This window comes from Acidovorax sp. GW821-FHT09A11 (assembly GCF_059418365.1).
In genome coordinates this window covers 111,775-222,392 of sequence record NZ_JBWKPS010000002.1, presented here as the reverse complement: position 1 = coordinate 222,392, position 110,618 = coordinate 111,775, and the positions used below count along the sequence as shown (strand labels likewise).

Below are 110,618 nucleotides of genomic sequence, written 5' to 3'. Positions count from 1 at the left end.
TCAAGGCAACAATAGGAGCGAGCGTCAACTCGGCGACTGCCAGGACGACACGCAAGGTGTCTCTGTCCAGCAGGTCAAGATTCATGATGCCCTCTAGTGACTTACCGCTCGTTTGTAACTTTATGTTCGCTGTTATATCCCTTCCCATCCGTGGGCGCCCTAGGGATAGTGCTGGGTAGCGAAGAGGTGCTCGCTGCGTCTCATGCTGGGTGCATTGAGACAGGGCGAAGGGCCGTTGGCTTGCCGCGCCCTTGCCGCCGCGCTCCTGCCCCGTCCTGACGAAGTCAATGAGCTCTTGGATGCGAAAGAACGCGTCTTGCGGGAAGGCCTTCAGGCACGGGGTCCGTGGGGTTGAAATTCCACTGTGGCTCCCAGCGCCTGCAAGTGGTCTTGGGAGCGGCGCAGGTGCACAAGATAGCCCTCCGCAACGGCAATTTCGGGTTGCATCGCCAGGGCCAGCGCTTCTTGTGGCGACAAGCCAAACGTCTGCTTGAGGAATTGCACGACCTTCATTTTCTGCGGACCGATGCCGCAGATGACCAGGGTGCCGTGCTGCCAGGCCGTGGTATCGGGCGGGAACGCAGGTTCCTTTGCCGTGTCCGCGCGGTTCTGGCGGTTCTCGAGCACCTCCCGCCAGAGCCGGGTTCCCAGGCTGGCCTCGGCTTCGACCACGTGCTGTGCAGCCGTGGCGTCGTCTTCCAGCCCGCGCAGCACCGCCAGCATGTCACCCAATTGCTGCAGGCTGGGTGCGGCCTGCTCCGCCTCCCACCGCCCCGCTCCATGCGGCGCATAGTAGACGGGAAAGCCTTTCGCCTCCTGGTTGAGATCGATGAAGAACGGATCGCCGAACCCATTGAGAGCGACCACGTACCAGCCCGGCTGCCATTCGCCCGGTGCGGTGCCGACCAGGCTTTCACCGGTGATGCCGTGGTGGCGAAAGCCGCTTTGCCAACCCTCCCATTGCCCGGGCTGGGGGTAGTGGAAAGGCAAGGCCATGTCGCCCGCGACGATGGCGGCTTCGATGAACTGGCGTGCTGCGTCCGGCAAGATGGATGTCATGGCTGCCTCCTGGACGGCGTGCGGGGCCTTTGTGCTGCCGCCAGCGCGGCCTGTGTCTGTGACAGCGCGAGCAGACCGGAATGCTCATGCTGCCCCTGCACGGGTCCGGTGATTGCGGGTGCCGGACTCCTGGCGATGGACTTGAGGTGGTAGCAGGTCATGGTCAGCGTGCAGCCAGGCTGCATGTCGTCATGCAGAATAATGTACTGATCTACTTCTTGCGCTGTGCGAACGCCATGACGGTTGCCTTTGCATTGCATCACCCGGAGGGCCTGCACATCGTGTGCGGGCTGCAAGAGGCAGTCCTGGTGGACCGTCATGCGGCACTGATCGTGGTGCCGCGCGTACCCCGGGCGGTGCAGGGTTCGGACTGGACCTGGCATCGTCTCAAGGCCTGGAGTGACGGCGGTTTCATGGTGGGCATCGAGCTGGCGTTCTTCCAAGGTTCCTTGTCCGAATGCTGGCTCTTCCACGATGACGACAGCCGCTATGGCAGGGATTGGAGCGATTGGTCCGAACGCAAGGAGCGTCGGCGCGCCAAGGCTTTGCGCGACTGGCTGGGCGCGCGGGGCTGGGCTTCTGGGCACCATGCCTGGGGCGAGGTTTGGGTGGGGTACGACCCGCGCACCGGCTTTGGGTGTGGCGGGGTGCGCTACGGCAGCGCAGATTCGCCCGCGGCCATGCGGGTGTGAAACCCCGATGTCACCGCGCCCGGCCTCAACGGCGTTCTGGCGCCCCGTGAAGAGGGCCCGGCTGGGCTCTGAGTTGCTGCTTGTTGCGGGCACGCGGCCGGTTTTCGCCCATGTCCCATTCCTGTACGTGGCCGCTAGGGCGGTGCAGCCCGAAATACCCTATCAGGCTGCTGCCCGTCCAGGTGCCGGCGTACCCCTGCGGTGCGGGTGAGAGGCTGTGCACACCGACCACGGTGTAGTGCGCCGATCGCTCATGGAGCGTACAGCGCAGTTTGCCGGCCTGGCCAGGGTAGAGGGATGCCGCCACGGCGAGAATGCGGGCGCACTCGCGCTGGGGTACCTCCGGTACCTTGTCCGCCGCCCCAGCGAGAGCTGATGCAAGCGCGCAAGCCAGCGCCAGCAGGGCGTGAAGGCCCAAATCGATGGCCCGGTCTTGCGCGCCCAACTGGCTGGAATGTCCGAACATGGCGTTTTGCCCTCTCCCATGAGGAGGGGCCAGAGAAGGTTTTTGGAGGCCGGCGAAGGCCGGTGTCATGCACTCCACATGCCCGATGCGCGAGCCGGGACGGAACAATACGATGGGATTGTCGTTTGCCATGGTGCGTGGGGTGTCGCGGCAGGGCAGTGCGTCTGCATCCGAAGCGCTGGATGCTGGCGAGGTGGAGCAGAAAGAAGAGGCTACGGAAGGTCCTGTGCGCGGGTGCCCAACTTGAGGCTGGCGCAGAACACCGAGAACTCGCCTTTCTCATCAATGGGTGGGTTTTGCAATTGGACGAAGAGGTCGGGTGCGAACTGCACCAGCGTGACATCGGCGCCGCCCGAGCCCGCATAGATGCCCGTGTAATTTTTGATGCGCTGACGCGACCAGCCCATGCGCACGGTGGTTTCGCCCTTCCATGCGGGTTTGCCGCAGAAGGTGGTGGCTTCAGCAGGCTGTGCGCCGGCCTGGGCATTCGACACCATCCATCGGCCGTCTTCCTCGCGCATGAATGCATCCAGGAGCGGACTGCCACCAGGCCATATGCGCACCACCTGCACACTCGGTCCCGGGGTACCGATGTTGATCACCCAATCGCACACGTTGTAGGGCGGCTGGCCGCCGTCTTCCTTGTCCTTGCATTCGCCCTGCTGCACAGGATCGGGCCGGGCCTTGACGATATTGATTGCGCACAAGCGCCCGTGGGGAGCGAGTTCCATCCGCTTGGGGCGGGTAGTCTTGTAGCCCACGGGTAGATCAAACTCGAGACCACAGGCGGCGACGGGGATGGTGGTGGGGTGGCCGGCTTGAGCGCAAGGGAGCATGCCCAGGGTGGCAAGCAACGCAAAGGCAGGTACTGTTCGCAAGGAAGGCTTCATCGGGGACTCTCTTTTGCATCGGAGGGCGCTGGCGGCGGCTGCATGAGCGGCGACCCCTCATGCTGTGCGCGGATGCTTTCCACGTAGGCCGGGCCAAACGCCCGGGCGCAGTCTGCTATTGGGTCGCATGCGATGCCTTGCAGTCGAAAGCCGTCGGGATAGCGTCGTTCAATAGCACAGAGCAGTGCATTCGCGTTCCAGCGCGCGGGCTCACCGTCCAGGGTGGCGCGGGCCTGCGGGTCGCCCAGCAATTCATGGAACTGCCAGTAGATGAAGAGGGCCGTGCCTGCGCTGCATTCAGGATGACCCACCACGCAACACAGAGGCTCGAAACCGTCGTTCGCGTTGTAGCTGCGACTGAAGCGGTCGAGCTGGTCGCTGGTGGTGAAGTGGGTGACGAGGGTGCACATCTCGTCATACCCGCATTCCAGGGCTTGCGCCACGCGATCGACAGTGTGTGTAGGGGTCATGCTCCTCCCTCGTCCCCGTTGCGCAGGCTCTGCAGCACCCTGGCGCTGAAATCCGGGCTCAAACGCCATTGGTTGTCGGCTTGCAGCAGATCACCTGCCATGGCGCGCGCCTGGAACCAGTCTTCCACGAACCCGGGTGCCCAGGCGCCGGTGCCGAAGTGTGCGCTGCCCACCATCGCGATGACTCCTGGGTAGGACTGCATAAAGCCTTCCTTCGACCGCACCGGCCGGCTGTGGCTCAGCAGCAGGAACTGGGTGGCGTACATCAGGTGCGAATTCGTGTCCGCATGCAGCGTGAAATAGCCCCTGTCCTCCACGATGGTCTCGGCCAGGCGGCGAATATTTGCGGGCATCTCCGGATCGGGCCACTGATCGCAGAGTTTCTGCAGCCGCGTGTTGAAAGGCGCGCTGCGCACATGTGCAAGGGCATCGTGCTTCACGTCCTCAGGATCGTCTTCGTACTCGGATGCATGCACGAGACCCCGCACGAAGGTTTCGAAATCCGCCGCGAGCGGGGTGATGCGGTAGTCCGCCTCCTGGTTGACGTGCACCACGCAAGGTTCGCCAGAAGGGCCACAGGCGCGATAGTCCAGCGCGATCATGTCGTGGCCGGCCGAGGGGCAGTCGCCGAAGTACACGCCGATGTCCGGGTAGTCCCATTCCTCGATCTTGAAACGGCTGCCGAGGCTGCCGCACAGGCTCCACTGCTTGCCGAATCCGATGCCCTTGAAGGCGCTGATCGCCACATGGTCCTCGGCCCAGGAGGTGGGCTGGTCGGTGGGGAAACGGCCGTGAGCGGGAATGCCGCCGTTCTGCGTCTGCATCAGCGCGATGTAGCTGGCCGGGAGTTTGTAGCCCAGTTCAGCCTCGACCGCCACAGTGGTTTCCGGCGAGGGCGCGGGCTCGCCGTACTCCCTGCGCGCGTAGTCGCTGTCTTCCCAGAACCCGACAAGGTCGAAACCGGCAAAAGGCGGTTTACCTGCGTTCATGCGTTCGTTCTCCCCTCGCTGGCTCGTTCATGGATTTGCACGTGGAATTTCCTCGCTGGCAATCAGGATCCGCCAGACCCGGCCTTACTGCCACTCCACCACATAGTCGTCTTTTAGCCGCCGCCCGGTGTTCATTTCGGGTTCGGGCAGATAGCTGCCAGCATCTCGCTCCTGGCCCTGGAAGCGCACCTGGCGCTGCGCGCGCAGCACCTGCCGGCCGTTCGCGCCAGAGGCGGTCTGGCCCCACACCGCCGACTCGGTCGCGTTGTTGGCCGTCATGTTGGTGTGCAGCAGCACCCGGCCGTCGCGCTCCACCAGGATCAGCAGCCAGCCGCTGCCGTAGATGGCGGTAAGCGGTGCATCGGCATGCACCAGGCGCGCCACGCCGTTGCGGCCGGTGCCGGTGCGCGTCTTCATCAGGTTCAGGAATGCGCCGCTGGTGATCTGCGCGCGCTCGAAGTCGCGCCGCAAGGCGGCAGCATGGCGCTGGGCTAGGCAATCTGACAGGGACTCCACCTCCTGCTGCGTAAACGCCGAGGGCGGCAGGTACAAGGTGTCGCCGCGGTCGTGGCCGCTGCGCTTGCTGGCGCCGCTCGTATCCAGGTTCAGGCCCAGGTTGTAGATGTGCGGGCTTGCCTGGCGCAGCCAGGGATCGAGGTTCTTGTAGTAGGCCTCGTAGTGGATGGCGGCCAGCACGACACCCCGGTAGCGGTAGCGCAGCTCTGCGCGCGAGCCGCCGGCCTCGTTCTCGCCCCAGGGCCGGGCGTCGACGATGAAATCGCCGCCGGGACAAGCCAGGTGCGTGACGGGCTGGAAGGATTGAGCCATGGCATGCGTTCCCATGAGGACGAGGCCGGAAAAGACTGTCATGAGGCGTTTCAATGCCAACACCATAAACCCCTTGCGCTCTTCTCGCATCTGGCATGCAGGGCCTGCACAATGGCGCCTCCAACACTGGCGAGATCAGCGGGATCATCGTTGATGCAGGGCAACAGACAACCCCGTGGAGCCTGTTCGGCCTCGAGGAGCGAGGAGCACCATGCCTCAACGGGGTAGCGTTGAACCCGTCAGGTCAAAAAAAAGCCCCATCTGTGAAGAAGGGGCTTTGGATGTGCGGGACTTCGTGGGACGGATTGATCAATCTGTCCAGGTCCTTGATTTTTTAGCTAACTGGCGGAGAGGGCGGGATTCGAACCCGCGGTGGGGATTAGCCCACACACGCTTTCCAGGCGTGCGACTTAAACCGCTCATCCACCTCTCCGAAGCCTTCTATTGTAGCAGTGATTTTGGGTATTTTCTGTGGTCGACTTGATTTTACTGGTGGCTCTTAGTGGGCTGGCGACGCTGCGAGTGGTTCTGTTTTCATGGAGGGGCTTGCTTGTACGGCATCATCGTTCCTCTCGATGCGGTTGCGTCCAGCATTCTTGCCACGGTACAGCGCTGCATCGGCTTGCTGCATGGCGCGGTCAAGTTCCTGTGGGTCAGCGAAACCTGGCGAGATGCCGATGGTCACTGTGCAGCGGATGGGGCCGCCTGGTGCCGCGGCGGTCATTACTTCGGTGTTTTCGATGGCGGCGCGCGTGCGTTCCGCCAGGCGCATGGCGCCCTCTGCATCGGTGTTCAGGCAGATGACAACGAACTCTTCTCCACCCAGGCGGCAAGCGAGGTCTCCCTGGCGGGCAGTCTCTCTCAGCACATCGGCCACATGGCACAGAACGGTATCGCCGACCTGATGGCCGTAGCTGTCGTTGATGTGTTTGAAATGATCGATGTCCACGATCAGCAGGTGCGCAGGACCTGCAGTGCGTGAGCGGAAATGCGCCTGCAACCCTTCGAGCAGGCCGCGCCGGTTCAGCAGCCGTGTCAGTGGGTCGTGGGCCGCCATGGCGCGCAGTTCATCGGTGAGCCGGCGCAACACCAGCCAGACAATGGACGGTGCCAGCACGGTCGCCAGAAAGGACATGTACAGATAGAACACGGTCTGGAAACGGCTGTCCATGTCCAGTGCCTCCAGTCCGTTCTGGAGAACGGTCACGAACTTCACCGCATTCAGGGCGAATATGCCGCCGATCAGGGCGGCGAACAGCACCATCTCCACGCGCAGATCTCTGGCAAACGTGCGTGCGCCATGGATCACGGTGGCCATCATGGCCGCAAAGAGCAGGGCAGACGCGCCCGCCAGCATGGCATAACGGGCCGCTGTTCCCAGCGTCCACTGCGCCACCACCTGCGCTGCGGTGTAGGCCAGTGCCAGTGTGAGGAGAGGGCGCCAGAGCGGAGCCGGGCGGCCAAAGAACCGCATGGCACCGACTCCGTAGACGGCTGGTGCACACAGGGTGAGCGTATGGTTGACCACGCTCATCGCGTTCCATCCCGGAGGGCCGCCCGCCAGTTGCAGCACGTAGGCTGAACCCAGCAGGAAGTTTCCGATGGCGAACACTTCCATGCCCATCTTCTTGCCGTGCAGGCGCGTGCTGATCAGCAGGAACATGGCGCCAAAGCACAGCAGATGCACGCATAGCATGCCGACGATGAGGGTGGCGCCCATGGGTTCTTGTACGTGAAGGTGTCTCGGTGGGAAGGCGAAATGGCCGCTCATCCTAGCCGACGCCATGTTGGCTGCACCGTGATGCATTCACGACGCTTCCGGCTCGGTGCAGGGGTCAGGGCAACGGCTGGCGGTCTGGACGAACCTCCATGCACGGAATCGCAAGTAAAGACTGGCGCCGGACGCTGGTGGCCTGTGCCCTCCAGCGTGTGCCGTTCACCCATTGGATGCGGTCAAGGCCGACGGCATCGGCCTGTCGCGAGGTCTCAGTTGCGTGGCGTGCCCGTGGTTTGCACCATCTTCATTGCCGAGCCAATCAGTGCCGACACCTCGGTCATGTTGCTGGGCACGATGAGCGTGGTGTTCGAGTCCGCAGCCACCTGGCTGTATGCCTCCACCGCCTTTTCCGCCACCTTGAGCTGGACGGCCTGCTCGCCCCCGGGCTGGCGGATGGCCGATGCCACGCGTTCGATGGCCTGGGCATTGGCTTCGGCCACGGCCTTGATGGATTCGGCCTCGCCCTGGGCCTTGTTGATGACGGCCTGCTTTTCGCCCTCGGATCGCGCGATGAAGGCCTCGCGCTCGCCGGTGGCGATGTTGATCTGCTCCTGGCGGCGGCCTTCGGAGGCGGCGATGAGGGCGCGCTTTTCACGCTCGGCCGTGATCTGGGCCTGCATGGCGTGCAGGATTTCCTTCGGGGGGGTCAGGTCCTTGATTTCGTAGCGCAGCACCTTCACGCCCCAGTTCAACGCGGCTTCGTCGATGGCCTGCACGACCTGGGCGTTGATGATGTCGCGCTCTTCAAAGGTCTTGTCCAGTTCCAGCTTGCCGATGACCGATCGCAGCGAGGTCTGCGCCAGCTGCGTCACCGCCATGATGTAGTTGCTGGAGCCATAGCTTGCCCGCATGGGGTCGGTGACCTGGAAGTAGAGGATGCCGTCCACCTGCAGCTGGGTGTTGTCGCGCGTGATGCAGATCTGGCTGGGAACGTCGAGCGGGATTTCCTTCAGGCTGTGCTTGTAGGCGACCTTGTCGACAAAGGGCACCAGGAAGTTCAGTCCCGGTGTGAGGGTGCCGGCATATTTGCCCAGGCGTTCCTTGACCCAGGCGTTCTGCTGGGGGACGACCTTGACCGAGCGCGCGATGAAGATCACGGCAATGACGAGAATGACGATGGCAATTTCCATGAAGAACCTCTCTTTTCTTTTCTGGGAGTGAAGCGTTGGCGGCCGCTACCTACAGCGGATCGACCAGCAGGCGGTTGCCCACCAGTTCGGCCACGCGGTGCATGCCCGTGGAGGGCGTGACGCCCGGGCGGTGAATGGCTGTCCAGGTGGCGCCGCGGTATTTCACCGTGGTGGTTCCGTCCGGGTTCCAGCCTTCGATGAGGATGGTCTCGCCAACGTCCATGTTCACGCTGCGGTCGGCGCGGGCGGACGGGTCTCCGGGACGTTTTTTCTTGAGGTAGTACCAGCCCACCACCGCCCCCCCGCCCACGATGGCGGCGGCCACGATCTGCACCGTGACCGGCAGGCCCAGGTGCGCGGCCAGGGCGGCTGCCACCAGGCCCACCGCCACCATGAGCAGGTAGAAAGTGCCCGTGAGCAATTCCGCGACGACCACAGCGCCCGCGGCCAGCCACCAGATGGTGGATTCCTCCATAGCCGACTCCTCGTTGTTTGTGTTTAGTGCACCACATTCTGGGTCAAAAGCATGGCAGTTCAAAGGCGCGTCAACGTTATTCCTTACACTTCGCGCCTATTTCGTTTTTTGGCCGGGCAGGGCACGGTTGCACGGAGGCTGCGCATGAAGTTTCGCTTTCCCATCATCATCATCGATGAAGACTATCGTTCCGAGAACACTTCGGGCCTCGGTATCCGCGCGCTGGCGCAGGCCATCGAGTCCGAGGGTTTCGAGGTTGTGGGGGTCACCAGCTACGGCGATCTGTCGCAGTTCGCGCAGCAGCAAAGCCGTGCCAGCGCCTTCATCCTGTCCATCGACGATGAAGAATTCACCGTGGGCGAGGGGCTCGACCCCATCGTGCTGAGCCTGCGCAACTTCATCGGCGAGGTGCGGCGCAAGAACACCGAGGTGCCGATCTACGTGCACGGCGAGACCAAGACCAGCCGCCACCTGCCCAACGACATCCTGCGCGAGCTGCACGGCTTCATCCACATGTTCGAGGACACGCCCGAGTTCGTGGCGCGCCACATCATCCGCGAAGCCAAGAGCTACCTGGAGAGCGTGCAGCCGCCGTTCTTCAAGGCGCTGCTGGACTACGCCGAAGACGGCTCGTACAGCTGGCACTGCCCCGGCCATTCGGGCGGCGTGGCGTTCCTGAAAAGCCCCGTGGGCCAGATGTACCACCAGTTCTACGGCGAGAACATGCTGCGCGCCGATGTCTGCAACGCGGTGGAAGAGCTCGGCCAGCTGCTGGACCACAACGGCGCCATCGGCGAGAGCGAGCGCAATGCCGCGCGCATCTTCAATGCCGACCACTGCTTCTTCGTGACCAACGGCACCAGCACGTCCAACAAGATGGTGTGGCACCACACGGTGGCCCCGGGCGACGTGGTGGTGGTGGACCGCAATTGCCACAAGTCCATCCTGCACAGCATCATCATGACCGGGGCCATCCCCGTGTTCATGAAGCCCACGCGCAACCACTTCGGCATCATCGGGCCCATCCCGCAAAGCGAGTTCGAGCCCAAGGCCATCGAGGCCAAGATCAAGTCCAATCCGCTGCTCAAGGGCGTGGATGCCAAGAAGGTCAAGCCGCGCGTGCTCACGCTCACCCAGTCCACCTACGACGGCGTGCTGTACAACACCGAGACCATCAAGGGCATGCTCGACGGCTATGTGGACAACCTGCACTTCGACGAGGCCTGGCTGCCGCACGCGGCCTTCCACCCGTTCTATGGCAGCTACCATGCCATGGGCAAGAAGCGCACGCGCCCCAAGTATTCGGTGACCTACGCCACGCAGTCCATCCACAAGCTGCTGGCGGGCATCAGCCAGGCCAGCCATGTGCTGGTGCAGGATTCGCAGACCACGAAACTCGACAGGCACCTCTTCAATGAGGCCTACCTGATGCACACCAGCACCAGCCCGCAGTACAGCATCATCGCCAGCTGCGACGTGGCCGCCGCCATGATGGAGCCGCCCGGCGGCACGGCCCTGGTGGAAGAAAGCCTGCTCGAAGCGCTGGACTTCCGCCGCGCCATGCGCCAGGTGGAAGATGACTTCGGCAAGAACGACTGGTGGTTCAAGGTCTGGGGGCCGGACAAGCTCGTGGACGAAGGGCTGGGCCGGGCCGAGGACTGGATCATCCGTAGTGATGGCAAGGGCAAGAAGAACGGCAGCAAGTGGCACGGTTTCGGCCAGCTGGCCGACGGCTTCAACATGCTGGACCCGATCAAGTCCACCATCGTCACGCCGGGCCTGAACCTGGACGGCAAGTTCGACAAGACCGGGATTCCCGCGTCCATCGTGACCAAGTACCTTGCCGAGCACGGCGTGGTGGTGGAGAAGACCGGCCTGTACAGCTTCTTCATCATGTTCACCATCGGCATCACCAAGGGCCGCTGGAACACGCTGCTCACGGCGCTGCAGCAGTTCAAGGACGACTACGAGAAGAACCAGCCCATGTGGCGCATCCTTCCCGAGTTCTGCCAGCAGCACAAGCGCTACGAGCGCATGGGCCTCAAGGACCTGTGCCAGCACGTGCACGAGATGTATGCCAAGTACGACATCGCGCGCCTGACGACCGAGATGTACCTGTCGGACCTCACGCCCGCCATGAAGCCCTCGGACGCGTACGCGCATATCGCGCACCGCCAGACCGAGCGGGTGGAGATCGACCACCTGGAAGGCCGCATCACCGTGGGCCTGGTCACGCCGTACCCGCCGGGCATTCCGCTCTTGATCCCCGGCGAGGTGTTCAACAAGAAGATCGTGGACTACCTCAAGTTCGCCCGCGAATTCGCCAAGCTGTGCCCGGGCTTCGAGACCGACATCCACGGCCTGGTGGAGGTGGAGGACGAGAACGGCCAGGTGCGGTACTACGCCGATTGCGTGGCCGATGCGAACAAGGCCCCCGGCAAGAACCCCAAGCCGCTGGCCACCGCCAAGAACCTGGTGCAGGTGGGGGACGACGGCCCTTACGGGCGCATTGTCTGAAGGCCCGCGCGGACTCTTGGTTAGGGCATAAAGATGGCGGGAGCGCTTGAATGACAAGCGCTCATTGCTATATTTTTAATAGCAAATGCGCGCAAGACATGCCTGCTCAGCGCGCGGGCATGTCCTCGCGTACGCGCACGAAGCTGGCAAACCGGGGCAGCCCGCCCCCGTGCGTGCCGCGATAGCGGTAGGTCACCCAGCTGCCCACCGGCGGTGGATGGCTGCGGTCGGCTTCGGTGAATCCTGCGCCCAGCCGGAAGCGCTGGCCCGAAGGCATCTCCACCAGCAGCGCGCCCATGCGCCCGGCATGACGGCCCTTGCCGGGCAGGTGGGCGACCACGCGGGCCTCGGTGTCTTCGTGGGTCTTGACCTTGACCAGATCGTCGCTGCGTCCTGACCGGTACAGCGAGGCGCCCCGGTGCAGCATCAGGCCTTCGCCCCCCGCACGCACCGTGCGCTGCAGCAGCGACTGCAGGGCAGCGTCGCTCGCCACGCGCTGTTGCGGCACGGCCTGCACCCAGGGCTGGCCGATGCCCGCGACCAGGGCGTTGAGCGCGGCGAGCCGTTCATCGAATGTGCCGCCGTGCCGGGGCAGGTCGAACACCATGAACCGCATCTGGCGCCAGGCGGCGTCATCGGGCTGCTGCTGCCGCGCGGTGGACTGCGCCTGGCTGAATCGGCCACGCCCGGCCCACAGTTCGCCGTCCATGGGGGTATCGGGCCACCCGGCGGTGAACCAGGCCGGGGCGGCAATCGTCTCGCCGCTGCGTGTGCGCAAGACCTGGCCGTCCCAGTAGCCGCGCACACCGTCGTATTTTTCGCTGACCCAGTAGTCCGCCAACGGCATGCCAGGCCGGTACACATTGGCCAGCAGCAGCGCGGGCGCATCCGCCGCACGGGCGCAGGGCAGGGCCGTGGCCCACGCCAGCCATGCCAGGCAGCTTCTGCGGCGCATGTGCTATTGAATGTGTAGCGGCTTGCGCTTTGCCATCAAGCGCTGGCGCGAATTCTGGTTCGTATTTCGTGGCGGGTCAGACCTGGTCGGCGCTCAGCCCGGCCGTCTGGCTGAAGCCTCCGTCCACGTAGGTGATTTCGGCGGTCATGCCCGAAGCCAGGTCGGACAGCAGGAACGCCGCCACATTGCCCACGTCTTCGATCGTCACATTGCGGCGCAGCGGCGAGGCGTCGGCCACGCGGCTGAGCAGCTTGCCGAAGTCCTTGATGCCGCTGGCGGCCAGCGTCTTGATGGGGCCGGCGCTGATGCCGTTGGCGCGGATGGCGCGGCCGTCCTCGGTGCGGCCCACGGCTTCGGCCAGGTAGCGCACGGAGGCTTCCAGGCTGGCCTTGGCCAGGCCCATGGTGTTGTAGTTGGGAATGGTGCGCAGCGCGCCCAGGTAGCTCAACGTGAGCAGCGACGACTTGTCGTTCAGGTAGGGCAGGGCGGCCTTGGCCATGGCCGGGAAGCTGTAGGCGCTGATGTCGTGGGCGATGCGGAAGCCCTCGCGCGAGAGGCCCTCGAGGAAGTTGCCGGCGATCGCCTCGCGGGGGGCGAAACCGATGCTGTGCACGAAACCGTCGAACTTGGGCCACACCTGGGCCAGGTCCGCGAACATGCGCTCGATCTGCTCGTCGCTGCCCACGTCGCAGTCAAAGATCAGCTTGGAGTCGAACTCGGCGGCAAAGTCGGTGATGCGGTCCTTGAAGCGGTCGCCCACGTAGCTGAAGGCCAGCTCGGCGCCCTGCGCGTGGCAGGCCTTGGCGATGCCGTAGGCGATGGAACGGTTGGACAGCACACCCGTGATGAGCAGCTTCTTGCCGGTCAGAAAACCCATTGTTGTTCTCCTGTGGAATGCGGAAATTGGCGTGGGCCGTGGCGCCCTGGCGGCCTGCGGGGGAATCTCCACAGCCTGCGCGGCGGCACCTTCGGCGTAGTGCAGAATTGTCGCATGCGGTTCTGGCTGACTTTTCTGCTGATGGAGTGTGCCGTCCCGGCGTGGGCCGCGCATGGGTACGCGCTGTGGGGCGACCTCAAGTACCCGGCGGGTTTTGCGCATTTCGACTATGTGAACCCCGCGGCCCCCAAGGGCGGCGAGCTGCGCATGGTGAGCAACCTGCGCTATTCCACGTTCGACAAGTACAACCCGTTCACCATGAAGGGCTCGGTGCCCGCGTACCTGAGCGACCTGTTGTTCGAGACCTTGCTGACAGGCTCCATGGACGAGACGGCCTCCGCCTATGGCCTGCTGGCCGAGGATGTGCAGGTGGCCGACGACCGGTTGAGCGCCACGTTCCGCCTGCGCCCCGAGGCGCGTTTTCACAACGGCGATCCCGTCGAGGCCGCGGACGTCAAGTACAGCTACGACACGCTGATCGGCCCCTACGCGTCGCCCAGCTACGCCACGCTGCTGCAGGAGGTGGCGGGCGTCGACGTGCTGGACACGCGCACCGTGCGTTTTCGATTCAAGCAGCCCAACCGCGAACTGCCGTTGACCGCCGGGGGCATCCCGGTCTTCAGCCGCGCCTGGGGGCGCCAGCCCGATGGCAAGGCCAAGCGCTTTGACGAGATCGTGACCGACATTCCCATTGGCAGCGGCCCCTACCGCATCGGGCCGATGAAGTTCGGCCGCGACATCACCTACGAGCGCGATCCCCAGTACTGGGGCCGCAACCTCAACGTCAACCGCGGCGCCTTCAATTTCGACCGCATCACGGTCAAGATCTACAAGGACAACACCGCGCGGCTGGAGGCCATGAAGGCCGGCGAGTTCGATTTCATGACCATCTATTCGGCGGGCGACTGGGCCCGCCGCATCGATGGCAAGCTCTTCAAGCAGGGCGTGCTGGTCAAGAAGGACATGGCGCACAGGCTGCCCGCGGGGTTCCAGAGCTACGTGCTCAACACGCGCCGACCCATCCTCCAGGACGTCCGCGTGCGCGAGGCGCTGGGCCTGGCCATCGACTACGAGTGGATGAACCGCCAGATGTTCTATGGCGGCTACCCGCGCGTGAAGGACCTGTTCGGAAACACCAGCTGCGAAGCCACGGGTACGCCGGGGCCTGAGGAGCTGGCCCTGCTGGAGCCCTGGCGCGGCAAGGTGCCCGACGCCGTGTTCGGCCCCATGTACACGCCGCCCGTGACGGAGGGAGACGGCCATTCGCTGCGCGATAACCTGCGCCGCGCCCGCCAGCTGCTGGCCGATGCGGGGTGGACGTACCGCGACGGCGCCCTGCGCAACGCCAAGGGCGATCCCATGGAGATCGAATACCTGGACAGCAAGGAAGCGGGGGCCCGGACCGTCACCCCCTGGATGCGCAATCTGGAAAAGCTCGGCATCACGCTGCGGTTCTCGTCGGTGGACTTTGCGCTGTACCTGCAGCGCATGGACAGGTTCGACTACGACATGGTCAGCCTGAACTACCCCGGCACCTACAACCCGGGGCAGGCCATGAAGGAGCTGTTCGGCAGCAAGGGGGCCGATGTGGAAGGCTCCAGCAACCACGCGGGCGTGAAGAGCCCTGCGGTGGATGCCCTGGTGACGGCGCTGACCCGTGCGCGCAGCCAGTCGGAGATGCTTCCCGCCTGCCGCGCCCTGGACCGCGTGATCATGCACAGCCACTACCTCATACCGCAGTGGACGCTGGCCTCGCACCGCGTGGTGTACAACCAGCAGCGCCTGGCCTACAAGGAGCCGATGCCGCCCTATGCCAAGGCGGAGGAATGGCTCATGTACTCATGGTGGAGCCTCAAGCCATGACCCCGAAGCCGCCGCAGCCCTGAGAGTCACCCTTTCCATCCCATGCTCGCCTACATCGCCAAACGCCTGCTGCTGATGCTGCCCACCCTGCTGGGGGTGCTGCTCGTGACTTTCGCGGTGATCCAGTTCGTGCCGGGGGGGCCGGTGGAGCAGTACCTGGCCGAAGCGCGCACGGCCGCGGGCAAGAGCGGCGTGGAATCGGGCGGCATGGCCTACCGGGGCGACCAGGGCGTGGACCCCAAGCGGCTTGCGCAGATCAAGGCGCTGTACGGCTTCGACAAGCCCGCGCACGAGCGTTTCCTGCAGATGCTGGGGCAGTTTGCGCGCTTCGACCTGGGCCAGAGCTTTTTCCAGAACAAGGCCGTCTGGGATCTGGTGAAGGAAAAGCTCCCCGTCTCCATCAGTCTGGGCCTGTGGACCTTCTTCATCAGCTACCTGGTGGCCGTGCCGCTGGGTGTGGCCAAGGCGGTGCGGGCAGGCTCGCGGTTCGACCTCGTGACCACGCTGATCATCCTCGTGGGCTATGCCATTCCGGGCTTCGTGCTGGGCGTGGCGCTGCTGGTGATCTTTGGCGGGCAGCTGCAGTGGTTCCCGCTCAGGGGCCTGACCTCGGCCAACTGGGACGAGCTTTCCTGGGGCGCGCGCATCGTGGACTACCTGTGGCACATCACGCTGCCCGTCACGGCCATGGTGCTGGGCAGCTTCGCGGTGACGGCCATGCTCACCAAGAACGCGTTCCTGGAAGAGATTCGCAAGCAGTACGTGCTCACGGCCCGCGCCAAGGGCCTGTCGGAGCGGCAGGTGCTGTGGAAGCACGTGTTTCGCAACGCGCTCATCCCCATCATCACCGGGTTTCCGGCCGCGTTCGTCGGTGCGTTCTTCACGGGCTCGCTCCTGATCGAGACACTGTTCTCCCTCGACGGGCTGGGCCTGCTCAGCTACGACAGCGTCATCCGCCGCGACTACCCCGTGGTGCTGGGCACGCTGTACCTGTTCACGCTGATCGGCCTGGTGACCAAGCTGGTCAGCGACCTGTGCTACGTGTGGGTGGACCCCCGCGTGAAGTTTGACTAGCCCGCCAGCCCGCCCAGCCAGCTTGAACCAAACGAACAGCCAGCCCTGATGAGCCCTGCCTCTCCATCGCCTTCGCTCTCTCCCGCGCGCCGCGCGTGGCTGCGCTTTCGGCGCAACCGCCTGGGCTACTGGAGCCTGTTGATCTTCAGTGCCCTGGTGCTGCTGAGCCTGTGCGCCGAACTGGTCAGCAACGACAGGCCGCTCATCGTGCGCTACGAGGGGCACACCTACTTTCCGATGCTCAAGGACTACCCCGAGACCACGTTCGGCGGAGACTTCGAGACCCCCACCGACTACCTGGACCCCTTCATCAAGAACCGGCTGAGCCAGGGCAGCAACTGGGCGCTGTACACCCTCAATCCGTACGGGCCCAACACGCTCAACTACTTCGCCAAGTCGCCCAACCCGTCGGCGCCCACCGGCGACAACTGGCTGGGCACCGACGACCGGGGGCGTGACCTGCTGGCCCAGCTGCTCTACGGCTTTCGCGTGAGCGTGTTGTTCGGCCTGGCGCTCACGGTGACGGGCGTGCTGCTTGGGGTGGTCACGGGGGCGATCCAGGGGTTCTTTGGGGGCAAGACCGATCTGGCGTTCCAGCGCTTCATGGAAATCTGGGGCTCCATGCCCGAGCTGTACCTGCTCATCATCTTCAGCGCCGTGTTCGCCCCGAGCATCTCGCTGCTGCTCATCCTTCTCTCCCTGTTTGGCTGGATGGGCCTGTCGGACTACGTGCGCGCCGAGTTCCTGCGCAACCGCCAGCTCGACTACGTGAAGGCGGCGCGGGCCCTGGGCGTGGGCAATGCGCAGATCATCTGGCGCCACATCCTGCCCAACAGCCTCACCCCGGTGGTGACCTTCCTGCCGTTTCGCATGAGCGCGGCCATCCTCGCGCTCACTTCGCTCGACTTCCTGGGCCTGGGCGTGCCGCCCGGCACGCCGTCGCTGGGCGAGCTGCTGAGCCAGGGCAAGAACAGCATCGACGCGTGGTGGATTTCCTTGTCCACCTTCGCCGTGCTGGTCACCACCTTGCTGCTGCTGACCTTCATGGGCGATGCGCTGCGGGACGCCCTCGACCCCCGAAAGGCCGATCAATGATCGCCCCCACGCCTGGCACCGGCATGTCCTCGCTGCCCCCCGGGGGCGCTCCCGCTGCCCCGCTGCTCGACGTGCGGGATCTGCACGTGCGCTTCGGCGCCAAGGAGGTGGTGCGCGGGGCCAGCTTCACCATCGCAGCCGGCGAAAAACTCGCGCTGGTGGGCGAGTCCGGCTCCGGCAAGACCATCACCGCGCTCAGCCTGCTGCGGCTGGCGGGCAATGCCGCCATCACCGGCCAGGCCATGCTGCGGGGGCAGCGCGATCTGCTGGCGCTCACGGAGCGCGAGATGCGGGGCGTGCGCGGCGGCGAGATCGCCATGGTCTTCCAGGAGCCGATGACCGCGCTCAACCCGCTGATGACCATTGGCACGCAGATCGCCGAGATCCTGCAGCTCAAGAAAGGCCTGACGGGCGAGCAATGCGCGCAGGCCGCCGTTGCGCTGCTGGCCAAGACCGGCATTCCCGAGCCCGCGCGCCGCGCCAACAGCTTTCCCCACCAGCTCTCGGGCGGCCAGCGCCAGCGCGCCATGATCGCCATGGCCCTGGCCAGCGAGCCGCAGCTGCTGCTGGCCGACGAACCCACCACCGCGCTCGACGTCACGCTGCGCGGCCAGATCCTGGACCTGCTGTCCGATCTGCAGCGGCAGAACGGCATGGCGGTGCTGCTGATCACGCACGACCTCAACTTGGTGCGCCGCTTCGCGGACCGCGTGGCCGTGATGGAGCAGGGCGTGCTGGTGGAGCAGGGGCCCGTGGCCGAGGTGTTCGGCGCGCCGCAGCATGCCTACACCCGCCGCCTGATCGCCAGCCAGCCGCGCCGTGACGTGGCACCCGCCGATTCCCCCGCGGGCACGCCGCCGGTGGTCCAGACGCAGGACCTGCGCGTGGTGTACCCCACGCCGCTCCCCGGCGTGCGGGGATGGTTCCAGAAAGGCGAGTTCGTGGCCGTGCAGGCCGCCACGCTCGCGCTGCCGCCCGGAGAGACGCTGGGCGTGGTGGGCGAATCCGGGTCGGGCAAATCCACGCTGGCGCAGGCCATCCTGGGCCTGCTGCCCTGCACCGGCCAGCTGCAGGTCGGCGGGCAGGCGTGGCAGCAGCCCGCCATGCGCAACACGCCCGCCAACCAGCAGCTGCGCCGCCGCGTGCAGGTGGTGTTCCAGGACCCGTTCTCGTCGCTCTCTCCGCGCCTGACGGTCGAAGAGATCGTGGGCGAGGGCCTCAAGGTGCATGAGCCCGCGCTGGGCGTGGCCCAGCGGCGCGCCCGGGTCGAGGCCGCGCTGGCCGAGGTGGGCCTGGCCGAGGCCCAGTACCCGCGGCTGCTCGAGCGCTACCCGCATGAATTCTCCGGTGGGCAGCGCCAGCGCCTGGCCATCGCGCGCGCCCTCATCGTGCAACCGCAGGTGCTCGTGCTCGACGAGCCCACCAGCGCGCTCGACGTCACCATCCAGCAGCAGGTGCTGGGCCTGCTGCAGCGCCTGCAGAAAGAAAAGGGCCTGAGCTACCTGCTCATCACCCACGACGTGGACGTGATCCGGGCCATGGCGCACCAGGTGCTGGTGATGAAGGATGGCACCGTGCTGGAAAGCGGCAGCGTGGACGAGGTGCTGGACGCACCCCGGCACCCGTACACCCAGCGCCTGGTGGCCGCCGCCACCGTGCCCGGGGCGGAGTAGTTTTTGGCCGAAATGGCCGCTGGCGCTTGTGGTGAAATCGCGGGGCGCTATTTAATTGGTAGCAAAAAGAGGCTTCATGCCGGTTGGGTGCGGCGCACCACATCGCATCGCGGTGCTTCGCCGCGGCCAGGTGCTGGCATCCGGCGCACGGGCTCCACGCCTGCAGCGCCTGGCCTTGCCTCAGGTCATCACTGCGCGCCTGGCGTGCTGTTCACTGGCGGGCGGCGCCCACAGGATGCGGCCCACGTCGATGCCCATGGACTGCGCACGCTCGATCAGGTGTTCGCGCACATGCCAGGGCAGGGTGGGGGTGCGCGACAGGATCCACAGGTAGTCCTTGCTGGAGCCCACCACCATGGCCCACTGGTAGTTCTCATCCAGCGCCACCACGTTGTAGCCGCCGTAGAACGGCCCGAAGAACGACACCTTCAACGCCGCGCGCGTGGGCGCATCGACGAAGCTTGCCGTGCCCTCGGCCTCCTTCCACTCCTTGCGCACCGGGTCGTACCCCCGGTTCACCACCTTCACGGTGTCGTCGGGGTTGCGGCTGTAGGTGGCGCTGGTCTGGGTGAGCCCGCGCTCGAACGAGTGGTCGATGCGCGCCACCTCGTGCCAGTGGCCGGTGTAGCGGTCCACATCGAAGCCGGTCACGGCCTGGATGCCTTCGGGCGTGCGTGGCGTGGAGCAGGCCGTGAGCGCCAGCAGCGCCATCAGTGCGGTGGCTCCGATCACCAGGGACCAGGGGGAGTGGCGGCGAGGCATGGCGTGGATGCGCATGGGATTGCTCCTGCGGTGGCGGCTTTCGAGGGTGCGTTGCAGGGCTTTGTGGGCATGCGCTGCGCGGCGGTTGTCTGTGCGTTCGACTGTAGGCACGGTGGCTGCCCCGGCGTGTAGGCGCAGGCTGGCAGCGCCTGTCGGCGCGGCGTTGACGGACCGGCGGCAGTCGTCCAGGCGTAGAGTGGGGCCAGGCGCCTTCTGCCTGTTTGCTGCCTGTTGGCGAATGCGCCCCGATCGGAGAGGAACACCCATGACCGCCCACCCCCACCCTGCGCACAACGCCCCACCCCTGGAAGACGGCCCGCCCCGGGTGGACCCCTTGCGCTTTCACCGGCGCCATGAGCACCTGGCCCCTACCTTCGGCACGGACCGGTTTGCGTTGCAGGCCGAGGCCTTTGCGCGGTTCTTTGGCACGCCGCTGTTTCTCGGTGCGCAGACGCTGATCGTGGCGGCGTGGATCTTGATCAACGTGCTGGGTGCCGCCAGGTTCGATCCCTATCCGTTCATCCTGCTCAACCTTGCGTTCAGCCTGCAGGCGGCCTACGCCGCGCCACTCATCCTGCTCGCCCAGACGCGGCAGGCCGCGCGCGACAAGCACCACGCCGACGCGGATGCGCAGCACCGCGAGGCGCTGGCCATCGCCAGCGAACAACGTCAGGCCATTGCCGCGCAGAATGCCGCGCAGGTGCTGGAGCTGCTGCAGCAAAACACCTTGTTGACCGAACAGACGCGCCAGCTCACGCTGCGCGTCGAAGCACTGACTGTGGAGATCCACCAGCGATTTGTCACGCAGGCCGCGCGGCCGTGACGGGATGGATCCACGAACGACTTCCCGCCATCCACGCGGGCCCGGGCCATGCCCTCCCGCTCCTTGCCCACCACACCGCGGAATGTCCATGCCCCCACCATCCCCGCCATCTCCTTCGTCCCCTCCGTCCCCGCCGGTGGCTTCATCGCCGTCGCCCCAGGGGGGTGATGCGGACGTCGATATCGCGGCGCTGTACCGCCGGGTCCATGGCCTTGCCGTGCCAGGGCAGCTGGCCACCGCCCTGCACATGGGGGCGGAGCACACCATGGTGGCGACGGGGCTGGATCCTCAGCTGCCCTCCGTCGTGCTGACCCTGGCGCTGGGCAGCCAGAAGACGGCGCGCGATTTTTTCCGCGGGGCGCTTCCCACCCCCTTCGAGCTGGAGACCGCCATTGCGCGGGTGGAGGACGAGGTCTACGCCGCCCATGTCCGCCATCGCCCCTGGGTGCCGCAGGGTGCGGTGGTCGCGCCTTGTTCCGCAGACCCGGCGCTGCACGAGATCGCCACCCTGGCGGGCATTGCGCCAGGGCCGCGGCGCATGCTCACTCTCGATGCCCTGGAGCATGTGTTCAACCGGCTTGTCTCCGTATCCCAGGGGCGTCCGGCTTCGCAGGAGGGGTTGCCCGCCCGCGCTGCATTCGCGGCCACCCTGCTGGTGCTGCGCGAGCTGATGCACCACATGCCGTTCGGGCCGCTCACGCTGATGGACGGTGCCTGAGAGGCCGGGGGCCGATGGGTGGCCCAACGCTGGACGGTGCGGGCATGTGGTGGAAAGCGGCGCGGAGAGCGTGCGCCGCTCGTCGCCAAGTCTGGGTGTTGTCCTACAGACACGCGCCGGAATGCCTCTAAGGTTGTTTGTGTGAATTTTTCACATTCTTCGGGATGCTCCCCTGGTCCCGCAGCCGCCAACATCTCACCAAAGAGGCCACCCCATGAAAACACATCCTTGTCTGCGCACCGTCCTGTGTGCACTGTCCATCGCCAGCCTTGCCGCCTGCGGGGGCGGTGGTGGAGGTGGCGAAACCAGCGGAAATGGCACGTTGCGCCTGGCGATGACGGATGCCCCCAGCTGCGGCTATTCCGCCGTGAATGTCACGGTCGAGAAAGTGCGCGTCCACCAGAGCAGCAATGCCTCGGACAACGATGCGGGCTGGTCAGAGATCGTGCTGAACCCGGCACGCAGGGTGGACCTGCTGACGCTGACGAACGGTGTGCTCATGGAGCTGGGGCAGGTGCCGCTGCCCGCGGGAAAGTACACGCAGTTGCGGCTCGTGCTGGCCAGCAACACAGGGGCCCAGCCGCTGGCCAATTCGGTGCTCCCCACCGGCGCATCGGAAGTCGCGCTGAAAACGCCGAGCGGGCAGCAATCGGGCGTCAAGACGAATGTGAATATCGACGTGGGCGCCAATCAGATGGCCGACTTCGTTCTGGACTTCGATGCCTGCAAGTCGGTGGTGGCCGCTGGCGCGTCGGGCCAGTATCTTCTCAAACCCGTGGTGTCGGTGATCCCGCGCTTCGTTTCCGGTGTGCAGGGCTATGTGGAACCCGGCACGGGCACCAGCGTCTCCCTGCAGTTCAACGGTGAGCTGGTGCGCGCCACCACCCCCGACAGCGCGGGCAGGTTCCTGCTCCAGCCGGTGGCTCCGGGCAGCTACACGCTGGTCGTCGTGGGTGCGGGGCGCACCACCACGGTGGTCACGGGGGTTCCGGTGGCCGCCGAGACAGTGACTTCCGTGGGCGCGGGCGCCGCGCCTTTGAGCCTGCCGCCATCTCCGGTCGCGACGGTGAAGGGCACCGCCCCGGTGGACACCATGGTGCGGGTGCTCCAGCCCTTGTCGGTGGGGGGCACGATCGAAGTGGCCGGCCGGGGCGTTGACGGGGTGACAGGGGCCTACGGCTTCACGGTGCCTACCCTCGCGCCGCGGGTCGCCCCCTATGCCGCACCGGGCACCAGCCTGGTGTTTGCCGCGGACTCCGCGGCGGCGGGGCGCTACGCTGTTCAGGCCCGCCTGGGTGGTTTTGCCGACAAGACGCAGGCACTGCCTGTCCTGACGGAGGGTGCCGTGCAAACCACGGATTTCACCTTCCCCTGACACCGCGGGCGGAGGGCACCGCCCCGCCTGCGATGAATGGCAGCGGGGCGGCCTTTCAGGACGGGGGGCGCGTCTCTGCACCTGTCGGCCAGGGCGGTGATGTCAGGGCTCTCCGGCCGGCCGCGCCACGAGGTCCTTCCGGTCGCCGGAAAACCAGGCCGCCAGGAAATCCGCCAGCGCCCGCGTCTTGGCCGACAGGTCGCTGCGGGTGGGGTACACCAGCGTCACGTCCGCCGCGGGCAAGGCCCAGGCGGGCAGAACGCGCCGCAGGCGGCCAGCGGCCAGGTGGGCTGCCACGTCCCACTCGGAGCGCATCAGCACGCCGTGGCCTTCCAGGGCCCAGGTGGTGGCGGCCGCGCCATCGTTGGTGCTGAGCATGCCGCGCACCTTCACCGTTTCCTGCCGCCCGCCCTGGTGCAGGTGCCAGGTGCCATAGGTTTCATCGCTTTCGCGGATCACGATGCACAGGTGGGCCAGCAGGTCGGCGGGCTGGGCGGGCTCGCCCGCGTGGGCCAGGTAGGCCGGCGACGCGCACAGCACGCGCCGGTTGGCCATCAGCCTGCGGGCCGTGAGGCGCGAGTCGGGCAGGTCGCCAAAGCGCACGGCGGCATCCAGGCCCTGTTCCACCAGGTTCACGGGCCGGTCGGTCAGGTGCAGTTGCACCTCCACTTCGGGGTAGGCGCGCGAGAAGGCCGACAGGGCGGGCGCGATGTGAACGCGGCCAAAGCCCAGGGTGGCCGCCAGCTTGATGAGCCCGCGCGGCGAGCTGCGCGCGCCGGCCACCGTGCGCTCCAGCGCCTCCAGGTCGCCCAGGATGCGGGCACCATCCAGCAGGTAGGTCTCGCCCTCGGGTGTGAGGTGGATGCGCCGTGTGGTGCGGTGCAGAAGGCGCACGCCCAGCCGGTGCTCCAGCTGGGCCAGGCGCCGGCTGACCGCGGGCGGGGTGATGCCCATCTGCTGCGCGGCGGCGGCCAGGCTGCCTTCCTTCATGAGCAAGGCAAAGAAGCGCAGGTCCGAAAAGCCGTCCATGGGTACCTCATTCGTGTTTTGAATTTATGAATGAAATGATTTTGACGGTATTTATGGCGTTGAACATCACTCATAAGATCCAGCCACAACAAATACCCGCAGGAGACAACCCATGACCGATTCCACCCCCCCGACACCGTCCCTGTTTCCCCGCCGGCTGGCTGTGGCGGCAACGGCCGCCGCCACGCTGGCACTGCTGTCGCCCGCTGCGGCCCTGGCACAGCCAGCGGCTTTTCCCAACAAGGCCATCAAGCTCGTGGTCCCCTATGCGCCCGGCGGCAGCGCCGACATCGCCGCGCGGCTCATCACCGATGAATGGGGCAAGGCGCTGGGCGGCTCGCTGTTCATCGAGAACAAGGGCGGCGCGGGCGGCAATATCGGTGTGGACATGGTGGCCAAGGCCGCACCGGACGGCTACACCATCGGCCTGCAGACCGTCTCGCTGGCCATCAACCCCAGCCTCTCGGCCAAGATGCCCTACGACACCCTGAAGGATCTGGCGCCCATCGGCATGGTGGCCAGTTCGCAGCATGTGCTGGTGGTCAACAACGCCTTGCCCGCCAAGAACATCAAGGAACTGGTGGCGCTGCTCAAGGCGCAGCCGGGCAAGTACTCGTATGGCTCGGCCGGCGCGGGCAGCACCTTCCACATGTCGGCCGAGTTGTTCAAGGCCGTGGCGGGCACGCCCATCGTGCACATACCCTACCGCGGCGGCGGCCCGGCCATGATCGACACCATGTCGGGCCAGGTGGCGCTGAGCTTTCCGGTGCTGTCGGCCGCGCAGCCGCACGTGCAGGCGGGCAAGCTCAGGGCGCTGGGCGTCACCGGTACCAAGCGCTCGGCGCTCATGCCCGACGTGCCCACCATTGCCGAGGCGGGCCTGCCTGGCTACGCGTTTGAAACCTGGTTCATCGTGTTCGCGCCGGCCGGCACGCCCAAGCCGGTCGTCGACAAACTCAACACCACCCTGAACCAGGCGCTCAACACCCCGGCGCTCAAGGAGCGCATGGCCAAGGACGGTTTCGACCCCATTCCATCGACGCCCGAGCAGGCCCGCGCACGGATCGAAAAAGAGATGCCGCAGTGGGCCAAATTGATCAGGGAGCGGGGCATCACCGCCGAATAGGCACCGCCGCAATTTCAACGACACCATGACCACGACGACCCCGCTTTTCCCCGGCTTCACCCCCCACCGTGTGCCCACGCCCGACGGCCAGCACATCCACGCGCTGGTGGGCGGCACGGGCCCGGCCCTGCTGCTGCTGCACGGCCACCCGCAGACCTCGGCCATCTGGCACAAGGTGGCGCCGGTGCTGGCCCGGCACTTCACGCTGGTGCTGGCGGATTTGCGGGGCTATGGCGATTCCGCAAAACCTGCTGGGGATGCCGAGCATGCCCTCTACAGCAAGCGCACCATGGCCGCCGACATGCTGGCCGTGATGCAGCACCTGGGCCACCCACGCTTCACCGTGCTGGCCCACGACCGGGGCGCCCGCGTGGCGCACCGCCTGGCGGCCGACCACCCGGCCGCCGTGTTGCGCATGGTGCTGCTGGACATCGCCCCCACGCTGGCCATGTACGAACAGACCAGCAACGCCTTTGCGCGTGCCTACTGGCACTGGTTCTTTTTGATCCAGCCCGCGCCGCTGCCCGAGCGCCTGATCGAGGCCGACCCCGCCGCCTATGTGCGCGACGTGATGGGCCGGCGCAGCGCCGGCCTGGCCCCGTTCGACCCGCGGGCCCTGGCCGAGTACGTGCGCTGCCTGGGCCTGCCCGGTACGGCCCACGGCATCTGCGAGGACTACCGCGCCGCCGCCGGCATCGACCTGGTGCATGACCGCGCCGATCGCGACGCGGGCCGCCAGCTGGCCATGCCGCTCCTGGCCCTGTGGGGCGAGCAGGGCGTGGTGCACCAGTGCTTTGCGCCCCTGGCCGAGTGGCAGCGCGTGGCGGCCGACGTGCGCGGCCACGCACTGCCTTGCGGCCACTACATCGCCGAGGAGGCGCCGGATGCGCTGCTCGACGCGGCGCTGCCCTTCCTGCTGGCCGACCGGTAAGGCTGCACCCAACGACAACCCCCGACGCTGACCATGACCACTCCCTCAACGCTCTACCAAAAGCTGGTGGCATCGCACACCGTGGCCGTTCTGGACGAACAGAACGTTCTGCTGTTCTGCGACCTGCACCTGATGAACGAATACACCAGCCCCCAGGCCTTCGCCGGCCTGCACGAGGCCGGGCGCGGCGTGCCCGTGCCGGGGCAGAACGTGGCGGTGGTGAGCCACATCATCCCCACGCACCCGGTGCGCTGGCGCACCATCCAGGACCCGCCTTCGGCCCTGCAGGCCAGCAACCTCAAGGCCAACTGCGACCGCCACGGCATCCCGCTGTTCGACACCAACGACCCGCTGCAGGGCATCGAGCACGTGATCGCGCCCGAGCACGGCATGGTGCGCCCGGGCATGGTCATCATCTGCGGTGACAGCCACACCACCACGTACGGCGCGCTGGGCGCGCTGGGCTTCGGCATCGGCACGTCGGAGGTCGAGCACGTGCTGGCCACCCAGACCCTCGTCTACCGCCTCGCCAAGGACATGCGCATCCGCGTGGACGGTGTGCTGCCCATGGGCACCACGGCCAAGGACCTGATCCTCATGGTCATCAGCCGCATCGGCGCGCAAGGCGCACGCGGCTACGTGGTGGAGTTCTGCGGCAGCGCCATCAGCGCGCTGTCGGTGGAGGCGCGCTTCACGCTGTGCAACATGGCGGTGGAGGCGGGTGCGCGCGGCGCGCTGATCGCGCCCGACGCCACCGCCATCGACTATGTGCTGGCCAAGGCCCCCGACATCACCGGCGAGGTCCGCACGCAGGCCCTGGCCCACTGGGCCACGCTGGGCAGCGACGCGGGCGCCGTGTTCGACGTGGAGCATGTGTTCGACGCCAGCGCCGTGGCCCCCTTCGTCACCTGGGGCACCAGCCCCGACCAGGCCATGGCCATCCACGCCACCGTGCCCCGGCCCGAGGACATCACCGACGCCGTGCAGCGCAGCAGCGCCGAGCAGGCCCTGCGCTACACGGCCCTGGCGGCAGGGCAGCCGCTGGCGGGCGTGCCGGTGCAGCATGTGTTCATCGGCTCGTGCACCAATGCGCGCATCGAGGACCTGCGCGAGGTGGACCGCATCGTCGGCACCCGCCACGTGGCCAGTGGCGTGCGCGCCATGGTTGTGCCCGGCTCGGGCGCCGTGAAGGCCCAGGCCGAGGCCGAGGGCATCGCCGCGCGCCTGGTGGCCGCGGGCTTCGAGTGGCGCCAGCCCGGCTGCTCCATGTGCCTGGCCATGAACGACGACGTGCTGGCCCCCGGCCAGCGCTGCGCCTCCACCACCAACCGCAATTTCGAGGGCCGCCAGGGCCGTGGCGCCATCACCCACCTGATGAGCCCGGCCATGGCCGCCGCCGCTGCCGTCACGGGCTGCATCACCGACGTAAGAACCCTGGAGGTGACCGCATGAGCGCCGACCACAACCACACCACCGTGCGCGGCCAGGCGGCCCTGCTCGACATCGCCAACCTCGACACCGACCAGATCATGCCCAAGCAGTTCCTGCGCGGCATCGACAAGTCGGGCCTGGCGCCGGGCCTGCTGTACGACCTGCGCTTTGACGGCGCCGGGCAGCCGCGCGAAGACTTCGTGCTCAACCAGCCGGCGTTTGCCGGCACCGATGTGCTGCTGGCCGGCAGCAACTACGGCTGCGGCTCCAGCCGCGAGCATGCCGTGTGGGGCATGCAGCAGTACGGCTTCCAGGCCGTGGTGGCGTCGAGCTTTGGCGAGATTTTCTACTCCAACGCCATGAACAACCGCCTGCTGCTGGCCATGGTGACCGAGGCCGATGCCCAGGCCTTCATGCGCGAGGCCCGTGCCACTACCGGTCCCTTGGCCATGGAGATCGACGTGGAACAGCGCCAGGTGCGCACGGCAGGGCACAGCGCGCCGTTCACCATCTCCGAGCGGCACCGGCGCATGTTCCTCGACGGGCTGGATGTGATCGGCGCGTCGCTCACCTACGGGGATCAGATCGATGCGTTCGCCCAGCGCCACTGGGCCGCCCAACCCTGGGTGAAGGATGTCGCGCGGCGCACGCGCGAGCGGCTTGGCGCCGCCTCCGCGCAGGCCTGAACCGCCAGCGCCTTGGCGCCGCGGGGCACCTACTTGGCGGCGGGCTTGCCGGCCTGCGCCGCCTTCGCGGTCTTGTTGTAGACCTCCATCACCGTGGCGAAGTCGCGCTCGAAGTTGATGGGCAAGAAGGTGTCGTTGCCCGGCAGCAGCTGGCGCAGCTTGGGCGAGAAGCTGTAGCTGTACGAGCATTTCTTCACGCGCGCCTGCACCTCGGGCGACACGTCCTTGCCCAGGGTCCAGGTTTCGGTCATGAACGGCGGGCTTTCCCACAGCGTGCGGATGCTCGAACCCTTCACATCGCCCTTGACCGCCATGCGCTGGTACAGGTCGCTGGCCACGGCGGCGGCGGGGTAGAAGCCGTGCATCACACCCGTCACCGAGCGCTCGTGGCCGTTGGAGAACACCACCTCGTAGTTCTGGTCCGGCACCAGGCCAATGGCCGGGAACAGCGCGCGCGGCGCCAGGTTGCCGGAGTTGGACGTGGGCGTGGTGTGCGCGATCTTCTTGCCCACCAGGTCCTGCGGCTTGGTGAACGGGCTGTCCACGCGCGCAATCAGGATCAGCTTGTACGAGTTGCGCTGCCCGCTGGCCTTGTTGCCCGGCACGCCAAACGGCGCGGGCTGGCCGGCGGCCACCAGCTGCGGCACCAGGCCGGGGTTCACCTGGGCCAGCTGGGCCTTGCCGGCGACCAGGCTGTCGATGAGGTCCTTCTCCCCCAGCACGTCGATATTGGTGCTGCGTTCCAGCGACTCGCCCTGCAGGTTCTGCAGGTCGATGTTGCCGCAGCGCGCCAGATGATTGAAGTAGTCGCCCCACAGCAGCATGGTTTCGCTCTTGGCGTAGGTCTTGGGCATGGCCACCACCAGCTTCTCGCGCGTCCCGCTGAAGGCGGGGGATGGGGCCGTGGCTGCGGCGCGGACAGCGGCGGCGCGGGCCTGGGGTGTGGCGGCGGTGTCCGTCTGGGCGGCAACGGGGCCGAGCGTGAAGGTGGCGCAGAGCAAAAGCGCGCCAGAGCGTGCGTGAGAACGCATGGTGAATCTCCCTCGGGGTTTTGTGATGGTGGTGGCCCGCAGGCCAACCGGGCGGGGCCACGCACGGGTTGCGGGCCTGCCGGTGGCGTGCCGCGCGGCGCTGCCCGGCCGCGCGGCGGGCTGGCCGTCGAGTATGCATGAAGCACCCGCGCGCCAAGGCAAGCGGCGGGTGCTGGAACCGTGGAGGCGCGTGGCGCCCACCGCATCCGTCCAACGGCCGTGCCGCTGAAGGACGGTGGTTGACATGGCGTCAAGTGCCAGGGCCCGGGCGATGGACAACGCCGAGAGGGACGGTGCCCGCGAAGCCGGTAACAATTCGTGTACTTCCACCGCGAACCCACTCTCCCTACCGCCGCACCATGTCGCAAAACGCACACACCCTGCACCTGTTCTTCGAAGACGCGATCAAGCTCAAGACCGGCCAGCTGGTCTACCAGTACCTGGCCGCCGGCAATACCGAACAGGCGCAGCGCTGGGCCCAGAAACTGGGGGGCGCGGATCTGGCGGCGCTGTGGGACGAACAGTGGTTCAACCAGGAGGTCCTGGCCCAACGCACCCACCTGCTGCTGCGCTTTGACACCGGCACGCACGACGACCTTCCCTTGCGGGCGCTCGAAACACTGTTTGCCCACGGCCTGCAGTCGGCGGTGCTGGAGGTGTTCTACGACCAGGTGGGCGAAACCGAGCGCATGCACTTCGACAAGGGCCAGTGGGTCTCGCGCAGGGCGTTCTTCGAGGCCAACCCGCAGTGGCGCGCGGTGGTGGAGCCCGTGGACGAACCCGTGGCTGCCGGTGAGGCTGGCGAAGGGACCGAAGAGGAAGATGCCCACGCCCACTCCAAGGACCCGGGCAAGCCGGTCTCAGTGTCCAAGCTGCGCAAGCAGGAGGCCGAGCGCAGGAAGAAGGGCGAGGAAGCCGCGCAGGCCTTCATTGATATGGCCAAGGAGATGCACAAGACCGGCACCTCTCCCGTTCAGGGACTGATCGCGGTGCTGCTGCTGCGCGCCGGCTTCAAGGGGCTGCTGCAGGCCATCGCGTTCACGGTGGTCACCGTGCTGCTGTTCAAGGGCCTGTGGCTCTGGCTGGGGCTGGGCCTGGTGCTGGCCATCGTGCTGCCGCTGTACTACATGCTGAGCGAGTACAAGGACCTCCACGGGGATGGCGACGAGGACGGCGACCCGGACAAAGACGCCGACGACGACAGCGAAGATGGCGGCGAGAACGAGGGCCGTGGTGGCGAAGCGCCGCAGGGCGGCAACGCCGGCAAGTCCAGCCACTGAACCCGAGGGAGACACACAAAATGCTGACACAGATCGAATGGTGGGGCGGGCTGATCTTCGTGCTGGGCGCGATCACCTACAAGCTCGTGATGGGCGCGCTGGAAAAGAAGGACGATGGCATCCATTGGTACCGGCTTCAGATGCACGCCTTCTTCCTGCTGCCCGCCGTGGTGCTGGCCGCGTATTTCTATCCGCTGGACAGCCCGTGGCTGCGGTACGGCTACCTGGGCGTGCTGGGTGTCTCGCTGCTGGTGGTGGTGGTGATGCTGGTGCAGGAGATCACGGGCGACGCACCCGGGGACGATGCGGAGAAGGCCGCCACGCTCGATACAGTCAAGGGGGAGGGGGGAGAGGAAAAGAAAAAGCAGACCGAAGACGAGGAGGATGAAACCGGCTGGCTGACGGCGGTGCTGGGGGCCCTGGTGCTCTACAGCCCGGTGCTCGCGGCTTGTGGCCTGGGTTGCTACAAGGCCTGGCCCCTGGTGCAGGCGCTCTGGTAGCGCGGCATGCGCGGGCAATGCCGGAAGGTGCCGGGTGCTGGACGGCACCGGCACGCATCACAATCCGTGCCAGCCAGCCAGCCACCGACTTCTTTTCGTTTGTGTTCTTTCCAAAGCCCTCTCACCGCGCGGCGCGCAGAGTGCCCACCCCCACAGCCATGGCCCACGATTCCTTTCCGGAGCTTCTCTCGCTCTACATGCGGCGCATTCGCGCCAGCGCCTCCGGCGTGGCCACCGAGATCGGCCTGAGCCGCGAGGCCGTGAACAACTGGCGCAACGGCCTGTCGGCGCCCAACCCCCGCTCGCGAGAAAAACTGGTGGCCTGCACCCGCTACCTGCGCCTGACGGAAACCGAGGCCAACCGCCTGCTCAGCGCCGCCGGCTTCGAGCCCGAGTTTCCGCTGCAGGCCGAGTCGGCGGGCGCGGCGCAGCCCTTCGCTGCCTTCCAGGACCGGCTGTTTGCCCAGCTGGCGCAGGCCGTGCCGTATCCCATCTCGCTGCTGCTGTCGCCCGCCCACTGGGGCCAGCCGCCGTTCAGGCAAGAGCTGCTGCAGCGCGCCAAGGCGCAGTACGGCGAAGGCGCGGTGCTGCACATCCAGCCGCCCTACAGCGTGAGCACCGTGCCGGCCGAGTACTTCGCCGCCATTGGCCGCCAGTGCGGGCTCGGCGATGTGGCGTCCGACTACGAATTCGAATCCGCGCTGGAGCGCCGCCTGCTGGCGGGCGAGCGCCTGTTCTGCCTGGTCAGCCGTTTCGAGCAGGGCACCCCCGAACTGCGCGAAACCCTGGCGGGCATCCTGCGCAGCCTGAGCGAGATGCACAGCGGACGGCTGCACCTGCTGCTGTGCGGCGGCGAGGCGCTGGCCGACCTCAAATACCGCAGCGGCGACCTGTCGCTGCTCAACATCGCGCAGGTCAACCACTGGCCCGATCCGTCGCTGGAAGACCTCACCCAGCTGGCGCGCCACCGCTGGCCCGAGCAGGCCTGGCCCCAGCCGGTGCTGGCGGCCCTGCAGGAGATCAGCGGTGGACACCCCGCGCTGTTCGAGGAAGGCCTGCAGTGGCTGGTGGACCAGGGAGCGGGCGGCGGCCTGCAGGGCGCGCAGGCAGACCGCGCCGCGCTGCGCACCCACCTGGCCAGCAGCCCGCGCCTGTGGCAGACCCTGCTGCCCCTCGCGCAGGCACCGGCCACCCGGCAACGGCTGGCGCAGCTGCTGCAGGCCGATGAGCTGGGCCGCGCGCGCCCCTACCTGCAGGACGACGAGCTGCGCCGCCTGTTCTGGGGCAACCTCATCCATGTGCGCGGCACGGGCGAGGCCGCGCGGCTGCACTGGCGCAGCCCCACCATCCGCGACGCGGGCCTCATGGTGCTGGACTCGTGTTCGTCGGCCGCATGAGCCCGCTGCTGTCCAGGTCCGTGGTCCGCGCGGTGGTGATCGCGGCCATCACGCTGTTCGTGGGCAGCGCGCTGCTCACGCCCAAGCTCAACCCGGCCACGCGCGGCTCCGTGCTGGGGGCCGAGAACGCGGGGATCGTCTGGGGCGAGCTGGTGCAGTGGCGCGTAGCGATGATGCAGGCGCACAACGAGCTGGACGCCTGGCCCGAGGACATCCGCACACATGCGCCGCGCATCGGCAACCCGCAGCTGCGCGTCACGTCGCCCCGGCCCTACGTGCTGCAGGCCGACATCGCCCACAACCCCGAACTGGGCAAGCTCGCGGGCACCCAGGTGGTGGTGGAGCTCAAGCCCGGCACGACCACCTGGAGCTGCCGCCCCGGGCGTCCGCCGATTCCCCTGGGCTATCTGCCCATCAACTGCCTGGAGGGGCAGGCCGACGACTTCACGCCCGTGCCGCCGTCCGAGCGCGACCCGTTCGAAGGCCTGCGCAAGCTCATCTACTGGTGCGCCGCCATCTTCGCCGTGGGAGCGGTGGTCTGGGTCGCGCGCCACCCCCTGCTCGGGCCTTCGCAGCTGCAGCCTGCGCGCCTTCGCCGCACCCCGCTTGCGCGGCTGCCCCGTCTGGACCGGCTGCTGGGCTGGACCGGGCGGCGGGAGTCCACGCTGCTCGCGGCCGACATCCGCCCGGTGGACTGGCGCCGCGCGGTGCTGTGCGCGCAGCCCGGCGCGGCAGAGGGTGCGGGGGGCCTCGTGCGCGCGATGGCCGAGCGGGTTTCCGCCCGCAGCCAGCCCAGCACCGACTGGGCGCTGCCGGGGCTGGTGTTCGAGTGGCAGTTCCCGCCGGACCTGCCTGTGTCGCTGGACCGCTGCCTGGTCTTCGTGCCCACGCCCGGCGTGGACGAGGCCACCGTGCTGCGCCAGCTGCGCGCCGCGCAGACCGGCAGCGACGTGCTGCTGATCCTGAGCGGGCACAGCGTGGACGCGCCGATGCCCCTGCTGCAGGCCCATGCCGATGACCGCGCCAACCTGCACGTGATGGTGGACAGCGCCAGCCAGACCGAATGGCTGGTGGGCGGCGAGGCCCTGCAGGTGCTGCTGCGCCTGCTGGCCGCGCAGCTGCGCATCACCCGCATCTCGCCGTACCAGACGCGCGGTGGCGTGACGCGGGAGGGCTCCTTCTTCGGCCGCGCCCAGCTGCTGGCCCGCGTGGTCAACCGCGAACCCGCCAACTACCTGGTGGTGGGCGGGCGCCAGCTGGGCAAGAGCAGCCTGCTCAAGGCCGTGCAGCGCCGCCTGCAGGGCCACCCGCACACCGTGTGCCACTACGTCTCGCTGCGCGACCACCGCCTGGCGCCGCGCATGGCGCTGCAGTTCGGCCTGCCGGCGGACACGCCCCTCGAAGCCATCGTGGACCACCTGCAGGCGCAGTACGCGGGCAAGCGCCTGTATTTGCTGATCGACGAAGCCGACCTCTTTTTCCGCGACGAGTCGAACAGCGGCTACGCCCAGTTGTCCACGCTGCGCGCGCTCAGCGAGGAGGGGCGCTGCTGGTTCATGCTGGCGGGCTTCTGGGACCTGTACGCCACCGCCGTGCTCGACTACCAGAGCCCCCTGCGCAACTTTGGCGAGGTGCTGGCCATCGGCGGGCTGGAGCGCGCCGCCTGCCGCGAGCTGGCCACCGAGCCGCTGCGCCGCCTGCGCCTGGGTTTTGGCAGCGACACGCTGGTGGAAAAGCTCGTGGACGCCAGCGGCCAGCGCGCCAACCTCGTGGCCATCCTGTGCCAGGAATGCCTGGAGGCCCTGCAACCCGGCGAGCGCGCCATCGAGGCGCGCCACCTCGCGCAGGCCCTTGCCTCGCAGCCCGTGCAGGACGCGCTGGCCGGCTGGGGGCGCCTGAGCCAGGACGAGGCCGCCTGCCGCCTGGACCGCGTGGTGGTCTACCACACGGCCCAGGCCGGGCAGACCAGCCTGGTGGCCCTGGCCCAGCTGCTGCAAGGCCACGGCATCACGGCCGACGCGCAGGCGCTGCGCCAGTCGCTGGCACGCCTGCAGCTGGCCTATGTGCTGCGCAAGCAGGATGCCGCGTACCGCTTTGCCATCCCGCTGCTGAAAGACCAGTTCGAGCCCACGGAGGTGGAGCTGTTGCTGCGCCAGGAGCTGGCCGTGCTGGCGCGTGGCGAGGCGAACGCGGGGGGAACATAGGCCCATGCCCTGCCAGAAAGTCTCCATCAGGCAGAAAATGCGGATACAGCGGCCTGTGCGCCGCATTTCCGCGGAGGTATATCCCGTGCCCATCCACCTCGATCACCTGATGGTCCCCGCGCGCGACAGGATCGCGGCCGCCCGGCTGCTGGCCGACCTGCTGGGCGTGCCCTGGTCCGACACCGGCGTGGGGCCGTTTGCGCCCGTGTTCGTGAACGATGGCTTCACCATCGATTTCGACGAATGGCCCGAGCCCATACCGCCCATCCACTACTGCTTTCGCGTGGGTGATGCAGAGTTCGATGCCATCCTCGCACGCATTCAGGCTGGGGGCATTCCGTACCGCAGCGCCGTGCACGGCCCCGTGGACGGGCAGGTGGACACGGCCCACGGCGGCCGCATCGTCTACTGGAACGAGCCTGATGGGCACCAGTGGGAGATGCTGACCTTGAGCTATGCGCGTGCTGCGGCGGCTTGAGGCATCTATTTTCAAGGCAAATTGGCCACCAGCTATTAAGGGATAAGCGCTGATAGCTATCAAATTAATAGTAATTGCCGCCTCTGATTCAAGGCCGCTGCGCCATCACCAGCGCATACAGCGCCTGCGCCGCCACCGACAGGCTCTCGTCGCGCCGCCGCACCAGGTAGATCTGCCGTGTCAGCCCGGGCAGCGACAACGGCCGCGTGACCAGCCCCGGCTGCTCGAAGTGGAACAGCGTGAGCGCCGGCACCACGCTGATGCCCAGCCCCGCGCGCACCATGCCCATCACGGTGGCCAGTTGCTCCACCTCCATCAGCGTGTGCATGGCCTGCGGGTGCAGGGCCGCCTCCAGGTACTGGCGCACGCTGCTGGTGCGCGCCAGGTGGATGAAGGGCCAGGCGGCCAGGTCCTGCGCGGTGATGGCCTTGCGCCTGCGCGCCAGCGGGTGGTCGGCGGGGCACACCAGGTAGAAGTCATCGCTGCAAAACGGCTCGGCCTGCAGCGCGGGGGTGTCGGCGCGGATGGCGGCCAGTGCAAAGTCGGCATGGCCGCTGGCCACGCGCTCGATGCAGGGTTCGGACAGTACGTCGGCAATGTCGATCTCGATGCCCGGGTGCGCCGCGCGGTACTGCGCCAGCACGCCGGGCAGCCAACCCGCGGCCAGCGAGGGCAGCAGCGCCACGGCCACGCGCCCGCGCTGCAGCGTGGCCGTGTCGCGCACGGCGGCCAGGGCGCTGGTGATTTCGGCGCGGATGCGGCGGGCCGACTCCAGGAAGTTCTGCCCCTCGGGCGTGAGGTCCACATGCCGTGTGCTGCGGTCGAACAGGCGCAGGCCCAGGTCATCCTCCAGTGCGCGGATGAGGGCGCTGAACGCAGGCTGCGACAAGTGGCACAACGTGGCGGCGCGGGTGAAGCTGCGCTGCTCGGCCAGCGCAAGGAAGGCGTCTAGCTGGCGGCTGGAGAGGTGAGGGGCGCTCATGGTGGGGCTGAATGATTCATCTGCATATCAGATGGATTCATCAGAACAATCGATTTCACAGAATACAGCCATGTTCCTACATTCATGGTCAGGAGACAACGGATTCATGCCGAACGACCAAAAAACCAAACTGCTGGTGGGCTGCGCCGCCGGCTTCTCGGGTGACCGCACGGACGCGGCCTTGCCCGTGGTGCAGGCGCTCATCGCCAGCGGCCAGCCTGCGGTGCTCATCTTCGAGACCCTCGCCGAGCGCACACTGGCCCTGGCGCAACTGGCGCGCCGCACTGACCCGGATGCAGGTTATGAACCCCTGCTGGTGGACCTGCTGCGCCCCGTGCTGGCGCAGTGCCTGGCGCACGGCGTGCGCATCGTCAGCAACTTTGGCGCCGCCAACCCGCACGGCGCCGCGCGCCGCATCCACGCCCTGGCGGCCGAGCTGGGCCTGGCCTCCCCGCGCATTGCCGTACTGCAGGGCGACGACCTGAGCGGACCCGAGCACCGCGCGCTGCTGCAAGGCGCCTTGGGTGACGCCATGCCCACGGAGCCCATCGTCAGCGCCAACGCCTACATCGGCGCACAGGCCATTGCCGATGCCCTGCGCGCCGGGGCCGACATCGTGGTTTGCGGCCGCGTGGCCGACCCGTCGCTCGTGCTGGGCCCGGCGTTGGCGCACTACGGCTGGACCCCGGACGACTGGGACCGCCTGGCCCGCGCCACCATGGCCGGGCACCTGCTCGAATGCGGCGCGCAGGTCACGGGCGGCTACTTTGCCGACCCTGGCTACAAGGATGTACAAGGCTTGGCGCAACTGGGCTACCCCATCGCCGAGATCGACGCCGACGGCCACTGCACCATCACCAAGCCGTCCGGCACCGGCGGGCGCATCGACGAGCGCACCGTCAAGGAGCAACTGCTGTACGAGCTGCACGACCCTGCGGCGTATCTCACGCCCGACGTGGTGGCCGATATCACCCAGGCCCGCGTGCAGGCCGTGGGCACCGACGCCGTGCGGCTGGAAGGCGTGCAGGGCCATGCCCGGCCCGCCACGCTCAAGGTCAACGTGTGCTTTGAATCCGGCTGGTTTGCCGAGGGGGAAATCTCCTACGCCGGCCCGCGCGCCGAAGCCCGCGCGCGCCTGGCGGGCGAGGTGCTGCGCGAGCGATTGAGCGGCCTGGGCCCGCTGCGCATCGACCTGATCGGCGTGACCAGCATCTTCGGCGACGACACCAGCCGGTGGCTGGATGCGCCCGCCAGCGACAGCGGCGACGGCCGGGACGACGTGCTTGATGTGCGCCTGCGCGTGGCCCTGCAGCACCGCGACCACGCCAGCGCCCAGCGCCTGGTGCGCGAGGTGACCGCGCTTTACACCTGCGGGCCTGCGGGCGGTGGTGGCGTGCGCACTGCCATGCGCCCGCGCCTGGGCACCGTGTCGTGCCTGGTGCCGCGCGATGCGGTGGCCGTGCGTTTTGAGATGGTGGATTGAGGAGTACACACACCATGACAACCACCATCACCGTTCCGCTTTATCGAGTTGCTCATAGCCGCACCGGCGACAAAGGCAACCGCTCCAACATCAGCGTCATCGCCTGGCACCCCGCGCTGTGGGATGTGCTGGTCGAACAAGTCACCGAGGCCGCCGTGGCACAGCAGTTTGCGCAGCGCCGCCCGCGCCAGGTCACGCGCTACCTGCTGCCCCAGCTGCAGGCCATGAACCTTGTGCTGGACGACGTGCTCGACGGTGGCGTGAACGACGCGCTCAACCTCGACAGCCACGGCAAGGCACTGAGCTACCTGCTGCTCGATATGCCCGTCACCGTGCCCGCGCACCTGTCGCCGCACTTTGGCGGTCCCACGGCCTAGGGCCTGTTCACACTATTTTTGCCAGATGCGTTGCGAAGCAAACAGGCCAGGCGCTAGGCGCCAAACGAAGCTGGGGTGCGGCCCCAGCGAGGATTGGCAACACAGCGGATGGCCTGTTTGCTTCGCAACCCGAAGGGAAGGCAACCCCAGCCACGCCACTCGTCGTTGCGTTCCTAGCCAAGGCCCCGGCCTTGGCGTCGTCACGCGCCTAGATTGGCGTGGCTGGGGCTGCCTTCGCACTGGCAAAAATAGTGTGAAAAGGCCCTAGACCTCCCGTTTCGCTTTTTCATCCATACCAACACCAGGAGACAACATGACCCATTCATCCCCCCGCCGCGCTCTGCTCGCCACTGCTGCCGTGCTGGCGCTGGGTGCACTGCACACCCCTGCTGCGCTAGCCCAGGCGGCCGGTGCCTACCCCGCCAAGCCCATCACCTTCGTCGTGCCATTCGCGGCCGGCAGCGCCACCGACCAGCTGGCGCGTGCGCTGGGGCAGTCCATCACCACCGACACCAAGCAGCCGGTGGTCATCGACAACAAGGCGGGCGCCAGCGGCATGATCGCCGCGTCGGCCGTGGCCAAGGCCGCGGCCGACGGCTACAGCGTGCTCATCACCACCAACACCACGCATGCCGCCAACGAGCATCTGTACAAGAAGCTCTCGTACGACCCGGTGAAGGACTTCGCGCCCGTGACGGGCCTGGGCAAGGGCGGGCAGGTGCTGGTGGTCAACGCCAGCGCGCCGTACAAGAACGTGGGTGAGCTGCTGGCCTTTGCCAAGAAGAACCCTGGCAAGCTCAGCTTCGGCAGCGGCAGCTCATCGAGCCGCATGGCGGGCGAGATGCTCAAGCAACTGGCGGCGGTGGACATCCTGCACGTGCCCTACAAGAGCAATCCGCTGGCCATCACCGACCTGCTGGGCGGCCAGATTGATCTGATGATCACCGACACCTCCACCGGCGTGCCCCAGGTCAAGGCGGGCAAGCTGCGCGCGCTGGGCTATTCCACCCAAAAGCGCAGCGCGCAACTGCCCGATGTGCCCACGCTGGACGAAGCCGGTGTGAAGGGCTACGACATGGGCTACTGGTTTGCGGCCTACGTGCCGGCGGGCACGCCCGCGCCGGTGGTGGCGCGCCTCAACGAGCTGCTGACCGCCGCCACCAAGAGCGCAGCGGCCAAGAGCTTCTACGACAACGCAGGGTCTGAGGCGTGGACGACCACGCCCGATGAACTGGCCAAGTTCCAGGCCGCCGAAACCCAGAAGTGGGGCAAGGTGATCAAGGCCGCAGGCATCGAGGCCGAGTAAGCCGCAGCCCGGCGCACGCTGACCTGCGCTGGGTTCCATCTCTTCCTTTCGTATTGCTCACGCCGCCTGCCCTTCACTGGCAGGTGTGGGCGAAGCCTTGCCTGCGTGCGGCACACAAGACGCCGCCACTTTTCCTTAGAGCTGCACAAGCGGCCACTACCACCCATCCATCCAAGGAGACAACATGCAACCCCTTCATATATTCGGAAAACTCGCGCTGACCGCCGCCGCTGCTGCGGCCCTCGCTGCCTGCGGAGGCAGCAGCAACGACGCCGCCCAGGGCCCGGCCCTCAAGCTGGCGATCACTGCCACCGAGGCCTTCCCTGGCAGCTACGGCGACGTAGGCGAATACGAGCGCCTCACTGGCACCATCAGCGGCGAGGTAGACCCCAAGGACCCCAAGAACGCCACCATCCAGGACCTGGCGCTTGCGCCCACCAATGCCAACGGCATGGTCGAGTACAAGGCCGACTTCGTCATGCTCAAGCCCAAGAACATGGCCAAGGCCAGCGGCGTGCTGCGCTACGACGCACCCAACCGGGGCAACATCCTCACGATGCTCAACCCCACGGCCACGCCCAGCGACGCGGTGTACCTGGAGCGTGGCTACGTGATGCTGTATTCGGCCTGGCAGGGCGATGTGCCCAAAAGCACCGCCGCGCGCCTCACGGTGACGGTGCCCGTGGCCAAGAACAAGGACGGCAGCAGCATCACCGGCCCCTACCGTGCCGAGCTGGTGCCCACCGCTGCCAGCCCCGCGATGACGCTGCCCGGGGGCGTCTTCAACGGCACCATGATCCCGTACGAGCCCGCCAGCCTGGACAACACCCAGCCCGGCTACTCGCTCACCCGCCGCGCCAACGAGACCGATGCGCGCGTGTCCGTGCCCGCGAGCGACTGGAAGTTCGCCACCTGCGACACGGGCACCAACGCCTTCCCTGGCACGCCCAGCCCCACCAGCGTGTGCCTGAAGGGCGGGTTCGACCCAGCCTATCTGTACGAGCTGGTCTATGTCGCCAAAAACCCGAAGGTGATGGGTGTGGGCCTGGCTGCGCTGCGCGACACGGTGAGCTTCTTCCGCAGCAAGGCGGCCGACTCGTCGGGCACCCCCAACCCGCTGGGCGGCCGCATCACACACACGCTGGGGCAGGGCACCTCGCAGTCGGGCAACGCGATGAAGACGTTCTTGCACCTGGGCTTCAACCAGGCGCTCGATGGCGGCAAGGTGTTCGACGGCATGTTCGCCCACGTGGCTGCGCGCCAGACGCACATCAACACCCGCTTTGCCGTGCCCGGTGGCGGCGGGGGCCTGCGCACCGACCACACCGCCTTCGGCCAGACGGCACCGCGCGGGCTGGACAAGGACTACCAGGACGACATCAGCGGCCGCCAGGGCGGGGTGATGAAGCGCTGCGCGGCCACCAACACCTGTCCCAAGTTCTTCCTGGGCCTGTCGGGCACCGAGTTCTGGCAGCTGCAGGGCTCGCCCGTGCTGACCGACGCCAACGGCACCAAGGACCTGGCGCAGCCCGACAATGCCCGCATCTATTACTACTCCAGCACCCAGCATGGCGGGGCAGGGGGCACGGCCAGCATTGCCTATGCACCCACGCGCGCCACCTACCCCACGGGCACGGTGGTGCAGTTCAACGACACCTTCCGTGCGCTGTTCCTCAACCTGGAAGACTGGGTGGTGCGCGGCACGCAGCCGCCCGCCAGCCAGGTGCCCAAGCTGGCCGACGGCACGCTGGTGCGGCCCGAAGTGCTGGCCTTCCCGGCCATGAAGGGATTGACCTGGGCGGTGGGCGGCGTGCAGACCGCCATTCCTGACTTCAGCTACCGGGGCCTGTACAACAACTTCCCGCTGTTCGACTTCGGCCCGCAGTACATCCCGCAGGACGAATCGGGCATCGCCACCATCCTGCCCCCGCGCAACCTGGGCCGCGACTACGCCATCCTGGTGCCGCAGGTCGATGCGTCCACGGGCCTCACCCGCGCTGGTATCCGCAGCGTGGAAGCGCGTGCACCCTTGGGTACCAGCATCGAGTTCAACTACGTCGCCACGCCCGGCATCACCGACCTGGCCAACCTCACGGGCAGCTTCATTCCCTTTCACAAGACGCGGGCCGCGCGGCTGGGGGCGGGCGATGCGCGGCCGTCGCTGGAAGAGCTGTACGGCACACAAGACGGCTACGTGACGGCCGTGACCGAGGCCGCCAACACACTGGTCGCGCAGCGCCTGCTGCTGCAGCGCGATGCGGACCTGCAGATTGCGCGTGCGAAGGCGGCTGCAGTGCTGCCGTGAGGTGATGAGGCCGAGGGGGCAAGGGCGGTAGGCCTGGTGCTGCCATGGTGCTGGGCGATGGCCCCCTCTCCCGCAAGAGCGAGGGGCGAGGGGCGAGGGGCGAGGGACAAGAATGCGCCGTGCGTTCGAGCGTCACGCGAAAATCAAGCAAAAATCAGCCTGCAGCGCTTGATCCGCCAGCGTCAATAGCTATCAAAAAAGTAGCGTTTTATCTAGCCGGCGCACTGCTGCCACGGCACACCTTCAAACCGCAGCACCAAAAAATCCAGCAGCGCCCGCACCGCGGGCGACAGGTGCCTGCGCGACGGGTACAGCGCATGGATCGTCATCACCGGCAAGCTCCACGCAGGCAGCACCGCCTGCAGCTCGCCGCGGTGCAGGTAGGGGTTGACCAGGTAGGTGGGCTGCAGCGCGATGCCGCCGCCCGCCAGCGCGGCGCGCATGAGCGTGGTGGCCTCGTTGGCGCTGAAGTGGCCTGAGACGCCCACGCGCTCCGTCTCTCCATCGCGGGTCAGCGCCCATACGCTCTTGCCAAAGTTGGCATAGCTCAGGCAGCGGTGCTGCGCCAGGTCGGCGGGCACCTGCGGTGTGCCATGCGCGGCCAGGTACGTGGGCGATGCCACCAGCACCGAATCGCAGCGCGCCAGGGGGCGACCGATGAGCAGCGGGTCGGGCTCGGCGCTGATGCGGATGGCCAGGTCGATGCGTTTTTCCACCAGGTTCAACGAGCCCTCGCTCGCGTCCAGATCAATCTTGAGCAGCGGGTGCTGGGTCAGAAAATCCGCAATCGCCGCGCCCATCTGCGCGAACGCGAACGACACGCTGCAGGTGATGCGCAGCTGCCCGCGCAGCGCGCCCTCGGTGGTGGTGGCGGTTTCTTCTTCCAGGTCCTGCGACAGCGCCAGCATCTGCTGGCAACGGCGCAGGCAGTGCTCGCCGGCGTCGGTCAGCGTCACGCTGCGGGTGGTGCGCTGCAAGAGCCGCGCCTGCAGCCACTGCTCCATCTCGCCCACATAGCGCGTGACCATGGCGCGCGACATCTCCAGCCGGTCGGCCGTGGCGCTGAAGCTGCCGCTGGTGGCCACTTCCACAAACACCCGCATGGCGGTCAGGCGGTCCATATTTGATCTATTGGTGCAACAAATATGCGCATTTTATGGGGTTTATTGGATCGATTAGCGCAAATAAACTTCGCTTCGACATCAACGCCAACCCCTCACAACCCCTTCAACACACTGGAGAAACCGCCATGTTCCGCACCACCCTCATCGCCGCCACCCTCGCCGTCGCCTTCACTGGCGCCCAGGCTGCCCAGCCCCTGCAGGTCAAGGTCTACAACGCCGACGGCAACAGCTTCAACGTCAACTCCACCCTGGTCTACGGCGAGAAGGAAGCCATGGTCATCGACGCCGGCTTCACCCGCGCCGACGCGCTGCGCATTGCCGCCAACGTGCTCGACACCGGCAAGGAGCTGAAAACCATCTACGTGAGCCAGGCCGACCCCGACTACTACTTCGGCGTGGAAACGCTGAAGGAAATCTTCCCCAGGGCCGACGTGGTGACTACCCCCGCCGTGCTGGAGAAGATCAACGCCAAGCTGGCCACCAAGCTCTCGTTCTGGGGCCCCAAGATGGGCGCCAACGCACCGCGCACGCCTGTGCTGCCCAAGGCCCTTGCGGGCAACACGCTGAGCGTGGACGGCCAGGCGGTCGAGATCCGTGGCACCACGGGCCTGCTGGCGCACCGCCCGTATGCGTGGATCCCGTCCATCAAGGCCGTCGTGGGCAACATCGCGGTGTCGGGCTCCAACACCCATGTGTGGACGGCCGATACGCAAACCGTGGCCGAGCGCAGCGCCTGGGTGGCCCAGCTCGACGAAATGGCCGCCCTGCAGCCCACCGTGGTCGTGCCCGGCCACATGCCCGCCGGTGGCACGCTCGATGCTGCCAACATCACCTACACCAAGGGCTACCTGCAGGCCTTCGAGAAGCATGCCGCGGCCACCAAGACCAGCGCCGAACTCATCGACGCGATGAAGAAGGCCTACCCCGCCGCGCCCATGGGCCTGTCGCTGGACATTGGCGCCAAGGTCAACAAGGGCGAGATGAAGTGGTAAGCCACCCCACCGGCTGGCCTGCAACCCTCTGAGGGGGCATGCAGGCAGCCACTGTTTGTTTGAAAGGACCAGATCGTGACATCACACCCCCTCCAGCCCATCCTGCAGCACCTGCACGCCGGCCGCTGGAACGCGGCGCACGACCTGGTGCAGCACGACGGCTCGATGCTGGCGGCCTGGCTGCACGGCATCCTGCATCTGCAGGAAGGCGACCTGGAAGACGCCGAGAACTGGTACGACCGGGCTGGCCGCCATTTCCGCAGCCGGGGCACGCTGGCTGAAGAGCTGGCGCTTTTCGAGGCCGCGCTCGCCACCTCCGCACATCCCCCCACCCACCCTGAAAGCCCCTGATCCATGTCCGCCATCTCCGTGACCTATCTGTTCGATCCCCTGTGCGGCTGGTGCTACGCCGCCGCTCCCGCACTGAAACACCTGCAGGGCGTGGACGGCGTCCAGGTCTCGCTCGCGCCCACGGGCCTGTTTGCAGGCGCCGGCGCACGGCCCATGGACGCGGAATTTGCCGCCTACGCATGGAGTAACGACCAGCGCATCCAGCAGCTCACAGGGCAGCCTTTCATGCAGGCCTATCGCGACCACATTCTGGGCGCGGCGGATGGCCGCTTCGATTCGGGCCCCGCCACGCTGGCGCTGACCGCCGTGGCCCGGACCGCGCCCGGGCGCGAGCTGGAGGCACTGCACGCGCTGCAGCACGCCCGCTACGTGGACGGCCGCGATACCGCCGAACCCGGGGTGCTGGCCGATGTGCTCACCGCCCTGGGCCTGAGCGACGCCGCCGCGCTCACACGGGGGCCCGATGCGGCGGCACTGCGCAAGCCGCTGGCCGAGCGCGTGGCCCAGGCCCAGTCCATGCAGCGCGCCGTGGGCGCGCGGGGTGTGCCGCAACTGGTGGTCGCGGGGCAGGGCAGTGCGCTGCGCCTGCTGGGTGGCGATGCGCTGCTGGGGCCGCGTGAGCGGCTGGTTGATCTGGTGCGGGCGGCTGCCGCGGCCTGATGGCCGCCCCCCGCCTGATGCTGGCGGGCAGCCCCGTGCGCACGGCGCCCCGGTTTACTCCATCGACGGATCGATCAGCACCTTGGCGCCCGTGTTGCGCGCGCCGTAGAAGGCGATGGCATCGGCGCTGAGCGCCCCCGCCAGCGACACCGTGCGCGCGTAGTGGCTGGCGAACGTGGTTTTCAGCTCGGCCGCCACGCGCGCGCGCAGCGCCTGGGCCGCCGCGTCACCGATTTTCTGCAGGAAGGGAAACAGCAGCCAGCCGCCCACGCCCCAGGCCATGCCAAAGGTGCGCTGGATCTCGGTGGGGCGCGTGTCCAGGTGGCCGTACAGGTACACCTGCTTGTGCACTGCCGATCCATACCGGCTGTACTCCTGCGCCTTGCGGTTGATGGCCGCTTCCATGCACTGCAGGATCTGCCCGGCCAGCGTGCCGCCGCCCGTGGCGTCGAACGCGATGGTGGCGCCCGTGGCCGCGAGAGCGTCGGTCAGGTCGGCCATGAAAGTGGGCGCGCTGCTGTCGCACACATGTTGCGCGCCCATGCCGCGCAGCAGCGCCGCCTGATCGGGCTTGCGCACGATGTTGACCAGGCCGATGCCGTCCTTCTGGCAGATCCTGACCAGCATCTGCCCCAGGTTGCTGGCCGCGGCGGTGTGCACCAGCGCGGTATGGCCTTCGCGCTTCATGGCCTCGACCATGCTCAGCGCGGTCAGCGGGTTGACGAAGCACGATGCGCCTTCGGCCGCCGTGGTGCCTTCGGGCAACGGCAGGCATTGCGCCGCTGGCATGGCGCGGTACTGCGCGTACATGGCGCCGCCGATCACCGCCACCGTGCGGCCCAGCAGCGCCTGCGCGGCGGGTGACGCGCCGGCGGCCACCACCAGGCCCGCGCCCTCGTTGCCCACCGGCATGCTCTGGCCGATGCGAGCGGCCATGCCGGGCATGGCGCGTTCGGGGATGCGGGCGGTCGCCACCGGCCGGTCAGGGCTGCCGGATACCTGGACGGTGGCCGGGTCGGCGGGACCGAGCAGCAGGCCGATGTCCGACGGGTTGATGGGCGTGGCCTGCACCTGGATCAGCACCTCGTCGGGCCCCGGCGTGGGCACGGGCGTGGGCTCCAGGCTGATCTGCAAGGTGCCGTCGGGCTGGACGAGCGAGCGCAGTTGCAGCGCGGTCGCGGGGATGGTGGCGGTGGTGGTCATGGGTGGCTTTCGGTGGGAAGGAAGGAGGGCGCGCCCTTCGTCCAAAGGCGCGGCCCGGTGCCGAACATTAGAACTGGATTGCGCCGCAGCCACGGTCGCGCAAGTGCCTTGCGGCGGCAGGGTTGCTGCGGGTACCCGCGTGCAGGCCGCGTCCCTCCACGCGCCGTCAACCCCCCAGCGTGCGCACCATCTGCTCGTACATCGCATCCACCGCCGGCGAGCGCAGCGACACCTTGCTGCGCAGCACCGCCACGTCCATCGAATCGAGCGGCGGAAGGTCGAACTCCGCCGGCAGATCCTGCAGTATCTGCAGATGCGCGGGCACGCTGCAGCGCGTGAGCACCGCCACGGCCAGGCCGCTTTCCACGGCGGCCAGCTGCCCCGCCAGGCTGGAACTGTGGTACACGATGCGGTGCGCCCGCCGCCGCGCGGCCAGGGCCTTCATCGTCGCCATGCGGGCCAGGCTGGCCGATTCATACACCGCAATCGGCAAGGGGTCGCGCCGCCACACTTCCAGCTGCGGCGAGCCCACCCACACCAGCGGCTCGTGGAACAAGAAGCGCCCGCGCTGCGGCTTGTCGCGCGAGACCAGGGCCAGGTCCAGCTCGCCCCGCCCCACGCGCGGGATCAGCGAGGTGGACTGCTCGCACGTCAGCTCGATTTCCACCCCGTGGTAGCGGTGCGCAAAGCTGCGCAGCACCGGCGTGAGGTAGGTCGATGCATAGTCGTCGGGCACCCCCAGCCGCACCCGCCCGGCCAGCTGGGGGCCGAACAGCGCCGTGTGCGCCTCGGCCTGCAGGTCGAGCACGCGGCGCGCGTACGACAGCAGCTCGGCCCCGGCGGGGGTCACCTCCAGGTGGCGCGGCCCGCGCAGCAGCACCGGGCGGCCCAGCGCGGCCTCCAGCTTCTTGATCTGCATGCTGACCGCCGACTGCGACCGGTGCACCAGCGGCGCCGCGCCCGAGAGCGAGCCTGCATCGACCACCGCCACGAAGGCGCGCAGCCAGTCGATCTGGAAATCCGGGTGGTTCATGGGGCGTGTCCTTGTGGGTGGGGCATGCAGCCAAGCCAGACCATGGCTTTGCGGTGATTCGTTTATCGAATGGTATCTCTTCGAACTATGCGCTTTACACCAAAGCGGCAATCTTCGAGCATCGACCGCATGAACCACAAAGCCAGCATCGCCGCGCCGTCCACTGTTGCCAACGCCCCCACGCCCGGCAACGCGCGCGAGCGGGACGGCCAGTGGCTGCTCATCGCCGGTGGCGTGCTGCTGGGCACCATCGGCGTGTTCGTGGAAGAGGCGGGCCAGCACCCGCTGGTCACCGTGTGGTTTCGCTGCGCGTTCGGCGCGCTGGCGCTGCTGGCCTGGTGCCTGGCCACGGGCCGGGGGCGTGAATTGCTGCTGAACGGCCGCGCGCGCTGGGTGGCCTGCGCCACGGGCGTGCTCATGGTGCTGAACTGGGCGCTGTTCTTCGCGGCCATCCCGCGCACCTCCATCGCCGTGGCCACGGTGATCTTTCACATCCAGCCCATCTGGGTCATCGTGTTCGGCGCGCTGTTCCTGCGCGAAGCCGTCTCGCCCATGCAGTGGCTGGCCACCCTGGCCGCGCTGGGGGGCCTGGTGCTGACCACCGGCCTGCTGGACGGCACCACAGCGGCTGCTGCGGCCAGCAGCAGTGGCGGCTACATGGCCGGGGTACTGATGTGCCTGGGCGGCTCGCTGTGCTACGCCGGCGTCACGCTGCTTGCCAACACGCAAAAAACCATCAGCCCCTTTGCCATGGCGCTGTGGCAGTGCCTGGTGGGCGCGGTGGCGCTGGCCTGGGCCCCCTTCGTGCTGGGCTGGCCGCAGCAGGGTGCAGCCTGGGGCTGGCTGCTGGGCCTGGGGGTGCTGCACACCGGCCTGGCCTACGTGGTGCTGTTTGCCGGCATGGCGCGCCTGGGGCTGGGGCGCATCGCGGTGCTGCAGTTCGTGTACCCGCTCACGGCGGTGCTGGTGGACTGGGCGGTGTATGGGCGCACGCTCAGCCCCTTGCAACTGGCGGGCGTGGGGCTGATGGCCGCGGCGCTGTGGACGATTCGGCGGCCGGGCCGGGCTGCTGTTGCCCAATCGGGCTGATGGCCCGACAGCTCAGCGCAGCCGCTCAGTCATCGGCACAAAAACCACCGACCGCTCGGCGCACTCCGCATCACTGGGCGGCTGCCACAGGTCGCTGGCCAGCTCAAAGATGTGCGGGGGCACCACCATCGAGAACGTCTCTCCCTGCTCGGCATTGCGCCGCAACACGCGCTCGCGCCGCACCTCGCGCGGTGCGTCCAGCACGTACACCGTCATCGCGTCAGCCCACGGCCCCATGCGCGCATAAAAGGCGTCGCGCTGGTGCTGCTGGATCAGGCCCGCCTCCAGCACCATATCGCCGCCGGCGGCCAGCACGGCTTCTGCGGTTTTCCAGATCTGCTCCAGGCAGCGCAGGGTGCGGGGCACGTACCAGGCCATCACATCGGCGCTATCGGGCCGGTCCGGCGAAAACAGCGTGGCCATCCAGTCGTCCAGGTTCAGCGGCACGGCGCGGTGCTGCTGCACCAGTTGACGCACAAAAGTGGACTTGCCCGCGCCGACCGGCCCGATGACCAGATGAATGCGGGGGGCGGTGCCTGCAACGGCTGCGGGGGTGGTGTGTGTCGAAGCGGAGTGCATGATGAGAAAGGGCTCCAAAAATGCAAAAAGCCCTCTCTGCAAGCAGGGAGAGCTTTCCATCGGGCGGACGAAAAAAAGCCCTCGACGGTGGTGGAGGGCTTTGCGGTTCGCTCCGATTCCAAGGATCAGATGCGAGGTTGGCAGTGTAGGTGGCTGGCGCTCGCTGCGTCAACCCACGGGCCGTGTGGGTGCGACGAATTCCAGCCTGCCGTCAGGGCGCTTTGGCTGCCGCGATGTGCCGCCGAAAGAACGCCAGCACCTGCGCATTGAAAACCTGGTGAAAGGCCACGCGGTCAAACCCCGCGCCATCGCGGCAGATGCCCGGCACTGCCTCGGCCAGCGCTGGCGAGCAGGGCGCCAGAAAGGCGAAGTGCCCCGCGTTGGCGGCCAGATGCCACTCGGGCGCGCTGGGCAGGCCCTGGCGCACGGTCTCCACGCTTTGCAGCGTGACGCCATCGCCGCCCAGTGCCGAGGCCCACAGCTGGACGGGGGTTTTGACTTGCCCCAGGCCTTTGGCATCGAACACGCTCAAGGGGTCGACGATGACTGCCGCCCGAATGCGCGGGTCCGGCGCGGGCGTGGTGGGGATCTCTTTGCGCCGAATCTCGCCGCACAAGGGGCGGGTGGATAGCGGCGAGCACAGGTCCTGCCGTGACGTCCAGTCCGGCACGGCGCCGATGGCCACCAGGCCCGTGTAGCCGCCGCGTGAAAAGCCGAAGAAACCGACCTTGCCCGCGTCCAGCTGCGCGCGCTGGGGCCACGCGCCCAGCATGTAGTCCGTCAGCCGCTTCATGTCCACGGGCCGCGTGGCAAAGGCCGACAGGTGACCCTGGCGGCTCAGGTCCTGAAAATTGTCGCCCGGGTGATTGATAGCGGCCACCACATAGCCCGCCTCGGCCAGCGTGGCCGCCGTGTCGTGGTGCCCCAGGGCCGAACCGCCCGCGCCGTGCGACATGACGATCAACGGCAGGCCTTGGCCGGTGACGGGGCAGTCCCGCGTGCCTTGCAGCACCAGCGGCGACAGGTCGATGCGGCCCGGCGGCGCGCTGCAGGGCGACCACACGGCGCCGCGCAGCGCGGGCCCGTCCTTGTCTGCAGGCACCTCGACAAAGGCAAAGCCCGCAGCCTGGGCCAGGGTGGTGGCGCCGCAGAGCGCTGCGGGCAAAAGGGAACGAAAGAGCCAGCGAAAACGGGTCATACGGATGTGGTGGGGCGGATGGGAATCAGCAGGTCGGTGCGCAGGTCCGCCTGCGCGGCGTTGTGGGGGGAGTTGAGGTAGTGCTCCAGCGTGGGGCGGTCGTCCGGTTCGTAGCCGCTGGCCGGGAGCCAGCGTGTGTGGATGGCCGCCAGTGCCGCGTTGATGCGCGTGTAGGGGCCGGTGAGCGTGTGGCGTGCATACAGGCCTGCCGGGATGTCCAGCAGTTCCAGCCCGCCATCTGCCACCGAGGTCTGCTCTGGCAGCGCCACCGCCGCGTAGTAGCGAAAACCGCCGCCCTCCACGTCCTGCGGGTCACCGCAAGATGCGCCCAGCCGGTGGGCTGCGCGCTGGCCGCACTGCAGGTACAGCCGCCGCTGCGTGTGGGGTATGGTGGATGGCGGCCCCTGGTGGCGCAGTGCATGCAGGCGCTGCGCCGGGCGCTCGACGATCTGCACGGCCAGCGTTTGCTCGGCCTTTGCATGCGCGTTTGCGGCGCCGGGATCAAGGATGAGGCGGCGCATATCCCGCTGGAACGCCCGTGGCGATTGCCCGGTGAACTGGCTGAACGCACGGGTGAAGGCCTGCGGGCTGTCGTAGCCCACCTCCATCGCCACCTGGGTGATGCTCTGCCCGCCTTGCTCCAGCAGCTGCGTGGCCAACGCCAGGCGCACGCGGCGCACCGTGGCGGCCACGGTTTCGCCCGCAATGCTGCTGTAGACGCGGTGAAAGTGGAAAGGGGAAAAGTGGGCAATGGCGGCCAGGTCTTCCAGCCGATGCGCTGCCAGCGGGTGCGCCACGATGTGGGCGATCACGCGGGCCACGCGGTTGCGGTAGTGCTTATCGGCGCTCTGGTCCAGGCTCATGGCCGCAGAGTGTGCCGCAGCTTGCGCGCCGTACTTAGCCGATCTTGCTACTTTGTGGCCTGGTGCCGCGGCAGCGCTGCGCTACTTAGAGCGGCTAACAAAAATCAGCGAAGCGGTTCTGGCTAGGCGCTGCGTCGCAGGCAGTACGAGCAGTACGACAAGACGCGGCAACAACGCCAGAAGAGTTTTGTTAGCTGCTCTTATTGCCCAAACACCAGCGCCTGGTGCGCCCCCACGCCCGCCAGCACCCCTTCGGCCGACGCCAGCGTGGCGTTGTGCCGCATCAGCGTGGCGTCGCCCGCGGCGTACACGCCGGGCACCGTGGTCATCTTGTTGGCATCGGTGCGGATGCACGGGCCCATGGGGCCGTCGTCCATTGCGCAGCCCAGTTGCTCGGCCAGCGGGCTGGCGGGGCGGGTGGTAGCCGCTACATACAGGGCGTCCAGCGGCACCAGGCGCGCGTCGCTGCCGCCATGGGCCTGCAGGCGCACGCCGTGCAGCGCCTGCCCCGGCCCCTCCAACGCGGCAATGCGCGCAGGCTCCACCGCAATGCCCAGCGCCAACAGCCGCGTGTGTTCGCTGTCCTCCAGCGTGGTGTCGCCGTTCAGGAAGAGGGTGGTCGGGCCCCAGTCGGCGATCAGCTGCGCGTGCATGCCCGACTGCGGCGAGTGGTACAGCACGCCCAGCCGCTGGCCCGCAAACTCGTAGCCGTGGCAATACGGGCAGTGCAGCACGCTGGTGCCCCAGCGCTCGCGCAGGCCCACAATGTCGGGCAGGCCATCTTGAACGCCAAAGGCCAGCACCAGCTTGTGAGCCTCCATGTGCGTGCCATCGTCCAGCACCACGGCAAAGCCGCTCTCCGGCGACCCCGCGCTTTGCTGCGCCGTCGCAGACACGGCCGTGCCCTGGCGCAGCGCCACCGTGGGGTAGGCCAGCAGCTTACGCCGCGCCTGCTCGATCATCGCCAGCGGCGGCTCGCCATCCTGCCCGAAGAAGCCGTGCGACGCGGCGGCAAACCGGTTGCGCGGCTGGCCCGCATCCACCACACACACGCGCCGCCGGGCCCGCGCCAGCTGCATTGCGGCCGACAGGCCGGCAAAGCTGCCGCCTATCACGATCACCTCATACGCCTGGGTTGTTGTCATTGCTGCTGTCGCCATGAGAAATCTCCTTGTGACCGTGGCACCCTGCCACCATGCGTTGATGAAACTCGGCCGAGAGCTGCGCCAGCGTCACCTCGCCCAGGCGTGCCAGCAGCACCTCTTCGGCGGCCTGGTAAGCGTCGGTCAGCGCGCGGTTGACCGCCTGCTCGACGATGCAGCCCGGGCTCTCGACCCGGTTGCCCACCGCCAGCAGCGTGGGCGCGCCCAGCGCTTCGTGGATGTCGCGCAGGGTCACTTCAGACAGCGGGCACGACAGCACCCACCCCCCGCCATGCCCCTTGGCCGACGAGACAAAACCCGCATACCGCAGCCCCGCCATCAGGCGGCGGACCACGACCGGATTGGTCTGCATGGCCTGCGCCAGCGACTCGGACGTGGCGGGGCCATCCATCTCTGCCATGTGCAGCAGCGCGTGGAGGACGTTGGAAAGGCGGCTATCTCGTTTCATGCAACATTCAAAGTTGCGTGATGTTAGCATGGGCCCAGAAAGAGCGCTGGCGGGCTCACGGAAAACTACTGAATTGATAGCTGCTAGCGCTTGATGGATAAGCGTAATGTGCCAATTTGGCTTGATTCCTTCGCCCCTGTCGCACACCCCCACCCGTTCGGGTTGAGCCTGTCGAAACCCTGCGCTGACCTGGGAATCCCGTTGGACAAGCTCAACGCAAAAGCGCCGTATCCACCACACGCCACACACCATGACCCATCCCACCGCCTCCCCCTTCACCGACCCCGCCGCCGTCGCCCGCTACGCCGAAGGCCCCCGCCGCAACGTGCCCGGCTACGACAGCCTGCTGCCCATGGTCCGCATCCTGCTGGCCGAGCGCGTGCCCGCCGACGGCCGGGTGCTGGTGGTGGGCGCAGGCGGCGGGCTGGAGCTGGAGGACATGGCGCGGGCGCACCCCGGCTGGCGCTTCGACGGCGTGGACCCCAGCCAGCCCATGCTGGACCTGGCCGCGCAGCGGCTGCAGAGCGCGGGCGTGTCGGGCGACCGCGTGGCGCTGCACCACGGCTATGTGCAGAGCGCACCGGCCGGGCCGTTCGATGGCGCGACGTGTTTGCTGACTTTTCACTTTGTGCCGCGCGAGGAGCGTGCGGCCATGGTGGCCGAGATCCGGCGGCGGTTGAAGCCCGGGGCACCATTCGTCGCGGTGCATCTGAGCGTGGCCGATGGTGATGCTGTTGGTGACGGCGATGACGGGGCAGGGGAGCGCGACCTGTGGCTGTCGCGCTATGCCGCGTTTCAGGTGGCGTCCGGCGTGCCGCCGGAGCATGCGGCCAGGGCGCGAGACAAGATTGCTGCAGAGCTGGCGGTGCTGACGCCAGAGGAGGATGAGGCAATTCTGCGCGAGGCCGGGTTCAGCGATGTGCAGATGTTTTACATGGGGTTTGCGTTCAGGGGTTGGGTGGCGCGCGCGTGATCTGATCAAGTCGCCCCCTGGGGCATTCCGCAGCCCGGCCACGCGCTGCTAGGTAGCAAAAACAGGCTGCAGCGCTACCCCCGGGCTGCGGCCCCGGCAGGATGCAAAGCCTAGCCACGTGTGCGGGTTGCCTTCCCAACACCAGCCCAGCCGTGGGTGCTGGTTGCTCAACCACAGCGCGGGCACGCGCCGGTCCCCGCAGCGCGAGCCCAGCATCATGAAGCAGTGGTTGGGTTGCAGAAACTGTGGCCACTGCAGCAGCAGGCAAATGCCTTCCTCCACAGTGATCGGCGAGCGCTGCTGCGCCGCCAGACGCTTTTGCGCATCGCTGGGCACGGCATTCAAGGTGGCGTTGCCACGGTCCACGCCCAGCAACAGGTACGCCTCGCCCGCGGGCATCGCAATGTCGCGCGTGGGGCAAAAGTCCTCTGGCTGCCTGGGGTGCAGGCGCTCCATGGCCGCCTTGCCGTTGCGGCTGACCAGGGTTAGCAGTTGCCGGGCGGGCAGGGCGGGGGTGTTGATCACGATCACGGCGTCGGCCGTGCCGGCATCAATGTCTGCAGCGCCTGGCGTACCAACGCCCGCATCACCGGGGGCGTGCGGCAGGTGGTCAAGCAGCGGCGCCAGCGCTTGGCGAAAGTCCTCCGCAGGCAGCCCCAGCGTGTGGTGAATGCCCAGCGCCACCAGCCGGTCGATCTGTGCGGACAGCGCGGCGTTCATGGCTGCGCCTTTGCGCCGTACGCCGCGTACAACCGCAAGGGCGCTGCAGCGGCGAAGGCCCCGTTCATGCGCCCCAGCTCTTGCTCCACCACCGCCGCACGCGCGACGGGCAATGCAAACAGCTGCACCGGCTGCGGCAGCCGAAAGCGCGTGTGGTCGTGGTGCAGCACCGTCACCAGCGTGCCCAGCGGCGCCTCGTCGTCCTCTCGCACCACGCAGCTCCAAAACCAGCGCTGCCGCTCGCTGTCGTCCGCCAGGCCCCACTCGCGCGAATCGGCCAGGCCACCCGGCAGGGGCGGGTACACGGCCAGCCCGGCCGCGCGCATTGCCCGCGCCAGCGGGCTGAACAAAAGCCGCAGGTACAGGCCATACGCTCGCTCGCCAGCCCGCGCAAAGGCGTGCTGCAGCCGGGCTTCGTGGGCGTTTTGGGTGGGCTGCCAGGCACAAGCCAGCCACGCGGCCGAGGTTTCGCCCAGCCGCTCAATGGAGCTGGTGTCAATGGAAGGCATGGTCAAGGTCCGCAATCTGACTCCTTTGTGTGTACGATGTACGCATATCATTCACTGAACAGCGTACACTGTCAACAAATGAACAAGAAAACCGGCAGCCCATCCCCCGTATCGTTTCCCGGCCAGGCCGACCCGGAAACCACCCTCAATCTCTTGTGGGGCGCCACCCCCGTCCCCGAGAGCGCGCGGCGCGGCCCCAAACGCAGCCTGTCTGCCACGTTGATCGGAACTGCTGCGCTGGAACTGGCCGACGAAGGTGGCCTGGCCGCGCTCTCGATGCGGGCCCTGGGTGCCCGGTTGGACGTGGCGCCCATGGCGCTGTACCGCTACCTGCCTAACAAAGACGTCCTGCTGGAACTGGTCCTGGAGGCCGCCTACGCGCAACTGCCGGACGACCTGCCCAGCGGCGCAGATTGGCAGGCATGCCTGCGCTCGGTGGCGACCGATGCCTGGAACCTGTACCGCCGCCACCCCTGGATGCTGCAAGTGGCCTTGCAGCGACCGTCTCTGGGCCCCCACGCCATTCGCAAGTACGAGCGGGAACTGCGCGCCATTGAAAGCGCGGGCCTGTCAGACCTGGACATGGACCTCGTCATTGCCGTGGTGTCCGATTACGTGCGCGGCAGCGCCCGCAGCGCCACCGAAGCCACCACCGCCGCAGCGCAAACCGGCCAATCAGACGCCCAGTGGTGGGCCGCCCATGCGGCGCATCTGGAGCGCTTGCTCCAGCCCGAGCTGTTCCCGCTGGCCGTGCGGGTGGGCGCAGCGGCAGGCGCAGCGTACGGCGGCCCTACGGACCCCGCGCGCAGCTTTGGGTTTGGGCTGGATCGATTGATTGATGGGATTGCTCTGCAGGTGGCAAAAGAGCAGGGTGGGGGTGCGGGAAGGCACGGATCGCGTTAGCGCACCCACGCCCCGCCCAGCGGGCTGCGTAAATACACCTTCAACGCACAGGCGCCAGCGCCCACCGGTCCTTCGACGCCTTCACCAGAAAATCAATCACCGCCTTCACCCTGGCCGCATTGCGCCGGCCCGGTGACGACACCGCGTACAGCGTGTGCACGGTGCGTGAGGCAAAAGGTGCCAGCACCTCCACCAACCGGCCTTGCGCCGCATCGGCCGCCGCAAGCGGGCAGGACAGCATGCCGATCCCCGCACCGCCCACCAGCGCGTGGTGCACCAGGGCCGAACTGCTGGCGGCCAGGCGCGAGCGCACGGTCACCTCCAGCGGCTTGCCCTGTGCACTGCGAAACGCCCAGGTCACCGCCAGCCCCTGCGCGGTGTGCGTGACGGTGTGGTGCTGCTGCAGATCGCTGGGGTCGGCGGGCGTGCCGTGCAGGCGCAGATACTCCGGGGCCGCGTACAGGCGCCGCTCGAACCGGCCCAGCTCGCGCGCCACCACCACGTCGCTGTGGCCCACGGTGGTGCGTAGCGCCACGTCGATGCCCTCCGTCACCAGGTCGGCCACGCGATCATCGGCCAGCAGCTCCACCCGCAGCGCCGGGTAACGCGCCTGCAGGTCGGCCAGGTGGGGCAGCACCAGCGCCTCGCAGATCTCCTGGCTGGAGGCCAGGCGCAAGGTGCCCGCCACGCGGCTGCGCTGGTCCGACAGCGATGCCCCGATGTCCTCCAGCTGCGCCAGCAAGGCACGCGCTTCCTGTGCCAGTTCTGCACCCTCGGGCGTGGCCGACAGGCCGTGCGTGGACCGGCGCAGCAAGCGCACGCCGTAGCCGGCTTCCAGCCGGTCCACACCGCGCGCGACCACCGACACCGCCACATCCATCTCGCGCGCCGCCGCAGAAAACGAGCGCAGGTCGAGCGACCGCACCAGCCACCGCAGGTCGGCCGGGTCGGGGAGGAAGGAGCGGGGTTCTTGTTTCATCGTGCGCGCCTTTGCGTGCGGAGCAAAAGCCATTATCGCCACGGGCGGTTTCCGTGGCGGGGCGCAATTTCTACAGTGAAGGCTCCTTATCAACCCAACGCATTCAACAGGAGCCCTCCATGCCCATCCTCAACGTCAAAGTGTCTGCCCAACGCACGCCCGAGCTGTCTGCCCGCATCGCAGAAACCCTGCTGGACCTGACCACCCGCGTGCTCGGCAAGCGGCGCGACCTCACCGCCGTAGTCATCACCTTTGTGGACCCGGCCGACTGGTACGTCGCCGGCCGGTCGCTGGCCGACCTGAAACAGTCGAGCTTCTACTTCGACGTCAAGGTGGTGGACGAGACCAACACCAAGGCCGAAAAGGCGCGCTACATCGCCGAGGCGTTCGCAGCCTTCGAAGGCTTGCTGGGCGCGCTCCACCCCGAAAGCTATGTCTACGTGCAGGACGTGCGCGCCACCGCGTACGGCTTTGGCGGCCGCACGCAGGAACACCGCCACCAGCACCCCGAGCAATAAGCGGTCAAGCAATCAAGCAAGCCATCAACCAATAGCTACCCAGGAGCACCGACATGACGAAGACAACAACGAACAACCACCTTGCCGACGTGATCGTGGCCCACACGCTGGAGCGTGCGGGCCTGGCGGACTGGATTCCTGAAGGCGAGGGCAAGTGGTCCCTGCCCATTCAGTTCTTGCCCGACGATGCCGGCTGGGCAGAGCTGATGCGCCTGTCGCCCGGCACGCGGCTGGGCCTGCACCGGCACACGGGCGAAGTGCACGCCCTGACGCTGGCGGGCGAGCGCCGCCTGAACGATGGCCGCGTGGTGCGGCCGGGCGACTACATCCACGAGCCCGCTGGCAATGTGGACTGGTGGGAGGCGACGGGCTCCGAAGAGCTGCTGGTGCATGTGGTGGTCAAGGGGAGTGTGGAATACCTGGGGCCGCACCATACGGTGCTGCAGCGGATCACCACGGCTGATCGGCGGGCGGATTACCGCCGGTGGTGCGGAGAGGTGGGGGTGGTGCCGCGTGATCTGCGTTAGGCACGTGCGGGAGCTAAGCCGGGCGGGACACTCCATGCAGCGCAGGCACGCTCATGCAACCAGGAATATGAGTGAAAACAGGCTCTAGCGCTTGTTGGCAAAGCGCTGATAGCTATGAAGTAAAGAGCAAACTTCCCGCCGTCGGCGGCGTGCTGTGGGCGCGGGCGGCGGGCTGGGCTTCGGGCATGGCGCGAGACAGGATTGCTGCGGAGCTGGCGGTGCTGACCCTTGAAGGAAGGCAATACCTTCGAGAGGCTGTTTTTGCGGTGTGCGGACGTTTCATACGGCGTTTCTTTTCAGGGTGTGGCAGGCAACACGGCACTGCGCATACGCCTGCAAAGTGCCGTATGTAATTGACAGAAAGCGCTGGACAATTTGCAACCGATTGTTATATTTCTTATATGAAATATCAGACACGTGACGTTTTTACACCAACAAAACCAGCGCGTATCGCCTTCGTGGAGCGAGATTCCGTAAATGATAAATTGGTGAATTCCCTTACCACGCCGGGTAAACAGATCGTGGTATACGGTCATTCTGGTACAGGAAAGACCACATTGTTGGTAAATAAGCTGACGCAGTTGTACGAACGGCATATAACCACGCGCTGCATGAAGGGCTTGAAATTCGAGCAGTTGATTCTTGATGCATTTGATCAGCTTGGGCCTTTCTACACTCAAGAGCGCCAAAGAGTGGTGAAAACGGTTACGGGCGTGGATCTCGGTGCTTCTTATTTGGCTATTCAAGCAAAACTAAGCAATCAGACATCTTCCGATACAAGTCAGAAGGAATCTCGTATTCTTCCTCCTCAACTTACCGCACAAACTTTAGGTCGCTTTCTCGGGGCACAGCAGGCGTGCTGGGTATTGGAAGATTTTCATAAGATTGATGATAGTGAAAAGGTGAAGCTGTCCCAACTTATGAAGGTCTTTATGGATCTGTCAGATGAGTATGCCGACCTCAAAATCATCGCTCTTGGCGCTGTTGACACGGCTAGGCAAGTGGTTGACTACGACAGTGAAATGAGAAACCGTGTCGCTGAGATTCATGTTTCGTTAATGACGAAATCTGAGATATCAGGAATTATCGAAAAAGGCGAGAAGGCCCTAAATGTGCGGTTTAGCTCTGAAATCAAAGGCTTGGTCGCTCGCCACTCCAACGGTCTTGCGTCAGTGTGTCATCACCTTTGTCTTAATATGTGTATAGCTGCTAGGGTAATAGAAACTATCGATGGCGAACCTTTGATTCTCACGCGCGAGCACTGTGAGCATGCCGTTAAGACCTATGTAGATGAAGCTTCGGATAGCATTAAAAGCGCCTTTGATAAGGCCCTTAAACAGCGCCGAAAAACTCAATATGCCAACGCTCAGTTGATTGTTGAAGCCTTAAGCGCACTCAGCGAAAGCGGCGCCGCACGTTCCGATATATATAATCGCATTCGACGGACGGAAGAAAAATACCCCGAGGCAAATCTGAAATATTTATTGCCGAAACTCTGCACACCCGAGTATGGGGGGATTTTGCGTTTCGACTCCAATTCAGGTTTGTATTCGTTTTCGGATCCAATTTACCGCGCTTATGCCTTGGCTCAATATCAGAAAATTCCCCTTGGCGAGGCGTATGATGTTCATAGCAGGTTTGAACAAACTTTGCTTAGGATGATTAAGGATAAGCTTTCGCCTCTTGGAAGCGCTCAGTTTCAAATATCGGTTAGCACCGTATCTAAGGGCTGAAAACGCAGCACGTGGCAAATATGATGCGAAAGGCTTCACAAGTCCTCTAATCTTTGGATAAAAATAGGTCAAAGTTCAGTCTTGCTCGGCCAAAGTAGACCGCATAGCATCCCTGTCAAGCACCCACCCCCATGAGGTGCTGCACTACAAATTGACAGGAGACAAGCCTTGCCATCCACCCGCTGGAGTCATTGCGGCACCGAAGACCTGGACGTCTTGCAGACCATCTTCTGGTCCGCAGGCGCGTCGCGCAATGCGCTCGCGCAGCGCCTGGCCTATTCCAAGAGCAAGGCCAACGCCATGGTCGCGGCGCTGCTGGACGAGGGCCTGCTCGACGAGGTGGGCCTGCAGGAATCCTCTGGCGGCCGGCGGGCCGAAACCCTTCGTTTGAGCGAAACCCTGGGCGTGGTCATCGGCGCCGACCTGGGCGCCACCAGCATGCAAGTGGCAGTGATGCGGCCCGACATGACGGTGCTGGCGCGGCACCGCGAGCCCATCGATGTGCGCCAGGGGCCGGGCGTGATCCTGGCGCGTGTGCGGGGGCTGATGCGCGAGTTGCTGGCGCGCTGCGGCATGCAGGCTTCGCAGGTCATCGCCATCGGCATGGGCGTGCCGGGGCCGGTGGATTTTGAAAGCGGGCAGCTCGTCAACCCGCCGCTGATGCCCGACTGGGACGGCTTCTCCATCCGCGACTACCTGCGCGAGGCGTTTGCCGCGCCGGTGTTTGTGGACAACGACGTGAACCTGATGGCGCTGGGCGAGCTGTGGCGGCTGCAGCGCAATCTGCCCAACTTCCTCGTGATCAAGGTGGGCACGGGCATCGGCTGCGGCATCGTGTGCCACGGGCAGGTGTACCGGGGCGCCAATGGCTCGGCCGGCGACGTGGGCCACATCTGCGTGGACCAGAGCGGGCCGCGCTGCCACTGTGGCAACCAGGGCTGTGTCGAGGCGATGGCCGCAGCGCCCGCCATGGCGCGCATGGCGATGGAGGCCGTGGAGCGTGGCGAGAGCGCGATGCTGGCCGAGCGCCTGCAGGCCACCGGCACGCTGACGACCGAAGACGTGGCCCAGGCCAGCAAAGCGGGTGATGTGGCGGCCAACGCGATCATCCAGCGCGCGGGCAGCCTGGTGGGGCAGATGCTGGCGTCCATCGTGAACTTCTTCAACCCGTCGCATGTGTTCATTGCGGGGCGGGTGACGGACATGGGGCCGCTGTTCCTGGCGTCGGTGCGGCAAAGCGTGTACCACCGGTCGCTGGCGCTCTCTACGCGGCACCTGGAGATTCAGTACGCGCCGCTGGCCGACGATGCGGGCGTGGTGGGCGCGGGCGTGCTGGCCATGCAGCAAAGCCTGGCGCTGTCGCCGCGTGCGTCTTCTTCTGCGACCAAAGCCAATGCCGTGGGGGCCACACGATGAGCGTCGCTGTCGAGTTTCGCAATGTGACCAAGGAGTTCGGCCCGGTGCGCGTGCTGCACGGCGTCGGCTTTGCGCTTCAGCCGGGCCGGGTGTATGGCCTGCTGGGCGAGAACGGCGCGGGCAAGTCCACGCTGATGAAGATTCTGGCGGGGTACGAGAGCCCCACCACCGGCGAGGTGGTGGTGGACGGCGCGGTGCGCGCCCCGGGCGGTGGCTCGCGCGCGGCCGAGGCGCAGGGCATTGTGCTGATCCACCAGGAGTTCAACCTGGCGGACGACCTGACGATTGCGCAGAACATCTTTCTGGGGCACGAGATCAAGCGCGGCCCCTTCCTGGACGACAAGGCGATGCGCGAGAAGACGCGCGCTGCACTGGCACAGGTGGGTTTGCCGCTGGACCCGGACACGCGGGTGAAGAAGCTCATCGTGGCCGAAAAGCAGCTGGTGGAGATTGCCCGCGCGCTGGCCCGCAACGCGCGCCTGCTCATCATGGACGAGCCCACCGCCACGCTGACCCCGGGCGAGACGGAGCGCCTGTTTGCGCTGATGGCCGGGCTGAAGGCTGCGGGCGTGACCATCATCTACATATCGCACAAGCTCGACGAGGTGGAGCGCACCACCGACGAGGTGGTGGTGATGCGCGACGGCTTGCTGGTGGCGCGCGAGGCCACGGCCAGCGTGACGCGGCGGCAGATGGCCAACCTGATGGTGGGCCGCGAGCTGGCGGATTTGTTCCCGCCCAAGCTGCCCGCGCCTGCGGGTGGAGAGCCCGCCATCAAGGTGCGCGGCCTCTCGGTGCCGGGCTGGGCCGAGGACGTGAGCTTTGACGTGCGGCGCGGCGAGATTCTGGGCTTTGCCGGGCTGGTGGGCGCTGGCCGCACCGAGCTGTTCGAAGGCCTGCTGGGCCTGCGCCCGCGCTCGGCCGGCACGGTGGAGCTGGCGGGCAAGCCGGTGAATTTGAAAAGCCCGCGCGATGCGGCGCGCCACGGCCTCACTTACCTGAGCGAAGACCGCAAGGGCAAGGGCCTGCACGTGCACTTCAGCCTGCGGCCCAACCTGACGCTGATGGCGCTGGAGCGCTACGCCAAGCCCTGGCTCGACCCGGCGGCCGAGCAGGCTGCGCTGCGCGATGCGGTGCAGGAGTTCGGCATCCGCACCGGGTCGCTGGAGGTGCGCGCGTCCTCGCTGTCGGGCGGCAACCAGCAAAAGCTGGCGCTGGCCAAGGTGCTGCACCCCGGGCCCAGCGTGGTGGTGCTGGACGAGCCCACGCGCGGCGTGGACGTGGGCGCCAAGCGCGAGATCTATCACCTGGTGCAGCGCCTGGCGGAGCAGGGGCTGGCGGTGGTGGTGATTTCTTCCGAACTGATGGAGCTGATCGGCCTGTGCCACCGCGTGGCGGTGATGCGCGCCGGGCGGCTGCAGACCACGCTGCAAGAACCACATTTGACCGAAGAGGAGTTGATCGCACATGCCACAGGTACCCGCTGAAAACGCATCCACCGCAGCGGGCCGCCACGGCGGCGCCACGGCCTGGTGGGGCAAGCTGCACGGGCTGGGCCCGGTCATCGGGCTGGTGCTGCTGTGCATTGCCGGCACGCTGCTCAACAGCAACTTCGCCACCTACGACAACGTGATGAACGTGCTCACGCGCACGGCCTTCATCGGCATCATCGCGGTGGGCATGTGTTTTGTGATCATCTCGGGCGGCATCGACCTGTCGGTGGGGTCGATGGCGGCGCTGATCGCAGGCTCGGTCATCCTGTTCATGAACGCGATGGCGCCCGTGCTGGGCTCGCCGATGGCGGCCGTGGTAGTGGGCATGCTGCTGGCGGTGGTGCTGGGCGCGGTGTTCGGGCTGGTGCATGGTTTGCTCATCACCAAAGGGCGCATCGAGCCCTTCATCGTGACGCTGGGCACGCTGGGCATCTTCCGTGCGTATCTCACGTACTTCTCCAACGGCGGGGCCATCACGCTGGAGAACGATCTTTCGGACATCTACAGCCCGGTGTATTACGCCAACCTGCTGGGCGTGCCCATCCCCGTGTGGATCTTCCTGCTGGTGGCTGTCATCGGCGGCGTGATTCTCAACCGCACGGCCTATGGCCGCTATGTGCAGGCCATCGGCTCCAACGAGCAGGTCGCGCAGTACGCGGCGGTGGACGTGCACAAGATCAAGATCCTGACGTACATGCTGCTCGGGGTGTGCGTAGGCATCGCCACCTTGCTCTACGTACCGCGCCTGGGCTCGGCATCGCCCACCACGGGGCTGCTGTGGGAGCTGGAGGCTATCGCCGCGGTGATCGTGGGCGGCACGGTGCTCAAGGGCGGGGCGGGCAGCATCACCGGCACGGTGGTGGGCGCCATCCTGCTCTCGGTCATCAGCAACATCCTCAACCTCACAAGCATCATCAGCGTGTACCTGAATGCGGCGGTGCAGGGCTTCGTGATCATTGCCGTCGCATTCATGCAGCGTGGCAAAAGGTGACGGAGTGGCCGGAACAACTCTTCTGGCGTTGTTGCTGCGTCTTGTCGTACTCGCCGTACAGCCTGCGACACAGCGCCTAGCCAGGACCGCTTCGCTGAGTTTTCCAGCCACTCTTGACGTGAATTTATTTTTCGAGGTGTTCCCCAGTCGGCCAGGCTTTCATGGCCATTTTTCAGCAAAGCAATAGCAACAGGAGACAACGCATCATGAACAGCAAGACAACTTCTTCCTTCACCCGCCGCCTGGCCCTCTCGGCCGTGGGTGCCGCAGCAGCGCTGGCGCTCGCCGGCCCCGCCATGGCCCAGGCCAACAAGACGGTGGTGGGCGTGGCCATTCCGTCGGCCACGCACGGCTTCACCGGCGGCATCGTGTACTGGGCCAACCAGGCCAAGAAGGACCTGGAGAAGGCCCACCCCGGCCTGCAGGTCATCGTGAAGACCGCAGGCGGCGCGCCCGAGCAGGCCAACCAGCTGCAGGACTTGGTGACGGTGAACAAGATCAACGCTCTGGTCATCTTCCCGTTCGAATCGGCGGCGCTGACCAAGCCCGTGGCCCAGGTCAAGGCCAAGGGTGTGTACGTGACGGTGGTGGACCGCGGACTGACCGACACCAGCGCGCAAGATGCGTATGTGGCGGGTGACAACACGGCCTTCGGCAAGATCCCGGCCGAGTACATCGCCAAGGCGCTGGGTGGCAAGGGCAACGTGGTGGCCATGCGCGGCATTGCGACCACGCTGGACAACGAGCGCATGGACGCGTTCAACGCGGTGCTCAAGAACCACCCCGACATCAAGCTGCTGGACGCCAAGTACGCCAACTGGAACCGCGACGATGCCTTCAAGGTGATGCAGGACTACCTGACGCGCTTTCCGCAGATCGATGCCGTGTGGGCGGCCGACGACGACATGGCCGTGGGCGTGCTCAAGGCCATCGAGCAGGCCAAGCGCAAGGACATCAAGCTGGTGTTCGGCGGCGCGGGTGCCAAGGGCATGATCAAGACGCTGGCCGATGGCAGCAACCCGCTGATCCAGGCGAATGTGTCGTACAGCCCCAAGTTCATTTACGACTCGATCAAGCTGACGGCCGAGGCGCGCATCAAGGGCGAGAAGCTGCCTGCGACGACGATCATCCCGTCGGTGCTGATCACCAAAGAGAACGCGAAGAGTTTCTACTTCCCAGACTCGCCATTCTGATGGTGTTTTTGAGTCAAATAAGCCTCTAGCGCTTATCCATCAAGCGCAAGCAGCTATTGAAAATATAGCTGCTTGCCGCTTCGCACCTGCAACCCCACGCCCCTTGGGAGCCGCCATGCCAAGACCCGTCACCCTTTTTACCGGCCAATGGGCCGACTTGCCGCTGGCAGAACTCGCGCCGCTGGCACGCAGCATGGGCTACGACGGCCTGGAGCTGGCCTGCTGGGGCGACCATTTCAACGTGCAGGAGGCGCTGTCGTCGCCCCAGTACGTCAAAGACAAACACGCACTGCTGGCCCAGCACGGCCTGCAGTGTTTTGCCATCGGCAACCACCTGGTGGGCCAGGCCGTGTGCGACCTGATCGACGAGCGCCACCAGTCCATCCTGCCGCCGCATGTGTGGGGCGACGGCGAGCCCGAGGGCGTGCGCCAGCGCGCCGCCGCCGAGCTGGCCGACACGGCGCGCGCCGCCGCCAGGTTTGGCGTGAAGACAGTCACGGGCTTCACGGGCTCGTCGGTGTGGCATTCGATCTATGCGTTTCCGCCCACCACGCAGGCGTATTGGGACAAGGGCTTTGCCGACTTCGCCCAGCGCTTCGGCCCCATCCTCGATGTGTTCGAAGAGCACGACATCAACTTCGCGCTGGAGGTGCACCCCACCGAGATCGCGTTCGACATCGCCTCGGCCGGGCGCGCGATTGCGGCGGTGGACGGCAACAAGCGCTTTGGCTTCAACTACGACCCCAGCCACCTGGCCTACCAGGGCGTGGACTACATCAAGTTCATCCGCCAATTTGCCGACCGCATCTACAACGCCCACATGAAGGACGTGTGGTGGGGCAAGGGCGACGGCACGGTGGGTACGTTCGGCGGGCACACCAGCTTTGGCGATGCCCGGCGCCACTGGGACTTTCGCAGCGTGGGGCGCGGGATGATCGATTTCGAATCCATCATCGTCGCGCTCAACGACATCGGCTACCAGGGCCCGCTCTCGGTCGAGTGGGAAGACAGCCGCATGGACCGCGTGCACGGCGCCACCGAGAGCGCGGCGTTCTGCAAGCGGCTCGACTTCAAGCCCGCGGCGGGCGCATTCGATGCCGTCTTTGCACGGGACAAGCAGGCCTAGCCGCGCTCCTCAAACCGACAACAACACACAGCGAGCAAAGGCTTTTCGTATGTCCAGTGAAAGAAAGCTCCGCTGCGCCATGGTGGGCGGTGGCTACGGCGCCTTCATCGGTGCGGTGCACCGCAAGGCCATGGCGCTCGACGGCCAGTTCGAGCTGGTGGCGGGCGCTCTGTCATCCTCACCCGAGCGGGCCCGCGCATCCGGCGCCGAGCTGGGCCTGGCGGACGACCGCAACCACGGCAGCTGGCAGGACCTGCTGGCCGACGAGCTGCGCCGCAGCCCGGGCGACCGCATCGACCTGGTGAGCATCGTCACCCCCAACCATGTGCACCACCCGGTGGCCCTGGCCTTTGTGCAGGCGGGCTTTCATGTGGTGTGCGACAAGCCGCTGGTGCACACCAGCGCGCAGGCCGATGAGCTGGTGGCGGCTGTGAAGAAGGCCGGCACCGTGTTCGGCGTGACCTACAACTACACCGGCTACCCCATGGTGCGCGAGGCGCGCCACCTGGTGCAGAGCGGCGCCCTGGGCACGCTGCGCAAGGTCACCGTGGAATACAACCAGGGCTGGCTGGCCACGGCGGTGGAGCAGGGCAGCGGCAACAAGCAGGCCGACTGGCGGCTGGACCCCGCGCGCAGCGGCGCCGTGGGCACCATGGGCGACATCGGATCGCACGCCGAGAACCTGGCCGCCACCGTCACCGGCCAGCGGCCGGAGGCGCTGTGCGCCGACCTCACCACCTTCGGCGCCGGCCGCCGGCTGGACGACGATGCACAGCTGCTGCTGCGCTATGCGGGCGGCGCACGCGGCGTGATCGTCGCGTCGCAGGTGGCGGCGGGGCTGGAGAACGATGTGCGCCTGCAGGTGTCCGGCACGCTGGGCACGCTGGTGTGGCGGCAGGAGGACCCGAACCACCTGGTGCATTCGCCGGTGGACGGGCCGCGCCGCATCCTCACGCGCGGCTCGCCCTGGCTGAGCGAATCGGCGCTGCGCGCGGGGCGCATTCCGGCCGGGCACCCGGAGGCTTTCATCGAAGCGTTTGCCAACGTCTACCTGGGCGTGGCGGCCGACATCCGCGCCCGGGCGTCGGGCAGAACCGCCAGCGCGCTGGAGGCCGATTACCCGCGCGTGGAAGACGGGGCCGAAGGCGTGCGCTTCATCGAGAAGGTGGTGGAGTCCGCCGCGAGCGAGCGCAAGTGGACGGCGCTGGCTGGGTAGGCGGGCGGGCAGGCGGGCCGGTGGAGGGGGATGGCACAGGGCAGAATCACCCGATGACCTCCGAGAAAGACAAGATGATCTCCGGCGCGCCGTACATGGCCGCCGACCCGCAGCTGGTGGCCGACCGCCTGCGCGCCCGCCAGTTGTGCCACGCCATCCACCACGCGCCTGCGGCGGATGCTGCCGCGCTGCAAGCCCTGCAGGCGCAGCTGCTGCCGGGCCAGCCCGGCAGCGTGCAGATCACGCCACCGTTTCACTGCGACTACGGCTACAACATTTTTCTGGGTGAAGGCGTGTACTTCAACTTCAACTGCGTGGTGCTCGACGGCGCGCCGGTGCGCATCGGGGCCCGCACGCTGTGCGCGCCGGGCGTGCAGATCTACACCGCATCGCACCCCTTGTCGCCCGAAGAGCGCGCGACCGGCGTCGAGCTGTGCCTGCCCGTGACCATCGGCGAGGACGTGTGGATTGGCGGCGGCGCCATCATCTGCCCCGGCGTGACGATTGGCGATGGTGCGGTGATCGGCGCGGGCAGCGTGGTCACGCGCGACGTGCCGGCGCGGGTGCTGGCGGCGGGCAACCCGTGCCGGGTGGTGCGGCCGCTCGACCCGCTGGTGGCCTGAGGCGACCCGGCGAACCCGAGCGGTCGCCCGCACGGCGGCTTACTGGGCGTTGGCCAGCTGGAACCGCTGGTCGAAGTTCATCTTGCCCAGCACGCGCAGCGCGGCGGTGCGCGTGGCGGCATCGACCTTGCTGATGTCCAGGCTGTAGCGCCTGGCGGTGGACACCACGTCCACGCACTTGTGCCCCCATTGCACGGCCACCAGCAGGGTGGCGCGCTGGCCCGCCTCCACGCCGCCCACGGAGACGCCGCGCTGTTCGGGCCGCAGCATGAATTCCAGGTGGGGCGTGCGCGTGAGCGTGAGGCGACTGGCTCCCACGGGGCCCAGCGCGAACGAGACGACCCAGTCGTCTTCATCTTCCACGGTCAGGAACGGGACATGCTGGGGTGCTGCCATGGTGGGCGTCGGGTGGGGTGGAAAAGGCCTCGCGGGGCCAGGCTGGTAGCGCTGCCCCGGTTGCGGACGGCCGCCAGTATGCCGTTGCAAGAGCTGTGCCGAGGGCGGGAGAACCCGAGGTTGGGCCTTTCCAACGCGGCGGCGGCATGTCAGTTTGCTGCAAGCAAGGGCATGCGCCGCAGGGCGGGTGCCCTGGAGGCCAGGGAACCCGGTGAAAAGGGGTATTTGGGTAAAACTGGCTCCAAGCGATTGATGTGTAAGCGCTGGCAGCTACTGTTTTGATAGCTTCGTGGGAGCGGACGGCTCTCGTGCCATCGCCGAGGCCAGGGCGCCCACGGTGGCCAGGGCGGCTTCAAAGCGGCTTTGCGCGGGGTGCCCGTAGTTGATGCGCACACAGTTCGCAAAGCGCCGGTCCGCCGAAAAGATCTGTCCTGGTGCCAGGCTGATGCCCTGCTGCAGTGCCTGGCGGTGCAGTTGCAGGGCATCGATCTGCGGGGGCAGCTCCACCCACAGGAAGTACCCGCCCTCGGGCTGCGCGACCCGCGTACCCGGTGGGAAATGCCGGGCCACCGCCGCCAGCGCCGTCGCCTGCTGCTGCGCCAGGCTGCGGCGCAGCTGGCGCAGGTGCCGGTCGTAGCCGCCCTGGGCCAGGTACTCGGACAACGCCTGCTGCGACGGCGTGGCGGCCGAGAGCGTGGTCATGAGCTTGAGGCGCTGCACCGCCGTGGCAAAGCGGCCCGCCGCCACCCAGCCCACGCGGTAGCCGGGTGCCAGGCTTTTGCTGAACGAGCTGCAGTGCATCACCAGGCCTTCGCCGTCAAAGGCCTTGGCCGGGGGCGGGCGGTGGGGGGCGAAGTGCAGTTCGCCATACACGTCGTCCTCGATCAGCGGGATCTGGTGGCGCGCGAGCAGGGCCACGAGTTCGCGCTTCTTGTCCTCGGGCATCAGGCTGCCCAGCGGGTTCTGGAAGCTGGGCATCAGCCAGCAGGCCTTGACGGGCTGGTGAGGGGGCTGGCGCGCCAGGGCTTCGGCCAGCGCGGTCAGGTCGATGCCGTCGCGCGGGTGGGTGGCCACCTCCAGCGCCTGCAGGTTCAGACGCTCCAGCGCCTGCAGCGCGGCGTAGAAGGTGGGCGATTCGACCACCACGACGTCGCCGGGGCGGGTGACGGCCTCCAGGCAGAGGTTGAGCGCCTCCATCGCGCCGTTGGTGATGATGATCTCCTGCGCGTCCACGGCCATGCCGTGCAGGCCGTAGCGCAGCGCGATCTGCTGGCGCAGGCGCTCGTCGCCGGGCGGCAGGCTTTGCACGATGCTCCAGGGGTCGAGCTTGCGCATGCCGCTGCCCAGGCAGCGCGCCAGGCGCTCCAGCGGAAACAGCTCCAGCCCCGGAAAGGCCGAGCCCAGGGGCACCAGGTCGCGGTCGCGCGCCAGGCCCAGCACCTCGAACACCAGGTCGCTGATGGCCACGCCGGTGGAGGTGTGCGCCGGCTGCGAGGGCAGGGGCTCGGCGGGCCGGGACTCGGCGGCCGGCAGCCGGGCGCTCACGTAGTAGCCCGAGCGCGGGCGCGCATGGATCAGGCCCTGGGCCTCCAGCAGGTAGTACGCCTCGAACACGGTGGACGGGCTGATGCCGCGCGTGCGGCTGGCCTCGCGCACCGAGGGCACGCGGTCGCCTGGGCGCAGCGCGCCGCTGTGGATGAGCTGGGCAATGGCGTCGGCGTGGCGTTCGTAGCGTTTCATGGGGGGCTGGGGTTGATCCAGGGCAAACTGATCTGTATTTTTAACTAGAAACTGAATCTGTACTGTTTTTGGGGCGGGGCGTAGAGTGGCGGCATGTGCTGGTGTCCGTCGCGATGTGTGCGGGCCGGCCGCTTCCCTACTGATAAAACCCCATGATCGATTGCCTGCGCAGCCTGCTGCGCCCTGTTTCCCGCCTGGCCGGCGCCTCTGCCGCGATGGCGCTGGCGTGGAGTGCTGGCGCCTGGGCCCAGCCCGTGCCTCGTCCTGCGGCGGCTGCGGCGGCCCCGGCCGCCACGGTGTCCGCGTCGTCGATGTCCTCGCGCGTGCTGGCCTGCACGGCCTGCCACGGCAAGGAAGGCCGTGCCACGCCCGACGGCTACTTTCCGCGCATCGCCGGCAAGCCGGCGGGCTACCTGGCCAACCAGCTGCTCAACTTCCGCGACGGGCGGCGCAGCTATCCGCAGATGACCTACCTCATCGAGCACCTGACGGACGACTACCTGCGTGAAATGGCCGAGCACTTTGCCGCGCAAGATGTGCCGTACCCGCCGCCGCCCGCACCCCAGGCGCCGGCCGCCGCGCTGGAGCAGGGGCGCCAACTGGTGCAGCAGGGCGATGCCGCGCGCCGCATTCCGGCCTGCGTGTCGTGCCACGGCAACGCCATGACGGGCATGGCGCCGTCCATCCCGGGCCTGCTGGGCCTGCCGCGCGACTACCTCAACAGCCAGCTGGGCGCCTGGAAGACCGGCCAGCGCCGCGCGCATGCGCCCGACTGCATGGCCGACATCGCCCGCCAGCTCACGCCCGACGATGTGAGCGCCGTGTCCGCCTGGCTGGCCGCCCAGCCCGTGGCAGGGGGCGGCAAACCCGCCCGCACGCTGCCCGCCCCCATGCCCGCCCGCTGCGGCGGCGTGGCCGAGGTGCCCGTGGCGGCCGCTTCCGGCGCGGCGCGCTGAGAGGGATGTCATCCATGAAACGCATCCTCTGGACGATTTCTTCCGTGCTGGCCGCCCTGGGCATCACGGCCGCGGCACTGGTCACCCTGAACCTGCGCGGCGAAGAGCCGCTGCCCGGCGCCGAGACGCTGCAGGGCACGCCCGCGCTGGTGGCGCGCGGCGAGTACCTGGCCCGTGTCGGCAACTGCATGGCCTGCCACACCACCCAGGGCGGCGCGCCGTTCGCGGGCGGGCGCGGCATCGAGACGCCGTTCGGCGTGGTGCACAGCTCCAACCTCACGCCCGACAAGGCGCAGGGCATCGGCAGCTGGACCTCGGCCGAGTTCTGGCGCGCCATGCACCATGGCCGCAGCAAGGACGGGCGCCTGCTGTACCCCGCCTTCCCGTACCCCAACTACACCCAGGTCACGCGCGAGGATTCCGATGCCATCTTTGCCTATCTGCAAAGCGTGCCCGCCGCCGCCGAAGCCAACCGGGCGCATGCGCTGCGTTTCCCGTACAACACGCAGGCGGCGCTGGGCGTGTGGCGCGCGCTGTTTTTCACCCCGGGCACACCCCGGCCCGAGCCCGCACAGACGGCCGAGTACAACCGGGGCGCCTACCTGGTCAACGGCCTGGGCCATTGCACCGCCTGCCACACGCCACGCAACGCGCTGGGCGCCACCACGGATGCCAAGGCCTTCACCGGCGGGCTGATTCCCGTGCAGAACTGGTATGCCCCCGCGCTCAACGCGGCGGCCGAGGCGGGCGTCAAGGAATGGCCCGCCGAGGACGTGGTGGCCTTGCTCCAAACCGGGGTGGCCCCGCACGGCTCGGTGCTGGGCCCCATGGCCGAGGTGGTGTTCCGCAGCACGCAGTACCTGACCGATGCCGACGCGCGCGCCATGGCGGTATACCTGCAGGCCTTGCCGCAGCAGGGCGGCCCCGCGCCCGCAACGCCGCCCGCCCCGCCCTCCGCGGCCATGGCCCGGGGCGCGAAGGTGTATGAGCAGCAGTGCGCGAAATGCCATGGCGACGCGGGGCAGGGCGAGCCTGGGGCGTTCCCCGCGCTGGCCGGCAACCGCGCGGTCACGCTGGCCGATCCCACCAACCTGGTGCGCGTGGTGCTGCAGGGCGGCTACCTGCCCGCCACCGCCGGCAACCCGCGTCCGCACGGCATGCCCCCGTTCCAGCAGGCCCTGTCGGACGAGGAAGTGGCGGCGGTCGCCACCTTCGTGCGCAACAGCTGGGGCAACCAGGCGCCCGGTGTGGGTACCATCGAGGTCTACCGTGCCCGCGAGCGGCGCGGCATGTAGACCCAGACCCGGCCCCCGGGAGGGCCTCTGCGCACGGCCGCAGGGGGTCCCCGGCCGGAATGACCCAGGAGTTACGCTGATGGAAAGTCCGGCCGTGTTGCCCGATCCCGCCTCAGGGGCGCCCCCGCAGGCCGCCGCTGGCGGTTGGTGGGCTGTATGCCTGTGCGCGGGCTGGTGCGGCACCTGCCGCGACTACCGCCCCCTGTTCGACGAACTGGCCCGGGCGAACCCCGGGGTGCGGTTCGAATGGGTGGACATCGAGGACGAGTCCGAGATCGCGGGGGACCTGGATGTGGAGACTTTTCCCACACTGCTGATCGGCCGCGGCACCAGCGCGCTTTTTCTGGGGCCGCTGCTACCGCAGGCGCCAGTGCTGGCCCGGTTGCTGGGCAGCCTGCAGGCGGGCGCGCGCAATGCCTCGGCGGCCGGGGCCGAGGCGCAGGGCGTGTTCGAGCGCGTGCGCGCGGCGCGCGGCGCCCAGGACGACTAGGACGACGAGGACAAATCGGCTGGGCAGGCGGGGCGCAGCAGCGCACCTTTCTGCCGGAAACGCCGCTGGCCGCGCAGGCGCCGGATTTTTGTGCCGGCGGGGCCCCTGCCGGCGGGTTCAGAAGGCAGTTTGACCACAGTCCATCTTTGCAAATCAAGGCGTTACACGCTACAATATGAATCTCACGACCAAACGGGCGGGTACCAACCGCCCGTTTTTTTTGGTCGAATGCTTTTGGAGCTCGAAGCTGTCGGGGAAGGTCTCCGGGGGTTATCGGGTTTTTTGTTTTGGACTTACGCAAACAAGGGCGCACAGGAAGTGCTCCCACCATGGGGTCGGCGACTCGCCGGATCCCGATTTGCGTCAGTCGTGTTGTTTTCCGGGATTGAACTGAACACGTGGCATTACAGCAAGTCGTTGAACAAATTGTGACGGGCCTGGGATATGACCTGGTGGAGATCGAACGCTCTGCCGGTGGTCTGCTGCGCATCACCATTGACTTGCCCTGGGTGCAGCCGCCCGCCGACGCGCCGGTCCCGGCGCTGGATCAGTTTGTCACCGTCGAAGACTGCGAAAAGGTCACGCGCCAGCTGCAATTTGCGCTGGAGGTCGATGGCGTCGAGTACAAGCGCCTGGAAGTGTCTTCCCCCGGTATCGACCGCCCCTTGCGCCACGAGCAGGACTTCGTGCGCTTCGAGGGCTCGGTCATCGACATCACCCTGAAGGCGCCCATCGGCGCCGCAGCGGCGGGGCAGGTCAATGCCACCCGCAAGAAATTTCGCGGCACGCTGGAGCGGGCCGAAGCTGGAGGCTGGCAGATCGTCTGGAGCGACGAGCCGCCGGTCAAGCCGGGCCAGAAGGTGAGCAAGAAACGCGTTCCGGCGCCGCTGCAGGCGCTGGGTTTTACCCTGGATGAGGTGCGGGACGTCCGTCTGGCGCCCATCGTGGATTTCAAGGGGCGTGGAGGCAAGGCCGGGCCGGCGTCCGCCTGAGTGGCTGAATGAATTGGGGTGGGTGGCCGCAGCGCGCGGACCCTGCCCTCGGGTGATTGAAACAGGAGAGTCGTCGCATGAATCGCGAATTGTTGATGTTGGTTGAGGCCATTTCGCGCGAAAAGAACGTTGAGCGTGATGTGGTCTTGGGCGCCGTGGAGTCGGCCTTGGCCCAGGCTACCAAGAAGCTGTACCAGGGCGAGGTGGACATTCGCGTGTCCGTCGATCGCGACAGCGGCAACTATGAGACTTTCCGCCGCTGGCTGGTCGTGCCCGATGACGCGGGCCTGCAGAATCCCGAAGCCGAAGAGCTGCTGATGGATGCGAAGGACCGCATTCCCGACATCGAAGTCGGCGAGTACATCGAAGAGGGTGTCGAGTCCGTGCCGATCGGCCGCATCGGCGCCATGGCCGCCAAGCAGGTCATCCTGCAGAAGATCCGTGACGCCGAGCGCGAAATGCTGCTCAACGACTTCATGTCGCGCGGCGAGCGCATCTTCACCGGCACCGTCAAGCGCATGGACAAGGGCGACATCATTGTCGAGTCCGGCCGTGTGGAAGGCCGCCTGCGCCGCAGCGAGATGATCCCCAAGGAAAACCTGCGCAGCGGCGACCGCGTGCGGGCCATGATCATGGAAGTGGACCTGACCCTGCGCGGCGCGCCCATCATCCTGTCGCGCTCGGCCCCCGAGTTCATGATCGAGCTCTTCCGTCAGGAAGTGCCCGAGATCGAGCAGGGCCTGCTGGAGATCAAGTCCTGCGCCCGCGACCCCGGCTCGCGTGCCAAGATCGCCGTGCTGTCGCACGACAAGCGCGTGGACCCCATCGGCACCTGCGTCGGCGTGCGCGGCACCCGTGTGAACGCGGTGACCAACGAACTCGCCGGCGAGCGCGTGGACATCGTGCTGTGGTCCGAAGACCCCGCCCAGTTCGTGATCGGCGCGCTGGCACCGGCCAACGTGTCCTCCATCGTGGTCGATGAGGAAAAGCACGCCATGGACGTCGTGGTGGACGAGGAAAACCTCGCCATCGCCATCGGCCGCGGCGGCCAGAACGTGCGCCTGGCGTCCGATCTGACCGGCTGGAAGATCAACATCATGGACGCCGCCGAAAGCGCGCAGAAGCAGGCCAACGAGACCGACACGGCCCGCAAGCTGTTCATGGAAAAGCTGGATGTGGACGAGGAAATCGCCGACATCCTGATCTCCGAAGGCTTCAACAGCCTCGAAGAAGTGGCCTATGTGCCGCTGCAGGAAATGCTGGAGATCGAAAGCTTCGACGAAGACACCGTCAACGAGCTGCGCGCCCGCGCCAAGGATGCGCTGCTCACGATGGAAATCGCCCGCGAGGAAAGCGTGGAAGAGGTCTCCCAGGACCTGCGCGACCTCGAAGGCCTCACCCCCGAGCTGATTGCCAAGTTGGCTGAAGGCGGTGTGCATACACGTGACGACCTGGCCGATCTGGCCATTGATGAACTGACCGACCTGACCGGACAGTCTGAAGAAGAAGCCAAAGCCTTGATCATGAAGGCGCGCGAACACTGGTTCGCGGGGCAAGAGTAAAGGTCAGGGAGGCACGAACCACATATGTCCAGTAATACTGTCGCCGAGTTTGCAACCGAACTCAAAAAATCGCCTGAAACCCTGCTCGACCAGCTCAAGGCTGCGGGCGTGGGCAAGGCTGCCCCCTCCGACGCGTTGACCGAGTCGGACAAGCAAAAGCTGCTTGCCTATCTGCAGGCCAGCCATGGCACGGCTTCGGCCGACCGCAAGAAGATCACGCTGGTGAAGAAGTCCACCAGCGAGATCAAGCAGGCCGATGCCACGGGCAAGGCCCGCACGATCCAGGTGGAAGTGCGCAAGAAGCGCACGTTCATCCAGCGCGATGAAGGTGCCGAGGCGTCTGCAGAAACCCATGCGCCCGTGGCGGCGCAGGAGGCTGCTGTTTCCAGCGAGGATCTCGAGCTGTCCCGCCGCGAGGAAGAAGCGCGCCGCCAGGCCGAGCTGATCCGCCGCCAGGAGGCGGAGCTGGCCGAGAAGCGCGCTGAACGCGAAGCCCGTGAAAAGCGCGAACGCGAAGCCGAGGAGCGTGCTGCCGCCTACGCTGCGCAGGAAGCCGAAAAGAAGGCCCAGGCCTCTGCCGTCAAGCAGGAAGCGACCCGCGAGCAGGCCGCTGAAACCGCTGCGCGCAGCGCCGCCCAGGCCGAAGCGCGCGAAAAGGCTGCTGCCGAGTCCAAGGCCCGCTCCGACGAGGAAGCCGCGCGTGCGGCCGATCTGGATGCCCGCCGCCGCAAGGCCGAAGCCGAGGCCGCGGCCATTCGCTCCATGATGGCCACGCCCAAGAAGGCGGTCATGGTGGCCAAGAAGCCCGAGGAACCCAAGCCCGTGGCCAAGCCCGCCGCGGTGGGCGATGCCAAGAAGGGCACGCTGCACAAGCCGGCCGTGGGCACGGGTGTGGCGCGTGCGGGGGCTCCGGCCGCCGCCGGCGCAGGCGCGCCCGGCGCCGGCAAGGAAGTGAAGTCGGCCAAGCTGTCCTCCAGCTGGGCCAATGACACCGCCAAGAAGAAGGAAATCAAGACCCGCGGCGACAGCAGCGGCGGTGTCGGCCGCAACAACTGGCGTGGTGGCCCGCGTGGCCGCCGTGGTGACAACCGCGACCATCGCGACGACCACCAGCAGTCCGCACCGGTCGAGGCGCGCATCATTGAAGTGCATGTGCCCGAGACCATCACGGTGGCAGAGCTGGCCCACAAGATGTCGATCAAGGCGTCCGAAGTGATCAAGGCGCTGATGAAGATGGGCCAGATGGTCACCATCAACCAGCCGCTGGACCAGGACACCGCCATGATCGTGGTGGAAGAGCTGGGCCACAAGGCGGTGGTGGCGGCGCTGGACGATCCGGAAGCCTTCACCGACGACGATTCGACGCAGCAGAACGCAGAGTTGTTGCCGCGCGCCCCGGTCGTGACCGTCATGGGCCACGTCGACCACGGCAAGACCTCGCTGCTGGACTACATCCGCCGCGCCAAGGTCGCTGCGGGCGAAGCCGGCGGCATCACGCAGCACATTGGTGCCTACCACGTGGAAACACCGCGCGGCATGGTGTCGTTCCTCGACACCCCGGGTCACGAGGCCTTCACGGCCATGCGTGCCCGCGGTGCCCAGGCCACGGACATCGTGATCCTGGTGGTGGCGGCCGATGACGGCGTCATGCCCCAGACCAAGGAAGCCATCAAGCACGCCAAGGCGGCGGGTGTTCCTATCGTGGTGGCCATCACCAAGGCCGACAAGCCCGATGCCAACCCCGACCGTGTCAAACAGGAGCTGGTGGTCGAAGAGGTGGTGCCTGAAGAGTACGGTGGCGATTCGCCGTTCGTGCCTGTGTCTTCCAAGACCGGCATGGGCATCGACACGCTGCTCGAGCAGGTGCTGCTGCAGGCCGAAGTGCTGGAACTCAAGGCACCGGTGGATTCGCTGGCCAAGGGCCTCGTGATCGAAGCGCAGCTCGACAAGGGCCGCGGCCCCGTGGCGACCGTGCTGGTGCAGTCCGGCACCCTCAAGGTGGGCGACATCGTGCTGGCAGGCCAGACCTATGGCCGCGTGCGCGCCATGCTGGACGAAAACGGCAAGGTGGCCAAGACGGCGGGACCGTCGATCCCGGTGGAAATCCAGGGCCTGACGGAAGTGCCGCAGGCCGGCGACGAATTCATGGTGCTCACGGACGAACGCCGTGCCCGCGAAATCGCCACCTACCGTGCCGGCAAGTTCCGCAACACCAAGCTGGCCAAGCAGCAGGCTGCGAAGCTGGAGAACATGTTCGCCGACATGACGGCAGGCGAAGTGAAGATGCTGCCCATCATCGTCAAGGCCGATGTGCAGGGTTCGCAGGAAGCGCTGGCGCAGTCGCTGCTCAAGCTGTCGACCGACGAAGTCAAGGTGCAACTGGTGTACGCCGCCGTGGGCGCCATCAGCGAGTCGGACATCAACCTGGCGATCGCCTCCAAGGCCATCGTGATCGGCTTCAACGTGCGGGCCGATGCCGGTGCGCGCAAGCTGGCCGAGGGCAATGGCGTCGATCTGCACTACTACAGCATCATTTACGACGCTGTGGACGAGCTGCGCGTGGCCATGTCCGGCATGCTGGCCCCCGAGCAGCGCGAGGAGATCATCGGCACGGCCGAGATCCGCACGGTGTTCGTGGCCACCAAGATCGGCACGATTGCCGGTTCGTACATCACCTCGGGCATGGTCCATCGCAACGCACGCTTCCGCCTGCTGCGCGACAACGTGGTGGTCTACACGGGCGAAGTCGATTCGATCAAGCGCCTCAAGGACGATGTCAAGGATGTCAAGGAAGGCTTCGAGTGCGGTATCAAGCTCAAGAACTACAACGACATCAAGGAAGGCGATCAACTCGAATTCTTTGACATCAAGGAAATCGCGCGGACGCTGTAAGGCATCGGTGACGACGACATGGCTGCGAAGAAATCTTCCACCCCCAACCGCGCCTTCAAGGTCGCCGACCAGATCCAGCGCGATCTGACGGAGCTGATCGCGCGCGAGTTGAAAGACCCGCGCGTGGGCATGGTGACGCTGCAGGGCGTGGAGGTGACTCCGGACTACGCCCATGCCAAGGTGTTCTTCAGCCTGCTGACGGGCGACCCTGTGGAGACACAGGCGGCGCTCAACCAGGCTGCGGGTTTCCTGCGCAACGGCTTGTTCAAGCGCCTGCACATCCACACGGTGCCCACGCTGCACTTCGTGTTCGACCGCACCTCCGAGCGGGCGGCCGACATGAATGCCTTGATTGCCAAGGCTGTCTCTTCCCGCGCAAAAGAGGATTAGCCATGCAGCCAGCGCCACGCACCAGGGTGCAGCGGCGCCCTGTGCATGGGGTGTTGCTGCTCGACAAACCGCTCGGCCTTTCGAGCAACGACGCCTTGCAAAAGGCGAAATGGCTCCTGCGCGCCGAAAAGGCGGGCCATACCGGCACGCTCGACCCGTTGGCCACCGGCGTGCTGCCCCTGTGTTTTGGCGCGGCCACCAAGTTCAGCCAGCTGCAGCTCGACGCACCCAAGACCTATGAGGCCCTGGCGCTGCTGGGAGCGACGACGACGACCGGCGATGCCGAGGGCGATGTGGTGCAGCGCTGCGATGTCGACCCTGCCCAGCTCACCCCTGAGCGTCTGGCGGCGGTGCAGCAGCAGTTCACCGGCCCCATCCGCCAGGTGCCGCCCATGCACAGCGCGCTCAAGAAGGATGGCAAGGCGCTGTATGAATACGCCCGTGCGGGCATCACCGTGGAGCGCGAGGCGCGCGACGTGGTCATTCACGCACTGAAATTGACGCTGGTCCAGACAGATCAAGCGCAAAGCGCTATCAAAATAGTAGTGACCTGCAGCAAAGGCACCTACATCCGTACCCTGGGGGAAGACATTGGCGCCGCCCTGGGCTGCGGGGCGCACCTGACCTTTCTGCGCCGCATCGATACCGGCGGGATCGGCGTGGAGCGCTGCGTCACGCTGGCACAGCTGGAAGCCATGCCCGAGGCCGAACGGCTGGCCAGCCTGGAAGCTCCCGAGTCGCTGCTGGCGCAACACGTGCGTGTCACGCTGGACGGTGAGAATGCAGCCCGATTCCTGTCGGGCGTGCGTCGCCGTGGCAACTGGCCCGATGCCAGTGCCGTGGCGGTGTTTGGCGAGAATCCCCCGGCGCTGCTGGGGGTGGGCCACATCGTGGGCGGGGAGCTGGTGCCGGACAGGCTCCTGAGTCCGCTGGAAATTCAACAAATTTTGGAAAGCACGCCGCATTCCGCGTCCATGGCGCACAGCGGCATATTGGAAAAACTATGACTAAACAAATCCGCAATATCGCCATCATTGCCCACGTTGACCATGGCAAAACCACCATGGTCGACCAGCTGCTGCGCCAGTCCGGCACCTTCGCCGACCACGAAAAGGTCGTCGATACCGTGATGGACAACAACGCCATCGAAAAAGAGCGCGGCATCACCATCCTGGCCAAGAACTGCGCCGTGAGCTGGAAGGGCACGCACATCAACATCGTGGACACCCCCGGCCACGCGGACTTCGGCGGCGAAGTGGAACGCGCCCTGTCCATGGTGGACAGCGTGGTGCTGCTGATCGACGCGCAAGAGGGCCCCATGCCCCAGACGCGTTTCGTGACCAAGAAGGCCCTGGCCCTGGGCCTGCGCCCCATTCTGGTCGTGAACAAGGTGGACAAGCCGGGTGCCAACCCCGACAAGGTCGTGAACGCAGCGTTCGACCTGTTTGACAAGCTTGGCGCCACCGACGAGCAGCTCGACTTCCCCGTGGTGTACGCCTCGGGCATCAACGGCTGGTCGTCGCTCGAAGAAGGCGCGCCCGGTGAGCAGTGGGGCCCCGACATGTCGGCCCTGTTCGACACCATCCTCAGCCACGTGCCCCCGAACACGGGCGACCCGGCTGCCCCGCTGCAACTGCAGATCTCGGCGCTGGACTTCTCCAGCTTCGTGGGCCGCATCGGCGTGGGCCGCATCAGCCAAGGCACCTTGAAGCCCATGATGGACGTGGTCGTCATGGAAGGCCCCGACGGCAAGGCCGTCAAGGGCCGTGTGAACCAGGTGCTGACCTTCCAGGGCCTGGACCGCATGCAGACGCCCATGGCCGGCCCCGGCGACATCGTGCTGATCAACGGCATTGAAGACATCGGCATCGGCGTGACCGTGACCGACCCTGCCAATCCCGCACCGCTGCCCATGCTGAAGGTGGACGAGCCCACGCTGACCATGAACTTCTGCGTCAACACCAGCCCGCTGGCCGGCCGCGAAGGCAAGTTCGTGACCAGCCGCCAGATCTGGGACCGCCTGCAAAAGGAACTGCAGCACAACGTGGCCCTGCGCGTGAGCGAGACCGACGAGGAAGGCATCTTCGAAGTGATGGGCCGGGGCGAACTGCACCTGACCATCCTCTTGGAAAACATGCGCCGTGAAGGCTACGAGCTCGCCGTGTCCAAGCCGCGCGTGGTGTTCAAGGAAATCAACGGCGAGAAGTGCGAGCCCATTGAGCTGGTGACGGCTGACATCGAAGAAGGACACCAGGGCGGCGTGATGCAGGCCCTGGGTGAGCGCAAGGGCGAGCTGGTGAACATGGAGCCGGACGGCCGTGGCCGCGTGCGCCTGGAGTACCGCATTCCGGCGCGTGGCCTGATCGGCTTCACGAACGAATTCCTGAACCTGACGCGCGGCTCCGGCCTCATCAGCAACATCTTCGACAGCTATGAGCCGCACAAGGGCGACATCGGCGGCCGCAAGAACGGCGTGCTGATCTCGATGGACGACGGCGAGATCTTCACCTACGCCCTGGGCAAGCTGGACGACCGTGGCCGCATGTTCGTGAAGGCGAACGACCCCGTGTACGAAGGCATGATCGTCGGCATCCACAGCCGCGACAACGACCTGGTGGTGAACGCCACGCGCACCAAGCAGCTGACCAACTTCCGCGTGAGCGGCAAGGAAGACGCGATCAAGATCACGCCCCCGATCGACCTCACGCTGGAATACGGCGTGGAATTCATCGAGGACGACGAACTGGTCGAGATCACGCCCAAGTCCGTGCGCCTGCGCAAGCGCCACCTGACCGAGAATGAGCGCAAGCGCGCTTCCCGGTCCTGATAGGCTGAGCTTCCCCGGAAGGGCCACTGCTGCGCAGTGGCCTTTTTTCCGTCTGCAACCCGAACCCCATGTTGAAACTCACACATTCCCGCGCGGTGGTGCTGATGGTGGCGGTGACCCTGATGTGGTCCATCGCTGGCGTGGTCACGCGCCACCTGGAACATGCGGCGAGCTTTGAGGTGACCTTCTGGCGCAGCTTTTTCACGCTGCTGTCCCTGCTGGTCATCCTGCCGGCGCTGCAGGGCAGGGCGGTGTTTGCCTCCATGCGCCATGGTGGCCATGCGCTGTGGATCTCAGGCGTGTGCTGGAGCGTGATGTTCACGGCGTTCATGGTGGCCCTGGTGCTCATGCCGGTGGCCAATGTGCTGGTCACGATGGCCGTGGGGCCGCTGCTCACCGCGCTGTTCGCACGGGTGTTCATCGGCCACCACATCGCCCCGCGCACATGGGCTGCGATTGCCGTGGCGGGGCTGGGCATTGCGTGGATGTATGGTTCGCAGATGGCGGGCCTGCCCTTGGCGGGTACGCTGGTGGCGCTGTGCGTGCCCGTGGCGGCAGCCATCAACTGGACGGTGGTGCAACACTCGCAGCGCCACGGCCACGCGGTGGACCTGGTGCCCGCGGTGCTGGTCGGCGCGGTGATCTCGGTGGTGGCCACGCTGCCGCTGGCGCTGCCTTTTCAGGCGTCGGCCCATGACCTGGCCCTGCTGGCGCTGCTGGGCGTGGTGCAATTGGCCATTCCTTGTGTGCTGGCCGTGCGCTGTGGGCGTGTGCTCAAGGCGCCCGAGATGGCGCTGCTCGGTTTGCTCGAAGTGATCTTTGGCATCTTGCTGGCATGGCTGGGCGCGGGCGAAAAGCCCGGCACGGCAGTGCTGACGGGGGGCGCACTGGTGATCGGTGCGCTGGTTTTCAATGAACTGTTGGGTTGGAAGGAACAAAAATGACGGAGACGGTAGTGTCTGAAGTGTTGAGCGAAGTGCGTGGCCAGGTTGGCTTCATTACCCTGAACCGCCCGCGTGCGCTCAACGCGTTGTCGTTGGGCATGGTGCGTGACCTGATGGGCATCCTGCTGGCCTGGCAGAACGATGCGCGGGTGCTGGCGGTGGCGATTCGCGGCAGCAACAAGGAGGGCCCGTTCGGTGCCTTCTGCGCGGGCGGCGACATCCGCTTCCTGCACCAGGCGGGCAGCCAGGGCAACCCCCTGCTGGAAGACTTCTTCACCGAGGAATACGCGCTCAACCACCTGATCCACAACTACGGCAAGCCCTACATCGCGTTCATGGACGGCATCGTGATGGGCGGCGGCATGGGCATCAGCCAGGGGGCAGCGCTGCGGGTGGTGACCGAGCGCACCAAGATGGCGATGCCCGAGACGGCCATCGGCCTGTTCCCTGACGTGGGTGGCGGCTACTTCCTCTCGCGCTGCCCCGGCCGCGTGGGCGAGTGGCTGGCCCTCACGGGCGACACCATCGGCGCGGGTGATGCCATCGAAAACCAGTTGGCGGATGGCTGCCTGCCCTCGGACCAGCAATCCGCCGTGTGGGAGGCGCTGGGGGCCGGGGGATTTGCGGATGGCCCTGCGGTCCGTGACTACGTTGCTTCCAAATTCATAGCTGCCAGCGCACACCAGTCAAGCGCTAGAGCCCAGATTGACCAATATTTCTCGTTGCCCAGCGTGGGGGAGATCGTCGCTGCGCTCGAGGCGGCCGATACCGACTGGGCGCGTGCCACGGCGGCCACGCTGCGCAAGCGCTCGCCGCTGATGCTGCACGTGGTGCTCGAGCAGATCCGGCGTGCGCGCGGCATGGGCCTGGCCGACGACCTGCGCATGGAGCGCGACATGGTGCGCCACTGCTTCTTCCTGCGCCCTGGCCAGAGCGAGACGGTGGAGGGCATCCGCGCCCTGGCCGTGGACAAGGACCATGCGCCGAAGTGGAACCCTGGCCGCATCGAGGACGTGGCGCCCGCGATGGTGGCACCGTTCTTCGCCAGCCCCTGGCCCGCGCACGCGCACCCGCTGGCGGCCCTGGCCTGACCTGGATTGAACTGACCTGAACCCAGGCCGGTGCGAACGCTAGTGTCCCGAGTTGGAAGTTACTTTATGAACCGAATTTCTAACTCGGGACACTAGAGCTGCAGCTGCCGGTATACCGCCGTGGCCAGCGCGAGCAATTCCGCGCGCGATAGCTGTCCGCTGAGCGCGTAGCCAAAGCTTCCCTCGGTCCAGTAGAAACCGGGCACGGGGCCTTCCTGCGTGAACTGGAAGGCCGCTGCCGCCGTGGCCGTGGTGGCGGGCGGGTTGCCGTGCGGCGGCGGCGCACCGTGGCGAGAAAGCGCCGTGGTGGCCGTGGGGGCGAGTGCGCCCAGGTACAGCGTGATGCGCTGGCCCGCAGCGTTCTGGTACATGAACTGCGCACGCGCCCCGGTGTCGCCCGGCAGCAGGCGGCCTCCCACCAGCTCATAGCCTTGCGGGGCGAGCACGGGCACCTTCAGCGGCTTGCCCAGCCGCTTGGAGAGCCACTGCACCAGATGCTCCTGCTGCGACGCGGTGACTTCCACCGGATGGCGGACCTCCGGCTGGTAGACCGCATGGGCCACGGCGGCCTGCTGGGCAAAGCGCTGCACCGGCGCCGTGGCCAGCAGCGCTGCCGCATCGCCCGCCAGAGGCTGGTGGCCCGGGGCCGGGCCGCCTGCCCACTGGCCACGCCCCGCCCACCCCAGCGCGAAGGCCAGCAGCACCGACGCGGCCAGGCCGCCCCAGCGCCACCACTGTGCCTGCCGTTCCTGGTGTCCCGCGGCGCGCAACGCAGCGGCCAGCAACGCATCGGGCACGGCGGCATGGAGCAGATCCTGGTGCAGTGCCTGCAGCTGGTCGCGCCCCTGTTGCCAATGGGCGATGGCATCCCGCGCGGCCTCGTTGCCTTCCAGTTGCTGGCGCAAGGCTGCGGCCTGCGCGGCCGGGAGGCGGCCGTCCGCCAGGGCGTGCCAGGCGGGATCGTCTTCGGGGAGGGGCGGGGCGTGGGAGCGCGGTTCCATGGCAGTGTCGCGGGTCGTCGTCATTTCAGGCGGCGCAGCGCCGGGGGCCGGGACTGGGTCTGTGGGGCGGCTGCTTCCGTGGCTGGTGAGGGGGATGGCGCAGGCACCGATGTGCGCTCCATCAGTACCCGCAGCCGGGCGCGGGCGCGCGACAGCCGTGACATCACCGTGCCCACGGGGACGGCCAGGATGCGGGCCGTGTCCTCGTAGCTCATGTCCTCCATGGCCACCAGCAGCAGCACGGCCCGCTGGTCCGCGGGCAGGCGCTGCAGGCAGCGTTCCAGGTCCAGCGCGTCGTCCGAGGGCACCGGCGCGCCGGGCAACTGGTCGCGGACATCCTCGATGTCCAGCGGCGCCAGCGCGGGCATCGCGCGGCGCTGGTTGAGATAGAGGTTGTGCATGAGCGTGAAAAGCCATGCGCGCAGATCGCTGCCGGTGCGCCACAGCAGCCATTTGCTGCAGGCGCGCTCCAGCGTGTCCTGCACGAGGTCGTCGGCCGCCCAGGCGTCACCTGTCAGCACCCGGGCATAGCGGCGCAGGCCTGGCAACTGCTCGACAACCTGGGTGCGGTTCATGGCGCGGTGGGATGGGCGCGCTCGCCCTCAGGGGCGGGCAGTGCGCCAGACCTGGTTCACGCCGTCGCCGGTCCTGTCGCCGGGTTTGGTGTCCTTGACCCAGTAGTACAGCGGCTTGCCCTTGTAGGCCAGCTGGGTCTTGCCGTCATCACGGGTCACGATGCTGTAGTCGCCGCCCGGCGCCGTGCTGGCCATGAGCGGGGGCCAGTTGGTGGCGCAGGGCCCGTTGCAGACTGATTTGCCGCTGCCTGCCGCGTCGCGGTCAAAGGTGTAGAGCGTCATGCCGCCCGCGCCGACGAGCACGCCGTCCACGGTTTTCACGGGCGAGTCGGCCATGGAGGCGCAGCCCGCCATACCGGCAACGGCGATGAATGCTGCCGCCATCGAGACAAATTTCTTCATGGGTTTCTCCAGAGTGGGTGCAGGCGGCGCGAATGCGGCCTTGCACCGGGACAAACACATGGGCACCGTGGTTTATTCCACGGCGCCGCAAAAAAACGGCCGGGCTGGCATCGATGTGGCGCTTCCCGGCCCGAGCCCGCCGTGCGATGGCGCGCAGGCTAGCGGTTTCTGCTCTTCATGGCGCGCTCGACCTCGCGCTTGCCTTCGCGGTCCTTGATGGTGTCGCGCTTGTCGTGCTCGGCCTTGCCCTTGGCCAGGGCGATCTCGCATTTCACGAAGCCGTTCTTCCAGTGCAGGTTCAATGGCACCAGCGTGTAGCCCTTTTGCTCGACCTTGCCGATCAGGCGCTTGATGTCGTCCTTCTTGAGCAGCAGTTTCTTGGTGCGCGCGGATTCGGGGTTGACGTGGGTCGAGGCCGTCTTGAGCGGGTTGATCAGGCAACCGAGCAGGTACAGCTCTCCATCACGTATCAGCACATAGCCGTCGGTCAATTGCACCTTGCCCTCGCGCAGCGCCTTGACCTCCCAGCCGTGCAACACCATGCCCGCCTCGTGGCGCTCCTCGAAGAAATAGTTGAAGGCCGCTTTTTTGTTGTCGGCAATGCGGGACGTAGGATCTGGTTTTTTGGCCATGGGGTGAGAGCGTGTTTGCACTTTTACGTGCCCGCGAAAACCGGAGAAAGGCCCGGCAGATGGGCGCAGGACGCGCCGAAGTATCGATACTGCAAGCGGACTGCGACAACGTGGCCGGGCCTTTCCCCGGCTTTCCCGAAAGGTTGGACCCGGACGCGGGTACTTGAGGCGCAGGACACGCTTTAAAAGATGCGGCGCAAACCGGGAGATAAAAGGCCTCCCTACAATTGTCGTCGTCTCGCACCCGCGATTCTAATTTCCTCTGGCTTGCGCGCACCGGTGCAGGCGCCGTCTGCATGAAAACCGTCCACAAGTCCGTCCTCATCTGGTATAGCCCCGAAGAAATGTTTGCCCTGGTCACCGGGGTGGAGCACTACCCCCAGTTCCTGCCATGGTGCGACCATGCCGCCGTGCTCGAGCAGACCGCAGAGGGCATGACCGCCGAGGTAGGCATTTCATTTGGCGGCATCCGCCAGACCTTCGTGACGCACAACACCCATGAGGCAGGCCGGCGCGTGCGGATGCGGCTGGTCAAGGGGCCTTTCTCGCAGCTCGACGGCGACTGGCTTTTTCACCCCGTGGGCGATGGCAGCCAGCGGGCCTGCCGTGTGGAGTTGAGCCTGAATTACGGTTTTGACAACGCGGCCCTGGCGGCGCTGGTAGGCCCTGTGTTCGACCGCATCGCGGGCAGCATGGTCGATGCCTTCGTGAAGCGCGCGGAACAGGTGTATGGCTGAGGAGCCGGCTGGTGCGGACATCGCAACCCCGCGCGCACCCGCTCTGATGCGGATCACCGTGCTGGTCTCGCTGGCGCCTCGGCAGGTCAGCGAATGCACTGTGCAATTGCACCCTGGAAGCACGCTCGCCGACGCCCTGCAAGCCGCCGGGCAGATGGCTGCGCGGCGCGAGGGCATGGCGTGCGGCATCTGGGGCCGTGCCATGCCCGAGACGACGCTGCTCAAGGACGGGGACCGCGTGGAGTTGTACCGGGAGCTCAAGGTGGACCCCAAGGTGGCACGCCGCGAGCGGTTTGCCCGGCAGGGCGCGCGTTCCACGGGCCTCTTCGCGCGGCAGCGGCCGGGCGGCAAGTCAGGCTACTGATCGGGATACCAATTGAAACAAAAACGGCGCCCCAGGCGCCGTTTTTTTGCCACGGATGACCGGTCAGCGTTTGCAGTCGGAGGCGATGATCGTGTCGATGCGCTTGACCTCTGCATTGCGCTGGGCCTCGTCCAGGAAGACGCGCTCGCCCTGTGCATTGCTCTGCCTGATCGGCGCGCCGGTCTCGAAAGTGGCCTTGGCCGCGCGCGCACGGGTGCAGTTTTCAGCCTTGGCCTTGGCGATCCTGTCGTCTTCGGCTTTCTTCTTGGCGGCTTCGGCGGCCTCTGCCTCAGCCTTGCGCTTTTCCAGTTCTTTGTCCTTGCCGGCGGCGCTGGCGGGAGCGCGGGGGGATGCGGCCGCAGGCGCAGCAGCCGAGGCGGGGGTATCGGCCGCTTCCGGCGCACTGGCGGCTGCCGCAGCCGCGGGCACGCGTGCAGTCGCGTAGCTTGGCTGCTTGAGGATGCTCTTTTCCGGGATGTCCTGTGGCGGCGGGCGGTCGCTGAAGACCTTGCGGCCGTCCTTGTCGATCCACTGCCATTGGGCAGCGGCACCCAGGGCCCAGGTGCAGGCAACGGCCAGCAAAACAAGCTTGTGCAATTTCATGCAGGCAAGTTTAGCCGTGCAGCAACGCAGCCGCCAGTGCGTGCGCAAAGGAGCGCGAGCCCTGCGGCGCCCCGCGGACGCGGGTACAATCCGTTTTTTGGAGCTTTCTCATGCGCCTTCTTGGAAAAGCGCTCACCTTCGACGATGTGTTGCTGGTGCCAGCGTACTCCCAGGTCCTGCCCAAGGACACGTCCCTCGCGACGAAACTCTCCCGCAATATCCAACTGAACTTGCCGCTCGTGTCCGCCGCCATGGACACCGTGACCGAGGCGCGCCTGGCCATTGCCATTGCCCAGGAGGGCGGCATCGGCATCGTGCACAAGAACCTCACGGCGCAGGAGCAGGCCGCCCAGGTGGCCAAGGTCAAGCGCTATGAATCCGGCGTGCTGCGCGACCCGGTCGTCATCACCCCCGAGCACACCGTGCTGCAGGTGCTGCAGCTGTCCGAACAGCTCGGCATCTCGGGTTTTCCGGTGTGCGACGGCGGCAAGGTGGTGGGCATCGTCACGGGCCGCGACCTGCGCTTTGAAACGCGCTACGACGTCAAGGTCCACCAGATCATGACCCCGCGCGAGAAGCTCATCACCGTCAACGAAAAGGAAGGCACCTCGCCTGCCGAAGCCAAGGCGCTGCTCAACAAGCACAAGCTCGAGCGCATCCTGGTCGTGAACGACGCATTCGAGCTCAAGGGCCTGATCACTGTCAAGGACATCACCAAGCAAACCAGCTTCCCCAACGCCGCCCGCGACCCCTCTGGCCGCCTGCGCGTGGGCGCCGCTGTCGGCGTGGGTGAAGGCACCGAAGAGCGCGTGGAAGCCCTGGTCAAGGCCGGTGTGGACGCCATCGTGGTGGACACCGCCCACGGCCACAGCAAGGGCGTGATCGAGCGCGTGCGCTGGGTCAAGCAGAACTACCCGCAGGTCGACGTGATCGGCGGCAACATCGCCACCGGCGCGGCCGCGCTGGCGCTGGTCGAGGCGGGCGCCGACGCGGTCAAGGTCGGTATCGGCCCGGGCTCCATCTGCACCACGCGCATCGTGGCCGGTGTGGGCGTGCCCCAGATCATGGCCATCGACAGCGTGGCCACCGCCCTCAAGGGCACGGGCGTGCCGCTGATCGCGGACGGCGGCGTGCGTTACAGCGGCGACATCGCCAAGGCGCTGGCTGCAGGCGCCAGCACCATCATGATGGGCGGCATGTTCGCGGGCACCGAAGAAGCGCCCGGCGAAGTCATCCTGTTCCAGGGCCGCAGCTACAAGAGCTACCGCGGCATGGGCAGCATCGGCGCCATGCAGCAGGGCAGCGCCGACCGCTACTTCCAGGAATCGACCACCGGCAATCCCAACGCCGACAAGCTCGTGCCCGAAGGCATCGAAGGCCGCGTGCCCTACAAGGGCTCCATGGTCTCCATCGTGTTCCAGATGGCCGGTGGCGTGCGCGCCGCCATGGGCTACTGCGGTTGCGCCACCATCGACGACATGAACAACAAGGCCGAGTTCGTGGAGATCACCACCGCCGGTATCCGCGAAAGCCACGTGCACGACGTTCAAATTACGAAGGAAGCCCCCAACTACAGGGCTGACTGAGCACCGTCGATCTAATCTGGCCTGATTGAAAATATCTGGTCAGAATGATATAGTCTGGTCTGAATTCACCATTCAGGCCAGACTTTTTCTTTTTGGGGTCCGCGCATCCATGCAGTCCGTCGGCATCTACGAAGCCAAAAGCAGGTTCTCCGCCCTGATCGAGCTGGTCGAGCAGGGCGAGGAAGTGCGCATCACCCGCCACGGCAAAGAGGTCGTGCGCCTGCTGCCCGTGCGCCGCCGCCCCGTCATCACCGACGAGCAGATCGCTCGCGAGCTGGGCCAGATGGATGCTTTGCACGCCAGCATCCGGCCCGCAGGCGAAGTGGCCACTCCCGACACCTTGCGCCGCAAGGGCAGGGCTGCAGCATGACTGCCTTCGTCCTCGACGCCTCCGTCACCGCCGCCTGGCTGCTGCCCGATGCGGCCAGCGAGCACACGCGCCGCCTCTACACCCTGATCCGCCGCGACGAAGTCGAGCCCCAGGCCCCCAACCTTTGGCAGTGGGAGTGCAGCAACCTCATCTCCAGCGGCGTTCACAGCGGCCGCATCCCGCCCGCATCGGTCGAAGGCCTGTGGGGCGTGCTCGAAGCCATCCGCCACCGTGTGGAGCTGCACGAACTGGCCCCCGCCCAGCACAAGGCCGTGCTAGACGTTGCGCTCGACACCGGCCTGCCCACGTTCGACGCCGCCTACCTGTGGCTGGCCCGCTCCCTGCGCCTGCCCCTGGCCACCTTCGATGCGGCGCAGGCAGCCGCCGCCCAGCGCAGCGGCGTACCACTTCTCGACCTCTCCAGCCTTTGACCAGGCGCCCCGTTTCTTGTCATCCCCTCGACCACCCACCGCCATGCAACACCAGAAAATCCTCATCCTCGATTTCGGCTCGCAAGTCACCCAGCTCATCGCGCGCCGCGTGCGCGAAGCCAACGTGTACTGCGAAGTGCACCCCTGCGATGTGACGGACGAGTGGGTGCGTGACTACGCGAAGGACGGCTCGCTCAAGGGCATCATCCTCTCCGGCAGCCACGCCAGCGTGACCGAGGACACCACCGACCGCGCTCCCCAGGCCGTGTTCGAGTTGGGTCTGCCCGTGCTGGGCATCTGCTACGGCATGCAAACGATGGCGCAGCAACTCGGTGGCAAGGTCGAAACCGGCCACAAGCGCGAGTTTGGCTTTGCCGCCGTGCGCGCCCGCGGCCACACCGCGCTGCTCAAGGACATCGCCGACTTCACCACCCCCGAAGGCCACGGCATGCTCAACGTCTGGATGAGCCACGGCGACAAGGTCACCGAACTGCCCCCGGGCTTCAAGCTCATGGCTAGCACCGACAGCTGCCCTATCGCCGGCATGGCCGACGAAGACCGCCGCTACTACGCCGTGCAGTTCCACCCCGAAGTCACGCACACCGTGCAGGGCAGGGCGCTGCTGGAGCGCTTCGTGCTCGGCATCTGCGGCACCAACCCCGACTGGGTCATGCGCGACCACATCGCCGAGGCCGTGGAGCAGATCCGCCAGCAGGTGGGTGATGAAGAAGTCATCCTGGGCCTCTCCGGCGGTGTGGATTCGTCCGTGGCCGCGGCTCTCATCCACCGCGCCATCGGCGACCAGCTCACTTGCGTGTTCGTCGACCATGGCCTGCTGCGCCTGAACGAAGGCGACATGGTCATGGACATGTTCGTCGGCAAGCTGCACGCCAAGGTCATCCGCGTGGACGCGAGCGACCTGTTCCTCGGCAGGCTGGCCGGCGTGAGCGAACCCGAAGCCAAGCGCAAGATCATCGGCGGCCTGTTCGTCGACGTGTTCAAGGCCGAAGCCGCGAAACTGAAGGCTGGCGATGGAGGCCACAAAGGCGCCACCTTCCTGGCCCAGGGCACCATCTACCCCGACGTGATCGAATCCGGCGGCGCCAAGAGCAAGAAGGCCGTCACCATCAAGAGCCACCACAACGTGGGCGGCCTGCCCGAGCAGCTGGGCCTCAAGCTCCTGGAGCCCCTGCGCGATTTGTTCAAAGACGAAGTGCGCGAACTCGGCGTGGCCCTGGGCCTGCCGCCCGAAATGGTCTACCGCCACCCCTTCCCCGGCCCCGGCCTGGGCGTGCGCATTTTGGGCGAGGTGAAAAAAGAGTACGCCGACCTGCTGCGCCGCGCGGACGCGATCTTCATCGAAGAGCTGCGCAACCACGTTGACGAAGCCACCGGCAAGACCTGGTACGACCTCACCAGTCAAGCCTTCACCGTCTTCCTGCCAGTGAAGAGCGTGGGCGTGATGGGTGACGGCCGCACTTATGACTACGTGGTCGCCCTGCGCGCCGTGCAGACCAGCGACTTCATGACCGCCGACTGGGCCGAACTGCCGTACGCCCTGCTCAAGAAGGTGTCGGGGCGCATCATCAACGAGGTGCGCGGCATCAATCGCGTGACCTACGACGTATCGAGCAAGCCGCCGGCGACGATCGAGTGGGAGTGAACTGGCGTCCTTCGGACCATCGCCAGTTCTTCTGGGAGGTGTTCTGGTGTGCGGTCCGTCCGCACCCAGGATGCCTGCCGCATGCGCAGACAGGGGTCCACCCGAGTGCATAGCCTCTTCCCATCACCGGGAGGGGCTTTCACGTACGATCCCCGCCATGAGTACTTTTTCCAGTGCCTTTCACGCCGAAGTGATCCGCATGGCCCGCAAGGAGCTCAAACCCGAACTGCAGGGCATGCGCAAGGCAGTCACCAGCCACCGGTCCGAGATCGCGGCGCTCAAGCGCGAGGTCAAAGCGCTGGCGTCTCAGCTCAAGGCCACCCGGCGGCATGTCCCCAAAGCGGCCGAGCCGGAGGCTGCGTCTGCAGAGCGTGCATCCGCGAAGCCGCACGGCGAATTCCATCCCGATGTGCTCCGCCAGATGCGCACGGCGCAGGGCATCAAGCAGGCGCAATTGGCCACCTTGCTGGGCGTCTCTTCGCTGTCGGTCTACAAATGGGAGACGCGCGGCATCACCCCGCGTGCGGCGCAACTGGCCCGGATTGACGAAGTGCGCAAGATGGGCCCGCGCAAGGCGCTGGCTGCGCTCGCACTGGATTGAAGGCGCTCTGCGCCGTCTGGACGCGAACGGTCAAAACCCATCATCCGCAGGCGCCCGGGAAGAGGTTGAAAGCCTGGGCTTGCGTCGCTCTCTCTGGCTGCCGATCGGGAGTTTTTCCGCCCGGTGCCGCCGGGGAATGCCCAATGACCCTCCCGCCAACTGCCTGCGCGGCGCACCGGCCGGGCCGTCCGCATCTATCATCGGCACACTGCATGTCCCCCTTTTTTTCGCAGAAGCTGTACCGGCACCCGGCCAACGGGCTGGCCGGTGCGTCCCTGAAGTCGATGTACAAATTCCTCTCCATGCAGCCCCAAAAGCAAACCTCCACCAACCGCTGCAGCTTTTGCGGCGCAACCAGCTACCGGCGCGTCGTCGCGCGGGATGCTGCCGGAGCAATGCGCTACGCGGAGAGGTTGGTGTGCACTGGCTGCACCCGCGAGTTCCCCAGTGTGAAGGTCTGGCGCGAAGGCCTTCCCGAAGGCTCCACGGCCCCTGCGCCTGCCCCGTGAGGGGGCGCTTCCGTCTCCCAGCTCTTTGACGAGCAGCAGCAGTGCCGAACACCTTGGCGCGTGATGAGACCTGCGGCGTCCCTCGGCATCCCACCCAAACGTTGTGCAACCGGAGCGGACCCTCGACGACGATCTGTTGAACATTGTGGAAGGTGCCCCTGTCGCCCATGTTGATGTGGCGAAGAAGGCGTTGACGGCAACCCTGCGGGAGCACGCACGGCAAAAAATCCCGAGGGCGGTGCCGCAACTGCGTGAGAAGAGCCGCCAGCCAAGCCAGCGCAAGGAGATCCCGTTTCGACCCGACATCCTCGGCGCGGTGCCGCTAGACTTTCTGCATGGCGCGCTTGCCCGCCAGTCTTCCCGAAATTGAATGGACACCAAGAATGAACGCTGAAAAAGTTGCCGTGGTCACGGGCGCCGGTTCCGGTATTGGCAAGGCTGTTGCACTCGCCCTGGCGGGCAACGGCTATCGCGTCGTGCTGGCAGGGCGCCGCGCCGCACTCCTGGCAGAAGTGGCTGCGCAGGCCCAGGCAAGCTTTGGCGCGGGAGCCCGCATGCTGTGCGTGCCCACCGATGTGTGCGACCCCGCCGCCGTGGAAAGCCTCTTTGGACAGGCCGTCGCCCGCTTCGGGCGCGTGGACTTGCTGTTCAACAATGCGGGACGTGGCAATCCACCCGGCTCCTTCTTGGACTGGACACCGCAGCAGTGGCGCGACGTGGTGGATGTGAACCTGAACGGCATGTTTTATCCTGCAGCAGGCCTTTCGGACCATGCGCGATCAGAGCCCGCAGGGCGGGCGCATCATCAACAATGGCTCGATTTCTGCACACGCGCCCCGGCCCAACTCGGCCGCCTACACCGCGACAAAACATGCCGTGATGGGTCTGACGAAAACTGCGGCACTTGACGGGCGCGCATACAACGTCGCGGTAGGCCAGATCGACATTGGCAATGCCATGACGGACTTGGCGTCGCGCATGGCCAAGGGCGTGCCGCAGGCCAATGGGGAAATCGCCATCGAACCCTTGATGGATGCCGACATCGTGGCGCAGTCGGTGCTGTACATGGCCAGCCCGCCTCTGGAGGCGAACGTGCTGTTTCACACGGTGATGGCCACCAGGATGCCGTTTGTCGGGCGAGGGTGAGATCCATTCATGGCGATGCCTGCGGGCGTGCAATGCATGGCTCTAGCGGCGGCAACCATTGCTACACCTGCTGCTGAAGTGGAGCGTTCACCCCCACGGCGTGTTCCGCCCCTGATTCAGGAACGCTGCGAATCCAGTGGCTCGTGGCTCTTTGCCACTTCCTGCGCCATGGCATGGCTTTCGATCAGCAGCTGGTAGGGCGGGAACACGGCGCTGTAGGCCTCGGCCCATTGCAGCGCATCCTCGCGGTTCCAGGTCTTTTGCACCTCAGAACACACGGCGGCCGTGTCCATCGGCACCACGCCGGCCTGCACGATGCGCGCCAGCGTGATCTCCTGGGCCATCTTCGAGTAGGTGCCCGAGGCATCGATGACGGCGAACACCTGGTAGCCCTCATGCACCGCCGCGATGCTCGGAAAGGCCATGCACACGCTGGTGATGGTGCCGGCGATGATGAGCTGCCTGCGCCCCGTGGCCTTCACGGCGGCGACGAACTCGGGGTTGTCCCAGGCGTTGATCTCGCCCTTGCGCGCCACATACTGCGCGTGCGGTGCGTATTTGTGGATCTCGGGGATCAGCGGGCCGTTCGGACCCTGTGGCACCGAGGCTGTGGTGATGACCGGCATCTTGGCCAGCGTTGCCACCTTGGCCAGCGTCGTCGCGTTGCTGCGTACCTCGGTGAAGGGCATGTCCTTGATGGTCTGGAACAGGCCGCTCTGGTGGTCGATCAGGAGCATCGCCGCGTTGTCAGGGTCGATGATCGGTCGTGCGCCGCTGAAGTTGGCGATGGTGTTGGGGGTGTTCATGGTCATCTCCTGGAGTTTGCAAATTGCCCGGGACGGGCGGATGGGACGCAGCCGTGCCCCTCCGGCCAGCAAGTCCGGAAAGCCAACACCGCGCCGAAGGGAAAAGAGGGGAGGCCTTCCTTCTGGAAAGCCTCGTGTGCTCAGGCCGTCATCAGGCCGAAGCGGCCGCTGCTGAAGTCGGCCATGGCCTGGCGGATCTCGGCCTCGCTGTTCATCACGAAGGGGCCGTAGCCCACCACAGGCTCGTCGATCGGTTCGCCCGACAGCCACAGCACGGTCGCATCGCTGTGGGCCTCGATCTCCACGCCGCTGCCGGCGCGCTCGAGGTGCACCAACTGGCCTTCGCGTGCGACCGCACTGCCGTTGACCAGCACCGTGCCGTGCAGCACGACCAGCGCCAGCGTATGGCCGTCCTTCGCGTCGAAGCGGCCCACGCTGCCCTGGCCGATACGGATGTCCCACACGTCCATCGCCGTGAAGGTGCGCGCCGGGCCGCGATGTCCGTCGAACTCGCCGGCAATCACCCGCACCCGGCCCGCGCCCTCGGGCAGGTCCACGGTTGGAATCTGCGCATCCACCAGGGTCTGGTAGCCCGGCGCGGCCATCTTGTCCTTCGCGGGCAGGTTGACCCAGAGCTGCACCATCTCGATGGTGCCCCCGCGTTCGGTGAAGGCGCGCGAGTGGAATTCCTCGTGCAGGATGCCGCCGCCGGCGGTCATCCACTGCACGTCACCAGGGCCGATCAGGCCGCCCGCACCGGTGGAGTCCTTGTGCTCCAGTTCACCCTGGTAGACGATGGTCACGGTCTCGAAGCCTCGGTGCGGATGCTGGCCGACGCCGCGAGGGCGCATGGCTGGCCCGAAGGGCGTCGGCGCCGCGTGATCGAGCAGCAGGAACGGGCTCAGGTGCTGGCCCAGGCCGTCATAGCCAAACAGCGAGCGGACAGGGAAACCATCGCCCACCCAGTGTGGACGGGGAGCGCTGTAGACACCGAGAACTTTCTTCATTTGCATCTCCTTGCGTCGCCAGACAAAGGTCTTGGCCGATGGATAGAGAATATGGTTTGAACGATGATCCCGGTAGTTGGCAATATTTGCCGTCAGAGTTCTATTTAAGGAACGATAAGGCCTGTCCCTGATGAAAGACCTGAACGATCTTTACTACTACGTGCAGGTGGTGGACCACGGCGGCTTCGCGCCGGCCGGTCGCGCGCTGGGCATGCCCAAGTCCAAGCTGAGCCGGCGCATCGCGCTGCTGGAAGAGCGCCTGGGGACGCGCCTGATCCAGCGGTCCACCCGGCGTTTTGCCGTCACCGAGACCGGCCAGACCTACTATGGCCATTGCAAGGCGATGCTGGTGGAGGCCGAGGCCGCCGACGAAGCCATTGCGCTGGCGCATGCCGAACCACGGGGCATCGTGCGCATGACCTGCCCGGTGGCGCTGCTCGATGCGCGCATCGCCGACATGGTGGCGGCTTTCATGGTGGCGCATCCGCGCGTGGAGATCCATCTGGAGGAAACCAATCGGCGCGTGGACGTGGTGGGCGAGGGGATCGACGTGGCCATCCGCGTGCGTCCACCGCCGATCGAGGACAGCGACCTGGTGATGCGCGTGCTTGCGGAGCGCGGGCAATGCCTGGTGGCATGTCCGCGCCTGCTGTCCAATCGCATACCAAAAACACCCGCCGACCTGGCGGGCCTGCCGAGCATGGACCTGGGCCTGCCGCAGCACGAGCATGTGTGGAACCTTGTCGGCCCCGAGGATGCCCGGGCGGCCATTCGCCACCGGCCGCGCCTGATCACACGCGGGATGCTGGCGCTGCGGGCCGCCGCCATCGCAGGCGTGGGCGTGGTGCAGCTGCCCTCCATGATGGTGCGCGAGCAGATCGAGCACGGCCAGCTGGTCCACGTAATCCCCGGCTGGGCGCCGCGCCGCGAGATCATCCACGCGGTGTTCGCCTCGCGGCGCGGGCTGCTGCCGGCGGTGCGGGCGCTGGTGGATTTCCTGGCGGACCGGTTTCAGGCGCTGGACGAGGACTGAGCTGCCAGGGGCAGTGCTGGAAGGGCAAGCCGCCGCATTGCCGCGCAGCCGGTCACCGTCAACGGGATGAAGAACTCATGCACCGCGCGTTCGCGGTACGCCCATGGGCAACGCCGGAACAGACGGAGTCTGGTGCGCGCCCCGAGGCCGCGGGGTGGGCTGCCAATCCGTCGGTCACCGCGTCCCCGCCAGGCCGGAAGCCAGCGCCTTGGCGTTGTGCGCGAAGAGCTTGAGGTAGGTGTCGGCCTCGGTGCCGGGCACCGAGAGCGCGTCCGAGTACAGCCTGCCGCCCAGCACCGCGCCGCCTTCCTTCGCGATGCGCTCCACCAGGCGCGGATCGGTGATGTTCTCGACAAACACCGCGCGCACGTCCTGCCGGCGGATCTGGTCGATCAGCTTCGCCACATCGGCGGCCGAAGCCTCGCCGTCGGTGCTCACGCCCTGCGGCGACAGGAAGTCGACGCCATAGGCCGCACCGAAGTAGCCGAAGGCATCGTGCGAGGTGATCACCCGGCGCTTGGGGCGCGGCACGGCCGCGAGCTGCGCACGCACCTCGCGGTCGAGCGCCCGGATCTGCTCGGTGTAGCGCGCCGCGCGCTGGATGAAGACGCCTGCTTGCGCAGGCCGCGCGCTGCTGAGCGCGTCGCGCACGTTCGCAACGTAGCGCTCAGCGTTCGCGAGGTCCTGCCAGGCGTGCGGATCGCTGCCGTGGCCCGGCTTGCCCCCGTGGCCGTGCCCATCCTTGCGCAGCTTCACGCCCTGGCTCGCGATGACCACCTTGCCGCGATAGCCCGAGGCCCGCACCAGGCGATCGATCCAGCCTTCGAACCCCAGGCCGTTGACCACGACCAGGTCGGCGCGGGCCAGGTGGCGGGCGTCCGCCGGGCTGGGCTGGAACACGTGCGCATCGGCATCGGGGCCGACCAGGGCGACGATGTCGACGGCATCGCCGCCCACCTCGCGAACGATGTCCGCCAGGATGGAAAAGCTGGCAACGACCCGTAGTGGCCGTTCGGACTGAGCCAACGCGGGAGAGGCAGCCAGTGCCAGCAGCAGCGCCGCGACGGAAGATCGGCGGGAGAGGGTCATTTCAGGCCTTGCGGTGTGGACGGCGCCGGTGGCGCCAGAGAAGGCCGTCGCGGGGGCCCGCGGCGACGGAGAGCAGATAGGCGATGCCCGCGACCAGCACGATGGCCGGGCCCGACGGCCACTGCGCGTGGTACGACAGCAGCAGGCCGATGAAGCCCGAGAGCGCCGCGATGACGGCCGCCACCAGCGCCAGGCTCCAGACTTCCGCCGCCCAGAAGCGCGCCGCCGTGGCGGGCAGCATCATCAGGCCGACGGCCATGAGGGTGCCCAGGGCCTGGAAGCCCGCCACCAGATTCGCGACGGTCAATACCAGGAAGATGCCATGCACCAGCATGCCGCGGCCGCCGACATTGCGAAGAAATCCAGGGTCCAGGCACTCCACCACCAGCGGCCGATAGATCACGGCCAGGACGGCCAGCGTCACGCTGGCGACGCTGGCGATGAGCAGCAGCGCCGCATCGTCCACGGCCAGGATGGTGCCGAACAGCAGGTGCATCAGATCGACGCTGCTGCCGTGCGTCGAGACCATCAGCACGCCCAGCGCGAGCGCGATCAAATAGAAGGCCGCGAAACTCGCATCCTCGCGCTGCGACGTGGTCCGCGTCACGAAGCCCGCTGCGAGCGCGACCGCCAGCGCCGCGAAGAAACCGCCCAGGCTCATGGCCGGCAGCGAGAAGCCGGCGATCAGAAACCCCAGCGCGGCCCCCGGCAGCAGCGCGTGGCCCATGGCATCGCCCACCAGGCTCATGCGTCGCAGCACCAGCAGCGTGCCCATCGGCGCGCTGCCGAGGCTCAGGGCCAGCGTCGCGACCAGCGCGCGGCGCATGAAGCCGTACTCGGAGAACGGCTGGAGGAGCAGCGATGCCAGCGTCACGCGGCTTCCTCGCACAACGCCGCATCGTCGTCCCAGGCCTCGGCCATCTGCCGGGCGCGGAACAGGTGCTCGGCGTGCAGCACCTCTGCGGTCGGTCCCCAGGCCACGCAGCGCCGCGCCATCAACAGCGTTCGGTCGAAATGCCGGCGCACCTGTTCCAGATCGTGCAGCACCGCGATGACGGTGCGCGACTCGGCGTGCCAGCGGGCCACTACGGCGAGCAGGTCGGCGGTGGTGCGCGCATCGATGGCGTTGAAGGGCTCATCGAGCAGGATCACTGGCGCATCCTGCAGCAGCACGCGCGCGAACAGCACGCGCTGGAATTGGCCCGCGGACAGCTCGGCGATCCCGCGGCGTTCGAAGCCGGCCAGGCCGACCGCATCGAGCGCGTGGTGCACGGCGTCGCGCTGCGGCGCGTCGAGTCCGCGCAGACTTCCGACGCGCGACCAGTGGCCCAGCGCGACCAGATCGAACACGCGGATCGGAAAGCTGCGGTCGATCTCGGCCTGCTGCGGCAGCCAGGCGATGCGGCCGGCGGCGCGCTGCACCTCCCCTTCGACCGGCGAGACGCGGCCCATGATGGCCGCCAGCAAGGTGGTCTTGCCCGCGCCGTTGGGCCCGACGATGGCGGTGAGCGAACCCGGTGCGAAGTCACCCGACACGTGGTGCACGGCCGGGTGGCCGCGGTAAGCCACGGTCAGGTTGCGCAGGCGGATCGCCGCGTGTTGGGGGAGGGCTGTCATCAGGAGATCGCCCAGGCCACGGCGAGCCACAGCAGCGCGATCAGCGCCAGCGCACCCACGCCCCGTTTCCAGGCGCCGGCCATCAGCAGGCTTGCAACACCCCTCATGCGCCCGCCGCTTCGGCCGCGCAGTCGGCGCTGCGCCCCTGCAAAACCATACCGTGGCGCTGCGCGGCCAGGCCTTGCGTCACCATGCCGCCCATGGAGATCCGGCAGGCACGAATCGGGTGCGTGCGCTCCCAGGCCTTGCGATGAAAGTAGGGATGGTGGCGGTGTTCCATGGGTTTATATTATTGCAAATGAATTATCAATTGCAATAAGAGGGTCTGGAACGCTGGACACGGGGTGCTCGCCTGGGCGGGCGGGGCGTACTGGAATCACGGGCCGATCCAGGCCACGCAGGCGTTGTGTTGCGTGCTGCCGATGGAGGCGCCCGCGCGGGCGTCCAGCCCGCGCTACTGGCCGGGAATGTCCGGCTCGGGATACGCGGGTTTCACCTCGCCGGGCTTCTCCGGCACCGAGGCGGGGACGGGGCGGCTTTCCGGCTCGGACTCGCTCGGCACAGGATTCGGCCTCTCCGGAGTTTCGGGCTCGTGCGTCTGGGGTTTTGCGGGGATGGGATTGATCATGGCAGCCCCTTGGGTACGTTGAAAAATCATCCAGTGGGTCGCTTGGGCTGGCGCGCGGCAGTGCGGCGACGCGGCTGCACACCGGGTGGCCAGGGCAGAAGCTTCCTCGTAGCGGGATTTCACTGCCCGCCGGTCTTGCCTCCAGGATTTTGGGGGCCCGCGCCACGGTGGGACTTCGTCCAATCGTAGGGCGAGCCATCTGGCAGCCGCCGATCTGCCACCGTATTCACACCGGCATGCCCCACGCTCTCCGCCAGTTCGCTCGAGATGCACACATGGCGCTTTCCTTCCTTGCGTTTGATCTCGCACAGAGCCAGCGCGGCCTGGAGTTTTCCGGAGTCAAAAATCTCCATCCCAGGCACCCCGGGCTGTTCTTGCCAGTAGACGACGATACTCATGGCGACTCGGTTTCCTATTTCTGTCCGGTGGTGCTCAGGCTATCTTCCCATGCGGGCCCGGGTGTTGCCATGGGTTCCCGGTGCGATGTAGGAGAAAGGCGTAGCGAAGGCGCCAAGCCGCGGGTCAGAACCGCATGCGGACCGCGCCTGCGTCACGCTCCTTCACCCACCCCGCCAGAGAAACTGAACGCGTGTTGCGGCCATCAGGGCAGGCCCGCGACGAGGCCTGCGGTTTTCGCGGGGCCGCCGCTCAAGGGCATTGCGGGCTGTAGCCCGATCGCAAGGACGCTGCCCAACACGCCGGAGAATCTCGCCCAATGGCGCATGCCCACGCAGAAGATCAGGCCCGCCAGCGCCTTGCCGGAATTGGGAGTCGCCCTGCAGGATGCGCGGGACATCGAGGCATGCTGTCAATGCAGCGCTGAAAGAAGCGTCCGTGGTGCCCGCATGCGGGAAATGTCGCCGCGTGGCTCAATGTTGGTGGAAGGTGTCCGTGGGTTTCTATGCCTGGACTTCACCGGTGAGCGGATCGTAGGCCCGCCCGTCGGTATCGATAATGTTCCCCGTCACCGTATCGTACTTGCCCAGACGATAGGTGCCGGCGCCCTTGCCATCCAGGCCGATGTAGTCGGATCGGGCAAGAACCACGCGATTGTTCTGGGAAACAACCCCGTCCTTGGTCCATTTGTTGTCCATGAGCCATTCGGATACTTGGACGCCCTCTGGAGCGTCAATCTTTCCGTCCATGCGCATCTTGACGAGCGTTGGATCCATATTGAAGCCCTCTGCCGCAAGCAGTTGGGCGGGGTTCTTCTTGTAGAAAGTGGCCGTCTCCTTGGTCATCGTCGACAGGTCGCTTTTCACCAGTGTGGAACCGTCCGTGGGGAACTTGGACAACTTGCCGCTGCGGATGGCTTCGTAGTCAGCGGCAAACTCGGGATGGTTCTTGAAGAACATGTAGCGGCTGACGGTGCGCTCATCTCCCGCAGAAAGTGATAAAGAAAGAACCTTGACATAGTCTGGTGGCTCATAGTCTGCTGCGAAGGTGTCGCCCAGGCCGTCTTCCCACTCGCGGAATTCCTCCAGGTTGCTGAAGGGGGCCTTGGCCGAGGCCTGTGTGGTGGCCCCGGAGTCCTTGTTGTACAGGGCGGCGGTTGATTGATAGGGCTGGGTCTCCGACACGGTGGCGGGTGTCGCCGCCGTACCCGCCGTCTTGCCCTGGGAGCCTTCCGCGGACAGTTCTTCCAGCGTGGTCTTCAACTCTTTCAGGAAGGTGAGGGGATCGGCGTCCGCATGCTTTTGGGCTGTGCGCTCTGCCGCCTTGGCCGCCAGGGTGCTGGAGACGCCCAGGGACGTCAGCATGTTGGTGGCTTGTGAAATATCGAACATCTTGCGACTCCTTCGGTGGGCGGGCGATCCATGGCGTGGCACGGGGCCGGCGAGGGTTCTTTGGGCCTTGCTCCGATGGTCTCCCAGTTCGTCCTTGGCAATCCTCCGGTAAGAGGCGTAAAAACTGTACTTTTTGGCCAGTGGGCTGCGGTGGGCGAGTCCGTACCGGTGCCACCCTTGTCCGCAAGGAGCGGCGTGCCGTGGGGACGCCACCTTTTTTCAGGAGCCAACGGGATGTCTGACGGCCTGCGGTGGCTGCCGGGGATGGAGAACCTGCCCTTGTCTCCAGCCGCGCGGCGCCATGACCACCACCTCTTTTTCGCCGTGCTGGCGGATGGCGCCGTGGCCGCCCGCGCTGTCCGGCTGTGCGACCAGGAGACGGCCGCCCGCCAGGTGGAGGAGGGCCACAGGGTGCGCACCGAGCGGTTGCATGTGACGCTGGCCTCGCTCGGATGGGATGCCGAGTTCAGCCCCCGCAAGGTCTGGTGGGCGTGTGCGGCCGCCGCGCAAGTTCGCGCACCGGCGTTTTCGCTGCGGCTGGACCGCTGCCTGAGCTTTCAGGGGCGCCAGTCCAGGCGGCCCCTGGTCCTGTGCGGCAGCGAAACCGGCGTGGCGGGCATGGTGGCGCTGCACCAGGCGCTGCACCAAGCCCTGCGGGCGTGCGTGCCAGGCCCTGCGCCAGCGCGTGCCGAGCCATCGTTCACGCCGCACATGACGCTCCTCTACGGCCCTTCTGCCGTGGAGGAACACGGCGTGGAGCCTCTTGAATGGAGGGTGGATGCCTTCCAGCTGCTCTACAACCGCCGCGGCTCGCCCGGGCCCTACCAGGTGCTGGGGCGCTGGGGCCTGGACCAGCTGGCCTTTTTTCAGGCGGAGCAGGGCCGGCAGCCCGCACCGGCCGGCGAAGATCCGCCGCCGCGGGGTGGTCCAGATCAAATGCTATAAAAAAAGTAGCTGCCAGCGCTTGAAAGATAAGCCGTGGGGGCAGTTTTTATTCAGATCCTGCGGGCAAGGCCGCCTCAGCCAATCGTCATCAGGCTCGCGTTGCCGCCCGCGGCGGCGGTGTTCACGCTCAGTGCGCGCTCGATCAGCAGGCGCTCCAGCGGCACGTCGGTGGCGCCCGGGGGCAATGCGGTCACGCCCACGATGGGGCCGGGACGGCGGGCCAGCGCCTCGCACACCGCGTGCAGCGAAGCCGCATCGCCATGGTGCAGCACGGCGGACAGTTCGATGCGGCCGTCGTCCAGCACCTGATCCGCCACCGCGATGCTGGCCTGGACGGCCGGGGCAAGCTGTGCAAGCAAGCCCGCCTGGGTGGAAGGCCACAGGGCCTTGCCGCCCGAGGCCAGCACGGCCGCGGTCTGCGTGAGCAGGTCGCCTTCGGCCTGGGCCAGGCACAGCACGCGGGGCCGGGGGGCCAGGGTGTAGACGTTGCGCTCACCCGTGGGGCCGGGCAGGGTGCGCGCCGTGCCGCTCTGGGTGGCGGAGGCGAACGCGCGGCAGGTGTCCGCCAGCGCGGGGCGGCCCTGCGTGTGTGCCCACTGCTCCAGTGCGTGCAGGGGCGCCAGCCAGGGTTCGCGCGCTGCCACGTCGGGTGGCGCCGTGCGGTCCGCCGCGGCGAAGGTGCGTGCCAGCGCATCGGCCGGGCGCCGCGACAGCAGGCGCAGCAGGTACAGCGGCCCGCCCGCCTTCGGGCCCGTGCCCGACAGGCCCTCGCCGCCAAACGGCTGCACGCCCACCACGGCGCCCACCATGTTGCGGTTCACGTAGACGTTGCCCGCATGGGCGCGGTTCACCACGCGGGCGATGGTTTCGTCGATGCGGGTGTGCACGCCCTGCGTGAGGCCGTAGCCGGTGGCGTTGATCTGGTCGAGCAACTGGTCCAGGTCGTTGCGGGCATAGCGCACCAGGTGCAGCACGGGCCCAAAGACCTCGCGCTGCAGCTCCTGGATGCCGTGGAGTTCAATCAGCGTGGGCGGCACGAAGGTGCCCTGGGCGGTTTCATCGGCGCTGCAGCGGCACTGCTGGAACACGCGATGGCCCCTGGCCTTGAGCGCATCGATGTGCGCGGTGATGCCTGCCTGGGCCTCGGCGTCGATGACCGGGCCCACGTCGACCTGCAGCGTGCCCGGGTTGCCCATGCGCAGTTCACCCATGGCGCCCTTGAGCATTTCCACCACGCGGTCGGCGGCGTCCTCCTGCACGCACAGCACGCGCAGGGCCGAGCAGCGCTGGCCGGCGCTGTCGAACGCGGAGGAGACCGCGTCGGCCACCACCTGCTCCACCAGCGCCGACGAGTCCACGATCATCGCGTTCTGCCCGCCCGTCTCGGCGATCAGGGGGATGGGGCGGCCGGCGGCATCCAGGCGGCCTGCGATGGCGCGTTGCAGGATGCGCGCCACGTCGGTCGAACCGGTGAACATGACGCCCATCACACGCGGGTCGCCGATCAGCCGGGCGCCCACGGTCTCGCCCTGGCCGGGCAGCAGCTGCACCACGCCGCGCGGCACACCCGCCTGCCACAGAACGCGCACGGCCTCGGCGGCGATCAGCGGGGTCTGTTCGGCCGGCTTGGCCAGCACGGGGTTGCCGGCGGCCAGGGCTGCGGCCACCTGGCCCATGAAGATGGCGAGCGGGAAGTTCCAGGGGCTGATGCAGGCCACGGGGCCCAGCGGAAGGTGGGTGGTGTTGTCGAAGGTGGATTCGACCTGCGCGGCGTAGTAGCGCAGGAAGTCCACCGCCTCGCGCACCTCGGCGACCGCGTTGCTGCAGCTCTTGCCTGCTTCGCGCATCAGCAGACCCAGCAGGGGCTGCATGCGGTCCTCCAGCAGGCCCGCGGCACGGTCGAGCGTGGCGGCGCGCTCGGCCGGGGGCGTCGCGGCCCACAAGGGGGCCGCCCACAGGGCGTGTTGCAGGGCCGCATCCACGTCGGCGGCCGTGGCCTCCTGCACCTGGCCCACCACGTCGCGGTGGTCCGCGGGGTTGCGCACGGGCATCGGCGCGCCGGGCGCGGCGTCGGCGCCGAGCAAGGGGCCGGCGGTCCAGCCCTGGCTGGCGGTGGCCTGCAGGATCGCGTCCAGTTGCGCGAGGGTGTTCTCGTTCGACAGGTCGAGCCCGCGCGAGTTGGCGCGGTGCGGGCCGTACAGGCCCCGTGGCGTGGCGATGCGCGGGTGGGGCAGGCCTGCGCCGCCTTCTGCGGCGGCCTGCTGGTCCACCACCTCGACGGGGCTCTTCACCAGGTCCTCCAACGCGATGGTCTCGTCGGCGATGCGGTTCACGAACGAGGTGTTGGCGCCGTTTTCCAGCAGGCGGCGCACCAGGTACGCCAGCAGGGTCTCGTGCGTGCCGACGGGGGCGTAGATGCGGCAGGGCCGACCCAGCTTGCCGGCGGTGACGGCGCCCACCACCTGCTCGTACAGGGGCTCGCCCATGCCGTGCAGGCACTGGAATTCGTACTGGCCGGCATAGTAGTTGTGGCCCGCCAGGTGGTAGATGGTGGCGAGTGTTTCCGCGTTGTGCGTGGCGAACTGCGGGTAGATGGCCTCGGGCGCGGCCAGCAATTTCCTTGCGCAGGCGATGTACGAGATGTCGGTGTGCACCTTGCGGGTGTACACGGGGTAGTCGTCCAGCCCGTCGACCTGGGCGCGCTTGATCTCGCTGTCCCAGTAGGCACCCTTGACCAGGCGCACCATCAGTCGGCGCTGCGTGCGGCGCGCCAGGTCCACCACGTAGTCGATGACGAAGGGGCAGCGCTTCTGGTAGGCCTGGATCACGAAGCCGATGCCGTTCCAGCCGGCCAGCGAAGGCTCGTGGCACAGGCGTTCGAGCAGGTCCAGCGACAGCTCCAGCCGGTCGGCCTCCTCGGCGTCGATGTTGATGCCGATGTCATAGCTGCGCGCGAGCTCGGTCAGGCGCAGCACCAGCGGGTACAGCTCGTCCATCACACGGGCGAACTGCGCGCGGCTGTAGCGCGGGTGCAGGGCCGACAGCTTGATCGAGATGCCGGGGCCTTCATAGATGCCGCGCCCGGCGGATGCCTTGCCGATGGCGTGGATGGCCTGCTCGTACGACGCGTAGTAGCGCTGGGCGTCCTCGCTGGTCAGCGCGGCCTCGCCCAGCATGTCGTAGGAATAGCGGAAGCCCTCGCCTTCCATCTGGCGGGCGTTGGCCAGGGCTTCGCCAATGGTCTCGCCGGTCACGAACTGCTCGCCCATCATGCGCATGGCCATGTCCACGCCCTTGCGGATGAGCGGCTCCCCGCCCTTGCCGATCAGGCGGCCGAGCGATGCGCCCAGGCTGCCTTCGCTGTGCGTGGCCACCAGCTTGCCCGTGATGAGCAGGCCCCAGGTGGCCGCATTCACAAACAGCGAAGGGCTCTTGCCCAGGTGGGGTTCCCACTGGCCGTTGCTGATCTTGTCGCGGATCAATGCATCGCGCGTGGCCTTGTCGGGGATGCGCAGGAGCGCCTCGGCCAGGCACATCAGCGCCACGCCTTCTTGCGACGACAGCGCGAACTCCTGCAGCAATCCCTGCACGATGCCCGCGCGGCCCCCGGCGCTCTTGCGGCTGCGCAGGGCGCCCGCAATGCGCAGCGCCAGCTGCCCGGCCGCTTGCGCCATCGCCTGCGGCAAACGGGCCTGCGCCAGCAGCGGGGCCAGGGCCTCGGGCTCGGGGCGCCGGTAGGCCGCGGTGATGGCGGCGCGCAACGGGCTGGCCAGGGGCGAGCGCGGGGCAAAGCCGGCGGGGCTGGTGGAAGAGGGCAGGGCGCCGATGGGCTGCGTCATGGCGTGTCTTTCGGTGGGTATCAGGGGTATTGGTGGTTGGGCCCCCAGGGCCTGCCGGGGGCGGCTGGATGCGATGATCCTTGGTCTGTGGATGAATAAATGGTCGAAAATAGGCGGTATGTCAGAATAAATCACTATCCACCATGACGATGGAAACCGATCTGGACCGTATTGACCGCAAGATTTTGTCAATCCTGCAGGAAGATGGGCGCATTGCCAATCTCAAGCTGGCGGACGCCGTCGCGCTGTCGCCCACCGCGGTGCTGGCGCGCGTACAGCGCCTCACGCGCGACGGCTTCATCCTGGGCTACGAGGCGCGGCTCAACCCGCTGAAGCTGGGGGCGGGCATGCTGGTGTTCGTGGAGGTGCTGCTCGACCGCACCACGCCGAATGTGTTCGACCAGTTCAAGGCGGCGGTGCAGGTGCATCCCGAGATCATGGAGTGCCACATGGTGGCAGGGGGGTTCGACTACCTGCTCAAGACGCGCTCGGCCGACATGAACGCCTACCGCGTGTTCGCAGGCGCGGTGCTGTGGCAACTGCCCGGCGTGCGCGAGACACGCACCTATGCGGTGATGGAAGAGGTCAAGCACACCAACCACCTGCACCTGCGTTGAAGGGGCGCGCGGGGCCCGGCGGTGCGCGACGCTGCCATGGAGCCACGGCTGCATTGGCTCGGCAGGCCAAAGCCTCCATAATCCCAGGCAGACATGCCAGATCGAGGAGAAGAACCATGACCCGCTTCCCATACGCCACTGCCGCTGCCGCCGCGCTGCTGGGCGCCCTTTTCAGCCAGTCGGCCGCGGCTTCGTGCTACGTGGTCTACGGCCCCGACAAGGACATCGTGTACCGCGCGCCCGAACCGCCGGTGGACATGTCCTACCAGATCCACCAGACCCTGCCGCTGGTGGCGCCGGGCGCCACGCTGGTGTTCACGCCGGACAATTACAACTGCGACCTCACCGTCAACAAGCTGCCCCTGGCGTCCGCGCAGGGCGCCACGGGATCCATGGGATCCGTCGGCGGCCGCCCCGCGCGCGCGGACCGCGGCTGACCTGACCGAGCCGGCAGGCTGCGGCGATCCCCGGGCAGGCACCGGCCCGGGCCTGAGACAATCGGGGGATGAGCGAACCGAAAGAACTATCCCCCTCGTTTGAACCCACCGCGCAGGATTCCCACGGCGATCTGCCCGAGGGCTGGCTGCAGGTCCAGTCCATGGACCTGGATGCCCAGGGCGTCGCCCGCAAGCCCGACGGCAAGGTCATCTTCATCGACGGTGCCCTGCCGTTCGAGCTGGTCACCGCCAACACCCACCGCAAGAAGAACAACTGGGAGCAGGCCAGCCTGACGGCGATCCACCGCGAATCGTCGCAGCGCGTGCGCCCCGGCTGCCCGCACTTTGGCCTGCATGCCGGAGCCTGCGGCGGCTGCAAGATGCAGCACCTGCACGTGGGCGCCCAGGTGGCCGTCAAGCAGCGGGTGCTGGAAGACAACCTGTGGCACCTGGGCAAGGTCAAGGCCGGCACCGTGCTGCGCCCCATCGAAGGCCCCGCCTGGGGTTACCGCTACCGTGCGCGGCTGTCGGTGCGCCATGTGATCAAGAAGGGCCAGGTGCTGATCGGCTTTCATGAACGCAAGAGCCGCTACGTGGCGGACATGCAGCAGTGCCCCGTGTTGCCGCCCCATGTAGACGCCATGCTGATGCCCCTGCGGGCCCTGATCGCCGACATGGATGCGCGCGACACCTGCCCGCAGATCGAGCTGGCCTGCGGCGACAGCGTGACGGCCCTGGTGCTGCGCCACCTGGAGCCGCTGAGCGCCGGCGACATCGCCCGGCTGCGCGCCTTCGCCGCCGATCACGGCGTGCAATGGTGGCTGCAGCCCAAGGGCCCGGACACGGTGAAGCTGCTCGAGGAGGGCGGCGAGCAGCTTTCCTATGCGCTGCCGGATTTCGGCATCACCATGCCGTTCAAGCCGACCGACTTCACGCAGGTGAACCCGCACATCAACCGCGTACTCGTCTCCCGCGCGCTGCGCCTGCTGGACGTGCAGCCCCACGAGCGTGTGATCGACTGGTTCTGCGGCCTGGGCAACTTCACGCTGCCGCTGGCCACGCAGGCGCGCGAGGTGCTGGGCATCGAGGGCAGCGAGGCCCTGGTGGCCCGCTCGCGCGAGAACTATGCATTGAATCAGGCTGCAGCGCAGGACCATAAAGCGCTGGCAGCTACTGATTTTGTAGCGCGCAACCTGTTCGAGATGACCCCGGAGATGCTGGTGGCCGACGGCGCGGCCGACAAGTGGCTGGTCGATCCGCCCCGCGAAGGCGCGTTCGCGCTGGCCAAGGCGCTCGCCGACATCGAGCAGGCGCGCATCGGCGCCGAGGGTGCGGGCCCGCTGCCCGCCGGGGCCGAAGGCTGGACCCCGCCCAAACGCATCGTCTATGTCAGCTGCAATCCCGCCACGCTCGCCCGCGATGCCGGGTTGCTGGTGCATCTGGCGGGCTACCGCTGCACGGCGGCCGGCATGGTGAACATGTTCCCGCACACGGCGCACGTGGAAAGCATGGCGGTGTTCGACCGCGCCTGAGGGGAGAAAGGGCCGCCGCAGCCGGTGTGCGCCGGCCTGGCCGCGCACGGGGGGAGAGCGGCCCGCTAGCCCTAGCTGCGGTTGCGGTTCGAAGCCGCGTCGCGGGGCTCGGTCTCGATATCGCCGGACCGTTCGGCGCGCTCGGGTTTCTCGACCACCTTGCCGAGCACCGAAGGCGTGCCTTCCAGCTTGTTTTCACGCATGTAGGCGTCCATGTCCTTCCACCCGGCGAACACCGAGGCCTTGGCGGCCTTGGGGTTCAGGGTGTAGCAGTCTTCCAGCCCGCGCAGCGCGTGGCGGCAGGCGCCGCCGATGGCCTTGGCTTCTTCCTCGCGCTGGACGATCCTGGGATCCGGGCCCAGGCCAGGGATCTTGTTGCAGGCGGCCAGCAGCAGGATGCTGCACAGGGCCAGCATGCGCAGTGCGGTGGAGCGGGTTTTGCGATACATGTGCTTGCATTATCGGCACGCTGGCCGCGCTATTGAGGGCTTGGCGGTGCGAAGCGCAAGAAAAAGGCTCCCGAAGGAGCCTTTTTGCCTTGAGGTGGCGCCCGGGAGCGCGCCACGGGGTCAGTCGCGCTCGCCGCCCATGATGCCCAGCAGGGCCAGCAGGCTCTGGAACACGTTGAAGATGTCCAGGTACAGGGCCAGCGTGGCGCTGATGTAGTTGGTTTCGCCGCCGTCCAGGATCTGCTTCAAGTCATACAGCATGTAGGCGCTGAAGATGCCGATGGCAGCGACCGAGATCGCCATCATGCCGACCGAGGAGCCGACAAACACGTTGATGACGGCGCCCACCATGAGCACCAGCGCGCCCACCATCAGCCACTTGCCCATGCCCGAGAGGTCGCGCTTGATCACGCTGGCCAGGCTGGCCATCACGAAGAACACGCCCGCGGTGCCGGCGAAGGCCGTCATGATGAGGTCGGTGCCGTTCTTGAAGCCCAGCACCATGCCGATGAGGCGTGAGAGCATGAGGCCCATGAAGAACGTGAAGGCCAGCAGCACGGGCACGCCGGCTGCCGAACGCTTGGTCTTTTCGATCGCGAACATGAAGGCGAACGCGCCGCCCAGGAACACGATCAGGCCCACGCCGCCGCGCAGCGACTGGGTGATGCCGGTGGCGACGCCGACCCATGCGCCCAGCACCGTGGGGATCATGCTCAGCGCGAGCAGCCAGTAGGTATTGCGAAGCACCTTGTGGCGCTCCTCCTGCGAGATGCCATAGCCCGCAGAGTGCCCCAGGGTGGTGACTTGGTCATTCATCTTGTGTCTCTCCTTGTTGGCCTGCACGACGCAGACAGTGCAAATTCTAGGTGGTGGCGGCTGGAGGCCTTCCAATATCCGCGTCCGGTCACCTACTTTTGGTAAGGGTTCTTTCACCCTGCATGGGGGTGAGGGGGTGGGCGTATGCCGCTATGCTTGCCGTCTTTCCCCCGCCGGCGCGGACTCCCGCGGCCCGGCATTCTTCTCCTTTGCGGGTATACCAATGAAAACCAAGCATGAACTCGAACTGGCCGACGTGAAGGCCATTGCCGCTGCCGCCGAAGCCGAGGCGCTCAAGAACCAGTGGGCCGTGACCATCGCCATCGTGGACGATGGCGGCCACCTGCTGTGGCTGCAGCGCCTGGATGGCGCCGCCGCGGTGTCGTCCCACATCGCCCCGTCCAAGGCCCGCACGGCCGCCCTGGGGCGCCGCGAGAGCAAGGTGTACGAGGACATCGTCAACGGCGGCCGCACGGCCTTCCTGAGCGCGCCCGCCATCGACGGCCTGCTGGAAGGCGGCGTGCCGATCCTCAAGGACGGCCAGTGCCTTGGCGCCGTGGGGGTGAGCGGTGTGAAGTCCACCGAGGACGCGCAGGTGGCGCGCGCCGGCATCGCCGCTCTGGGGCTTTGACGGGAGTCCAGGGCGTGGGCCCGCAGGGGGCAGGGGGCTGAAGAGCTTTCAGGTCCTGTGCCCCCCAATGAAAAAACCGGCCCGCGAGGCCGGTTTTTTCATGGCGTGATGGAGAAATCTGGGGCGGGGATGGGACCGCAAAAAAAGCCTGGCTACGCGGGCGAACCCGTTGGCTGGCAAAAACGACCCTTTCGAGCTTGTAGCAAGCCCGGGAGTCGCCCCACGATGAAACTTGGAGCCCGCTGCCAGGGACTACTTGGTCAGGATCAGCTTGCCCAGCTTGGTTGCCTGCAGGCGGTACACCGATCCGTTGTGGCTGATGGCCACGGCCTTCTGGCCTTGCAGCAGGGAGCTGCTGTCCACGGCGGCGGTAGGGGTGTTGGGCTCGGTGCGTTGGCTGGCCAGTCCGTCGGCGTGCGAAACCCCCTTGCTGGCGGAGGCGGGGCGCAGGAT

At 67.0% G+C, this 110,618-nt stretch carries 111 protein-coding genes, 1 tRNA gene and 1 pseudogene (2 of these 113 only partly in view); 65 read left to right on the top strand and 48 right to left on the bottom strand.

Features of this window, described 5'->3' with window-relative positions; translation table 11 throughout:
• Positions 1-85: the start of a GGDEF domain-containing protein gene (locus tag AC07PV_RS05055; RefSeq protein ID WP_494629615.1), read on the bottom strand. It extends 1,070 nt beyond the left edge of the window; only the first 85 of its 1,155 coding nucleotides appear in the window; its start codon is at positions 83-85; its stop codon lies beyond the left edge, outside the window.
• Positions 86-330: 245 nt separating this feature from the next.
• Positions 331-1,059, bottom strand: coding sequence for an SMI1/KNR4 family protein (locus tag AC07PV_RS05050; protein WP_494629613.1), 729 nt, complete (start codon positions 1,057-1,059; stop codon positions 331-333).
• 80 nt (positions 1,060-1,139) lie between these two features.
• On the opposite strand from AC07PV_RS05050, the gene AC07PV_RS05045 reads away from it, so the two are divergent.
• Positions 1,140-1,751 carry a hypothetical protein gene (locus AC07PV_RS05045; RefSeq protein WP_494629612.1) on the top strand — a complete coding sequence of 204 codons (612 nt, stop codon included), beginning with the start codon at positions 1,140-1,142 and terminating at the stop codon, positions 1,749-1,751.
• Positions 1,752-1,776: 25 nt separating this feature from the next.
• Here AC07PV_RS05045 and AC07PV_RS05040 read toward each other — a convergent pair whose 3' ends face one another.
• The 9 genes from AC07PV_RS05040 to AC07PV_RS05000 form a co-directional block, all read right to left on the bottom strand.
• Positions 1,777-2,349: a hypothetical protein gene (locus AC07PV_RS05040; RefSeq protein WP_218294290.1), complete on the bottom strand. Its 573-nt coding sequence runs from the start codon at positions 2,347-2,349 to the stop codon at positions 1,777-1,779.
• 80 nt (positions 2,350-2,429) lie between these two features.
• Positions 2,430-3,107, bottom strand: a complete 678-nt coding sequence (locus AC07PV_RS05035; RefSeq protein WP_494629611.1) for a hypothetical protein — start codon at positions 3,105-3,107, stop codon at positions 2,430-2,432.
• On the bottom strand, positions 3,104-3,577 hold the full coding sequence (locus AC07PV_RS05030; protein WP_218294292.1) for a DUF4274 domain-containing protein: 474 nt from the start codon (positions 3,575-3,577) through the stop codon (positions 3,104-3,106). The genes AC07PV_RS05035 and AC07PV_RS05030 overlap by 4 nt, the downstream gene beginning before the upstream one ends.
• Entirely contained in the window at positions 3,574-4,566 is a 993-nt protein-coding gene (locus AC07PV_RS05025; RefSeq protein WP_218294293.1) for an SMI1/KNR4 family protein, read from the bottom strand. The genes AC07PV_RS05030 and AC07PV_RS05025 overlap by 4 nt, the downstream gene beginning before the upstream one ends.
• An 84-nt stretch (positions 4,567-4,650) precedes the next feature.
• Complete coding sequence (locus tag AC07PV_RS05020; RefSeq protein ID WP_218294294.1) at positions 4,651-5,436, bottom strand: hypothetical protein; 786 nt, start codon at positions 5,434-5,436, stop codon at positions 4,651-4,653.
• Positions 5,437-5,737: 301 nt separating this feature from the next.
• Positions 5,738-5,827: transfer RNA gene (locus tag AC07PV_RS05015), tRNA-Ser, on the bottom strand.
• 66 nt (positions 5,828-5,893) lie between these two features.
• Complete coding sequence (locus AC07PV_RS05010) at positions 5,894-7,114, bottom strand: GGDEF domain-containing protein (protein WP_218294295.1); 1,221 nt, start codon at positions 7,112-7,114, stop codon at positions 5,894-5,896.
• Positions 7,115-7,380: 266 nt separating this feature from the next.
• On the bottom strand, positions 7,381-8,301 hold the full coding sequence (locus tag AC07PV_RS05005; protein ID WP_218294296.1) for an SPFH domain-containing protein: 921 nt from the start codon (positions 8,299-8,301) through the stop codon (positions 7,381-7,383).
• A 49-nt stretch (positions 8,302-8,350) separates the two neighbouring features.
• On the bottom strand, positions 8,351-8,776 hold the full coding sequence (locus tag AC07PV_RS05000) for an NfeD family protein (RefSeq protein ID WP_218294297.1): 426 nt from the start codon (positions 8,774-8,776) through the stop codon (positions 8,351-8,353).
• A 144-nt stretch (positions 8,777-8,920) separates the two neighbouring features.
• On the opposite strand from AC07PV_RS05000, the gene AC07PV_RS04995 reads away from it, so the two are divergent.
• Complete coding sequence (locus AC07PV_RS04995; protein WP_218294298.1) at positions 8,921-11,293, top strand: arginine/lysine/ornithine decarboxylase; 2,373 nt, start codon at positions 8,921-8,923, stop codon at positions 11,291-11,293.
• 106 nt (positions 11,294-11,399) lie between these two features.
• Here the strand turns inward: AC07PV_RS04995 and AC07PV_RS04990 are convergent, their stop codons facing one another.
• Together AC07PV_RS04990 and fabI are read right to left on the bottom strand one after the other, a co-directional pair.
• The gene (locus tag AC07PV_RS04990) at positions 11,400-12,248 is read right to left on the bottom strand and encodes a DNA ligase (protein ID WP_494629609.1); all 849 of its coding nucleotides are present in this window, start codon (positions 12,246-12,248) and stop codon (positions 11,400-11,402) included.
• A gap of 76 nt (positions 12,249-12,324) precedes the next feature.
• Entirely contained in the window at positions 12,325-13,125 is an 801-nt protein-coding gene (fabI, locus tag AC07PV_RS04985) for an enoyl-ACP reductase FabI (RefSeq protein WP_218294300.1), read from the bottom strand.
• A gap of 114 nt (positions 13,126-13,239) precedes the next feature.
• Between fabI and AC07PV_RS04980 the strand changes: the two genes are divergently transcribed.
• Genes AC07PV_RS04980 through AC07PV_RS04965 form a run of 4 tightly spaced genes read left to right on the top strand, consistent with a single transcriptional unit; the run spans position 13,240 to position 18,890 of the window.
• Entirely contained in the window at positions 13,240-15,048 is a 1,809-nt protein-coding gene (locus AC07PV_RS04980) for an extracellular solute-binding protein (protein WP_494629608.1), read from the top strand.
• Between the two features lie 42 nt (positions 15,049-15,090).
• Positions 15,091-16,122 carry a microcin C ABC transporter permease YejB gene (locus AC07PV_RS04975; protein ID WP_218294302.1) on the top strand — a complete coding sequence of 344 codons (1,032 nt, stop codon included), beginning with the start codon at positions 15,091-15,093 and terminating at the stop codon, positions 16,120-16,122.
• A 48-nt stretch (positions 16,123-16,170) separates the two neighbouring features.
• Positions 16,171-17,217, top strand: coding sequence for an ABC transporter permease (locus AC07PV_RS04970; protein WP_218294303.1), 1,047 nt, complete (start codon positions 16,171-16,173; stop codon positions 17,215-17,217).
• A complete protein-coding gene (locus tag AC07PV_RS04965; RefSeq protein ID WP_494629606.1) occupies positions 17,214-18,890 on the top strand; it encodes an ABC transporter ATP-binding protein in 1,677 nt (558 codons plus the stop codon). Before AC07PV_RS04970 ends, AC07PV_RS04965 begins: the two co-directional genes overlap by 4 nt.
• A gap of 180 nt (positions 18,891-19,070) precedes the next feature.
• Here the strand turns inward: AC07PV_RS04965 and AC07PV_RS04960 are convergent, their stop codons facing one another.
• On the bottom strand, positions 19,071-19,667 hold the full coding sequence (locus AC07PV_RS04960) for a lipocalin family protein (RefSeq protein ID WP_218294304.1): 597 nt from the start codon (positions 19,665-19,667) through the stop codon (positions 19,071-19,073).
• 250 nt (positions 19,668-19,917) lie between these two features.
• Between AC07PV_RS04960 and AC07PV_RS04955 the strand changes: the two genes are divergently transcribed.
• The 3 genes from AC07PV_RS04955 (at position 19,918) to AC07PV_RS04945 (ending at position 22,568) form a co-directional block, all read left to right on the top strand.
• Positions 19,918-20,475 carry a DUF1003 domain-containing protein gene (locus tag AC07PV_RS04955; protein WP_218294305.1) on the top strand — a complete coding sequence of 186 codons (558 nt, stop codon included), beginning with the start codon at positions 19,918-19,920 and terminating at the stop codon, positions 20,473-20,475.
• Between the two features lie 88 nt (positions 20,476-20,563).
• Positions 20,564-21,193: a hypothetical protein gene (locus AC07PV_RS04950; protein ID WP_494629605.1), complete on the top strand. Its 630-nt coding sequence runs from the start codon at positions 20,564-20,566 to the stop codon at positions 21,191-21,193.
• A 214-nt stretch (positions 21,194-21,407) separates the two neighbouring features.
• On the top strand, positions 21,408-22,568 hold the full coding sequence (locus AC07PV_RS04945) for a DUF4382 domain-containing protein (RefSeq protein ID WP_494629604.1): 1,161 nt from the start codon (positions 21,408-21,410) through the stop codon (positions 22,566-22,568).
• A 102-nt stretch (positions 22,569-22,670) separates the two neighbouring features.
• Here AC07PV_RS04945 and AC07PV_RS04940 read toward each other — a convergent pair whose 3' ends face one another.
• Positions 22,671-23,597 carry a LysR family transcriptional regulator gene (locus AC07PV_RS04940; protein ID WP_369643891.1) on the bottom strand — a complete coding sequence of 309 codons (927 nt, stop codon included), beginning with the start codon at positions 23,595-23,597 and terminating at the stop codon, positions 22,671-22,673.
• A gap of 112 nt (positions 23,598-23,709) precedes the next feature.
• Here AC07PV_RS04940 and AC07PV_RS04935 point away from each other — a divergent pair, with 112 nt between their 5' ends.
• From AC07PV_RS04935 to leuD, 4 genes are read left to right on the top strand one after another with little or no spacing between them, the layout of a single operon-like run.
• On the top strand, positions 23,710-24,723 hold the full coding sequence (locus tag AC07PV_RS04935; RefSeq protein WP_492806461.1) for a tripartite tricarboxylate transporter substrate binding protein: 1,014 nt from the start codon (positions 23,710-23,712) through the stop codon (positions 24,721-24,723).
• Positions 24,724-24,748: 25 nt separating this feature from the next.
• Positions 24,749-25,654 carry an alpha/beta fold hydrolase gene (locus tag AC07PV_RS04930; RefSeq protein ID WP_494629603.1) on the top strand — a complete coding sequence of 302 codons (906 nt, stop codon included), beginning with the start codon at positions 24,749-24,751 and terminating at the stop codon, positions 25,652-25,654.
• Positions 25,655-25,687: 33 nt separating this feature from the next.
• Positions 25,688-27,106: a 3-isopropylmalate dehydratase large subunit gene (gene leuC, locus AC07PV_RS04925; protein ID WP_494629602.1), complete on the top strand. Its 1,419-nt coding sequence runs from the start codon at positions 25,688-25,690 to the stop codon at positions 27,104-27,106.
• Positions 27,103-27,771 (top strand): 3-isopropylmalate dehydratase small subunit, encoded by a 669-nt coding sequence (gene leuD / locus AC07PV_RS04920; protein ID WP_494629600.1) that lies wholly within the window; start codon positions 27,103-27,105, stop codon positions 27,769-27,771. Before leuC ends, leuD begins: the two co-directional genes overlap by 4 nt.
• Before the next feature lie 29 nt (positions 27,772-27,800).
• Here leuD and AC07PV_RS04915 read toward each other — a convergent pair whose 3' ends face one another.
• Entirely contained in the window at positions 27,801-28,802 is a 1,002-nt protein-coding gene (locus tag AC07PV_RS04915; protein ID WP_494629599.1) for a PhnD/SsuA/transferrin family substrate-binding protein, read from the bottom strand.
• A gap of 359 nt (positions 28,803-29,161) precedes the next feature.
• Between AC07PV_RS04915 and AC07PV_RS04910 the strand changes: the two genes are divergently transcribed.
• From AC07PV_RS04910 to AC07PV_RS04890, 5 genes are all read left to right on the top strand, one after another.
• Positions 29,162-30,082, top strand: coding sequence for a hypothetical protein (locus AC07PV_RS04910; protein ID WP_494629597.1), 921 nt, complete (start codon positions 29,162-29,164; stop codon positions 30,080-30,082).
• A 20-nt stretch (positions 30,083-30,102) separates the two neighbouring features.
• The gene (locus AC07PV_RS04905) at positions 30,103-30,582 is read left to right on the top strand and encodes a hypothetical protein (RefSeq protein WP_218338858.1); all 480 of its coding nucleotides are present in this window, start codon (positions 30,103-30,105) and stop codon (positions 30,580-30,582) included.
• 158 nt (positions 30,583-30,740) lie between these two features.
• Positions 30,741-31,979, top strand: coding sequence for a hypothetical protein (locus tag AC07PV_RS04900; protein ID WP_218294315.1), 1,239 nt, complete (start codon positions 30,741-30,743; stop codon positions 31,977-31,979).
• Positions 31,976-34,183 carry an AAA family ATPase gene (locus AC07PV_RS04895; RefSeq protein WP_494629596.1) on the top strand — a complete coding sequence of 736 codons (2,208 nt, stop codon included), beginning with the start codon at positions 31,976-31,978 and terminating at the stop codon, positions 34,181-34,183. The genes AC07PV_RS04900 and AC07PV_RS04895 overlap by 4 nt, the downstream gene beginning before the upstream one ends.
• Positions 34,184-34,268: 85 nt before the next feature.
• Positions 34,269-34,661, top strand: a complete 393-nt coding sequence (locus AC07PV_RS04890; RefSeq protein WP_218294317.1) for a VOC family protein — start codon at positions 34,269-34,271, stop codon at positions 34,659-34,661.
• A gap of 88 nt (positions 34,662-34,749) precedes the next feature.
• On the opposite strand, the gene AC07PV_RS04885 is transcribed toward AC07PV_RS04890, so the two are convergent.
• Positions 34,750-35,643 (bottom strand): LysR family transcriptional regulator, encoded by an 894-nt coding sequence (locus tag AC07PV_RS04885; RefSeq protein ID WP_494594988.1) that lies wholly within the window; start codon positions 35,641-35,643, stop codon positions 34,750-34,752.
• A 106-nt stretch (positions 35,644-35,749) separates the two neighbouring features.
• Between AC07PV_RS04885 and AC07PV_RS04880 the strand changes: the two genes are divergently transcribed.
• The 4 genes from AC07PV_RS04880 (at position 35,750) to AC07PV_RS04865 (ending at position 41,114) form a co-directional block, all read left to right on the top strand.
• The gene (locus AC07PV_RS04880; RefSeq protein WP_494629595.1) at positions 35,750-37,126 is read left to right on the top strand and encodes an acyclic terpene utilization AtuA family protein; all 1,377 of its coding nucleotides are present in this window, start codon (positions 35,750-35,752) and stop codon (positions 37,124-37,126) included.
• Between the two features lie 14 nt (positions 37,127-37,140).
• Complete coding sequence (locus AC07PV_RS04875; protein ID WP_494629594.1) at positions 37,141-37,503, top strand: AtuA-related protein; 363 nt, start codon at positions 37,141-37,143, stop codon at positions 37,501-37,503.
• A 313-nt stretch (positions 37,504-37,816) separates the two neighbouring features.
• Positions 37,817-38,809 carry a Bug family tripartite tricarboxylate transporter substrate binding protein gene (locus tag AC07PV_RS04870; RefSeq protein WP_494629592.1) on the top strand — a complete coding sequence of 331 codons (993 nt, stop codon included), beginning with the start codon at positions 37,817-37,819 and terminating at the stop codon, positions 38,807-38,809.
• A gap of 184 nt (positions 38,810-38,993) precedes the next feature.
• A complete protein-coding gene (locus tag AC07PV_RS04865; RefSeq protein WP_494629591.1) occupies positions 38,994-41,114 on the top strand; it encodes an alpha/beta hydrolase domain-containing protein in 2,121 nt (706 codons plus the stop codon).
• 212 nt (positions 41,115-41,326) lie between these two features.
• Here AC07PV_RS04865 and AC07PV_RS04860 read toward each other — a convergent pair whose 3' ends face one another.
• Positions 41,327-42,235 carry a LysR family transcriptional regulator gene (locus AC07PV_RS04860; RefSeq protein ID WP_492246251.1) on the bottom strand — a complete coding sequence of 303 codons (909 nt, stop codon included), beginning with the start codon at positions 42,233-42,235 and terminating at the stop codon, positions 41,327-41,329.
• A 128-nt stretch (positions 42,236-42,363) separates the two neighbouring features.
• Here AC07PV_RS04860 and AC07PV_RS04855 point away from each other — a divergent pair, with 128 nt between their 5' ends.
• The 3 genes from AC07PV_RS04855 (at position 42,364) to AC07PV_RS04845 (ending at position 44,241) form a co-directional block, all read left to right on the top strand.
• Positions 42,364-43,230 carry an MBL fold metallo-hydrolase gene (locus tag AC07PV_RS04855; protein ID WP_494629590.1) on the top strand — a complete coding sequence of 289 codons (867 nt, stop codon included), beginning with the start codon at positions 42,364-42,366 and terminating at the stop codon, positions 43,228-43,230.
• A 75-nt stretch (positions 43,231-43,305) separates the two neighbouring features.
• On the top strand, positions 43,306-43,581 hold the full coding sequence (locus AC07PV_RS04850) for a hypothetical protein (RefSeq protein WP_369642293.1): 276 nt from the start codon (positions 43,306-43,308) through the stop codon (positions 43,579-43,581).
• 3 nt (positions 43,582-43,584) lie between these two features.
• Positions 43,585-44,241, top strand: a complete 657-nt coding sequence (locus AC07PV_RS04845; protein ID WP_494629588.1) for a DsbA family protein — start codon at positions 43,585-43,587, stop codon at positions 44,239-44,241.
• 54 nt (positions 44,242-44,295) lie between these two features.
• Here the strand turns inward: AC07PV_RS04845 and AC07PV_RS04840 are convergent, their stop codons facing one another.
• Positions 44,296-45,444, bottom strand: a complete 1,149-nt coding sequence (locus AC07PV_RS04840) for a zinc-binding dehydrogenase (protein ID WP_494629586.1) — start codon at positions 45,442-45,444, stop codon at positions 44,296-44,298.
• 166 nt (positions 45,445-45,610) lie between these two features.
• Complete coding sequence (locus tag AC07PV_RS04835) at positions 45,611-46,477, bottom strand: LysR family transcriptional regulator (RefSeq protein ID WP_494629584.1); 867 nt, start codon at positions 46,475-46,477, stop codon at positions 45,611-45,613.
• A 129-nt stretch (positions 46,478-46,606) separates the two neighbouring features.
• Between AC07PV_RS04835 and AC07PV_RS04830 the strand changes: the two genes are divergently transcribed.
• Positions 46,607-47,566 carry a DMT family transporter gene (locus tag AC07PV_RS04830; protein ID WP_494629582.1) on the top strand — a complete coding sequence of 320 codons (960 nt, stop codon included), beginning with the start codon at positions 46,607-46,609 and terminating at the stop codon, positions 47,564-47,566.
• A gap of 12 nt (positions 47,567-47,578) precedes the next feature.
• Here the strand turns inward: AC07PV_RS04830 and AC07PV_RS04825 are convergent, their stop codons facing one another.
• The 5 genes from AC07PV_RS04825 to AC07PV_RS04805 form a co-directional block, all read right to left on the bottom strand.
• Positions 47,579-48,145: a P-loop nucleotide/nucleoside kinase family protein gene (locus AC07PV_RS04825; protein WP_494629580.1), complete on the bottom strand. Its 567-nt coding sequence runs from the start codon at positions 48,143-48,145 to the stop codon at positions 47,579-47,581.
• 211 nt (positions 48,146-48,356) lie between these two features.
• A complete protein-coding gene (locus AC07PV_RS04820) occupies positions 48,357-49,343 on the bottom strand; it encodes an alpha/beta hydrolase family protein (protein WP_494629578.1) in 987 nt (328 codons plus the stop codon).
• On the bottom strand, positions 49,340-50,206 hold the full coding sequence (locus tag AC07PV_RS04815) for an AraC family transcriptional regulator (RefSeq protein WP_492255169.1): 867 nt from the start codon (positions 50,204-50,206) through the stop codon (positions 49,340-49,342). Before AC07PV_RS04815 ends, AC07PV_RS04820 begins: the two co-directional genes overlap by 4 nt.
• Before the next feature lie 200 nt (positions 50,207-50,406).
• Positions 50,407-51,366, bottom strand: a complete 960-nt coding sequence (locus tag AC07PV_RS04810) for an NAD(P)/FAD-dependent oxidoreductase (RefSeq protein WP_494629577.1) — start codon at positions 51,364-51,366, stop codon at positions 50,407-50,409.
• A complete protein-coding gene (locus AC07PV_RS04805) occupies positions 51,329-51,817 on the bottom strand; it encodes an Rrf2 family transcriptional regulator (protein WP_218294331.1) in 489 nt (162 codons plus the stop codon). Before AC07PV_RS04805 ends, AC07PV_RS04810 begins: the two co-directional genes overlap by 38 nt.
• Before the next feature lie 250 nt (positions 51,818-52,067).
• Here AC07PV_RS04805 and AC07PV_RS04800 point away from each other — a divergent pair, with 250 nt between their 5' ends.
• The gene (locus AC07PV_RS04800) at positions 52,068-52,790 is read left to right on the top strand and encodes a class I SAM-dependent methyltransferase (RefSeq protein ID WP_494629576.1); all 723 of its coding nucleotides are present in this window, start codon (positions 52,068-52,070) and stop codon (positions 52,788-52,790) included.
• Positions 52,791-52,838: 48 nt separating this feature from the next.
• On the opposite strand, the gene AC07PV_RS04795 is transcribed toward AC07PV_RS04800, so the two are convergent.
• Together AC07PV_RS04795 and AC07PV_RS04790 are read right to left on the bottom strand one after the other, a co-directional pair.
• Positions 52,839-53,510 (bottom strand): DUF5701 family protein, encoded by a 672-nt coding sequence (locus AC07PV_RS04795; RefSeq protein WP_492806497.1) that lies wholly within the window; start codon positions 53,508-53,510, stop codon positions 52,839-52,841.
• Positions 53,507-54,019, bottom strand: coding sequence for a DUF6022 family protein (locus AC07PV_RS04790; protein ID WP_494629575.1), 513 nt, complete (start codon positions 54,017-54,019; stop codon positions 53,507-53,509). The genes AC07PV_RS04795 and AC07PV_RS04790 overlap by 4 nt, the downstream gene beginning before the upstream one ends.
• Positions 54,020-54,097: 78 nt before the next feature.
• Here AC07PV_RS04790 and AC07PV_RS04785 point away from each other — a divergent pair, with 78 nt between their 5' ends.
• A complete protein-coding gene (locus AC07PV_RS04785; protein WP_494629573.1) occupies positions 54,098-54,922 on the top strand; it encodes a TetR/AcrR family transcriptional regulator in 825 nt (274 codons plus the stop codon).
• Between the two features lie 40 nt (positions 54,923-54,962).
• Here the strand turns inward: AC07PV_RS04785 and AC07PV_RS04780 are convergent, their stop codons facing one another.
• Complete coding sequence (locus tag AC07PV_RS04780) at positions 54,963-55,901, bottom strand: LysR family transcriptional regulator (RefSeq protein WP_494629572.1); 939 nt, start codon at positions 55,899-55,901, stop codon at positions 54,963-54,965.
• Positions 55,902-56,020: 119 nt separating this feature from the next.
• On the opposite strand from AC07PV_RS04780, the gene AC07PV_RS04775 reads away from it, so the two are divergent.
• The 10 genes from AC07PV_RS04775 (at position 56,021) to AC07PV_RS04730 (ending at position 66,737) form a co-directional block, all read left to right on the top strand.
• Positions 56,021-56,419: a tautomerase family protein gene (locus tag AC07PV_RS04775; protein ID WP_494629570.1), complete on the top strand. Its 399-nt coding sequence runs from the start codon at positions 56,021-56,023 to the stop codon at positions 56,417-56,419.
• A 53-nt stretch (positions 56,420-56,472) separates the two neighbouring features.
• Positions 56,473-56,946, top strand: a complete 474-nt coding sequence (locus AC07PV_RS04770) for a cupin domain-containing protein (protein ID WP_494629569.1) — start codon at positions 56,473-56,475, stop codon at positions 56,944-56,946.
• A gap of 353 nt (positions 56,947-57,299) precedes the next feature.
• Positions 57,300-58,679, top strand: a complete 1,380-nt coding sequence (locus tag AC07PV_RS04765; protein ID WP_494629567.1) for a hypothetical protein — start codon at positions 57,300-57,302, stop codon at positions 58,677-58,679.
• Positions 58,680-58,847: 168 nt separating this feature from the next.
• Positions 58,848-60,095: an ROK family transcriptional regulator gene (locus AC07PV_RS04760; protein WP_494629566.1), complete on the top strand. Its 1,248-nt coding sequence runs from the start codon at positions 58,848-58,850 to the stop codon at positions 60,093-60,095.
• Positions 60,092-61,582 carry a sugar ABC transporter ATP-binding protein gene (locus tag AC07PV_RS04755; RefSeq protein WP_494629565.1) on the top strand — a complete coding sequence of 497 codons (1,491 nt, stop codon included), beginning with the start codon at positions 60,092-60,094 and terminating at the stop codon, positions 61,580-61,582. The genes AC07PV_RS04760 and AC07PV_RS04755 overlap by 4 nt, the downstream gene beginning before the upstream one ends.
• Positions 61,563-62,579 carry an ABC transporter permease gene (locus AC07PV_RS04750; protein WP_494595036.1) on the top strand — a complete coding sequence of 339 codons (1,017 nt, stop codon included), beginning with the start codon at positions 61,563-61,565 and terminating at the stop codon, positions 62,577-62,579. Before AC07PV_RS04755 ends, AC07PV_RS04750 begins: the two co-directional genes overlap by 20 nt.
• 206 nt (positions 62,580-62,785) lie before the next feature.
• On the top strand, positions 62,786-63,772 hold the full coding sequence (locus tag AC07PV_RS04745) for a substrate-binding domain-containing protein (RefSeq protein WP_494629563.1): 987 nt from the start codon (positions 62,786-62,788) through the stop codon (positions 63,770-63,772).
• A gap of 115 nt (positions 63,773-63,887) precedes the next feature.
• Positions 63,888-64,898 carry a sugar phosphate isomerase/epimerase family protein gene (locus tag AC07PV_RS04740; protein ID WP_494629562.1) on the top strand — a complete coding sequence of 337 codons (1,011 nt, stop codon included), beginning with the start codon at positions 63,888-63,890 and terminating at the stop codon, positions 64,896-64,898.
• Positions 64,899-64,947: 49 nt separating this feature from the next.
• A complete protein-coding gene (locus tag AC07PV_RS04735; RefSeq protein WP_494629560.1) occupies positions 64,948-66,114 on the top strand; it encodes a Gfo/Idh/MocA family protein in 1,167 nt (388 codons plus the stop codon).
• Positions 66,115-66,167: 53 nt separating this feature from the next.
• The gene (locus tag AC07PV_RS04730; RefSeq protein ID WP_218294345.1) at positions 66,168-66,737 is read left to right on the top strand and encodes a sugar O-acetyltransferase; all 570 of its coding nucleotides are present in this window, start codon (positions 66,168-66,170) and stop codon (positions 66,735-66,737) included.
• 39 nt (positions 66,738-66,776) lie between these two features.
• On the opposite strand, the gene AC07PV_RS04725 is transcribed toward AC07PV_RS04730, so the two are convergent.
• Positions 66,777-67,133 carry a hypothetical protein gene (locus tag AC07PV_RS04725; RefSeq protein ID WP_218294346.1) on the bottom strand — a complete coding sequence of 119 codons (357 nt, stop codon included), beginning with the start codon at positions 67,131-67,133 and terminating at the stop codon, positions 66,777-66,779.
• Positions 67,134-67,403: 270 nt separating this feature from the next.
• Positions 67,404-68,873 (bottom strand): aminotransferase-like domain-containing protein, encoded by a 1,470-nt coding sequence (locus AC07PV_RS04720; protein ID WP_494629558.1) that lies wholly within the window; start codon positions 68,871-68,873, stop codon positions 67,404-67,406.
• 152 nt (positions 68,874-69,025) lie between these two features.
• On the opposite strand from AC07PV_RS04720, the gene AC07PV_RS04715 reads away from it, so the two are divergent.
• The 11 genes from AC07PV_RS04715 to AC07PV_RS04665 all read left to right on the top strand — a co-directional run bounded on the left by AC07PV_RS04715 (position 69,026) and on the right by AC07PV_RS04665 (position 82,312).
• Positions 69,026-69,829: a c-type cytochrome gene (locus tag AC07PV_RS04715; protein WP_494629557.1), complete on the top strand. Its 804-nt coding sequence runs from the start codon at positions 69,026-69,028 to the stop codon at positions 69,827-69,829.
• A 14-nt stretch (positions 69,830-69,843) separates the two neighbouring features.
• Positions 69,844-71,124 (top strand): c-type cytochrome, encoded by a 1,281-nt coding sequence (locus AC07PV_RS04710; RefSeq protein ID WP_494629555.1) that lies wholly within the window; start codon positions 69,844-69,846, stop codon positions 71,122-71,124.
• Between the two features lie 79 nt (positions 71,125-71,203).
• Positions 71,204-71,614, top strand: coding sequence for a thioredoxin family protein (locus tag AC07PV_RS04705; RefSeq protein ID WP_494629554.1), 411 nt, complete (start codon positions 71,204-71,206; stop codon positions 71,612-71,614).
• Positions 71,615-72,012: 398 nt separating this feature from the next.
• Positions 72,013-72,606, top strand: coding sequence for a ribosome maturation factor RimP (gene rimP, locus AC07PV_RS04700; protein ID WP_218294351.1), 594 nt, complete (start codon positions 72,013-72,015; stop codon positions 72,604-72,606).
• A gap of 77 nt (positions 72,607-72,683) precedes the next feature.
• Entirely contained in the window at positions 72,684-74,168 is a 1,485-nt protein-coding gene (gene nusA / locus AC07PV_RS04695) for a transcription termination factor NusA (RefSeq protein WP_218294352.1), read from the top strand.
• A gap of 24 nt (positions 74,169-74,192) precedes the next feature.
• Positions 74,193-77,060, top strand: coding sequence for a translation initiation factor IF-2 (gene infB / locus AC07PV_RS04690; protein WP_218294353.1), 2,868 nt, complete (start codon positions 74,193-74,195; stop codon positions 77,058-77,060).
• A gap of 18 nt (positions 77,061-77,078) precedes the next feature.
• A complete protein-coding gene (gene rbfA, locus AC07PV_RS04685; RefSeq protein WP_008904004.1) occupies positions 77,079-77,450 on the top strand; it encodes a 30S ribosome-binding factor RbfA in 372 nt (123 codons plus the stop codon).
• A 2-nt stretch (positions 77,451-77,452) separates the two neighbouring features.
• Positions 77,453-78,457 carry a tRNA pseudouridine(55) synthase TruB gene (truB, locus tag AC07PV_RS04680; RefSeq protein ID WP_492255185.1) on the top strand — a complete coding sequence of 335 codons (1,005 nt, stop codon included), beginning with the start codon at positions 77,453-77,455 and terminating at the stop codon, positions 78,455-78,457.
• Positions 78,454-80,277 (top strand): translational GTPase TypA, encoded by a 1,824-nt coding sequence (typA, locus tag AC07PV_RS04675; RefSeq protein WP_218294355.1) that lies wholly within the window; start codon positions 78,454-78,456, stop codon positions 80,275-80,277. The genes truB and typA overlap by 4 nt, the downstream gene beginning before the upstream one ends.
• Positions 80,278-80,345: 68 nt before the next feature.
• On the top strand, positions 80,346-81,221 hold the full coding sequence (locus tag AC07PV_RS04670; protein ID WP_218294356.1) for a DMT family transporter: 876 nt from the start codon (positions 80,346-80,348) through the stop codon (positions 81,219-81,221).
• The gene (locus tag AC07PV_RS04665) at positions 81,218-82,312 is read left to right on the top strand and encodes an enoyl-CoA hydratase/isomerase family protein (RefSeq protein WP_494629553.1); all 1,095 of its coding nucleotides are present in this window, start codon (positions 81,218-81,220) and stop codon (positions 82,310-82,312) included. Before AC07PV_RS04670 ends, AC07PV_RS04665 begins: the two co-directional genes overlap by 4 nt.
• Positions 82,313-82,404: 92 nt before the next feature.
• Here the strand turns inward: AC07PV_RS04665 and AC07PV_RS04660 are convergent, their stop codons facing one another.
• The 4 genes from AC07PV_RS04660 to smpB form a co-directional block, all read right to left on the bottom strand.
• Positions 82,405-83,313: an anti-sigma factor family protein gene (locus AC07PV_RS04660; RefSeq protein ID WP_494629551.1), complete on the bottom strand. Its 909-nt coding sequence runs from the start codon at positions 83,311-83,313 to the stop codon at positions 82,405-82,407.
• Between the two features lie 20 nt (positions 83,314-83,333).
• Positions 83,334-83,888 (bottom strand): RNA polymerase sigma factor, encoded by a 555-nt coding sequence (locus tag AC07PV_RS04655; protein WP_494629549.1) that lies wholly within the window; start codon positions 83,886-83,888, stop codon positions 83,334-83,336.
• A 27-nt stretch (positions 83,889-83,915) separates the two neighbouring features.
• Positions 83,916-84,290 carry a COG4315 family predicted lipoprotein gene (locus tag AC07PV_RS04650; RefSeq protein WP_492246280.1) on the bottom strand — a complete coding sequence of 125 codons (375 nt, stop codon included), beginning with the start codon at positions 84,288-84,290 and terminating at the stop codon, positions 83,916-83,918.
• A gap of 158 nt (positions 84,291-84,448) precedes the next feature.
• Positions 84,449-84,922 carry an SsrA-binding protein SmpB gene (smpB, locus tag AC07PV_RS04645; RefSeq protein WP_218294361.1) on the bottom strand — a complete coding sequence of 158 codons (474 nt, stop codon included), beginning with the start codon at positions 84,920-84,922 and terminating at the stop codon, positions 84,449-84,451.
• 296 nt (positions 84,923-85,218) lie between these two features.
• On the opposite strand from smpB, the gene AC07PV_RS04640 reads away from it, so the two are divergent.
• Together AC07PV_RS04640 and AC07PV_RS04635 are read left to right on the top strand one after the other, a co-directional pair.
• Complete coding sequence (locus tag AC07PV_RS04640) at positions 85,219-85,659, top strand: type II toxin-antitoxin system RatA family toxin (protein ID WP_218294362.1); 441 nt, start codon at positions 85,219-85,221, stop codon at positions 85,657-85,659.
• Positions 85,652-86,023: an RnfH family protein gene (locus AC07PV_RS04635; RefSeq protein WP_218294363.1), complete on the top strand. Its 372-nt coding sequence runs from the start codon at positions 85,652-85,654 to the stop codon at positions 86,021-86,023. Before AC07PV_RS04640 ends, AC07PV_RS04635 begins: the two co-directional genes overlap by 8 nt.
• A gap of 63 nt (positions 86,024-86,086) precedes the next feature.
• Here the strand turns inward: AC07PV_RS04635 and AC07PV_RS04630 are convergent, their stop codons facing one another.
• The gene (locus AC07PV_RS04630; RefSeq protein ID WP_218294364.1) at positions 86,087-86,626 is read right to left on the bottom strand and encodes a DUF4124 domain-containing protein; all 540 of its coding nucleotides are present in this window, start codon (positions 86,624-86,626) and stop codon (positions 86,087-86,089) included.
• A gap of 110 nt (positions 86,627-86,736) precedes the next feature.
• Between AC07PV_RS04630 and guaB the strand changes: the two genes are divergently transcribed.
• The 8 genes and pseudogenes from guaB to AC07PV_RS04590 all read left to right on the top strand — a co-directional run bounded on the left by guaB (position 86,737) and on the right by AC07PV_RS04590 (position 92,932).
• A complete protein-coding gene (guaB, locus tag AC07PV_RS04625) occupies positions 86,737-88,212 on the top strand; it encodes an IMP dehydrogenase (protein ID WP_218294365.1) in 1,476 nt (491 codons plus the stop codon).
• Positions 88,213-88,321: 109 nt separating this feature from the next.
• Positions 88,322-88,582: a type II toxin-antitoxin system Phd/YefM family antitoxin gene (locus AC07PV_RS04620; protein ID WP_218294366.1), complete on the top strand. Its 261-nt coding sequence runs from the start codon at positions 88,322-88,324 to the stop codon at positions 88,580-88,582.
• A complete protein-coding gene (locus AC07PV_RS04615) occupies positions 88,579-89,013 on the top strand; it encodes a type II toxin-antitoxin system VapC family toxin (RefSeq protein WP_218294367.1) in 435 nt (144 codons plus the stop codon). Before AC07PV_RS04620 ends, AC07PV_RS04615 begins: the two co-directional genes overlap by 4 nt.
• A 43-nt stretch (positions 89,014-89,056) precedes the next feature.
• The gene (gene guaA / locus AC07PV_RS04610; RefSeq protein WP_218294368.1) at positions 89,057-90,676 is read left to right on the top strand and encodes a glutamine-hydrolyzing GMP synthase; all 1,620 of its coding nucleotides are present in this window, start codon (positions 89,057-89,059) and stop codon (positions 90,674-90,676) included.
• Between the two features lie 157 nt (positions 90,677-90,833).
• Complete coding sequence (locus tag AC07PV_RS04605; RefSeq protein WP_494629547.1) at positions 90,834-91,277, top strand: helix-turn-helix domain-containing protein; 444 nt, start codon at positions 90,834-90,836, stop codon at positions 91,275-91,277.
• Positions 91,278-91,489: 212 nt separating this feature from the next.
• Positions 91,490-91,786 (top strand): hypothetical protein, encoded by a 297-nt coding sequence (locus tag AC07PV_RS04600; RefSeq protein WP_494629545.1) that lies wholly within the window; start codon positions 91,490-91,492, stop codon positions 91,784-91,786.
• 136 nt (positions 91,787-91,922) lie between these two features.
• The gene (locus AC07PV_RS04595) at positions 91,923-92,156 is read left to right on the top strand and encodes a hypothetical protein (protein ID WP_494629543.1); all 234 of its coding nucleotides are present in this window, start codon (positions 91,923-91,925) and stop codon (positions 92,154-92,156) included.
• A 13-nt stretch (positions 92,157-92,169) separates the two neighbouring features.
• A pseudogene (locus AC07PV_RS04590) lies at positions 92,170-92,932 on the top strand (SDR family oxidoreductase).
• Positions 92,933-93,048: 116 nt separating this feature from the next.
• Here the strand turns inward: AC07PV_RS04590 and AC07PV_RS04585 are convergent.
• Positions 93,049-93,738: a hydrolase gene (locus tag AC07PV_RS04585; RefSeq protein WP_218338816.1), complete on the bottom strand. Its 690-nt coding sequence runs from the start codon at positions 93,736-93,738 to the stop codon at positions 93,049-93,051.
• A 140-nt stretch (positions 93,739-93,878) separates the two neighbouring features.
• On the bottom strand, positions 93,879-94,745 hold the full coding sequence (locus AC07PV_RS04580; RefSeq protein WP_494629541.1) for a pirin family protein: 867 nt from the start codon (positions 94,743-94,745) through the stop codon (positions 93,879-93,881).
• Positions 94,746-94,875: 130 nt separating this feature from the next.
• On the opposite strand from AC07PV_RS04580, the gene AC07PV_RS04575 reads away from it, so the two are divergent.
• Positions 94,876-95,778 carry a LysR family transcriptional regulator gene (locus tag AC07PV_RS04575; protein ID WP_492244979.1) on the top strand — a complete coding sequence of 301 codons (903 nt, stop codon included), beginning with the start codon at positions 94,876-94,878 and terminating at the stop codon, positions 95,776-95,778.
• Between the two features lie 174 nt (positions 95,779-95,952).
• Here the strand turns inward: AC07PV_RS04575 and AC07PV_RS04570 are convergent, their stop codons facing one another.
• The 7 genes from AC07PV_RS04570 to AC07PV_RS04540 all read right to left on the bottom strand — a co-directional run bounded on the left by AC07PV_RS04570 (position 95,953) and on the right by AC07PV_RS04540 (position 100,899).
• Positions 95,953-96,867, bottom strand: coding sequence for a metal ABC transporter solute-binding protein, Zn/Mn family (locus tag AC07PV_RS04570; protein WP_494629540.1), 915 nt, complete (start codon positions 96,865-96,867; stop codon positions 95,953-95,955).
• A 1-nt stretch (position 96,868) separates the two neighbouring features.
• On the bottom strand, positions 96,869-97,741 hold the full coding sequence (locus tag AC07PV_RS04565) for a metal ABC transporter permease (RefSeq protein WP_494629538.1): 873 nt from the start codon (positions 97,739-97,741) through the stop codon (positions 96,869-96,871).
• Positions 97,738-98,484: a zinc ABC transporter ATP-binding protein AztA gene (aztA, locus tag AC07PV_RS04560; RefSeq protein ID WP_494629537.1), complete on the bottom strand. Its 747-nt coding sequence runs from the start codon at positions 98,482-98,484 to the stop codon at positions 97,738-97,740. Before aztA ends, AC07PV_RS04565 begins: the two co-directional genes overlap by 4 nt.
• A 103-nt stretch (positions 98,485-98,587) precedes the next feature.
• Positions 98,588-98,764 carry a hypothetical protein gene (locus tag AC07PV_RS04555; RefSeq protein ID WP_494629535.1) on the bottom strand — a complete coding sequence of 59 codons (177 nt, stop codon included), beginning with the start codon at positions 98,762-98,764 and terminating at the stop codon, positions 98,588-98,590.
• Between the two features lie 174 nt (positions 98,765-98,938).
• Positions 98,939-99,112 (bottom strand): hypothetical protein, encoded by a 174-nt coding sequence (locus AC07PV_RS04550; RefSeq protein WP_494629534.1) that lies wholly within the window; start codon positions 99,110-99,112, stop codon positions 98,939-98,941.
• 119 nt (positions 99,113-99,231) lie between these two features.
• Positions 99,232-99,510, bottom strand: coding sequence for a hypothetical protein (locus AC07PV_RS04545; protein ID WP_218297565.1), 279 nt, complete (start codon positions 99,508-99,510; stop codon positions 99,232-99,234).
• Positions 99,511-100,011: 501 nt separating this feature from the next.
• The gene (locus AC07PV_RS04540) at positions 100,012-100,899 is read right to left on the bottom strand and encodes a hypothetical protein (RefSeq protein ID WP_492255200.1); all 888 of its coding nucleotides are present in this window, start codon (positions 100,897-100,899) and stop codon (positions 100,012-100,014) included.
• Positions 100,900-101,133: 234 nt separating this feature from the next.
• On the opposite strand from AC07PV_RS04540, the gene AC07PV_RS04535 reads away from it, so the two are divergent.
• Positions 101,134-101,844: a 2'-5' RNA ligase family protein gene (locus AC07PV_RS04535; RefSeq protein ID WP_494629533.1), complete on the top strand. Its 711-nt coding sequence runs from the start codon at positions 101,134-101,136 to the stop codon at positions 101,842-101,844.
• 74 nt (positions 101,845-101,918) lie between these two features.
• Here the strand turns inward: AC07PV_RS04535 and putA are convergent, their stop codons facing one another.
• Positions 101,919-105,683 (bottom strand): trifunctional transcriptional regulator/proline dehydrogenase/L-glutamate gamma-semialdehyde dehydrogenase, encoded by a 3,765-nt coding sequence (putA, locus tag AC07PV_RS04530; protein WP_494629531.1) that lies wholly within the window; start codon positions 105,681-105,683, stop codon positions 101,919-101,921.
• Positions 105,684-105,826: 143 nt separating this feature from the next.
• On the opposite strand from putA, the gene AC07PV_RS04525 reads away from it, so the two are divergent.
• From AC07PV_RS04525 to rlmD, 3 genes are all read left to right on the top strand, one after another.
• Positions 105,827-106,300 (top strand): Lrp/AsnC ligand binding domain-containing protein, encoded by a 474-nt coding sequence (locus AC07PV_RS04525; protein WP_218297562.1) that lies wholly within the window; start codon positions 105,827-105,829, stop codon positions 106,298-106,300.
• Positions 106,301-106,416: 116 nt separating this feature from the next.
• The gene (locus AC07PV_RS04520; RefSeq protein ID WP_218297561.1) at positions 106,417-106,737 is read left to right on the top strand and encodes a hypothetical protein; all 321 of its coding nucleotides are present in this window, start codon (positions 106,417-106,419) and stop codon (positions 106,735-106,737) included.
• Between the two features lie 68 nt (positions 106,738-106,805).
• Positions 106,806-108,269 carry a 23S rRNA (uracil(1939)-C(5))-methyltransferase RlmD gene (gene rlmD, locus AC07PV_RS04515; RefSeq protein ID WP_492807648.1) on the top strand — a complete coding sequence of 488 codons (1,464 nt, stop codon included), beginning with the start codon at positions 106,806-106,808 and terminating at the stop codon, positions 108,267-108,269.
• 71 nt (positions 108,270-108,340) lie between these two features.
• Here rlmD and AC07PV_RS04510 read toward each other — a convergent pair whose 3' ends face one another.
• Together AC07PV_RS04510 and AC07PV_RS04505 are read right to left on the bottom strand one after the other, a co-directional pair.
• Positions 108,341-108,718, bottom strand: a complete 378-nt coding sequence (locus tag AC07PV_RS04510; protein ID WP_218297559.1) for a hypothetical protein — start codon at positions 108,716-108,718, stop codon at positions 108,341-108,343.
• Between the two features lie 120 nt (positions 108,719-108,838).
• Complete coding sequence (locus AC07PV_RS04505) at positions 108,839-109,534, bottom strand: Bax inhibitor-1/YccA family protein (protein ID WP_010458089.1); 696 nt, start codon at positions 109,532-109,534, stop codon at positions 108,839-108,841.
• Between the two features lie 223 nt (positions 109,535-109,757).
• Between AC07PV_RS04505 and AC07PV_RS04500 the strand changes: the two genes are divergently transcribed.
• Complete coding sequence (locus tag AC07PV_RS04500) at positions 109,758-110,165, top strand: GlcG/HbpS family heme-binding protein (protein WP_218297558.1); 408 nt, start codon at positions 109,758-109,760, stop codon at positions 110,163-110,165.
• 252 nt (positions 110,166-110,417) lie between these two features.
• On the opposite strand, the gene AC07PV_RS04495 is transcribed toward AC07PV_RS04500, so the two are convergent.
• A protein-coding gene (locus AC07PV_RS04495; protein ID WP_492255206.1) for a hemin uptake protein HemP crosses the window boundary here: on the bottom strand, positions 110,418-110,618 show its 3' portion. Its footprint extends 27 nt past the window's final position; 201 of the gene's 228 nt are visible here — the last part of the coding sequence; its start codon lies beyond the right edge, outside the window; it ends in the stop codon at positions 110,418-110,420.

Coding starts and splice junctions, on each gene's coding strand:
- AC07PV_RS05050 (WP_494629613.1), bottom strand. CDS start 1,059: ATGACATCCATCTTGCCGGACGCAGCACGCCAGTTCATCGAAGCCGCC.
- AC07PV_RS05045 (WP_494629612.1), top strand. CDS start 1,140: ATGCTCATGCTGCCCCTGCACGGGTCCGGTGATTGCGGGTGCCGGACT.
- AC07PV_RS05040 (WP_218294290.1), bottom strand. CDS start 2,349: ATGGCAAACGACAATCCCATCGTATTGTTCCGTCCCGGCTCGCGCATC.
- AC07PV_RS05035 (WP_494629611.1), bottom strand. CDS start 3,107: ATGAAGCCTTCCTTGCGAACAGTACCTGCCTTTGCGTTGCTTGCCACC.
- AC07PV_RS05030 (WP_218294292.1), bottom strand. CDS start 3,577: ATGACCCCTACACACACTGTCGATCGCGTGGCGCAAGCCCTGGAATGC.
- AC07PV_RS05025 (WP_218294293.1), bottom strand. CDS start 4,566: ATGAACGCAGGTAAACCGCCTTTTGCCGGTTTCGACCTTGTCGGGTTC.
- AC07PV_RS05020 (WP_218294294.1), bottom strand. CDS start 5,436: ATGACAGTCTTTTCCGGCCTCGTCCTCATGGGAACGCATGCCATGGCT.
- AC07PV_RS05010 (WP_218294295.1), bottom strand. CDS start 7,114: ATGGGCGCCACCCTCATCGTCGGCATGCTATGCGTGCATCTGCTGTGC.
- AC07PV_RS05005 (WP_218294296.1), bottom strand. CDS start 8,301: ATGGAAATTGCCATCGTCATTCTCGTCATTGCCGTGATCTTCATCGCG.
- AC07PV_RS05000 (WP_218294297.1), bottom strand. CDS start 8,776: ATGGAGGAATCCACCATCTGGTGGCTGGCCGCGGGCGCTGTGGTCGTC.
- AC07PV_RS04995 (WP_218294298.1), top strand. CDS start 8,921: ATGAAGTTTCGCTTTCCCATCATCATCATCGATGAAGACTATCGTTCC.
- AC07PV_RS04990 (WP_494629609.1), bottom strand. CDS start 12,248: ATGCGCCGCAGAAGCTGCCTGGCATGGCTGGCGTGGGCCACGGCCCTG.
- fabI (WP_218294300.1), bottom strand. CDS start 13,125: ATGGGTTTTCTGACCGGCAAGAAGCTGCTCATCACGGGTGTGCTGTCC.
- AC07PV_RS04980 (WP_494629608.1), top strand. CDS start 13,240: ATGCGGTTCTGGCTGACTTTTCTGCTGATGGAGTGTGCCGTCCCGGCG.
- AC07PV_RS04975 (WP_218294302.1), top strand. CDS start 15,091: ATGCTCGCCTACATCGCCAAACGCCTGCTGCTGATGCTGCCCACCCTG.
- AC07PV_RS04970 (WP_218294303.1), top strand. CDS start 16,171: ATGAGCCCTGCCTCTCCATCGCCTTCGCTCTCTCCCGCGCGCCGCGCG.
- AC07PV_RS04965 (WP_494629606.1), top strand. CDS start 17,214: ATGATCGCCCCCACGCCTGGCACCGGCATGTCCTCGCTGCCCCCCGGG.
- AC07PV_RS04960 (WP_218294304.1), bottom strand. CDS start 19,667: ATGCGCATCCACGCCATGCCTCGCCGCCACTCCCCCTGGTCCCTGGTG.
- AC07PV_RS04955 (WP_218294305.1), top strand. CDS start 19,918: ATGACCGCCCACCCCCACCCTGCGCACAACGCCCCACCCCTGGAAGAC.
- AC07PV_RS04950 (WP_494629605.1), top strand. CDS start 20,564: ATGCCCCCACCATCCCCGCCATCTCCTTCGTCCCCTCCGTCCCCGCCG.
- AC07PV_RS04945 (WP_494629604.1), top strand. CDS start 21,408: ATGAAAACACATCCTTGTCTGCGCACCGTCCTGTGTGCACTGTCCATC.
- AC07PV_RS04940 (WP_369643891.1), bottom strand. CDS start 23,597: ATGGACGGCTTTTCGGACCTGCGCTTCTTTGCCTTGCTCATGAAGGAA.
- AC07PV_RS04935 (WP_492806461.1), top strand. CDS start 23,710: ATGACCGATTCCACCCCCCCGACACCGTCCCTGTTTCCCCGCCGGCTG.
- AC07PV_RS04930 (WP_494629603.1), top strand. CDS start 24,749: ATGACCACGACGACCCCGCTTTTCCCCGGCTTCACCCCCCACCGTGTG.
- leuC (WP_494629602.1), top strand. CDS start 25,688: ATGACCACTCCCTCAACGCTCTACCAAAAGCTGGTGGCATCGCACACC.
- leuD (WP_494629600.1), top strand. CDS start 27,103: ATGAGCGCCGACCACAACCACACCACCGTGCGCGGCCAGGCGGCCCTG.
- AC07PV_RS04915 (WP_494629599.1), bottom strand. CDS start 28,802: ATGCGTTCTCACGCACGCTCTGGCGCGCTTTTGCTCTGCGCCACCTTC.
- AC07PV_RS04910 (WP_494629597.1), top strand. CDS start 29,162: ATGTCGCAAAACGCACACACCCTGCACCTGTTCTTCGAAGACGCGATC.
- AC07PV_RS04905 (WP_218338858.1), top strand. CDS start 30,103: ATGCTGACACAGATCGAATGGTGGGGCGGGCTGATCTTCGTGCTGGGC.
- AC07PV_RS04900 (WP_218294315.1), top strand. CDS start 30,741: ATGGCCCACGATTCCTTTCCGGAGCTTCTCTCGCTCTACATGCGGCGC.
- AC07PV_RS04895 (WP_494629596.1), top strand. CDS start 31,976: ATGAGCCCGCTGCTGTCCAGGTCCGTGGTCCGCGCGGTGGTGATCGCG.
- AC07PV_RS04885 (WP_494594988.1), bottom strand. CDS start 35,643: ATGAGCGCCCCTCACCTCTCCAGCCGCCAGCTAGACGCCTTCCTTGCG.
- AC07PV_RS04880 (WP_494629595.1), top strand. CDS start 35,750: ATGCCGAACGACCAAAAAACCAAACTGCTGGTGGGCTGCGCCGCCGGC.
- AC07PV_RS04875 (WP_494629594.1), top strand. CDS start 37,141: ATGACAACCACCATCACCGTTCCGCTTTATCGAGTTGCTCATAGCCGC.
- AC07PV_RS04870 (WP_494629592.1), top strand. CDS start 37,817: ATGACCCATTCATCCCCCCGCCGCGCTCTGCTCGCCACTGCTGCCGTG.
- AC07PV_RS04865 (WP_494629591.1), top strand. CDS start 38,994: ATGCAACCCCTTCATATATTCGGAAAACTCGCGCTGACCGCCGCCGCT.
- AC07PV_RS04860 (WP_492246251.1), bottom strand. CDS start 42,235: ATGGACCGCCTGACCGCCATGCGGGTGTTTGTGGAAGTGGCCACCAGC.
- AC07PV_RS04855 (WP_494629590.1), top strand. CDS start 42,364: ATGTTCCGCACCACCCTCATCGCCGCCACCCTCGCCGTCGCCTTCACT.
- AC07PV_RS04845 (WP_494629588.1), top strand. CDS start 43,585: ATGTCCGCCATCTCCGTGACCTATCTGTTCGATCCCCTGTGCGGCTGG.
- AC07PV_RS04840 (WP_494629586.1), bottom strand. CDS start 45,444: ATGACCACCACCGCCACCATCCCCGCGACCGCGCTGCAACTGCGCTCG.
- AC07PV_RS04835 (WP_494629584.1), bottom strand. CDS start 46,477: ATGAACCACCCGGATTTCCAGATCGACTGGCTGCGCGCCTTCGTGGCG.
- AC07PV_RS04830 (WP_494629582.1), top strand. CDS start 46,607: ATGAACCACAAAGCCAGCATCGCCGCGCCGTCCACTGTTGCCAACGCC.
- AC07PV_RS04825 (WP_494629580.1), bottom strand. CDS start 48,145: ATGCACTCCGCTTCGACACACACCACCCCCGCAGCCGTTGCAGGCACC.
- AC07PV_RS04820 (WP_494629578.1), bottom strand. CDS start 49,343: ATGACCCGTTTTCGCTGGCTCTTTCGTTCCCTTTTGCCCGCAGCGCTC.
- AC07PV_RS04815 (WP_492255169.1), bottom strand. CDS start 50,206: ATGAGCCTGGACCAGAGCGCCGATAAGCACTACCGCAACCGCGTGGCC.
- AC07PV_RS04810 (WP_494629577.1), bottom strand. CDS start 51,366: ATGGCGACAGCAGCAATGACAACAACCCAGGCGTATGAGGTGATCGTG.
- AC07PV_RS04805 (WP_218294331.1), bottom strand. CDS start 51,817: ATGAAACGAGATAGCCGCCTTTCCAACGTCCTCCACGCGCTGCTGCAC.
- AC07PV_RS04800 (WP_494629576.1), top strand. CDS start 52,068: ATGACCCATCCCACCGCCTCCCCCTTCACCGACCCCGCCGCCGTCGCC.
- AC07PV_RS04795 (WP_492806497.1), bottom strand. CDS start 53,510: ATGAACGCCGCGCTGTCCGCACAGATCGACCGGCTGGTGGCGCTGGGC.
- AC07PV_RS04790 (WP_494629575.1), bottom strand. CDS start 54,019: ATGCCTTCCATTGACACCAGCTCCATTGAGCGGCTGGGCGAAACCTCG.
- AC07PV_RS04785 (WP_494629573.1), top strand. CDS start 54,098: ATGAACAAGAAAACCGGCAGCCCATCCCCCGTATCGTTTCCCGGCCAG.
- AC07PV_RS04780 (WP_494629572.1), bottom strand. CDS start 55,901: ATGAAACAAGAACCCCGCTCCTTCCTCCCCGACCCGGCCGACCTGCGG.
- AC07PV_RS04775 (WP_494629570.1), top strand. CDS start 56,021: ATGCCCATCCTCAACGTCAAAGTGTCTGCCCAACGCACGCCCGAGCTG.
- AC07PV_RS04770 (WP_494629569.1), top strand. CDS start 56,473: ATGACGAAGACAACAACGAACAACCACCTTGCCGACGTGATCGTGGCC.
- AC07PV_RS04755 (WP_494629565.1), top strand. CDS start 60,092: ATGAGCGTCGCTGTCGAGTTTCGCAATGTGACCAAGGAGTTCGGCCCG.
- AC07PV_RS04750 (WP_494595036.1), top strand. CDS start 61,563: ATGCCACAGGTACCCGCTGAAAACGCATCCACCGCAGCGGGCCGCCAC.
- AC07PV_RS04745 (WP_494629563.1), top strand. CDS start 62,786: ATGAACAGCAAGACAACTTCTTCCTTCACCCGCCGCCTGGCCCTCTCG.
- AC07PV_RS04740 (WP_494629562.1), top strand. CDS start 63,888: ATGCCAAGACCCGTCACCCTTTTTACCGGCCAATGGGCCGACTTGCCG.
- AC07PV_RS04735 (WP_494629560.1), top strand. CDS start 64,948: ATGTCCAGTGAAAGAAAGCTCCGCTGCGCCATGGTGGGCGGTGGCTAC.
- AC07PV_RS04730 (WP_218294345.1), top strand. CDS start 66,168: ATGACCTCCGAGAAAGACAAGATGATCTCCGGCGCGCCGTACATGGCC.
- AC07PV_RS04725 (WP_218294346.1), bottom strand. CDS start 67,133: ATGGCAGCACCCCAGCATGTCCCGTTCCTGACCGTGGAAGATGAAGAC.
- AC07PV_RS04720 (WP_494629558.1), bottom strand. CDS start 68,873: ATGAAACGCTACGAACGCCACGCCGACGCCATTGCCCAGCTCATCCAC.
- AC07PV_RS04715 (WP_494629557.1), top strand. CDS start 69,026: ATGATCGATTGCCTGCGCAGCCTGCTGCGCCCTGTTTCCCGCCTGGCC.
- AC07PV_RS04710 (WP_494629555.1), top strand. CDS start 69,844: ATGAAACGCATCCTCTGGACGATTTCTTCCGTGCTGGCCGCCCTGGGC.
- AC07PV_RS04705 (WP_494629554.1), top strand. CDS start 71,204: ATGGAAAGTCCGGCCGTGTTGCCCGATCCCGCCTCAGGGGCGCCCCCG.
- nusA (WP_218294352.1), top strand. CDS start 72,684: ATGAATCGCGAATTGTTGATGTTGGTTGAGGCCATTTCGCGCGAAAAG.
- infB (WP_218294353.1), top strand. CDS start 74,193: ATGTCCAGTAATACTGTCGCCGAGTTTGCAACCGAACTCAAAAAATCG.
- rbfA (WP_008904004.1), top strand. CDS start 77,079: ATGGCTGCGAAGAAATCTTCCACCCCCAACCGCGCCTTCAAGGTCGCC.
- truB (WP_492255185.1), top strand. CDS start 77,453: ATGCAGCCAGCGCCACGCACCAGGGTGCAGCGGCGCCCTGTGCATGGG.
- typA (WP_218294355.1), top strand. CDS start 78,454: ATGACTAAACAAATCCGCAATATCGCCATCATTGCCCACGTTGACCAT.
- AC07PV_RS04670 (WP_218294356.1), top strand. CDS start 80,346: ATGTTGAAACTCACACATTCCCGCGCGGTGGTGCTGATGGTGGCGGTG.
- AC07PV_RS04665 (WP_494629553.1), top strand. CDS start 81,218: ATGACGGAGACGGTAGTGTCTGAAGTGTTGAGCGAAGTGCGTGGCCAG.
- AC07PV_RS04660 (WP_494629551.1), bottom strand. CDS start 83,313: ATGGAACCGCGCTCCCACGCCCCGCCCCTCCCCGAAGACGATCCCGCC.
- AC07PV_RS04655 (WP_494629549.1), bottom strand. CDS start 83,888: ATGAACCGCACCCAGGTTGTCGAGCAGTTGCCAGGCCTGCGCCGCTAT.
- AC07PV_RS04650 (WP_492246280.1), bottom strand. CDS start 84,290: ATGAAGAAATTTGTCTCGATGGCGGCAGCATTCATCGCCGTTGCCGGT.
- smpB (WP_218294361.1), bottom strand. CDS start 84,922: ATGGCCAAAAAACCAGATCCTACGTCCCGCATTGCCGACAACAAAAAA.
- AC07PV_RS04640 (WP_218294362.1), top strand. CDS start 85,219: ATGAAAACCGTCCACAAGTCCGTCCTCATCTGGTATAGCCCCGAAGAA.
- AC07PV_RS04635 (WP_218294363.1), top strand. CDS start 85,652: ATGGCTGAGGAGCCGGCTGGTGCGGACATCGCAACCCCGCGCGCACCC.
- AC07PV_RS04630 (WP_218294364.1), bottom strand. CDS start 86,626: ATGAAATTGCACAAGCTTGTTTTGCTGGCCGTTGCCTGCACCTGGGCC.
- guaB (WP_218294365.1), top strand. CDS start 86,737: ATGCGCCTTCTTGGAAAAGCGCTCACCTTCGACGATGTGTTGCTGGTG.
- AC07PV_RS04620 (WP_218294366.1), top strand. CDS start 88,322: ATGCAGTCCGTCGGCATCTACGAAGCCAAAAGCAGGTTCTCCGCCCTG.
- AC07PV_RS04615 (WP_218294367.1), top strand. CDS start 88,579: ATGACTGCCTTCGTCCTCGACGCCTCCGTCACCGCCGCCTGGCTGCTG.
- guaA (WP_218294368.1), top strand. CDS start 89,057: ATGCAACACCAGAAAATCCTCATCCTCGATTTCGGCTCGCAAGTCACC.
- AC07PV_RS04605 (WP_494629547.1), top strand. CDS start 90,834: ATGAGTACTTTTTCCAGTGCCTTTCACGCCGAAGTGATCCGCATGGCC.
- AC07PV_RS04600 (WP_494629545.1), top strand. CDS start 91,490: ATGTCCCCCTTTTTTTCGCAGAAGCTGTACCGGCACCCGGCCAACGGG.
- AC07PV_RS04585 (WP_218338816.1), bottom strand. CDS start 93,738: ATGAACACCCCCAACACCATCGCCAACTTCAGCGGCGCACGACCGATC.
- AC07PV_RS04580 (WP_494629541.1), bottom strand. CDS start 94,745: ATGAAGAAAGTTCTCGGTGTCTACAGCGCTCCCCGTCCACACTGGGTG.
- AC07PV_RS04575 (WP_492244979.1), top strand. CDS start 94,876: ATGAAAGACCTGAACGATCTTTACTACTACGTGCAGGTGGTGGACCAC.
- AC07PV_RS04570 (WP_494629540.1), bottom strand. CDS start 96,867: ATGACCCTCTCCCGCCGATCTTCCGTCGCGGCGCTGCTGCTGGCACTG.
- aztA (WP_494629537.1), bottom strand. CDS start 98,484: ATGACAGCCCTCCCCCAACACGCGGCGATCCGCCTGCGCAACCTGACC.
- AC07PV_RS04555 (WP_494629535.1), bottom strand. CDS start 98,764: ATGGAACACCGCCACCATCCCTACTTTCATCGCAAGGCCTGGGAGCGC.
- AC07PV_RS04550 (WP_494629534.1), bottom strand. CDS start 99,112: ATGATCAATCCCATCCCCGCAAAACCCCAGACGCACGAGCCCGAAACT.
- AC07PV_RS04545 (WP_218297565.1), bottom strand. CDS start 99,510: ATGAGTATCGTCGTCTACTGGCAAGAACAGCCCGGGGTGCCTGGGATG.
- AC07PV_RS04540 (WP_492255200.1), bottom strand. CDS start 100,899: ATGTTCGATATTTCACAAGCCACCAACATGCTGACGTCCCTGGGCGTC.
- AC07PV_RS04535 (WP_494629533.1), top strand. CDS start 101,134: ATGTCTGACGGCCTGCGGTGGCTGCCGGGGATGGAGAACCTGCCCTTG.
- putA (WP_494629531.1), bottom strand. CDS start 105,683: ATGACGCAGCCCATCGGCGCCCTGCCCTCTTCCACCAGCCCCGCCGGC.
- AC07PV_RS04525 (WP_218297562.1), top strand. CDS start 105,827: ATGACGATGGAAACCGATCTGGACCGTATTGACCGCAAGATTTTGTCA.
- AC07PV_RS04520 (WP_218297561.1), top strand. CDS start 106,417: ATGACCCGCTTCCCATACGCCACTGCCGCTGCCGCCGCGCTGCTGGGC.
- rlmD (WP_492807648.1), top strand. CDS start 106,806: ATGAGCGAACCGAAAGAACTATCCCCCTCGTTTGAACCCACCGCGCAG.
- AC07PV_RS04510 (WP_218297559.1), bottom strand. CDS start 108,718: ATGTATCGCAAAACCCGCTCCACCGCACTGCGCATGCTGGCCCTGTGC.
- AC07PV_RS04505 (WP_010458089.1), bottom strand. CDS start 109,534: ATGAATGACCAAGTCACCACCCTGGGGCACTCTGCGGGCTATGGCATC.
- AC07PV_RS04500 (WP_218297558.1), top strand. CDS start 109,758: ATGAAAACCAAGCATGAACTCGAACTGGCCGACGTGAAGGCCATTGCC.